We start from the raw sequence: 115,343 nt of genomic DNA on the forward strand, positions 1-115,343 counted from the left end.
AGAATTATCGTGCGTTGCATCATCCAAAACTATTGCGCGATTCTTGCATAACGAAACAATCATTTGCAAAATATTTCTAACTCGCCAAAACTCAGTAGAATCATCAACAGTTAAAGCCCACAAAGCACCATTTAAAAGCTCATCACTAGAAGCTTTCCAACCAGTAAATTCACTACCAGCCATCGGATGCGCACCAACGTAGCAATCTTGCAAACCTGCGTCTTTTACTTGCTCTCGAACTAAAGTTTTTACGCTGCCAACATCGCTAATAGTTGTGCAAGATTTGTCAATATAAGGCGCAATTTCATGCAAAATACTTGGCATAGCGGCTAAAGCATTGCATAAAATCAAAACATTTGGACGAAGTTTTGCTAAATCCTGCACTTTTTCTACGCAAGTAATTCCTAAACTTTTAGCTTCGTCATAAGGCTCATTATGACGATTCCATGCATATACGTTGCAATTTGCCAGTTTAGCAAGTCGTTTTGCAAGAGATCCACCAATAAGACCAAGACCTACAATGCCAACAGAAAATTTTTGCGAAAATTCAGCATCTTCTACCATAATAATTCTCTTTCTGCACGCATTACGTTCAAATTACGTAAAGCATCAACTGAAGGTTCAACGCACACTCCACCATGAGGTAGCATCCAATCATTCATCACCGGATTCTTGCGTTTATCAGAAGAATACACTGCTAAAACTCGAACCCAATCACCATGTTCAACAACCTCTTGAATCATAGCTTTACACGTAGAATCCCAAGGAGCAGCATCAACAGTTGCAATAAAACTGTATAAACCATCCTGCCCTTTAATTGGTCTAGACATAAAGGAAGTCATATTAAGGCCATGATCTCGCACAACATCAAGCAAATTTGCTAACACTCCAGCACCTGTAGAACGCGGAATAAACGCAATAATTGATGAAAAAGATGAAAAATTTTCTCGCTGCACATTAACAAAATCTAAAGCCTGATCTCGAGGAGCTAACACTAAAAATTCAGTGCGCGCGCCAGAAAAATCTTCAACTGCTTCGCTCACAATCTGCCTATTGTATAAATCAGCACAAATTTTAGGACATAAAGCAACTTCGCCAGGAACTAAATCCCTACAAGCAGCAGCATTTGAAGACGCAGTTTTTTCTTGTAAACCGCGCTCTTGAGAAAACTTACGACATTGCGCCAACGCGTGAGGGTGAGCAACAATAGTAGAGCAATTATCGATTGAATCTGATTTGCAAACAACAGCATCAAAACTAATATCAACGCCTATTCGAGCAATACCAACCATATTCTTTGCATCAATGAGTAAATCTAAATTAGGTATTACAACGCCTTCAATATTGTTTTCCCACGCAATAACACCCCAATGGTGATGCTCTTCAATTTCACTAGCAATACTAAGAACATTCTCGCAAGCAGTTGGAATAAGTCGCAAATTATCAAATGATTGACATTGTTCTTGAACTTTTAAAGATGCATGATGAGTAAAAGAACCTTCCGGTCCTAAATAGCATAATTTACGAGCACTCTGACTGTTCTTATTACCATTCATGACTATTCCTTAAAAACTGTTGCAGTTAAGAATATTGTAATCAAGACTACTGTAAAAAATACTGCTTAATACTGCTTTTATGCAAAACTTAACTCTAAGTCACACTTAGATTATTGCAAATTCTTTACTTATTTTACTATTCAATAACAAACCAACGCTGAGGCATACAAAGCAAAACTAAGTGAGCAACAAGAATGCCGAAAAGCCAAAAATATCCAACATATTGCGAACACCATGGCAACGGTATTGTGAAACCAACAGGTACAAGAATTGCGCTACCAACAAAATCTAAAGCAATAAGCCAAGCTACAAATGAAAAAACTATTGCGTGAATAAATAATCCACTCCAACCACTACGAGATCTTGCACACCAAGCAGACAAAAATAGCAAAAGCATAGATAATGCAAATCCGTAAGGAATATTATCCACTGCACCGCAGCGATGAGCAAACGTACCAATCAACGCGCATATTAGCGCAGAAACACACGTGGTCGCATACCTGCCCCACGAAGGCAAGCGATGCGACCACGGTTTCGACGACATAATAAGCCTAACGTTCCATCACTAATTGGTATATTGCGATTATCATGCAGCGTTGTTGTTTTGACGACGCTGCTTAGCACGCCACTTGTACCACTCATCGCGGCTCAAAATAATCTTGCGCACGCGAATTGCTTCAGGCGTAACTTCCACGCACTCGTCTTCGTTAGCGAAGTCAAGAGACTCTTCCAAGCTCATCTTAATTGGTGGAGTTAAAGTTTCAAGCACGTCAGCAGTTGAAGAACGCATGTTAGTCATGTGCTTAGCAAGCGTAATATTTACATCCAGCTCATCTGGCTTATTGTTAATACCAACGATTTGTCCTTCGTAAACTGGGCTTTGTGGATCAACGAAGAAGATACCACGAGCTTGCAAACGCTGCATAGCATAAGGAGTTGCAACACCCTTGCGATCGCAAACCATGGAACCATTCTGACGAGTCACAATCTGACCAGCCCATGGAGCATAACCAGCGGAAATAGAGCTTGCAATACCAGTTCCGCGAGTAGCAGAAAGCAAAGCAGTGCGGAAACCGATAAGACCGCGAGAAGGAACAGTAAATTGCAAACGAACCCAACCAGAACCGTGGTTGCTCATAGAATCCATACGACCCTTACGATCAGCCATAAGCTGAGTGACGGTACCCATGTATTCTTCTGGGACATCAATCGTAGTGCTTTCCATAGGCTCATTAATTTGACCATCAATAGTCTTGGTAACGACCTGAGGACGACCAACTGTAAGCTCGTAGCCCTCGCGACGCATCTGCTCAGCTAACACAGCCAAAGCAAGCTCGCCACGACCTTGAACTTCCCAAGCATCTGGGCGCTCAGTTGGAATAACCTTAATAGAAACGTTACCAATAAGCTCGCGATCCAAACGATCCTTAATCATACGAGCAGTAAGCTTATGATCTTTGCCTTCAGTTCCAGCAAGAGGAGAATCGTTCACGCCGAAAGTCATAGAAATTGCAGGATCGTCGACATGAATCAATGGAAGCGGCTTTGGATCATTCTGGTCAACGATAGTTTCACCAATCATAATGTCGTTCACGCCTGCAACAGCCACAATATCGCCAGGACCTGCAGAAGCTACAGGAGTGCGCTCCAAACCTTGAGTGCGAAGAAGCTCAGAAACACGGAAGTTTTCAATGGAACCATCGACACGAGAAAGACCGTAAGTCTTGCCCTTTTCCAAAGTACCATTGTAAATTCGCACTAAACCAAGACGACCCAAGAAGTCAGAGGAATCAATGTTTGCAACATGAGCTTGAAGAGGAGCGCCTTCTTCGTATTCAGGAGCTGGAATGTTCGAAATAATAGAATCAAACAGTGGCTCCAAATTATCGTTATCCGGAAGAGCACCATTCGCAGGCTGATTAACAGAAGCATAACCAGCTTTAGCAGCGCAATAAATTACTGGCAAATCAAGCAAAGCGTCGAGATCGAGGTCAATACCTTCCTCAACAACATCCTGAGCCAAGCCAAGAAGCAAATCTGTAGATTCGCCAACAACTTCTTCAATACGAGCATCTGGACGATCTACCTTATTTACGCACAAAATAACAGGAAGCTTAGCTTCCAAAGCTTTACGAAGCACAAAGCGAGTCTGTGGAAGAGGACCTTCAGAAGCGTCAACCAACAAAACAACACCGTCAACCATAGAGATACCACGCTCGACCTCACCACCGAAATCAGCGTGACCTGGAGTATCAATAACGTTAATAGTGATACCTTCTGGATGACCATACTTTTCAGCTAATGGACCTGTGTACTGAACAGCAGTGTTCTTAGCAAGAATAGTAATGCCCTTTTCGCGTTCCAAATCATTGGAATCCATAACGCGATCTGGAACTTCTTCACGCTCAGAAAATACGTGCGACTGCTGAAGCATGGCGTTTACCAGAGTGGTCTTACCGTGGTCTACGTGCGCCACAATTGCCACATTTCGAATATCACCGCGAACAGTCATCACAAACCTCTTCCATTCTTCGCGTTTAAGTAATTATTAACATGCAACCATTTAAGCCATAAATATCAGCTAAAACAGTAGCTATATACATTATTGACAAGCACCCAAATAGGTAAACTGCCAAACCGCACCGATTCTACTAGCGAGCTAAGACAGCTTTACAAAGAACGCACCAAGTAAGAAACTTTCGAGGCTCATCAGACCGTTTTCAGAAAAATACCAGTCAAAACTCATAGACGATACCCAAGAACCTCGAAAAATGCTGTTAAGCGCGAAAACTCGCGCAAATCAAGCTGTAAAAAACTTAAGCAACAACGCCTTTAGCAATAAGCTCACGCGCAACTTCGCGGTACTCTTTTGCAGTCTTGTGCTCAGGAGCAAAAATAGTGATAGGAACTGCAGCAACTGTAGAATCTGGCAGCTTAATAGAACGCGAAATCACGGAATGCAAAACTTTATCTTGGAAAGCTTCATAAATGCGCTGCAACACTTCCTCACTATGAAGCGTGCGAGTATACATAGTGACAAGAACTCCAAATACTTTAAGATTTGGATTAATACGAGATTGTACCTTCTCAATTGACTGCATAAGAAGAGCCACGCCTCGAAGAGCAAAGAACTCTGCAGCAAGTGGAATAATCACGCCATCAGCTGCTGTTAACGCATTTACAGTAAGCAAGCCGAGAGAAGGCTGGCAATCAACTATAATAACGTCGTATTCGTCACGCACTTTGCGTAATACACCTGCTAATATTTGCTCTCGTCCTACTTCGGTTACTAACTGAACTTCAGCTGCAGATAAATCAATATTTGCAGGAATAATATCAATATTTTCTGTTTCAGTATGACGAATTACGTCGTGAACGTCCACAGACGAATCAAATAATGCCGTATAAACTGTATTATCAAGCGCATTTGCGTTAATTCCAAGTCCAACTGTTGCCGCACCTTGCGGATCGAAATCAACAATCAAAACGCGACGACCATACTGACTTAGTGCGCCAGCAATATTAATGGAACTTGTAGTTTTACCAACTCCACCTTTCTGGTTGCACATTGCAATAATGCGAGCAGGACCGTGTGAAGTTAACGGCTCTGGTGCATGAAAAGTTTCGTATTCGCGTCCAAGTAAATCAGTAGGCATGCTCCCCACTTTATCAACAGGTATACTCACGAAACTCTGAGCATAAAATTATTTAGCTCGAGGATGACTCATTACGTAAGCTTCAACTAATGCGTCAGGACTAATATGCGTATAAATTTGAGTTGTTGTAACTGAAGCATGTCCAAGCAACTCTTGAACTGTGCGCACATCAGCACCACCTGCAATAAGATGCGTGGCAAGAGAATGGCGCAGCGTATGCGGATGCAATGGTTTGTCAAGTTTTGCACGCTCGCCAGCTTGCGTTACTATTGCCCATGCTGATTGGCGAGAAAGTGCATTACCTCTCTTATTTAAGAAAATTGTGTGCAATTCACGTTTGCCCTTGGACGCTAATTCTGGGCGAGATTTCTCCATATAGTTACGAAGAGCACGAACAGCACACCCACCAATCGGAACTAAACGCTGCTTAGAGCCTTTACCTGTAAGTTTTACAACGGACTCATTTAAATCAATATCTTCGAATTTTACGCCAACTGCTTCCGAAATTCGCGCTCCAGTAGCGTATAAAAACTCGAGAAGCGCAGTATCTCTAATCGAAATAGCATCGGAACTTCCAAAATTCCCTGCAGCTTCAATAACTCTATTTACTTCTTCAATACTTAAAACATCCGGTAAGTAGTCTGCTTGTTTTGGAGCTTTTACTTGCGCTGAAACGTCAGCTTGTATGTCACCATGAGCAAGCATAAAGCGATGCCACTCGTGAATACTTGCAAGTCGACGCGCAACTGTCCTAGTCCCCAACCCTAATTCATTCAAAGTTCGAATATATGATTCAATATCTAATTGAGAAATAGTAGTAATATCTTTTATTTTTCGTTCGTCGTAAAGCCAGCATGTGTAATCTTGCAAATCTGAAGCGTATGCAGATACTGTCTTTTTAGAAAGACCACGCTCAATATCAATATGCGCAATAAAGCGTTGAATATGAAGTGCAAACTCTTCAGGAATATTATTTTTCCTATTGTCAGAATCAAGATTTGAGCGCATAAAAATAATTATAGCTAATAAGTAAATTTGTTGATTTAAAAGAAAAAGCCCACCTAAATTGGTGGGCTTAAAATAGAACTCTATTAAAGCAAAATCAGGCTTCAACTGGAGCGTTTACATCAGCTGGCAATGCAGCCTTAGCAGCTTCAACAACAGCCTTGAAAGCTTCAATATCGGAAACTGCGAGCTCAGCAAGAGCGCGACGATCCAATTCGATGCCTGCCAAGTGCAAGCCCTGAATGAAGCGATTGTAGGTGATGCCTTCAGCGCGAACTGCTGCGTTAATGCGCTGAATCCACAACTTGCGGAAATCACCCTTGCGAGCCTTGCGGTCGCGGAAGTTATAAGTGAATGAGTGGAGCAGCTGTTCCTTTGCCTTGCGATAAAGACGGGAGCGCTGACCGCGGTAGCCAGAAGCCCTCTCAAGAACAACGCGACGCTTCTTGTGAGCGTTTACTGCGCGCTTTACTCGTGCCATAAGTATTCCTCAGCTTTCTTAAAATTTTCGATTGCGTATTCGTTTACAAGCAATTCTTACTTGTTACTTACTTAACGAGCAAGCCCTTAAGCTTCTTGCTCTGCGCAGTAGCCAATACTTTATCTTCAGAAAGAGCACGACGCTTACGAGCCGACTTGTGCTCCAAGTTGTGGCGCATGGCGCTACCATCGTGCATCACCTTACCGGTACCGGTAAGACGAACGCGCTTGGACGCTGCGGAATTAGTTTTCATCTTCGGCATTGCTGCCCTCCTTGTGATGTTGATCGGATTGCATAGCATTTACTGCAGCTGCAGCTTGTGACTGAACCTCTTGCTTAGCTGCAAGACGAGCAGCCTGACGAGCTTGACGCTCAGCGCGAGATTCAGCGCCACGACGACGTTGCTCAGACTGTGTATGAATTTTCTTGCCTTTTGGAGCAAGAGTCATAATAATATTTCGACCTTCTTGCTTTGGCGCAAACTCTACTGTGCCACTTTCAGAGACCTCATCTGCAAGTCGGCGCAACAATTCAACGCCACCAACCGGACGAGATTGCTCACGGCCACGCAACATAATAGTTACTTTTACCTTGTCTCCGCCGTTCAAGAAACGAAGCACATGACCTTTCTTCACATCGAAATCGTGATCGTCGATCTTGAGGCGGAAACGAATTTCCTTAACCTCTGCGACAGTCTGATTACGACGTGCTTCACGAGCCTTAATCTTTTCGTTGTACTTGTACTTACCGTAGTCAATAAGCTTGGCTACTGGAGGCTTAGCAGTAGGCGCAACTTCGACAAGATCGAGGTTAGCTTCCCTTGCAAGGTTTAACGCGACAGAGGTTGCGATAACTCCCACTTGCTCGCCCTTTGGACCAATAAGGCGCACCTGAGGGACTCGAATTTCCTCGTTAATGCGTGGTTCGTCGCTAATGATGACTCCAATCCTTCTAAATACTTGTAAGATGTAATACACCAAGAAGTCCAAGAGCTTAAGATTCACTACTTCATATCAATAAAACGCTATATAACAGCGCAGCAAGCAGCACAAGAAGCTAACTTGCGTGACCGAAGTCATGAACCCGAAACCACAGTAGGCTTCCAGGTGGGGACATCCCACTTTCTTGATTACTCAAGCCGAATATCTATTCTACTAGAAGCCTTGACAAAAAGGCAGTCAACACACGAAACGTGTTTTGACTGCCACAAATCAAAGCTAGAACTATGCGATTTCTACGCTAACTGCATTGGCTCAGGCTTCAATCCATCGTGATTAAAGTACACATCATACCAAGTCAGGAATGTGTAAACTGTCCAAATCTTACGGCGATCGTCATTTTTCTTTGCATAATTATCGTCAATCATACGAAGTAAAGCATCTCTATCGAAGAATTTAGCAGCATCGTCACTTTCAAACGTCTTACGAACAATCTTATAAAAACGTTCCTCACGCAACCAATCCTTAACTGGCACAGGGAAACCAAGCTTTTCTCTGTCATACCAAGCTTTTGGCAAATGACGGGACGCAGCTTGTCGGAAAGCAAACTTCGTATTTTCATCAGTAATTAAATATTTAGTAGGAACTTTTTCTGCAACATCCATAAGAACACGATCAAGCAAAGGCACGCGAAGCTCCAAAGAATGTGCCATAGTCATTTTATCTGCCTTAAGCAAAATATCTCCTGGCATCCATTGATGCATATCAAGATATTGCTTTTTCTTCACTTCAGAAAGTCCCTTACCAGCAATTCTATTGTAAATAGCATCGACAATGCTGCGAACGCTAGGACCCTTGCGATACTCAGGTTTCAAAAGTTTTACAGCATCTTCCTCATTGAAAACCTTTGACTGACCGATAAAATGCTCCTCAGCTGGAGCCAAATTAGCGTACAAATGCCACGCTCCGTGGAAATGCTTACCCTTTGCAGCTCGACCAATCGCGTAACGCAACTTTTTTGGCAACTTTGCAAGCATGCGAGTCACAACTTTAATAAGTTTAGAACGCGTATGAACACCATAATCAATGTATCCTGCAAATAATTCATCTGCTCCCTCACCGCTTAGCACAACGCGTAAATCTTGCGAAGCTAATTTTGCAAGGAAGAATAATGGGACGCAAGAGAAATTAGAATCAGGTTCGTCCAAATACCACTGAATTTGTGGGAAATAACGGAATGCGTCAGCAGCGTCAATAATTTCAGATTTATTGTTTAAGCCAATAATTTTTGCCAATTCGCTTGCTTGTTTGGATTCATTGTATCTTCCACCAGCAAAACCAATAGAATATGTGTGTTCAGGGCGTGCAACAGCTGCAACATAACTTGAATCAACTCCAGAAGAAAGGAACGAACCAACTTCAACATCCGCAATTTGGTGAGCTTGAACAGAATCACAAACTGTTTTATCGATAGAATCAACTAATTCATTCAAGCGTTGCTTTGTTTCTTTGAAATTAGGATCGTAATATTGCTCAATCTTCATTTCGCCATTCTTATACGTAAAGCAATTACCTTCACGCAGCTTAAAAACGCCCTTGAAGAAAGTTTCGTTAATTGCAGGATATTGGAATGTCATAAACGGCTTAAGCGCATTTTCGTTAAGCTCCTTCTTAAAATCTGGATGGCGCAGTAAAGATTTAATTTCGGATCCGTACATAAAAGTACCATTCATTTGCGCATAATAAAAAGGCTTAATACCGAAATGGTCGCGAGCGCCGAACAATTCTTGAGTACTTTTGTTCCAAATAACGAATGCAAACATTCCGCGTAAACGATTAAGTAAGCCTTTACCCCACTCTTCGTAGCCGTGCACTAATACTTCTGTGTCGCAATCAGTGTGGAAAGTGTGACCAGCTTTAATAAGTTCTTCGCGAAGTGGCTTGTAGTTATAAATCTCACCATTGAAAGTAACTGCAAGATTCCCATCCTCGTTGTACATAGGTTGGGATCCACCGTGAAGATCTATAATGCTAAGTCGACGAAAACCGAGTGCTGCATGTTCGTCAATCATAGTTCCATATTCGTCAGGACCACGATGCGCAATCACATCTGTCATATCTTTTACAATTTGGCTTTTGACGTTAATTGGGGTGTCATTAATGAACCCTGCAATTCCGCACATTTATTTCTCCTCGTAGAATATACAACACAGCATTACGTTAGTCTACTAGCAAATAATTAACGAAAATCCATAATAACTTGGAAAATCTAACTTGCCATGCAATACTACACCAAGCACTTTATGTTAAGCGAGTATTAGTCTAAAAATTCCTGTATTTGCCGGAATAAAAACAATCAAATGCGCTAATATCAAATCCGAAAAATGGCATAAAACGTAGTCAAATGTTGATTGACACTACGCTTATAAACTCTTGTTATAAATGTATGTCATCAGTACAAATGCAGCGTTATTATGTTGTTATGGAACCTTTGCAACGCTGCGTAGTATTAGCAGCAGGAGATTATTACGATCATACGCGTGAACATGTGCCAGATCGCGCTTTAACAATTGCAGCTGATGGAGGCTGGGATCATGCATGTAAATTAGGTTTGCATGTGGATGCGCTCATCGGCGATTTTGACTCTGTTAGATTAAAACTTCCTACTGATGCAGTTATTACTAGATTGCCTGCAGAAAAAGATGATCCTGACTTACTTTCTGCGTTAAAAGTTGGTTGGGCTAAAGGCTCTCGAGAATTTCATATTTTTGGAGGATTAGGTGGTCGAGTTGACCATACTATTTCTAATATTCAACTTATGGTTCGTTTAGCGCGCCGCGGCGGAATTGGATTCTTGTACGGCGACGGTCAAATTGTTACAGCAATACATGATGGATCTCTTGATTTTCCAGCATCATCTGGAGATGATTTGCGCATAGTTTCCGTTTTTTCTCATACTCCAGTTTCTAATGATGTAAATGAAGTTGGATTAAAGTATCAGCTTAAACACGCAACCATGCATGGAGATGCAGTACAAGGTTTAAGTAACGAATTATTAAATGATACGCCTGCTCATATTGACGTTCATGAAGGAACACTTATTGTAACCTTCCCTATTAATGCTCCATTACCACAGGTGAGCTGGTTTAAAAGACCAATTGGAGATTTAGGCGAAGTCGATACTTCTATATCTGAGGCATTAGCAGTTCCTCTTGAAAGCGAGACTACTCCAACATATTCGACTACTGCAGCTGCTGAAGCAATGACGTATAACGAATAGGCGCAAACTTTAGTTTATGCAAATGGCTGACAAGGTTCTTTTACTTGAAAAACTCGTCAGCCTTTTTCTTTTTAAAATTACACTCGTTGTTCAATTGAACAATATTGATTCGTAAAATGTTATGCAAAAACGCAACTGGAAACTATCAAAAAATTCACAAAAACACTCATAAAACACAGCATGTTAACGCTCACTGTTCTCATAGTGCATGATTGCAATAAAAGTGAGCTATATTACAACTCTTCGTACATACCGCACACTAAAATGAACACCGTTAATTCAAATAACGATGACCTAAATGCGTGAGTTTTCATCGCGAAAATAGCGCGACTTAAAACGTTGCGCACGAGGTCTCACTCAAGGGAGAACCACATGACAGTCAAGATTGGTATTAATGGTTTCGGTCGTATCGGTCGTCTCGCATTCCGTCGTATTTTTGAGCTTCAGGCTCGCGGCGGTCAAGCAGGTGACATCGAAGTCGCAGCCATCAACGATCTGACCACCCCTTCGATGCTCGCCTACTTGCTCAAGTATGACAGCACCCACGGCACATTCCGCCACGATGACGGCACCCCAGTTGAGGTAACCTCCACCGAAGACGCAATCGTTGTAGATGGCAAGACTTACAAGGTTTACGCCGAAAAAGACGCAAATAACATTCCATGGGTTAAGAACGATGGCGTTGAATTCGTTCTCGAATGCACCGGTTTCTACACTTCTGCAGAAAAGTCCCAGGCTCACTTGAACGCGGGTGCTAAGAAGGTTCTTATTTCTGCCCCTGCTAAGGATGAAACCACTCCAACAGTTGTGTTCGGCGTTAATCACGAAATCTTGAAGGCTTCTGACAACATTGTTTCCGCTGGTTCTTGCACCACCAACTCCATGGCTGCAATGGTGAAGTTGCTTCAAGACAACTGGGGAATCAAGTCCGGCTTCATGACCACAATTCACGCCTACACCGGCACTCAGATGATTCTCGACGGTCCACGCGGCTCTAAGCCACGCAATAACCGTTCCGCAGCTTGCAACACCATTGAGCACTCCACCGGCGCTGCTAAGGCAATCGGCAAGGTTGTGCCAGAAGTTAACGGCAAGCTCCAGGGTCACGCACAGCGCATTCAGGTTCCAGACGGCTCTGTTACCGAGTTGACCACTGTTCTTGAGAAGCCAGCAACCACTGAAGAAATTAACGACGCTTTCAAGAAGGCTTTCGAAAACTGCGAGTACTTCGGTTACAATGCAGACAGCATCGTGTCTTCTGACATCATCGGCGACACCCACGGTGGCGTTTTCGATCCAACTCAGACCGACGTGAACACTGTTGACGGTGTAACTTTGGCTCGTACCGTTACCTTCTACGACAACGAGTACGGCTTCACTTCCAACATGATTCGCACTCTTCTTTACTTCGCTGAAATCTCCGAGTGATTTCGCTAAGCATCAATCAGCAATAGCTGGTTGTGCGAATATTTAATATATAAACCCCTTGTGCTGCTTTCTAAGCTCCACAAGGGGTTTATATGTTTAATATACACTAAGTCAACAGTCGGTATAGCATATCATGTAACACAATTTGACAGTTGAGTATAAGGCACGGTAACAAAATGAGTAAAAAACATGCAGAAACCGGAAAAGCAACTCCAGCTATTGCGCAACTCGAAAACGCAGGCATCACCTTCCGCATAGCGCAATACGAGCATGACGCTGATCACATGGACGACGGCTATGGAATTGAGGCTGCTGAGAAGCTAGGCGTAAGCGCAGCTCAAGTTTGCAAAACTCTTATGGTTGACACTGGTGAAAAGCGAGTAGTTGGAATTGTTCCAGTAAACGGACGTCTCAATATGAAAGCAATTGCAGGAGCAGTACACGCAAAGAAAGCAAGTATGACAAGCCCAGAAGTTGCGCAACGAGAAAGCGGCTACGTAGTTGGCGGAATCTCACCATTCGGACAAAAAACGCACCATGAAACAGTACTAGATAGTAGCGTAATGCAATTTGATGAGATTCTTGTTTCTGGAGGAAAACGAGGATTGGACGTAGTTCTTAATCCTCAAGATATCGTAACATTATTAAACGCAACTGTAGCTGATATAGCAGCATAAGCAACATAAGCTTTATTACTGCAAATATTGTTACTAACAAGTGATTACTCGCACGAGATTAGTACGTTGACAAATATAACGTCTTGGCAACGTGCGATAATCCCTAAGGTTGTTCATTAATCGTTAAGGAGTGCATTATGGGTATGCGTGGCCGCAAGCGCAAGGCGCGTCGTAAAAAAGCAGCGAATCATGGCAAAAGGCCAAATGCTTAAGCTATAAATTCGCTTATACATACTGTAAAGCCCACGTCAATCGTGGGCTTTTTCGTTTTAGCATACTTTTATTCACCACAATAATCAGAAAGCTCACGTTTAAGTTGCATGCGAGCGCGGTTAAGTCTGCTCATAATAGTGCCTATTTTTACGCCTTCTTCTTGGGCAATTTGTTTATAAGATTTACCTCGAATAGCGACTTCAATAAAAACTTTTCTACGCTCAGGCGGCAACTTACTAAGCGCAGCAATAATCTCTTGTGGAGCAAACCCTTCTAAATATTCTTGTTCAGCAGAAAGCATTCCTTTTGCGCAATGATTAGAAGCCTCATAAATATCCCAATCATTGTAGTCGCCAGTTTCATCGTTAGCACGTTTAGGGCTTCGTTTTGCTTTCGCGTACTGATTAAAATACAAATTTCGTTCAATCCTGTTAATCCAGGCAGCAAAATTTGTGCCAGGCTGAAAAGTTTCAAAAGATTTAAGAGCACGCTCAAAAGTATCTTGCACTAAATCTTGCGCATCCTGCGCATTTTGCGTAAGACGCATAGCTTGAGTGTACAAAGGATCAACGCAAGTAGATACAAGTTGTTCAAATCTTTTGCGTCGACTTTCCATTGCAGAACTTTGCTTAGTATCTACTAAACGATCACTAAATAAGCGAGCATTACGATTTTTTGCACTTTGTTTTTTAGCTCTTACGCTTTTAGAGCACATAACATTTGTCTTCTCGATTTGCTCACCCATATAGTCAATAATACTTTTACTTTGCACATATCGCTACTGATTTATCGTGTTGCATAGTGTAGCGCAGAGCGAGATGATAACACAGCGCAGCACAATAACGCAGCGCGGCATAGTGTGACATTGCGTGACATTGCGGTAGTATTGTGACTATGCCAACTCATATTCAAGAATTGTTAAATGCTTTAGATTTAGCACCTAAGCAAGCTGAGAATACATTACTTGCTGAATCATGGTTACTTGGTTTCGACACTGAAACTACAGGTGCAAATATTGGTAAAGATGCCATTGTTTCTGCAACTCTAGTATTACGCAATCCTGAACTAGCTCACGATGGAGATGTGGTATCAACTTGGTTAATTAACCCTCATCAGCCTATGAATCCTAAGGCAAGCGAAGTAAATGGTTTCACAGACGAATACCTTCAAGAACACGGCGGAGAGCCTGAAGAAGAACTTGAATTCCTTGCACGCGCAGTAAGCATGGCTCAAGCTAAGAATATTCCACTACTTGCTTATAACGCTCCATTTGATATTGCAATGTTACGTCACGACTTGAAGCGTTGGCATCTTACTGCGCTAGAAGAACGCGCAACTTGTTCAATACATGCACTAAACGCTAATGACATTCTTACTGTTGATCCTCTTGTTATCGATAGAGCTGTTTCTAGAAGATCCGGCAAGCGTACTCTCACTATTACATCTCAATTTTATGGAGTTGAACCAATCGGAGATTTCCACGATGCTACAGCAGACACAGTTGCAGCTCTTGATTTGATTGCTCCAATGAGCAAACTATATGAGTCAGTAAGTTGCATGAGGCTGAATACTATGATGGATTGGCAGCGCGAAGCTTATATTAATTGGCGAGATAGCTTCAATCAATGGCTGCAATCTCACGGACGTGAGCCTATTACTGGAACATGGCTATAAAACATTTGGCGAAAAGAAGTAAATTATGATCATGCATAACACGTTGTCACTAGCAAACGCAAGTGAAATTTTGCAACACTATGGTTTGTTACGCGAAATGATTCAATATTGTAACGCAGAAGATACTAATAGTGCTAATACTAAAGAAAAAACTGTAGACTCTACTCATTCTCGCAATGAAATATGGTCTTTAAATCCGTATTATTTCCCAAATATTGATGCAGATGAGTGCTTTACTAACGCAACTTACGATACTCGCGATATTACACCTGGGACACTTCTGTTTATTAAAGGCAATTTTCAGTCGGAATATCTTTTAAATGCAGACAACAAAGGACTTGCTGCATATGTTGCTGAACAAAGCTACGCACAATACACAAAAGCTGTTGGTTTAATTGTTACGGATGCTAAAAAAGCAATGAGCGTGCTTGCAGCAGCATTCTTTGGAAATCCACAAGAAAAACTCACTATTGTTGGAATTACTGGAACTAAAGGCAAAACAACTACAGCCTACTTTACTCACGCTATTCTAAACTCCCATTCGCACGGTAAAGCAGCACTGTTTTCTTCAGTAGATAATTGCGTAGACGGAAAAAATTACGTTGAATCTAATTTAACTACTCCTGAAAGTTTTGATGCTTTCAAAATGATGCGCGAAGCTGTAGATAACGGCATGAAGTATCTTGTTATGGAAGTTTCTTCACAAGCTTATAAGGTGAATCGCGTATATGGTCTTAAATTCGATGTTGCAGCATTCTTAAACATTAGCCCAGACCACATTAGCCCTATTGAACACCCAACTTTTGAAGATTACTTGTATTGCAAACGACAAATTATTGCAAATACTAAGCGTTTAGTACTAAATTCTGATACAGATCACGCAGATCTTCTTTTACAAGATGCAGAACGCAACAATGTGCTCGTAACAACTTTTGCTCGCATTAAAAAAGATGAAATAGAAAGCGACGCTTGCGAAAATGACAATTTCGATGATATTGACGACGATCGCATAAATTATTGCGCTCCTGCTAACGATGATGACTACACAGAATTACTTACTCCTGACTACATTGCAATGCCAGTAGAAAATAGTGAATCACATTGCATCGCTATGCGAGACTCAAGCGAAGACGACGACTATGAAGATAACGACTACGAAGAAGACGTGCACTACTGCCCTATTGACGAATTCGCATTGTCTATTGCAGGAGATTTTAACTACGAAAATGCTTTAGCTGCAATCGCTATTGCAGGAGAATTGGGAATTAATCAAGATACTGATTTACACGCATTACACGCTATTGAGAACGTGAAAATTTCTGGACGCATGGAAGTTTTCAAAGACACGCACTCAAATATGATTGCAGTTGTCGACTATGCGCATAACTACATTTCTACAAAATCAGTTCTTGACTTTGTAGAAGAGCGCTACGGCAAATTTAATCCTCGAATTACGCTAATAACTGGTTCCACAGGAGATAAAGCTGTCGACCGTCGTAAAGAAATTGTTGAAGCAGCGCAAAACCGCATAGAACAGTTTATTTTCACTACTGAAGATACTGATACTGAAGACGTAATGCATATTTGCGAGGATATGCAAAGTTATGTTACGGACCCAAATGTTTCTTCACGCATTATTATCGACAGAGCTGAAGCAATAGAATACGCTTACAACGATGCTGCAAACAGCGAACAAAAAAATGGAAGATTAAACATTCTTCTTGCTATTGGTAAGGGCGATGAACGTTGGATTAAAAACAAACGAAAGCATGTGCCGTATGAGGGTGATTCATTCGTAATAAAGCGTCTTTTTGGTCTGTAATACGCTTATGCGAAAGTATGAAAATATACGAATAAAATAAACGCAATTACTACATAAACTAAATAACAAGCTAGCTAACAAACTAAATAACAAACAAGTTAAATAACAAATTAAAACAAATGAAGAAGATACAAATGAATAATCAACAATTCCAACCTGTGTTACTCGGTAGCGATATAAACGCATATGGCATGGCTCGAGCATTCCATGAAGAATATGGCATTACTTCAATTGCTTTTGCGCACTTCCAACTTTCACCTACGAAATTTAGCAAAATTGTCGATGTGAGAATTGTTCCAGGCTTTGGAGAACTTCCTACATTCCGCAATACAATGCTTAATTTTGCTAAATCATGGCATCAAGAGCATCCTAATACCAAGCTTCTGCTTATTCCTTGCGGCGACGTATATGCGAACCTTCTAAGCCAATGCGGTGATGAATTGCACGAATATTTTGCTTTCCACACATTGCCAAATTCGCTCAATCGCCAGCTTAGCCTTAAAAGCTCATTCTATAAAACTTGTGAAAAATACAATCTTCCTCATCCAAAAACTAAAGTTGTAAACGCTCAAGAAGTAGCAGCGCACGCTTATGAAGATTTGCCATTCAGCTTCCCTATTGCTATGAAACCAGCAAATAGCACTAAATGGCTTGATATTGATTTTGAGGGACGTAAAAAAGCTTTTATTATCAATACTCCGCAAGAACTTGATACTCTTATTCAACGCTCGTACAAAGCTGGCTACGATGATGAAATGATTTTGCAAGACTTTATTCCTGGAGACGACAGCCGCATGCGTGTGCTAAATGCTTACGTTGATAGCAATCATCATGTGCGCATGATGTTTCTAGGACACCCTCTACTGGAGGATCCAACTCCAGAAGCAATCGGCAATTATGCAGCTATTATTCCAGACTACAATGAGGAAGTTTTCCAAAATATTAAAGCATTTTTGGAAGATATACGTTACGTTGGCGTAGCTAATTTTGATATGAAATACGATGAGAGAGACGGAAAATATAAGCTTTTTGAAATCAATTTACGTCAAGGACGTTCAAGCTATTTCGTCACTTTAAACGGATTTAATATTGCTAAATATTTTGTTGAAGATTTAATTGACCATAAGCCTTTTGACGGGAATACTGTGTTCGGCCGTGGAGAAAAGCTGTGGATGGAGATTCCGCGATCGATATTTTGCAATTATGTAGCAGAAGGCGATGAAAAGAAGCGCGGTCTTAATATGATTCGTCGCGGCGATTGGGGCACTACGCTAGAATATAAAAAAGATATGAATCTGCTACGCTGGTTGATGATTCGTCATATGTTTTCAATTTACACAAGACGTTATGCAGAATTTTTCCGCAATAAAGCGTGAAAATTATTACGTAACTTTGAAGGGAATATGAGACAATGAAACGTCCGTTTTTTGCTGTACTTGGCGGCATGGGCACACTTGCAACAGAAAGCTATATTCGTTTACTTAACAAAGAAACGCATGCGCATAACGATCAAGAGTTTTTAGATTATGTGGTGTTCAATGATGCTTCTGTGCCAGATAGAACAGCATATATTGTTGGCGAATCATCCGAAAACCCATTCCCTACTCTTGCAGACGACATAGCTAAAGCAACTGCGATGGGTGCTTCATTTATTGTGCTCACGTGCAATACTGCGCATTACTTTTACGATAAGTTCCAAGCGCTTACCGACGTGCCAATTATGCATATGCCACGTGGTGCTGTAGCTGAAGTTTCTAAACGTTACCCAAAGTCTAAATGTAACCGTATTGGATTCTTAGGTACTGCAGGGTCGCGTAAAGCTGGAGTGTATCAGCGCGCTATAGAAGAAGCAGGATACACATTCGTAGCACCCGACGACGATTTACAAAAACGCATTACATCGCTTATTTATGATGATGTAAAAGGCACAGGCGATCTTAATTTACGCCGTTACGAGTCCGTTTTAAGCGACATGCTTGACCCTGCAGGAGCGTGCCGTTGCGACGCACTTATTTTGGGTTGCACAGAATTAAGCGTGCTTAATGAAGCTTTCCCTCTTCCGCAAATACCGTTAGTTGACGCTCAAGCAGTACTTGTAAAAAATACTGTAGAAAAAGCTAAATCTTTGCGAATGAAGTAGCAAAAATAGCTTATCAGGACTCGTCAATATTTGGGTGGATTGCTACGCGCTGATCCTTTGGCTTTTTTAGATCCGGATTCACGTGCTCAACAAGCATTGTGCGCGCGTCTCCTGCAGTGACGAAACTACCGCAAATAAGCACTCCATGACCATAGCCCACACCAAGCTCATCGTCTTCATCAACTAAATCAACGGCAGTTTGAATAGCATCCGGCAACTCGTCAACACGAATTACGCGATCCTCGCCAAATACGCCTACAGCAATCTTTTCGAGCTCTTCTGGATCCATTACACGGTCGCGCCAAGAATTACGCGTAACAACAATCTTCGTCAAAATAGGCTCAAGAACACCCAAGTATTCTTCAACTTGCTTATCTGCCATCATTGCCACAACGCCAATAAGCTGCTCAAAATGATAGTTTTCTTCAATAGTTTCGCGAAGAGACTCAGCAGCATTCACGTTATGTCCACCGTCAATGATGATTGTCGGCGAAGTACGAACCTGCTCAATACGACCAGGAACCTTAACCTGGCTTAAAGCCTCTGCAACTAAATCGCCATCCAAAGCACCATTTACAGGCAGCACAACCTCTGCAGCGGCAAGAGCTGCCAAAGCATTATGAGCCTGATGTTTGCCAAACTTGTCAATCGGAACATCCTCATAAGTGCCAAGAGGCGTACGCAAAGTAACAACCTGTCCACCAACTGCAGGAGTACGAGACACAACTTCAAGTTCGCCATCGCCATAAGAAGAATCGCGCAATAATGTAGCATGATTGCGCTCCGCAACTTCCTTAATAATTGGCAAAACCTTAGCTTCATGCGGTTGAGGACCCAAAATAACAGTGCAATTTGGCTTGATAATACCAGCCTTCGTGCGAGCAATCTCTTCAACAGTGTTTCCAAGCCATTGCATGTGATCCATATCAACCGGCCCAATAATTGCAGCATCAGCATTCATAACATTGGTGGCATCCCATTCACCACCCATGCCAACTTCCATAACAGCAACATCAACAGGAGCATCCGCAAAAGCCCAAATTGCCATGGCTGTAAGCACTTCAAAAAAGCTCATTTTTGGCTTACCGTCAGCCTCCATGCGAGCGTCAACCATGTCGATAATGTCTTTCATTTGATCCCACACATCAACGAACTGATCGTCACTAATTTCCTGTCCGTCAATCATAATGCGCTCGTTTACGCGCTCCAAATGTGGAGAAGTATATAATCCGGTTCGCAAACCGTATGCTCGACAAATCGACTCAGCCATTCGAGCAGTAGAACCTTTGCCGTTCGTACCAGTTATGTGAATAACACGCATAGACTGCTCTGGATGACCTAAAATATCGAGAATAAGACGCATGCGGTCCAAGTCGAGATTAGTTTTATTATGTTCTGGAGCTCGGCTCATAATGTTGCGTTCAATATCAACAATTCGCTCATTATTGCGATTTGGATTTTCAATAGACATAACTACTCCCCCTAATTTTTACGCTCGCTCACTCATTTTCCAACTATCTAGATTAGTTGATACCAACAACACACGCATATAAATATGTTGTGACAATATTCACATAGCAAAAGCGTTTTATACGCACTTTGTAAATTGCGTATAAAATCTTGCTATTTTGCACTAAAAAACTCGCATAAAACACTAAATAAGACTATGTTAGTTTATTGACTGTTTATTTACTATTTGTATAATTTGCGCAAGCAAAAATTAACAAGCAAAAATTAAGGAGCCTCATAATGGCAGAATATACGCCAACTGAGCACGGCGAAGAGCTAAAGGCTGACGGAACACAAAAGACAGAAGATCGTGTAAATAACCGTTCACTTCGTCCAAACAGTGATTCTTTTAAAGATTTTATGACGAATAACTGGGATAACCAGGAGCCAGAAGTTAAGGCTCTTGAATCTAGTAGGTATATTCCAGCTCGTTTAGAGGCTCTTTCAAAACGTTTCCCAGGCGAACGTTTAGTTATTCCTGCAGGACAACCAAAGGTGCGTAATAACGACTGTGATTATGCTTTCCGCCCAGACACTACATTTGCCTACTACACTGGATTAGGTCAAGACTATGAGGCTGGTGCTGTGCTTGTTATGGAGCCAGTCAACAAAGATAGCGAAGAAGCTAAGGCTGGAAAAACACATGTACCTGAGCTTTTTGTAGCTCCACGCGCAGATAACAGCACTTCAGCATTTTACAAGGATCCTCACTATGGAGAATATTGGGTCGGCCCTCGTGCAGGCTTAAAAGAACTTAAAGCAATGACCGGCATTGAAACGCGCGATATTGCAGAACTTGACGACGCTATTGCAAAGAATGTAAGCGACGACGCTAATGGTGAGGGCATTCGCGTGCGAATTGTTCGAGAAACGGATCCTGAGCTTACTGCAAAAGTTGAAACAATGCGCGAAGCAAGTGGATTTACTGATGAAGATGCAAACACTTGCGCAGACGACAAATTGCACGAATTCGCTGCAGAAGCACGAATACTTAAGGACGACTACGAAATTCGCGAAATGCGCAAAGCTATTGCAGCCACAAAACTTGGTTTTGACCGCATGCTTACGCGTTTGCCTAATGCTTTAGGTCATGAGCATTCCGAGCGCATGATTGAGGGTGCTTTTAATTCTGTTGCTCGCGAGGAAGGGAACGAAGTAGGCTACGACACTATTGTTGCTTCAGGCAAGCATGCACCAATTTTGCACTGGATGCGCAATACTGGCGTTGTTTCCAGCGGAGAATTGCTACTTATTGATGCCGGCGTTGAAGTTAACAGCCTCTACACTGCTGACATTACACGAACTTTCCCAACAAATGGCAAATTCACTGACTTGCAAAAGAAGCTTTACCAGTGCGTTCTTGACGCTCAACAAGCCGGTTTTGAGGCAGCTAAGCCAGGTGCAACCTACTCCGATATTCACCATGCTTGCATGCGCGTTCTAGCCGAACACTTGCACGAATGGGGAATTTTGAAAGTTAGCGTTGAAGAATCACTTTCGCCAGAAGGTCAACAGCATCGTCGTTGGCACGCTTGCGGCGTTGCTCATCATCTTGGTTTGGATGTGCACGATTGCGCACAAGCACGCTATGAGTCTTATCAGGGCGCAAAAATTACTCCAGGAATGATATTCACTATTGAGCCAGGATTATACTTTGCAGCTAACGATTTGATGCTTCCTGAAGAAATGCGCGGAATTGGAATTCGTATTGAAGATGATGTGCTAATGACTGAAAACGGTCCAGAATGGCTTTCTATTGACATTCCAAAGCAAATCGATGATGTAGAAGCATGGATGGCTGAACAAGCTCACAAAAGTGATATTTTCCAACATTAAGCAGCAAATCAAAATAATAGAAAAATATAATAAAACGAAATAATAATATAGTACGCCAGCATAAGCTAAGTTAAACGTACGCAATATGGCACTTATGGTGCGCTCTATAGAAACGTAACACGCATTGCGCATGTTACTTATCGAAAGGGCGCACCATAATTGTTTATATAGCATTTTTACAAGCAAAATTTGCATCAAAATGCTTTTGAAGAAGCGAGAAGATATTTAGTAAAAAGTATAGCTCTACAAATTTGCTGCACTGACGCGCGCGAAAGGAATATTTATGACTAAGCCAATTGTTCTTTCACTCGGCGAACTTTTATGGGATTTACTCCCACACGGAAAACGTGTTGGCGGAGCGCCAGCAAATTTTGCATATCACGCACAGTGTCACGGAGCGCAAAGTTGCATGATTAGTGCTGTTGGTCAAGACCAACTCGGCGATGAGCTGATTGACAAAGTAAACAAAGCTGGCATCGCTTCAATTATTCAACGCAACGCTTGGCCAACAAGCACTGTAGAAGTAACACTAAAAAATGGAATACCAGAGTACACTATTCTACGAAATATAGCATGGGATCATATTCTTTACACTCGAGAACTCATTGATTTAGTAGAACGAGCAGATGCAGTATGTTTTGGCACTCTAAGCTTACGTTCTCAAGAAACTCACGACACAATTTTACAATTGTTAAAGCATACTAAGCCTGGAGCAATGAAGTTCTTCGACATTAATATTAGAAGCGATCACTACTCTAAGGATCTTATTGACACATTACTTCAAGAAGCCACAGTATTTAAGCTTAACGATTCGGAACTATTCTTATTACGCGACATGTTCAATATTCGCGACACTTCAGACGAGGAAGCTTGCAAGTGGTTCCAAGCTCGTTATGCACTAGATTATGTGATTCTTACAGGCGGCTCTACTTTTAGTACGATTACTACTAGCACTGGAGAAAGCTCAACTATCCCAACTCCACACGTTGACGTTCTTGACACAGTTGGTGCTGGGGACTCGTTCTCAGGAACATTCACAGCGCATATTCTTAAAGGAGAAAGCTTACAAGAGGCGCATCGCGCAGCTGTTAATACTGCAGCATTCGTGTGCACTCAAGAAGGAGCATGGCCTAAGTATCCAAAGCAAATACCAGATTACTTGTCAATGGCAGAAAATAACAAATAAAACAAAAAATAAAATTTAAATTATAAGATACAAAAATGCCACTTCATAAATCATAATGAAGTGGCATTATTAATATCTTGTGGGGCCTCAGGGGCTTGAACCCTGGACCGACGGATTATGAGTCCGCTGCTCTAACCGACTGAGCTAAAGCCCCACGCTAACAAAGTTAGCAACGACTAGATTAGCACATACCCATAAACGTCGCCAACTCAGTGAGTCGAATTTTTGACCTTGCTTAGGATTACTGAGCTTGAAATCCCGATGATTTCAAGCTCGGTCAAAATCCAAACAAACAAAAACAAAACCCAACACAAAACCACACCAACCAAAATCTGCCTCCGTCAATAACGACGAAGGCAGACCTCGCTTGCGTTGAAAGCACACCGTGCTTTCAACCTGAGCAAGCTCGACGCTCTGAAGGAGCTTGAAATCCAGATGATTTCAAGCTCGGTCAGAACGTCCAGATGCGAAGTTATCAAGAGCACCAGTTTTGCGCAAAGCTAAATACACAAACCACACAAGCACTCCAGAAAGCAGCAATCCACTAATAAGCTCATTAAGCATGTGAATAGTAATATAAGTTGGAGCCTTACCTTGATACTTAGTAAATGTTAAGTAAACTCCATACTCAAACGCTACCAATAATCCAGATACAACGCTTAAAGTCAAATTAAACTTTCGCAAACGGAAAATTAAGAACGGAATCTCCGCAAACACACCCTGCAAAAGTGCGGAAATAAGCGTATCTCGCATATTAAACGGAGTTCCAAGAAGCACCTGTACAAATGCTGCAACAACATTTACATACACTGCAGAACCTGGCTTACGAATAAGCAAAACTGCAAGAGTTCCAGACAAATACCAAACACCATGCGTAATGCTTGCAAAACCAGGAAGAACAGCTGCATTCAAAGTACGAATCAAAGGAATAAACACCAAGCCATAGCCATACAAGATAACGCCAAAAACAGCAGCAAGAGCAGCACCTAATGCGATATCTGCAACACGCCAACGCATGCTTACAACCCTATTAATACTAAAAGCAGCATTACTATCCACTTGATCCGTTACACAATTAGATGATTCTAATCCATTATTATTTGTATTGAAAATATCGCTCATAGGAAATCCTTTTTAAGCTGCTGCGCATTGTAAATTACTTAATTGAATACTTCCTGACCTACGCAGCCCGGGCAGAAGTACCAATGAGAAAGTGTATCATCTCTAAAAAGCACAACATACCTTTTGTGATATTTAATACATTGTCAGATGTTATATCGATTTATAGAAAAAATATATGAAAAACTAATTGCTGCGCAAAAATAGGGTAAGCAGTAAAAATAGAAATACAAAAATCAGAAATACGAAAAACGCCGCTGAAAACTCAGCGGCGTTGTAATTTGTACCCCCTAAGAGAGTCGAACTCTTGTTGTCAGATTGAAAGTCTGGTGTCCTAACCGTTAGACGAAGGGGGCTTCGAACCAAACCATATAATATTAACACTCAAAAAAGAGTCGCGCAACTCACGGCGTGTTGAGGCTAAGTACAACTGCAAAGCTCCGAGAACAGCGGCGGCAAAGCATTATTGTGCTATGTAGGTGAAGTCGTGAATCGTGCGACCAGCCTCCAAGCCTTTGCGCTCAAAATTCGTAAGAACTCGACCAGCAAAGCGCTCAGACTCGCTAAAATCTGCGTGCGGAAGAGCTGCTGCAGTATCAGCTGTACCTTTCCCTACATGCTCAATTGGAAGACTTGCGCTTAATTCGCCAATATTTGCAAAATCTTCGCGAGAATCCATAATCTCATGCACATGCAAAGCGTAGTCCTCAATATCTGTAGCAATGCGCCACGCACCCCCTCTACGCAACGCCTGGTGTATTGTAGAGGCAAGCTCTGGCTGCACAATACGACGCTTATGGTGGCGCATTTTAGGCCATGGATCCGGGAAGAAAGTCCAAACTTCTTCTAAAACTCCGCAGTCGCACGCAGCGAAGAAATCAGGAGCGTTAATTTGCGCAATACGAAGATTAGTCAAACCTTGCTTTCCAGCAAGAAGCATTGTGTGAGCAACGCCTGGATCATAAACTTCAAGCGCTAAAAAGTTAGTTTCCGGCAAACGTTCAGCTGCAGCAACAATGTTTTCGCCTTGCCCGGAACCAATTTCAACAATAAGCGGATTATCATTCCCCCACTTATCGCTAATCCAATCATGCGTAATGTTCAAATTTTCGCGCAATCTAAATGAGCCAGGCGCTTCAGTAACGTCTAGCAGGTACTGACTTGCATAACGCTCCTGAGCGTGCTGTAAACGCGCATCTAAGCGCCCAGAACGACGCACAAACGACAATACAGTGCGTTGCTTGGCTTGCATAGTGTTTTCGTTTTCATTTTCAATGCTCATGAGATTACTTTCGTTATTTGGGCTATATGCCTTTAGTTTAAATTCGCATGATTTTAGTCATGCTCGTACGCATCGCTTTTATGCTACCAAAAAGTATAAAAAAGCAGCGAAAGTTGTTAAACAAACGCTGCTCAATTAATTCTTTAGCAAATACAATTTTTAGGAGAACAAATCACGCGCGGTATTGTCGTTCGGAGCATCCTCTACTTTGATATTCACTTGTGCTGGGCTTAGCAAAAATACCCTAGGAGTCACACGCTCAATAGAACCGCGAACACCAAATACAACTCCAGCAGAAAAATCAACAATACGATACGCAACCGATTCAGTTACACCAGTAAGGTTTAAAACCACTGGAACACCGTCACGCAAAGCACGACCTACCATTTGCGCATCATCGTAAGACTTAGGATGAATTGTAGTGATACGACTCATACGACTAGCATTCGCACGAGCAGAACCACCACGCAAATCATTACCATGTTGCGACACAGCAGGAGTTACCGAGCGATCATTATCGAATGACGTTTCTTGAACATCAGATTCAGCATAATCATCATCCTCAGGCACATCTGCCATACCAACGTATGACATCACGTTCTTCATAAAGCCAGCCATGAAGCAACCCTCCTCTCGTCACGCTTAACGCAGAAAATCAGGAATATCTAATTCGTCAGGTTCGGCAGGCTGCTGTACAGGAGCTGCCGCAGGAGAATATTGCTGATTCATTGCAGGCTCAAACATAGAAGGCATAGAAGCAGGTTGTTCTACTTGTGGAGCAGCTTGAGCTTCCTCTTTGAAAGATGAGGTAGACTGTGCAGGAGCTACAGGCTTAACATCTGCTTGCATATCAACAAACTGACCAGCTTTAGCTGAGGACTCCTCCGCCTTAGGATGAGCATCAAATCCAGCAGCAATAACCGTAACTCGAACCTCATCGCCGTAAGAATCATCGAGGGAAAGACCCCAAATAATTTGAGCTTCTGGATGAATAGCTTTACGAACAAGTTCAGTTGCAGCAGAAGCTTCCTGAAGCTTCAAATCACTTGGACCTGCGATATTAATCAAAGCACCGTGAGCACCCTCAATGCTTTCTTCCAGCAATGGGGAGCTAATAGCAATTTCAGCTGCCTGAGTTGCACGATCCTCGCCTTTTGCAGCACCAATACCGAACAATGCGGTACCCGCTCCGCGAAGAACAGCTGTAACATCAGAGAAATCAACATGAATGTAAGAATTCATGGTAATTAAATCAGTAATGCCTTGCACACCTGCGAGCAACGCAGTATCTGCCGTCTTAAATGCTTCAATAATTCCAATAGTACGATCAGAAATTTCCAAAAGACGATCGTTTGGAATAACAATCAACGCGTCAACTTCTTTGCGAAGATTCTCAATACCAAGTTTTGCAGATGCAGCACGTTGCGGTCCTTCAAAACCGAATGGACGTGTAACAACAGCAATAGTCAAAGCACCTTGCTGATGAGCCGCACGAGCCACAATTGGGCTTGCACCAGTACCTGTGCCGCCGCCTTCACCGCAGGTAACAAACACCATGTCAGCACCTTTAAGTGCCTCTTCAATGTCTGATTGATGATCCTGCGCAGCCTTAGCACCCTTTTCAGGATCAGCACCAGCGCCTAAGCCTCGGCTCGAAGCATCAGATAATGAAATCTTTACATCAGCATCAGAACGCAGTAAATCTTTAGCGTCAGTATTAATGGCCACAAACTCTACATTCTGTAGGCCCTCGCTGATCATCCGATTGACGGCGTTACCGCCGGCACCACCGACGCCGACTACCTTGATGATGGTTTTGTCGTTGAAATTGTCAGTCTGGGCAATCTCGCTCACCGTTATCTCCTGTCACTCACGCACGTTTACACAATATTTTAGCGCAAAACGCTCGATACTGACGACGTTTTCACAATAAACTGAAAAAATGTCACTGCTTTGATAATACACCGTGCTATATGCAAATATGAGCACAAGGTGATTTTAATAGAATATTCTCGAAATAATCAGAGCAAAAAAATGACGAAAGCCCTAGAAAACACTAGTAACTTGCATCCATTGGATCATCACCAAATAACGCCTCTCGCTCTTCGTGACTAGTTGTACGAGAATCTAACCACCCATACGGCAAATGAACTTTTTTAGCAAATCTAACTCGTCCACGCGGCGTGTCTAACACCTTTTCTGGCAAACGAAGAGAACCATCAAGCATATCGAGATTACGTTGAACATCCTCAATCGACTCGCACTCCATAAACGCTTTACGAGTGCCACCACCAACAGGAAAGCCCTTTAAATACCAAGCAACATGCTTACGCAAGTCGTGAACAGCCATACGCTCGTCACCATCATAAAACTCAACTAAAAGCTTCAAGTGACGCAAAATAACGGAACCAACTTCTGCCAAAGTAGGATTCACACGATTATCGCTACCTTCGCAAGCATTGCGAATATCAGCAAACAACCATGGGCGACCTTGGCATCCTCGACCGATAGCAACGCCAGCGCAACCAGTTTCCTTAAACATTGCGAGCGCATCTTCAGCACCCCAAATATCACCATTGCCAAAAACGGGGATATTCAGCGCCTCTACAAGCTCACCAATACGCTGCCAGTCTGAATGACCACCGTAATATTCTGCAGTTGTGCGAGCATGCAAAGTTACAGCAGCGCATCCTTCTTCTTGTGCAATATGACCAGCTTGAATAAAAGTTTCATGATTCTCGTCAATTCCAACACGGAATTTAGCCGTAACAGGGATTCCTGCTGGCTCACAAACAGAAACAACGCGATGCAAAATTTCTTGCAACAAATCAGTTTTCCAAGGAAGAGCAGAACCGCCGCCGCGTCGCGTCACTTTTGGAACTGGACAGCCGAAGTTTAAGTCAACGTGGTCAGCCATGTTTTCGTCGACAACAATTCGAGCTGCCTGCTCAACAATAGAAGGATTTACACCATAAAGCTGCAAAGAGCGCACTTTTTCGCTAGGAGCAAAACGGCAAAGTCTAAGCGCTTTTGGATTTCGTGCAACTAGAGCTCGCGCTGTAATCATTTCTGCTACGTAAAGCCCGTCCGGACCAAATTCGCGGCAAATTACGCGAAATGGCCAGTTAGTGATCCCAGCCATTGGAGATAGAACAACAGGAGTTGCAATATGAACTTTCCCTAAATCCACTGGTTTTATAGAAAAATTCATATTGCTTTAACTCCGTTCACTATAATAATAATTTTGCTTATTAATGCTTAAGCACTACTCAAACGCGTATTAGTACAATCCGCCAGCAGTAGCGATTTGTACAGGCTTAGACTCGTCTTCGCCAGCTTCTTTAGCAATATCCGTAGCGCCGTCGGCTGCACGAGTACCAACGATTTCAACAGGACCTTGCGGATACTTAACACGTTTTTCGTTAATTCGGCTAGCAACGTAATCTGCAACCTTGTCCAAGGAAACGCGCTCTTGTTGCATAGTGTCGCGCTCGCGAATTGTAACAGCATGATCTTCCAAAGTATCGAAGTCGACTGTTACGCACAAAGGAGTACCAATTTCGTCCTCACGACGATAGCGGCGACCAATAGCACCAGCCTCATCGTAATCGATAACCCAATCATGCTGACGCAAATCTGCAGCCAAATCTCGAGCAACAGTTTGCAATTCTGGCTTCTTGCTCAAAGGCAAAACTGCAGCTTTAACAGGAGCCAAACGAGGATCAAGTCGAAGAACAGTGCGCTTGTCAACTCCGCCCTTAGTGTTTGGAGCTTCGTCAACGTCGTAAGCATCAACCAAGAATGCCATAAGCGAGCGCGTGAGACCAGCCGCAGGCTCAATAACGTAAGGCACATACTTTTCGCCAGTAGCCTGGTTAAAGTAGCTCAAATCCTCGCCGGAATGCTTAGCATGAGCAGACAAATCGTAGTCAGTACGGTTTGCAATACCCTCAAGCTCTCCCCAATCCGAACCTTGGAAGCCGAATTTGTATTCAATATCGACAGTGCGCTTGGAATAGTGGCTGAGCTTCTCCTTAGGATGCTCATACATGCGCAAGTTTTCTGGCTTCACACCCAAATCAACATACCAACGCACGCGAGTGTCAATCCAATACTGGTGCCAAGCTTCGTCGGTTCCAGGCTCTACGAAGAATTCCATTTCCATCTGCTCAAACTCGCGAGTGCGGAAGATGAAGTTTCCAGGCGTAATTTCGTTGCGGAAAGACTTACCAATATTTGCAATACCGAAAGGTGGCTTTTGACGAGTAGAAGTCATGACGTTCTTAAAGTCAACGAAAATGCCCTGAGCTGTTTCTGGACGCAAATAATGCAAGCTATTTTCGTCTTCAACCGGTCCTAAATGAGTGCGAAGCATCATGTTGAAGTCGCGTGGCTCAGTCCAGTTTCCGCGAGTACCGCAATCTGGGCAAGCAATGTCTTTTAAGCCATTTTCTGGCATTTTGTCGCCATGCTTTTCAGCATAAGACTCTTCCAACTTATCTGCACGATGACGCTTATGGCAATTCAAGCACTCGATCAAAGGATCGTTAAACACGGAAACGTGACCGGAGGCAACCCACACCTGTGAAGGCAGAATAACGGAAGTATCCACTCCAACAACATCTCCACGCGTGGTCACCATGTAGCGCCACCATTCGCGCTTGATATTATCTTTCAACGCAACACCGAGTGGGCCGTAATCCCACGCAGAACGCGTGCCACCGTAAATTTCGCCGGCTGGGAACACAAATCCTCGACGCTTAGCCAAGGAGACGACTTCATCAAGCTTTGAAACAGCCACAATACACCTTTTCGTAAAACTAGAAAATTCGGGTGAAAACGTTGCTATTATAGAAAAACCCTGTGACGCTTGTAAAATTGTTAAAGTAACTGTTAAAGTAACGCAAATTTATAAGTTTGTTGACGCATTATTTGGCGTTGTCTTGTTTTGCTAAATTTGCGTAAAATTACGATTTTAAAGGGATTGTTACTATGAGTGAAAATAATAACGGGAATACAAACGACCACATGAACGAGCACAGAACTAACACGGTCGCAGCGTTGTGTATTGCTCCAAGCGGAGTCGGAGACGAGTTGAGCGAGTACGTGGCGGATGCCGTACAAGTAATTCGCGATTCTGGATTAAAGAACGAAACTAACGCAATGTTCACGAATATTGAGGGCGAATTTGATGACGTCATGCGCGTTGTAAAAGACGCTACAATGGCTTTAGTCAGCAAAGGATACCGTACCGGAGTAATACTAAAATTAGATATTCGCCCTGGTTTTAGCAATCAAATTGACGCAAAAAGTGCGCTTGTAGATAAAATTCTCAACGAACGGAATAAAGAAGAATAAAACTGAAATCAGATAATCTCAAATAATCTCAAAACTCAAAAAAGTTATAATAAAGCAAAGGAAAGCAGGAATTTATGCTGCAACTTACGGCAGTTCAGAAAATATTATCCGATTTAGATGAAACCCAAGCAGAACGAGAAAAACAATACAAATACTTTCATCAACATCCTGAACTGTCAATGAAAGAAGATCATACAGCTCAAACAATTATTGATATTCTTAGCAAAGCTGGGATTGAAACAAAGCGAGTTGGAAAAACAGGCGTTGTGGCAGAAATTAAAAACGGCGAAGGTCCTGTTGTTGCTATGAGAGCGGATATCGATGCGCTTCCAATTAAAGAAAATTCAGGAAAAGATTACACTTCAACAGTTAGCACGCAAGACGAAAATGGCAAAACGGTTGGAGTTTCACACGCTTGCGGTCACGATTTTCATATTTCCAGCCTACTTGGTGCCTTGAAGGCTTTTAATGAACATAAAGATGCTTGGAGAGGAACGTACATTGGCATTTTTCAGCCTGGAGAAGAAACAGCTCAAGGCGCAAAAGACTTGGTGGAAAATGGCATTACGAGCATGATTGCAAAGCCCGACGTTTACCTTGGTCAGCATGTGTTGGGTGCTATTCCTGCAGGAACAGTCGGTATTCGTTCGGGCGCATTCTTAACTACTGCAGCTTCGATTCGCGTGCACATTTTTGGTAAAGGTTCGCATGGTTCTATGCCTGAGTTGAGCGTTGACCCGGTGGTTGTTGCTTCATCAATTGTGCTTAAATTGCAGACGATTGTTTCTCGCGAACTTGCAGCTAAAGATTACGCAATTGTTACAGTTGGCGCGCTTAATGCAGGAAGTAAGTCGAATATTATTCCTGATGATGCCGAGCTTTTAATTAACACAAGAACTTATAGCGAAGATACTCAAGAATTTGTGCACAATGCTATTGAACGAATTGTGCGTGGAGAGTGCGAGCTTGCAAGATGCCCTAAAGAACCAGAGTTTACGTATTATGATCGCTATCCGCTTACGAATAATGATCAGAATGCGTCTTTGCGCGTGCGTAAAGCTTTTGATGAATACTTTGGAGAAGATTCTGTAGATATTTCGCGCGCTTCTGCTTCGGAAGATTTTTCTATAGTCGCGAACGCTTTTAAAACTCCTTACGCTTACTGGGGCTTAGGTGGTTTTGCGGATATGCAGAATGCTCCTGGAAATCACAATCCGGCATTCGCCCCAGATTTGCAGCCCACTCTTAATCGCGGATTAGCAGCTGCAGTCGTAGCAGCTTGCGCTTGGCTCGCTAGCGAAAAGTAACAAATCTTAGTGAGATACTAGGCATTCTTTACGCCACCAAATCTGCGGTCGCGATGCGCATAACGGTCGATTGATCTCCACAGCGCTTCGCGGCCGTAATCCGGGAATAGTTCCGGCACAAAATCAAGTTCCGCGTAGGATGCTTGCCAAGGCAAAAAGTTGCTAGTGCGCTGCTCGCCGGAAGTGCGAATCACCAAATCGCAATCTGGAATATCCGGATTATACAAGTGCTCAGCAATCATTTTTTCACTTACGCGATCGCCTTTAATTTTGCCGTCTCGAATTTCTTTCGCAATTTGCGCGCAAGCATCCGCAATTTCCGCACGACCGCCGTAATTTATGCAAAAAACAACGTCAATGGTTTTATTATTTTTGGTGATTTCTTGCGCTTTTTCCAACTCGTCAATAACAGACTTCCACAAACGAGGACGACGACCTGCCCAACGAACTCGCACTCCCCACTCGTTCATTTGTGCAACTCGCCTATGAATAATCTCCCTAGAAAATCCCATTAAAAAGCGCACTTCTTGCGGAGATCGCTTCCAATTTTCGGTAGAAAAAGTGTATAAGCTTAAATAGCGAACTCCTGCTTCTATAGCTCCTGCAATAACGTCAAAAACTACCGGTTCTGCAGCTTTATGACCTTCGGTTCGAATCATTCCGCGCTCTTTTGCCCAGCGTCCGTTTCCGTCCATAATCACACCGACATGACGAGGCACTTTGCCCTTAGGAAAATCTGGTATGCGAGAAGGGTCACTAAAAGGAGCCGCTGGAATATCAAGCGACTTATAATCCACGTTTTCAAAAGCCATACTTACGAATGTAACAACCCCATCGAACGAATAGGTCGCTCAAGATAATATTCAGCCCATTGCTGAACGCATCGCATAGTAGAAGAATCAACCGACACTCCGTCAAGAACAGACCAGTTTCCTTGCGCAAGCGCACACAATTGCAAACGCGTCGAATTAGCACAAACTATTGAATCCGGAGTGTGATCACTTGCACACATCATTCCACCTGTGCAAGGCGAAAAATAGCATAAATCTTCATTTTTTCCACATACAACACAAGCCTGTAGTCGCGGAGACCACCCAGCTAATGACAATGCTCGCAATATATACGACATGCCAATAGCATCAGGAGAATGCTTATGCTTAGACAATGAAAGTAAAGCCGCAGTAAGCAGACGATACTGCCCTAGCGTATCTTGATATTCACGCCTGTATTCATCTGTATATTCGTTAGAAACAAGCAAATCCACAACTTCAAGCATGACGTTTGCATACTCATAGGACGTATAGTCTGCACAAATTTCACCAGCATAAGCAGCAATAGAAACAGCCTGCGAGATTACATCCAAAGATTTACCTTGCGCAAGAAGCAAATCAACACGCATAAGCGGCTCAAGACGACCACCAAAACGTGATTTAAGCCTACGAACTCCCTTCGCAACAGCACGAACTTTACCATGCCGCTTAGTAAGAAGCACAACAATCCTATCCGCTTCACCTAAAGGAAAAGTACGAAGCACAACAGCTTCATCGCGATACAATGGCATGAATCAAACTATATCTTTTTTAATAGTTAGATTAATTACGATCGTTATTTTCCGAATCGTCGCCGCTTTGAGAAGAGCTACCGAAATTAGTAGATTCATCAATATGGCCAATAATTGGGAATGACAAATCTGGAATATCTAAACTCAATGGCTTACTCGGCTGCAAATCAGAAACATGCAACTCCGGAATATTAAGCGAGGAATGCTGCGACGAATGCTGTGCAGGATCTTGAGGAGCAAATGATGGAATTGACTCAGCAGGAGCCGGTGCAGGAGCAGCAACAGGCTTAGGTGCAGCAGGTGAATTATTGCGATTACGAGCTGCAGGAGTGAAAGAAGGAGGTAGTACAGAAGATTCAGAAGAGTTTCGCATTACTGTAGCGCTTTGCAAAAGCTCATCATTGCTATCAGTATCGTTAAGAACATTAGAAGGCTTACTTGCAGCAGCATGAGGTGTAAATATTGCGCGCTCAGACTTATTTAACGCTTCAAACGAATCATTGGAATCTTGATTAGCATAATCTACAGGAGCAAAAATGCTTTGTTTATCATGATTTGGCACGCTAGGTATTGAGCGAGGTGCAATCTTAGGCAACCTATCCGCAGTGTCTTCATCTTCCACAGCATCCTCAACAGGTTTGAATATTGAAGAAGCAGAAGGTTCAGTGGCAGAAGCGGAAGAAGCAGCAGAAGCAGCACTGAAATCAGATGCAGGCTTTCTTGAAGGAGCAAATGATGGAACAGGCTCTTCATAATGATTATAAGATTCCGTAGATTCTGAAGATTTAGCAGGCTCTTCAGCTTTAGTTACAGGAATAACAGAAGGTGGAACGGAAGGAGGAACAGAAGCAGGAGCAGAATAAGATTCAGATTCTGCTCGAGAGTATGAGGAACTACTATTATCCGCATCAACATACTGTTCTACACGCTCAAAAGATTCCAAGCTGCTAAGCAAACGCACACAAGCGTTTAAATAATAATCAACTTGACGCTCATCATAACCGTGCTTACCGTTTTTTTGCGTAAAAATCACATTAGAAACATAAGTAGAATCAATATCTTGCAATGTTTCTTTGTCGGTTTCCCACTCAAGCTCATGACCAAGCATAAGAGCAATCTTATCTAAGGCTTGATCAACCATAATATCCACTTGTTTACGCGCATAAGATGGGTGACGCGAAGAGCCACGATCAAAACGATCGCGATAATCTCTTTGCGCATGTTGCAAAAGTTTACGATAAAGCGCTTCTACACGAGCTTTCCATGCAACTCGTCCGCATTGCGCCAATTCTTGCTCAGTGCACTTATCTACTACCGCACGTTCCAAACGCGATAACGCAGCATCAACTTGACCAATAATGTAACCATTACGCTCCAAGTCAAAAGAAACCTCTTGAATATCTTTCTGCGTGAGTCGAGCTTCATCGCTTTCGTACAAAGTGTGAGCGCGCTCTAGAAAAGCATTCACCTGCGCGACGTTATATCCTAACTTACGCTTACCCACACGCTCCATTGCTGAAGCATTACGAGCGGTATCAGGTTTCTGAGCCATCGAATATCGACCTCCTGAGCACATGTTCTTATTCAGTATACTGTACGCGATTGTTACGACGCGCGCCACACGTTGCATTCGTACACACCATCATGTATGTTTTTAATTTGTTGCGAACGGGCGATTAGCTCAGCTGGCTAGAGCGCCACCTTTACACGGTGGATGTCGGGGGTTCGAGTCCCTCATCGCCCACTTTCTTTTTTATCTATTTTCTGCTTTATCTATTTTCTGCTTTATCTATTTTCTGCTTTATTTGGTTTGTAGTTTTATTTCACATTGCAGCTTGGCAATTTATTTGCCCCATGACCAGAACCAATAGCTTTTAACGCTCTGTAAGCATCATCCAATGTTTTTACACTTACAACGCGCAAGCCTTGTGGCACATGCCCAACAACTTCATTGCAATTATCGTAAGGTGCTAAAAACCAAGTGGCTCCATCTCTTTTAGCTGCAATCATCTTTAACCGAATACCGCCAATTTCGCCAATTTTTTGCGATTTTTCAATAGTTCCAGTTCCGGCTATCGTCTTACCACCAGTTTCTTGTTCAGGAGTAAGTTTGTCAAGAATTCCTAGAGTGTACATCATTCCGGCAGACGGTCCACCAATATCTTCAATATGTAAACGAACTTTTACATCTTCTTTTTTAATTCCAAGATGCTTAGACGCGTACTGCAACGCAACATTTTGAGCAAGACTTTGCGAATCATCCATCTCGTTTGTGGATTCCTTCTCATACTCGTCAGCGCTCTGCCCTACTGGCACAATAGCTTCACGAGGCAGCAAACTTTTATGAGGATCCATCCATGAAGTCAATGAATAAAATGTTGAAATTTCATATCCAGGAACACCAGAAACATTGACAGTAATCAACAATAACTTACCAGTATCATGATTCTCTTTTACTCGAGAACCAGACATATCAATCACAGGAGTATTTGATAGGGATCCTAAAACATCCTGCGTTGGACCAGGCTCTTCTACAACGTATGCGCTTGGAAGCGACAACGCAAAAATTGCAACAATTACTGTAAAGAATCCTGCAAAATATCGCAAAGAATGCGAAGTAATGTACAAAACTAAAGCATGAGGCAGCGAGCGCAAGAATCTAAAACACGTACGGAATACACTAGCACCTGTAGAAAAGCGAAACATGCTTGTATCATGACACAAGCCCTATATAGTTTTGCTTTAAAATATATTTGCACGCAAGTTATAGCGCATAAAACCATATTATCGAGTAGAATATTTGTATTAAAAAATATTTTTATTAAGAAGATGCGCTAAACTCGCATATAAAGACGTGTAAAATACGTATAAATACTTATAAAATACGTACAAATACGTGCAGATACGAAACGTATAAAAATAAAAACTGTAAATTATGCAACACGTGGCACGAGAAGGATACGCTCATGAATGACGATGCAATTCACCAATGGCTCATTGAATGCTTTGGGCCAATACAAGGAGAAGAAGCATGGAAACAACTTGATCAGCTTCCTTTTGAGCTACGCGAACAACTCTTAAATCAGAATCCAGATAAGCTTCCTAAACCAGACGAAGTTCGCGGAATGATGCAAGCTTTTAGTGCAGGCGGTCTTAATAATCCATACGAAATGGAAGCAACACTTGAAGAAGGGCCAATTAATCGCAAGTTAGCGCAATCTATTGCTCTACAGCACGCTAATGGCGATCAAGGAAATGTAAATGCAGACGTAGCAGATGCCACACGAAGAGCTTTAAGCCAAGCGAACTTGTGGCTAGATATAACGTGCAATTTCAATCCTGCTCCTGGAACGCCAGAAGTATTATCTAGAGCTGATTGGGTAGAAAAAACGCTGGAAGCTTGGGTTAAATTCGCTAATCCTGTTGCAAAATCAGTAAACGAAGCACTCACTTCTGTTATTGAAGAGCGATTCCGCGATGTGGATGATGCTGAAGTAAAAGGATTATTTGCAGGAGTTGTGCCAATTCCGCTGCCTGAAGGAATGAATAATCCAGCGCAACTAATGAAACTGCTTGGAAACACTTCGTTTGCTATGCAACTAGGTCAAGCAGCTGGAGCACTTTCACACGAAGTGCACGGCAGTTTTGATCAAGGTCTTGCGCTTTTACAAAATCCTGCAGGCGGATTAATTCCATATAATTGCATTGAGTATGCAAAAGTGTGGGAATTGGATATTACAGAAGTCATGAATTATTTGGCTTTGCGAGAAGCTGCACACGCAAGATTATTTGCATCCGTGCCATGGCTTATGCCACGATTTGAAGCGCTGATTATTAAGTACGCAAACGGAATAAACATTGACTTAGAAGCTATGGAAGAACAGCTTCGCGACGTGGAAACAATGAATCCGGAAGCAATTTCAGGAGCTGTTAATTTGCAAAATATTGGCAGCAATGATTCTGAAGAGCAGCGTCAAGCTTTGCACAGTTTGGAAACTTTGCTTGCACTTGTTGAAGGTTGGGTTGATTGCGTTACATGGCAGTCTGGAATGGCTCATATTGTGCACATTGAGCAGTTGCGAGAGATGATGCGTCGCGAGCGAGCTGCGGGAGGACCTGCAGAAGTGACGTTTGAATCGTTACTTGGTTTGCACTTGCGCCCTCGCCGTATGCGTGAAGCATCACAATTGTGGGAAAAGTTGACTCGCGAGCGCGGTATTGAAGAGCGAGATAGCTTGTGGAGTCATCCAGATTTGTTGCCAACTTTGCCGGAAGCTAGCGAAGTTACGAAAGACGCTGGCGTTGGTAATGCAGGTGACGGTGCTGGTAACGAAAGTAAAGCTGGTGACGAAGTTACGAAAGAATCCGATGCGGAGGATGCAACGGAAGCTGCTGCAAAAAATGCAACAGAAACTCAGTCTAATCAAACTAATGAAGCAACTGAAAAAACTAGCGAAAGTCACGAAAGTGCGGACAATTACGAAAGTAACAAAAATACTGCTAACGCTATCGAAAATGCGCCTAACGAAAAATCGTTTGAAAAATTAACAGAAGACGATTTAGGCACAAATGATTGGGATGCTGAACTTAGCAAGCTTTTGGAAGAGGATGCGCGCCAAAAGAAGCAAAACAGCGAAACCGGTAACGAACCTGGCAACGAATCTGGTAACAAAAACAGTAACGAATCCGGCAATTCCGACGAAACCGGCAACGAAACCGGCAATTCCGACGAAACTGATGCTGACGGCGAATAAAACTCCTGCCCCAACAACAATCCAGCTAAATAATCGACCTCAACGCTCAAAACGGCATAAACTGTGCAACTATGTAAAGTTTCTGCCGCTTTCACGCCAAAAAACGGCAGAAACTTTACATGAGCGTAAAGAAAAAGTCGGTTGCAAGCCAAAAAACGGCATAAACTGTGCACGAGCGTAAAGTTTATACCGCGAGATTAAGCCAGAAAGCGGCTAGGCACACGATTCATGCCAGTTCCACTGTCTTTTCTAGAAGCGTAAGAAAGATGCAAAGTCTTTTCTGCGCGAGTTATTGCAACGTACATAAGTCTGCGCTCTTCTTCCAAGGCACTGTCATCAGCCGTAGAGCCAAAAGGAATAAGCCCTTCAGAACAGCCAATTACGTAAACATGCGCAAACTCTAAACCTTTAACAGCATGAATAGTTGAAACAGTAACAGTTGAAATATTAGAAGATGCAAAAACGTCAGAAATACCTTGAGCACCATAGCTTTGTGCATCCTCTAAAACATTTCGCTGCCACCCCACGTCTTTTCTCACGTGATACGGAAGTTTTGCTGCTTTTAACGCTTTACAAACTACTTGCTGTTGAGCATTGGTTCTCGTTAGTATTGCGCACTCCCCAAGATGCGCAGCACCGCTTTTTACAAGTTTTGCAATTTGCTCAACCACGCCCAAAGCCTCTTCAACATCGGTGGCAAAAACTTGCTGACTAACGCGAACGCCACCTTTCGTTGCAGCTTTAACTTTTACGTAATCCTTTTTATGTGCAGAAGCAGCAAGCACTCTATTAGCAAGACCTACGATGCGTTCTGTGGAGCGGTAGTCAGTATCCAAACTAATATCTGCACCAAGAGGCGCAAATTCTTGCGGAAATGAAAGCAAATAGTAACTATTCGCACCTGCAAACGAGTAGATTGTTTGCGCAGGATCGCCCACTACGCAAATATCGCGGTTCTGCCCCATCCATAATCGCAACAATTCATGCTGTAAAGGAGACACATCCTGATATTCATCAACTGTGATCCATCCGATTGATTGCTTAATACGGTTTGCAGCTTCCGGAAAATTTCGTAAAATATGGCAGCAAAGTAGAAGAATATCGTTAAAATCGATGCAAGTATGCGCATTTTTTTCGGTTTCGTAAGCTTCATATATATCGACAAATTGCTGCGGCTCTAAGCCTGCAGGAGGCAAACGATGCGTAGAAGCACACACACGCAAGTAATCGTCAGGCGCAATAAGCGAAACTTTCGCCCAATTAATTTCTGCCAAAATATCGCGAGTTTGCAACAAAGTCATATCTGCAAAATCTGGATAACGTTTAAGCGCAGAAGCTATGATTTGCTGAGAATCATTCATAATTGACGGGAATTGTGCGGAACAGACGTCGTTCCACACGCTGCGAATTTGTTGCAAAGCCGCAGAATGAAATGTTGAGACGCATCCAACATTACTTACACCAAGAGCCTCAATACGCGATCTCATTTCCGCAGCTGCTTTTACAGAAAAAGTAACTGCCAAAACTCTTTCAGGATCCCACTTACCAGTAGCGCAAGCATACGCAATTCTGCGCGTAATAGTGCGCGTTTTACCAGCTCCTGCACAAGCTATAATGCGCACAGGCCCTTCTAGCGCGATAGCAGCTTCGCGTTGCGAATCATCCAACCCGTCTAAAAGCGCTTCTGGAGAAGTCACTTGCGAAGTTTTAGACGTCACTTGCGAAGTCACTTGCGAAGTTTCTGGTGAAGAATTCATAATTCTATTGTTGCAGCAATAACAACGCTTACGCAACAAGAATAAAAATATGTGTATAACTTACAAAAAATTGGCAAAATTTCGGTGCTTTGTATTACTGTGGGAGTGTGACACAACTCAGTAGATTCAAGTTGGCAGCACTGGCATCTGCAGCCATGCCCGAAGTACAGTTTGCAGGAACGCGCCAAAGTGAGCAAGTTAATGCCACTGATACCGCGGCTGGAATTTCTCACGCCGTTGTGCAAGATATTTCCGGTAAACTTTACGACGTTTTTATCAGTGCGGATAGTAAAGGTCGCAAGCGTTTGCATGACCGGGCTCGTGCAGCATGGACTCTTGAGCACAGTAAAGATTTGGCAGCTTTGGGATTCGCTTACGACACTATGCTCACGTTTATGCCAGGAAAACGCGAAGATGCCAATAATAACACTGGAAATGTTGCAAATAATGTAACCGCTGGAAATTCTACAGTTGCTGGCACCCAGCAATATGCGCAAAAGCAATCTACTCAACAGCAATCTACACGAATGTCAAGCATTATTGCCAACGACAACGATGAAGACACTGTGCTTATTTGTGAACATCTTGAAGGTAGCGCTCGCGACTTGCGTCTTCTTACTACCGACGATTGCGCAAATGTTGGAACTGCAATCGGCGCTATTCATCGCTTGCGCCCTACTTTCGTGACGCGCGGAAAATACCCTGCTTTTACTACTGGTCAAATTCGAGCACAGTTAACCGGTTGGATTAAAAGACTTCGTCAAGCCGGCCATATTCCAACCGAAATTACTGACAGTTGGTCGAGAGTATTGGAAACTGAAGGATTGTGGTCATTTGAAACTTGCCCAGTACACGGCGGTTTTATGGATGGTGACATTTTATTTACCGGCTCAACGATTACTGCTGTGACAAATTGGCAAAGAATGCAAATTAACGATCCTGCGCGCGATTTGGCTTGGATTTTTGCAAAACTTAACGAACAGCGCCGAAACGCAGTGCTTTCTGCATACGGCAGAATTATGGGTTCTCGTTTAGATAGTTTGATTATGCTCCGCGCAAACTTGTGGCTACAAATGGAACAAGTTGGCGATTTTGTTCAAGCTTTGCAACGTGCAGATAATACCAGTATTATGCGTTTTAAGGCTCAAGTTGAGCGTTTAGCGCACGAGCTTAGTCGTATTAGCAATGCACAAACTGCTAAAACTGGTCGTGCCGCAGGAAATCCTGCCTCGACTATTACAGTTGGAACGCTTCTTGAAAATGACAATACGCAAAGTCGCCAAATTTCTAAGAATAATTCTACTGAAAACCAACTAAACACTGGAAATAGCGACGAAACTAATGAGCGAGACATTACTTCAGAAGGAAATACTGAATTAAATAACGCTCAAGACGAGACTTACGATAGCAACAAAACTATAAGCGACGATACTCATGAGCGCAAAGTTCAATATGCTGGCACACACGCAGCTAACGCTGAGGAGGCTGAAAAAGCAGCACAACTCGCTGATGACACAGCAACTCAAGTAATTACTCATGTAAAAACTCAAACAGTACACGAAACCGCAGAAACTATTGTGCAAACTGCAATGAGTAAATCTGCTGATAGCTATGCTAGTGATGAGCCTGAAAGCGTCAATAACGCTGGTAGCGCTGAGGAAGCTAAGGACACCAAGAACAACAATGATTCTGAGGTTAAGGATAAAGTTATAGCTGAGCGTGACAGTAAGGTCGATAGTGCAAACGAGACTTCTTCTGACTCAAATACTTCTTCTGACTCAAAACTTTCTGAAGATGAAGAAAAAAATATGCAAGACTATGACGATAAACCAGAAACCGTAATCATTCCTCTTCTGGAACGTGAAGAACGAGCGATGCGCGACGCACAAGCAGACTTAGACTAAGATAAATAAAATACTAAATACTAATTAAAACGATAAATAGCGTAAAAAATAAAGCAAAAGGAGCATGTATGCGAGTTGTTTTAGGAGTAAAAAACGTTTCTGATTCCATCGATTTTGAAACCAACCAAAGCGCAGAAGAAGTGCGCAAAGTGATTAACGATTCCAAGGATATGCTTGAGTTTACGGACGTAAATGGGCGCACTATTATGGTCTCAGCTTCGTCATTGTCTTACGCGCTCATCGGCGATACGCCAAAGCATTCAGTAGGCTTCGGAGCCCTCAACTAAAATAGCGAACTCTATCCAAACCTTCTGAAGCTTTGCAGCATTGCTCTGCAAACGTCGATTATTTATTGCTTAGTGAACTTTAGTATTAATGCTCTGCTGACGTTGAGTATTTATTGCATAGTGAACACTAGCGTTATTGCTGCTGCACACATCAAGCCAGGCACTCCTACCGTACCACAGAACACTAGCGGTTTTACTAGTAGTGAGGGGTGGGTGTTGCTTGTCGAGCAATATAAAAGCGGAACGATAGTAATAATCTTATTGACGAATACTATTTTTGCAGAGAAAGTAAGTAAAAAACTAAACTTAACTATGCAACCGCTAAGTCCAAGTAAGGTATAAGAGCGGAGCGCTGCGAGACAAGTAACACCCACCCTCACAGCCACGCAAGGAACCCGCCAGCAAAACACCAGCCAAAACTCGCGCAGCAGCAAAAAGAAATCCCCCAAAACTCGCGCCACACTAAGTAAATAGTAAATAAGGAATTTAAAGCTTATAGCCGCGCAAGAGTATTTCCGATACTACTTCGCGGCTTGTTGTTTCTTCGCCCAAACGATTTGGCTTACCATAGCCATGCCAATCCGAGCCGCCCGTCACAAGCAAATCGCACTTACTCGCCAAAGAAAGCAGTCTTTCACGCTGCGCTTTAGAATTTCCGCGATGATACACTTCTAAACCGTCAAGACCAGCTTTAGCAAACGATATAATCTGATCGTCCGAAAGAAGCACGCGGTTACGCGTAGGGTCGGCAGGATGCGCAATAACAACAACTCCCCCAGCATCTTTAACAGCCTCAATAACTTCACGAACATTTGGAGAAGGAGTTGGTATATAGTACGGGCTACACGGAGAAATAGGCCCAGCAAAAGCCTCAGAACGCGTTTTATACACGCCAGCTTTTACTAAAGCATCAGCGATATGCGGCCGCCCGATTGTAGTTAAGTCACCGAGCTTCGCTTGAGCTAAAACGTCATCCCAAGTAATTGGAAAATCGCGTGACATACATTCAACCATATGCTTTGTGCGATCAAAACGACGCTTCCTAGTAAGCTCAAACATGCTCACAATCATGCTATTTTGCGGATTGTACTGGTATGCGAGCATGTGCACAAACACGCCTGAGTCTTGCGCAGTAATCTCCGAACCAAATAATACTGGCACATTCGAAGCTTTAGCAGCCTCTTGAAAATCATGCCATCCTGCAGTTGTGTCGTGGTCAGTAATAGCAACACCTTGCAAACCAACGATTTTAGCTTGCGTAATTAAATCTTCTGGAGTTGCAGTACCGTCTGAATAAACAGTATGACAGTGCAAATCCCAGCGTTCGCGCGCAAAATTCATCATGCTGGAGTTGCTATCGCTAGCATGATTTGATGCGTCGTGTTGGTTGTTGCTTATTGCGGTCATATAATCATCGTAAACTGTGCCATGTAACGAGAAATGAATATGCACACATAATTATTTGCTATTATTTATTATTATTCACATCATTCGCAATTAGTAACTTTTAGGAGCAGCAATGGAGCAAACTAACGCCGCTAAAGAAGACTATGAAACAACACTTAGCGGATGGAGGCACTCTGCAGTATGGACGTATGGCATTATGCTATTTTTCTCTGCGGTAGCACTCGTAACTTCGCTTATACTTTCTGCTGAAACCCTTGCTTTAGCGCGCGAACCTAATAAGCTGCTCAGCTGCGACTTCAACAGCGTAGTATCCTGCTCTAGAGTTGCGCAAACTTGGCAGGCAGAAATTGTGAAATTTGGCGAATTAAGCTTCCCAAACGCATTCTTTGGAATTGCTGCAGAAAGCGTATTCGTAACGCTCGCAGTTATTGGAATGATTCGCGTACGCGTGCCGCGATGGTTTGCAATTTGCACTTGGCTTGGTGGATTATGCGCACTTGCCTACGCTTACTGGCTGTTTTCGCAATCTATGTTCGTAATTCACGCGTTGTGCCCGTGGTGCATTGTGCTTATGTTCTCCACAACAATGCAATTTATATCGTTGACTCACGCAAGCGTAAGTTCGCAAAAATTGCTTGTTAAGCGTTTTAGCTTGGTTGAAAGCTACTACCGTTTGCGATACGACTTGCTAATAGACGTGCTTTGGATTGCGGCATTGCTTACTTTGATTTTGTGCCAATATTCTAAAGTATTTTTTGGCTGAATAAGAGCGATTTTTAGCGCAAAGTCTTAACGCAAGATTTTAACGCAAGTCTTTCAGCACAAGCTCTTCGCAAGTTGCTGCATGCGCAAGCTTGTATCCGAATTAGTAAGAGTTATGCTGCCTTCTTGAGAATCGCTTGCAAGCTCATTATTAAGTTCCAATATTTTGTGCAAATGATTAATAGTTCCTTCGTTGCCGTCAACAATATTCGTGCGCGCAGGCAAAAACTCGCGGAAATAATCCCTATAAAACACAAAATGAGTGCAGCCCAGCACAACCGAATCAATACTGTCTAAATCATACTCGTCGAAATACTTGTGAAGAGCAGCAAAAACTACATCACGATCATTAAGCTCCCCACGCTCAACAATACGCACTAAATCAGGACAAGGCTGCGAAAAAATCGTGTTATTTTGCGAAAAACGTTGCAGCAAATCCGCAAACTTGCGCTCGCGAAGAGTAAGCGGAGTTGCAGCTACGATTACGCGCTGAGACTCACCTTTGCCTAAATCGCAAGCTAATTTAAGCGCCGGCTCCATACCTACGATAGGTATATTGTAATGCGCGCGCAAATCGTTCACAGCTGCGGAAGTGGCAGTATTACAAGCAATTACAACAGCTTTTACATTTAAACGAACAAAATGCTCGACAATTGCAAAGCTTAGCTTTTTAACTTTTTCAGGAGTTTTAATGCCGTATGGCGCGTTAGCAGAATCGCCGAAATAAATAATTCGCTCATGCGGAAGAGCAGCATGCAACTGACGAGCTACGGAAATTCCCCCAAGCCCCGAATCAAAAACGCCAATTGCTGCCGACGATGCCATAAACTACCTCCTAAAAACGCTTACTATCGTAATGGCGAGCCTCAACATATATAGCGCAGCAATAACAGAAACGTGCCGACGTATTGAAATACACCGGCACGTTTTGTTTAGTTAATTAGCTGTTAGTTGTGTTTTACGCACGCTTAACAGTTACGCTAAGACCAGTTGCGCTAGAATCAGCCTCAACAACCTCGAAGCTCGTAGCCAAAGTCTCCTCCGCAATCAAATCGCGGAACTGCTCAACTTTAGCAACGTCCGAAGCTGGCACGCTCAAAGTCAAAGCGATTCGGTCGCTAATATCCAAACCGTTCTCCTTGCGAGCATCCTGAACAGCGCGAATAGCATCGCGAGCGTAACCTTCAGCAAGCAAATCGCTAGTCAAAGCAGTGTCAAGCATAACGAAACCGCCAGTTGGCATTGCAGCAGAAGCCGTATTTTGAGCCGCTTGAGCATCCGAAGACTCAACGCGATTTACAAGCTCATACTCGCCCTCAACAAGCGCAACTTCGCCGTTTGGAGTCTGAACAACAGGAGCACCAGACTCGTCAACTCGCCAATCGCCACTCTTAGAAGACTTAATAGCAAACTGCACTTGCTTACCCAAACGAGGACCAGCTGCGCGCGCGTTCACCTTAAGCTCGTGAACAATCTTCAAACCGTGTTCGCTTGCATCTTGCAACGTGCAGAATGTAACATTCTTCACGTTAAGCTCACGCTCAAGAACCTGCTCGTAAGGCTCAACAGCGGCAGTATTTTCTGCAACAACAGTCAAGTTTGCTAACGGCTGGCGCACACGCAACTGTTCTGCCTTACGCAACGAAAGCGCAGAAGACACAACCTCGCGAACCTTATCCATAGCAGCAACCAAAGCATCGTCGTGCGCAAGAACAGCGCCAAGCTCAGTGACTTCGCCAGCCTTAGGATTTGGCTCACCATCCGAAAGAGTCTCAGGCTCAACCAAATAAGGCCAATCAGCCAAATGCACGGATTCGCCGCCTGTAAGACCGCGCCACACAGCCTCAGCTTCCATAGGAGCAAGAGGAGCAATCGTGCGCATGAACACTTCCAACACAGTGTAAAGCGTGTTGAAAGCAGTCTCGTCTTCATTCCAGAAGCGGTCACGGCTGCCACGAATATACCAATTCGTAAGCACGTCAATAAAATCGCCAACTGCCGCGCAAGCATCGCTAATCGCAAACTCGTTCAAGCACTTTTCTACGCGCTCAACAAGCAAACGCGTGCGAGCAAGCAAGTAGCGATCCATGTTGCAAAGTCCTGCAACCTCATCCGCGCGAAGGCGACGAGCATCGTAACCCTTACCACCGTTTGCAGCGTTCGCATACAGCGTGAAGAAGTAATACGAGCTCCAAACTGGAAGCATAACCTGACGAACAGTATCCCTAATGCCGTCTGCAGTCACAATCAAATTACCACCGCGCAAAATTGGCGAAGACATGAGGAACCAGCGCATTGCGTCCGAACCGTACTCGTTGAAAACGCCGTTCACATCTGGGTAATTGCGCAAATGCTTACTCATCTTCTGGCCGTCGGAACCAAGCACAATGCCGTGGCAAATCACGTTCTTATAAGCCGGGCGGTCGAATAGAGCCGTAGCCATAATGTGAAGCGTGTAGAACCAGCCGCGAGTCTGACCAATGTATTCAACGATGTAATCGCATGGGAAGTGCTCTTCGAAGAATTCCTTATTTTCAAATGGATAATGGAATTGCGCGAAAGGCATGGAACCGGACTCAAACCAGCAGTCGAGAACGTCCGTAATACGGTGCATTTGCGACTTTCCAGTAGGATCATCCGGATTTGGACGAGTAAGGCGATCGATATACGGGCGGTGCATATTCACATTGCCATCGTCGTCGCGCGGATAGTCGCCAAAATCAGCCTTAAGCTCTTCCAAAGAGCCGTACACGTCTACGCGAGGATACTTTGGATCGTCACTCACCCACACTGGAATTGGCGAGCCCCAGAAGCGGTTACGGCTAATCGACCAGTCACGCGCGTTAGAAAGCCACTTACCAAACTGGCCGTCCTTAACGTTTCCAGGAATCCAATTAATCTCCTGATTAAGCTCAAGCAAGCGCTTCTTAATCTTCGTAACAGACACAAACCAGCTAGAAACAGGCTTATAAATAAGCGGAGTTGCGCAACGCCAGCAATGAGGATAGCTGTGCACGTAGCTTTTTTCTTGGAATAGCAACGCGCGCTGATCTTCCGGCATTTGAGCAAGCGGACCGTCTCCTGCACGCAAGTTACGCAAAATTGGCAAGTTCGCGTCGAAAACGTACAAGCCTTCGTAATCTGGGCAGTCGCTTGTAAACTTGCAGCCTGCATCGAGCACGTCAACACTGCGAATTTCGTGCGCGTTAAGCGTGTTCATATCGTCCTCGCCGTAAGGAGCCTGGTGAACGAGACCAGTACCTTCAGCGGTGTCAACATAATCTGCAGTGAAAATTGTAAAAGCGTTAGGACCAGGAGTGCCGCCTTCTGCGAGCGCAGAATCGCTTGCAAAGTATGGGAATACTGGGTAGTAGCGCCAACCAGCCATCTGCGCGCCCTTAAGTTCGCGCACAACTTCGTAATTTTCGCCAAGTTCCTTAGTGTAGGAGCCAAGCAAAGGCTTACCGATGTAGAACTTTTTGCCTGCGAACTTGCCTTCAGTTGGGCGAACTTCCACGTAGTCGATGTCTGCGCCGACTACGATTGCGAAGTTGGTTGGCACAGTCCAAGGAGTAGTAGTCCAGAAGACTGCGTAAGCGTCGGCTTCGTCGCGAAGCTTAACGGCAACGGAAACGGTGGTGTCCTGACGATTCTGGTAAACGTCTGCATCCATGCGAAGCTCGTGCGCTGAAAGTGGAGTTTGGTCCTTCGGGCAGTACGGAAGCACGCGGTAACCCTTGTAAGCCAAACCCTTATCATAAAGCTGCTTAAATGCCCACATTACGGATTCCATGTATGGAATGTTCAATGTTTTGTAGCCGCGCTCGAAATCAACCCAGCGAGCCTGACGATGTACGTAGTTTTGCCACTCGTTCGTGTACTTTAAAACGCTGGCACGGCAAGCATCGTTAAACTTCGCGATTCCCATTTTTTCGATTTGCTCAACTGACTCGATGCCGAGTTCCTTCTGCGCTTCCAACTCTGCAGGAAGACCGTGAGTATCCCAACCAAAAACGCGGTTTACTTTGCGGCCGCGCATAGTCTGATAGCGCGGAACGACGTCTTTTGCGTAGCCTGTGAGCAAGTGGCCGTAGTGAGGAAGACCGTTTGCGAATGGAGGGCCGTCGAAAAACACGAACTCGTTCTGGCTACCCTTGCCGGACGGGCGATATTCGATTGACTTGCGGAAAGTGTTGTTTGCATCCCAGTATTGGAGAACTGACTCTTCAAGCTTTGGGAAAGAAGGATTTGGTGCAACTTGCGCGCCGGCGTTTTCTTGCGTTGATGCAGAAACACTTACCTTTGGATATACGTGATTTGCAGACGTATTTGCGGAAGTATTTGCGGAAGTATTTTCGGACGCGTTTGCTGCTGGATTAGTGGATTCGCTCACTGTGCTCTCCTCGCTCAACAGGGTGAATATTTCCCTGCGAGGACGACAGTTGCTGCCGCGGTACCACCTCGCTTGCTATAAGATGATTATGCAACGCAAGTTACGTAGGTTACGTGCGTAACGCAAGTACGCAACGCAATCGAACTATTCTCATAGCCTCTCGTGTTTGGCTGTACGGGCCAACCCCGTCGGTTCTAATAAGCGAGAATCTTACGAACACTCGCCGTTCTTCCGAAAACTCCCCGCCGATAACGGATCATCGCTTAAGTTAGAAATAATCTAACACTATCCCCTAACATTAGGAAGGATTTCGCAACTCGCTAATAATACGAACAAAGCAAACAAGTAATAAAAGTGCCCCGGATCAGAATCGAACTGACGACACCCACTTTAGGAGAGTGGTGCTCTATCCACTGAGCTACCGAGGCAACAAATGGCAATTATACACCATGGCGTGCCACTGCGGCGCGCGCTCAAGATTCAAGATTCGACTGCGTGCCGGCTGTAGCCGCCGTTGCCGACTGCTCCGCTTGTGCCGCGTCCAACTTAGCGCGAACAGTGGCAAGCAAACCTTGCGCGCGCTTTGCCAACGCCTCGCCAATCTCCCACTGACGCATGGACTGGTCAAGCGTCAAACCGCCAGCTTCCAACGCTTGAACCGCCTGAACCAGCTTTTCGCGAGCTTCTTCGTACGGCATCGCCTCAATCGCAGCGCGCTCTTCTTTCGTAAGAGTGCTTGCAAATTCTGTGCTTTCGTTACTTTCTGCCGCTACTTCTTCCGCTTTTTTCGTTACTTTCTCGCTCATATCTAACCTTTCGTTATATCTAAAATATTTAAAATATCTAAAAAATTACTTACTTGACTTTACGGCAGCAGACTTTCCGGCAGCCGACTTTACGTCAGCCGACTTTGTTTCAGACTTCTGCACGCCAGCTGACTTTCCGGCAGCTACTTTTGTTCCAGTCGACTTTGTTCCAGTCACCTTACCAAGAACCACACCGCTTTTAAGCGTAACTGTCATATCGTCGCCAACTTTCGCTAAAGCCGCGTCGTCAAGCACTCGCCCACCGCTGAGCTGCACAACAGCGTACCCGCGATTTAAAGCCGATTGCGGACTTAACGCAGTCAAGCTCGCGTGAGCCTTCTCAACAGTCAAGCTCGCATCGTCAAGAAGTCGCACCAAACCGTGACGCATTCGCTCAACAGCCTGCTCAACCAAGCGCTCGTGCGGTTCAAGCATAGTGCTCGGGCGCGTAAGGCTCGGGCGATTCGCATAACCTTCAACGAGGCGAATCTCATTGTCAACGCGCGCAGAAATTCGCATGCGCATAGTTTGCAACGCGTTATCAATAAGCTGCCACTGCTCGCGCACGTCCGGAACAACGCGCTTTGCAGCATCCGTAGGAGTCGAAGCGCGCATATCTGCAGCCAAATCAATCAGCGTCCAATCGTCCTCGTGACCGATTGCAGACACAATCGGCGTCACGCACGCAGCAGTAGCGCGAACCACGCCTTCATCCGAAAAACCAATCAAATCCTCAAAGCTACCGCCGCCGCGGGCAACGATAATAACATCAACCTCTGGGTCTGCATCGAGCTGCTTGATTGCGGCAATAATATCCGCCGGGCACTGCACGCCCTGCACGTGCGCGTGAACAACTTTAAAACGCGTAACAGGCCAGCGCAAATTCACGTTAGTAATAACATCGCCCTCTGCGCGAGCTTGAGGAGCACACACGAGACCGATGCACTTAGGAAATTCCGGCAGCGACACCTTATTCTCCGCGTCAAACAGGCCTTCGCCTTTAAGCTTTTTTCGCAACTCGTCAATTTGCGCTTTTAAGTCGCCGGCACCGACGCGGCGGATTTCGTCCGCAACGAAGCTTAAACGTGTGGCTTTCACCCAAATATCCGCCTTGCCGTGAACGACTACGCGGTCGCCCTGGCGAAGTTCGCGCGCCTGCTGCACGAAATTGCTGAAGCCCATTACGGAAATCGACACTTCTTCGTTGCTGTCGCGAAGAGTGATGTAGCCGGAAGATGCGCGGCGCATGTTAATTTCGACGATTTGACCCTCAATCCACGCTGCTGGCCAGCGTTCTACTGCACTGTGGAACTTTTGGCTTAAAACAGCAACAGGCCATGGATTTTCGGCAGTCGTGTCGGCGGCTTTCAAAGGAAGCTGGCGCGGCTGAGCTTGCTGCGGAGTAAGCGGTTGCGGCTGCTGCTCTACTGTTAGCTGCGACTGTGCTAAATTTAGCAGCGGTTGTTGCGACGGTTGCGGCTGTTCAAGATGGGCATCATCCTGGAATAATTGCGGCATCATATTTGACGAGGTCATGTTTCCAGCTTGACTGCAAAGAAGGACAAACGCGCGCTGCTGCATATGCATGACGGAGGGATTAGATATGAAAAAACCCAAGCGGTGAAGCTTGGGTTTTGTTTGTGCCCCCTCAGGGATTCGAACCCTGGACACGCTGATTAAGAGTCAGCTGCTCTAACCAACTGAGCTAAAGGGGCGTTGGTTATCTTGGCTCGTTTCGCGAACCGAGTAACTACTATACTCAGAATGAGAGCGTACGCAAGCCGGCGTGTCGCATTAGTGTATCGAGAAGCAGCACAGTGCGCTTCTCGATACACTAATGCGGTAGCGCTTGCATAATGCGTAAAGCCCAGTGGGCTTTACGCGCAAGCGCGCACACGATTGTGCTTTCTTTATTATCTTAAGAAAGCACAATCTGACGACCAACAATCCAATAAGACACCAGTACAATTGACTCGCTTTTCGCTTAATCGTAGCGCTCCAAACGTGCGCAGTCACAACGCTCACAGCACACACTCTCGCGCTACTTGCGCCGTAAATTACGCAGCATTTTGCGCGAAACCGCCAGCAAATGCCTGCCTTGCAGACTACTCACACCATTCTTCTTTCGCAACGACGCAACCAGCATCATCGCCATCAACACCGCAGACATCACCATCGATATCACAAACAGCGTCATCCACAGCGGCCACTGCATATGGTCGCCTGGCACGTTAGCAGGATCCGGCAGCACGCGATACCCCGTCACGAGCAGCCTGTGCGTGTTAATTCCATACGGCGTGCACGTAATCAGTGTCGCCAAGTCGCGCCCCTTTTCGCGCCGCAGCAAACGAATATCGTTCGGCTCCACCACATTTATGCGAAACACTCTGTACCGAAGAGTCTTGCCTTGCACATCAAAATAGAAGTAGTCACCTTTTTTCAGCGTGTTTAAATCATCGAACATCGTGGCATCCGGCATACCCGTATGCGCCGTCACAACAGTGTGCCTGCTTTTGCCACCCACCGGCAAATCCGTGCCGTACAAATGCCCCGCGCCCATTGCGAGAGTATCTTGAGTAGTCCCGTGGTAAATCGGCAGTCTCACGCCAATTTTCGGTATTTTCACGATGCCCATAATTCCCATCGGCTCACTAAGCACTTTTTCGTACTCTTTATATTCGGGAGTGTCCATGTAGTCGCTATTGCCGTTATACGGGTCCGCGCTAATAATCGCCTTGTGGCGAGCGTTGTATTCACGCGCTTTTCGCAAAATTTCCGCGCGATTTTCTTTAGGCTTTTCCTTATTTAATTTGTCGTACTCGATTGAGAGTTCCTTGGCAGCATGATTGTTGACCAAAGTAGAAACCACAGGATAGCTGAAACACAAAATGCCAATAGTAACAAGCGCAATTGGCTCAGCCAGCTTGCGAAGTGTGGACATTGGTTTTGGGGAAGATTGCTCTTGTGCGGATTGCGGAGACTGCTCTTGTCGCGATTGCGGAGACTGCGCAGTTTGCGAGCTTGCGGAATCCTGCGAGCTCGCTGAATCTTCCACACTTTTGGAGGACTTATTAGCGCGCATACGAGTCAGTCGTTTAAATAGCGCGCGAGCAGACTCTGCAAAATCAGCCAACTTCATAATTCCTCCAATAAATAAACAGGGAGCCGGGAAAGCGTTAGTTAACGCGCGCCCGACTCCCCATTTTCGTTAATGCTTAAAGAAAGGGATTAACTAAGCGCGGAGCTTAGCCTGCTCCTCTTCCTTCTTGCGACGACGCATGTACACAAAGAATCCGGAGCCAACGAAGCACATGCCGATAACTGCGAAGAGAATCACGCCAGCAGCACCGGTTTTTGGAAGAAGGTTAAACCATGAGTGTTGGCTATCGTCTGGAACGTCCTCAAACTCGAAGTTCTTGGTTTCATCAGTATCCTCAACCTTTACTGCAACAGCCTTAGGATTACGAATGTAGCCGGTTGGAGCAGCAGTTTCCACAACGTAGTACGTCTTACCGCGAACTACTGAATATTCAGCAGTCTTAGCATCAGTATTATTTGTTTCTTTCTCACCGAAATTAGTAGAAGCAGCAGAGCAAGCGGTATTCAAATCGTTATCTTTCTTTCCGTCGGTAATAGCCTGAGAGCACGTATTTGCACTAGTCTCATCAGCAAACAGCTTGAACTTTGCACTTCCTGTTGTAATTGGTTTTTTATCCTTTGCAGAAAGCTTCTGAATAGTAAACTTCGAGAACTTCACTTCCTTGTACTTTTTACCTTCAACAACGTCTGGATTACCAGTTGTGTGCGAAGGAATTAAGCCACCCTTGTTAATAACAATTTTGTTGCCAAGGGTTGTCGAATCAGCAAGAGTGAACTCCAAAGTAACAAATACCCTTACAACTTTGCCAGCGTTATTGTTAGCAGCTGTAGCAAGCGCAGTCTTACCGTCATTAGTGAAGGAGATAGTAATCTTCTTGCGTGTAGTATTATCGGTTGTATCCGTAAAATCTTCTGGACCGCTAACGGTGTAGTCAGTAGTAGGAAGCGTCGTATCACTCTCTACAGGTGCTTCGCCGGTTCCAAGTTGTACCTTTGTAACTACGTTTTCATAAGTTGTGAAGTAGTTAGCAGGAGCGAGATCGACTACAGAATAGCCGTTAAAATCAGTGTCAGCAAGATCAGCAGTGGTTTTTCCAGCCTCAGGCTTCTCCTTTATCTTGTCAAGCTCAGCGCTAATGGTGTAGGAAATCTTATCGCCAGCGCCAACAGTCTTAGAAGTATCCGCAGTCTTCTTAACGCTATCGCTCAAATCCTTGTTCTTTGGATCCGCGTATGGAGCATAGTTGTAGACTACTTTACCATCAGTACCCTTTTCAATCCTTGGGATTGTCATATAGAATGGCTTTGATTCGGCAGCGGAATGGTTCTTTGGAACTGCTGTTTCTGTAATTTGGTACAAGCCGATTCCAAGACTTTCGAACTTTGCAACGCCATTAGCATCAGTATTTTTTGGAGAACCAGTAACATCTTCAGTGGTTAATCCAGTAGCAGTACCCTTATTAAAACCATCAATCTTATTGGCTACCTTAACCCAATCGGCATACTTGGTTAAGTCAAGTTTATCCGTATCACTTGCATTAAGCTTCGTCACCTTTTTTACAGTGAACCCGGCATCTTTTACAGGAGTTTTCTTCAACTGCTTTTTATCAGCGCCAACCTCATCTTCCCACTTGTAAATGGTGATAGAGCCAGTCTTTGTTGAAGCTTCAGTACCAAGCTCCCACGGCGCTTTTCCTGACTCCACAGGTTGGGATGGATTACCAAGACCAGCAACACCACCTTGAGATTGACCACCACCATGATTCACAGCAGGCTTGCTAGCCCACGCAACGCTGGACACTGTCACAGCCCCCGCCGCGCACAGCGTCCCAGCCATTGCGAGCGAGGCGAATGCGGCGACGCATCGTTTTGTGAAATTATTCATTTCTTCTCCTTTATTTCAGTGCCCTTGCGAGCAGATACTTCAGTGCCCTTTTGAACAGCTATTTCACTGACCTTTTGAGCAGAATTTTGGTATACAAAATTTTTCATAAATGCGCGCCCCCACTGTGTTTGGTCGAGAGCAAACGCAAGAACCATAAGACTTGTGAAAATCGTTGTAGCAACGCTAAGAATCATGTTCCAGCCGGCGAATCCCGTCTTTGGCAGTTTAAAAGGCTCAACAACGTGAATTTTGACCGCGGTCATCGTCCAGTCCTTGCCTTTTTCGAGACCAGCGACGCCGTTAAGAAGAGTATCGCCATTTTGTACGGAAGTTGCGCTACCCACTTTATTTGTATAAGCAGCAAGCGCAGTCGGCTTCAACGCATACACAACGCATTGATAATCGCCCGTTTCTTTAGGCGCACCGCCAATAATCGAATCCGTGCGTTCGACTGCATAGAATGGATTTTCTTCATCCCAATCGCTAGCTTCAACGTCTCGTCTAAATAGGGTACGACTTGCATCACACGAAGCTGAATTATTCTTGCACTTTTCAAGTTCAGCAACAGTTTTAATATGATCCCAATTATGAATTTGGTTCTCCGTAGGAGCAGTCAAGCCATTAACGCTACTAGACCAAACACCCACACCACTAGAGCTATTAGCGTTAACAGAGCCGTCTTTGCTAGCTTTGCTATCTTTGCTAACCTTAGTGCACAAAACTTTCAGCGAAATTTTCTTACCCACTTCACGCAATGACCACGCATCAATATACGGATTCAAAAAGCGCATTCCGCGCATCATTGTGATGCCCTGGTCTGGATCTACATCACCATAATCGTCGTTTTGCGAGTCAGACTCACCATCAGCAGAAGCTTTTTCGGTCGTCACACGTAACTTTAAATCATCATTATTAATCCGTGGAGAATTATTGACCGAGACTTTCAAATAGATAGGCTTACCTTCGTTACTAGAATCTTCATCCTCTGAAGAGGAGCCATCAGGATAATGCGCAACCACTGGCACATTGTAATGCCCTGTTTTAATCCAAGTGCTCATTCTTACAGTAATTTTTCCGTACACTGCACCGGAAGCATCACTACTATCTTCTCCGACTTCACTCCCAGCTTTGGTAGGTTTGTTACTTTGATCAATGTTATCTTCATCAATAAATGAGGCCCAATCAGGAACTGGATGCTCAGAATCATTTTTATATGGCTTTATTTCAAACCAAGTTCCGTCAGGAAGATTACGAGTTCTAGCTAACTTCTTACTGCAATTTTCGCCAACTCCACACTGGTTAAGCGGCACAATAGAAGTCGCATATTGACCTGGAAGAGTATTAATTCCATCACCATAATTAGGCTGATAATAGTAAGACATTTTGCGAACAGTAATGTTCAAAGTCTTAGCTTCCCAAGTAATGCCTTTACTTGACTTAAACAAATTTTCTGACTTTAGCGCAGAATCAATTTCATCAATCTTATTGTGTTTTTCTGCAGCTATTTGATCAAACTTCTTTACTAAAGCATCATCTTGCTTGTCTTGCGCGCCGTCATCTTTAACAGAATTTCTTAAAGCATAAACTTTGCACACAAAATCACCGGTTTTCTTTACAGTTCCCTTAAACTGTCCTACTGTACGCTCATTTACTCGCTTAGGTTCAAAATTCGGATGTGTTTTAACATACTCGTTGTACACGTAATCGTCATAAAGTAAATCATCCATCTTGCAGCCATTAGCAGGATCATCAAAGCACTTCTTTTGCTGATCGTAACTGGCATGCTTCCAAACTGTTACGTTAGCATCTTGTTTTAATTCAAGCCCGTTAATTCCACCAGACTCGTATTTTCCATCAACAGGATTTCCATTCTTATCTTTCTTATAGCAAATCACACGCTGATTAATATTGCCTATGCCAAAATGCGCAGAAGCATCAAAAGTGGTTTTCTTAACCTCTTGACCAGCCAATAACACTAAATCTGAGTTATCAGATTGTCCATATTTCAAATCTTCTTTGTCTTTGCTAATTATTGAAAGTTGTAAATCACTATCGTGAGGATCAAATCGCGTAACAACTACATTTGCATAAACAGGCGAAGGCTTACCACCTTTGCTATTTCCAGCATTTGCATCATCGGAAGTAGATTTTCCATCTGGATAGTGCACAATTACATGCACTTTGTAACGACCTGCTTTAGTCCACCTATTTGGACGGAAAGTTATAACGCCATAACTTTTTGAATTATCGGATGGAATAGCTTTCGTTTCCTTGCACTGTTTATTATTGGCTGACGCATCATTGGCTACAGCGCATTGCTCGCCTTCAAAATTAGCCCACTCGTACGCGTCTTCTTTATCATTTGCATCTGGCTTAATTTCAAACCGCGTACCAACAGGAAGATATCCACGCTTAATTTTCCTATTGCCGTGAATTGGCTTACTCCTAGGAGCGCCCGACTTATTGTTTGCACTTGTAGAAAGATTTCCAGCAACAATATTCAGAGTACGTAAATACTCAGGATTATAGAATTGCGCTCCGTTTTCGGTAGTGTTGGTAGAACTTCTGTCACCGTTCGAACCAGTTTGCGCGGCTTCAGCAGCGTTTTTAGCTTTTTTATTTTTACTGTTTTGATCAGCTTCTTTATCTTTATTGGAAACTTCGTTCTTAGGATTTGTATTAGCCGTTGCGGAAGTATGTTGTTCAAGATTACTAACAGGTTGCTGCTCAGCTTTTTTATCAGACTTATGTTCGTCTTTATTCTTAAGCTCTTGATTACCATTAATCTCAGCACTCTTCGAGGTCTTAGGCGTTGTTTCTTCGGTTGAAGCACTCGACGGAGTGATAGGCACAATCGCGAGAGTTGCTAGAGTCAGCACGCAGGACGTGAAACCGCAAATTACGCGCATAATCTTAGAAAGACTGTTACGACGACGCTGCGGAAACATCTCTAATCACCTTCGTTAAGTTCAAACTCTCAAAATTTGTGTAGTCATCATTACAAAATCAGAAACCACACAGCACTGCAAAACCTCTCTTAATTGCAGCCACAGTTCTTGCAACTATACCCCCCCCAAGGCAGATTTCAACCACTATTTAAGATTTAAAAGATTTTGCGAAAAATATCTAAAATTACGTTATTTTAACCTTAAAATTTATGGAGCAATTAGAATATTCGCAATATATTACATACAACAAAATATGGGTTATTCAGGTTATTCCACAAAATATATTACATACAAAAAGAGCACTCCCACCTTACTAGAAGATGAAGAGTGCTCTTTGTTTATTTACTTTTTTACTTATTTTGTTTATTTACTTGCTTGCGTGCGCATGACGGCTGCGAGTTTTAAACGTTACAGCACCACTTGCAAGCAACACCATAAACGTCACAACCATACCAATCACACTGCTACCAGTCATCGCCAAATCAGAAGTCATCTTCTTGGCGGCAGCCTTCTCCTTTTCAGCAGCCTTCTGCTTTGCAGCACTTGCGTTGCCATTGGCAGAACTTGCGTTGCCATTGGCAGCAGCATCGCCGGATGCAGCACCTGCGTTGGCACTTCCGCTGGAGGCATTTCCGTCTGTACCAACGTAAGTAGTGCCAGTAAATGTGCCGAATCCAGAACCAGCACCTAATCCGTTACCAAATCCAGTACCAAGCCCGTTGCCGAATCCAGTACCAGAATGAAGCTCCGAATACTTCAGGTTAATCTCTGCAACTGTTTCATCGAACGCTGTAGCATTCTCAGGAACAACCCACACGTTAGCCCAAGCAAGCTGCTCACCTTTATCGTTAAGCAAAACAATCGTATGCTTACCGAAGTAGCCAGCTGGAATCACAACATTAAACTGAGGTTGACCATTCTTATCCAAAGTTACTTTCACATACTTAGATCCATCTGCGCCCTTCAATAACACAGGCGAAGAATACATGTAAGCATAAGCGTAAGCAACCTTGTTTTTCTTAAGTTCCTTGATGAACTCACTCGTAGCAGAAGAGACCTTAGTCTTGTGAGACTTAGAGCCAGCATCACCCTTAGCATGATCCATGCCAGCGAAATACAACTTCACAGGATTGCTCTTACCAGCACGAACAACATTATTCATATGTTCACCAGCAACAAGGCTTCCCTTAAGCGACTGATCTAGCTTTGCGGTAGACTCAGGAGCTTTAGGTGCTGGAGTTGAGGCGGAAGGAGGATTGACAGTTACAGAGGAGGAACCATGATCGTTTCCATGACCATCATTCGACTTCTTTTCAACGAAGAATTCTGCGGAAGTATTCTTCGTTGCAACGTTACCAGCATAATCAACAGCTTCAACTCTGATTGAGTGCTTTCCGGCAGAGAGTGAATTGAAATCAACATCTACCTTCAGTGGATTCTTCAGATCTTTCAGATCGGCAAAAGTAGCATCGTAAGGATTGTTCTTACTCAGCTTAATATCCGTTTCTTTAAGATCATTATTTGCATGATTTACTTCTTTACCATCAATACTCACTCGCAATAACTTCAAATGATCATCTTTAGCTGTTACAGAAATCTTACGATTTGCTTCAACACGATCATTGTCCTTTATTCCAAGTGTCACAGAAGGAGCATCCTTATCAACAACAACAGGAGCACGACCATACAGTGCGCTAGACATCTGATCGATGGCTTGGATTAACACAAACTCTCCATTTTTAACTTCAACATCTCTATCGAAGCTCTGAGCATTAGTTTCTTTGCCTTTAGAATCAGTACTGAAGTTGTCTGAAGCAATAAGATTATTAATCTTAAGAGTATAGCCAGCAAAATCATCACTAATAACACCCTTGAATTTCACAGTATCTTTATTAGTGAATATTCTGTCGCCATACAACTTTGGAGTACTAAACATTACTTCTGGAGCTTGTCTGTCGAAATAGAAAGCAACCGGAGTGTCTAATACCACATCACTTCCCTCTTTGACAATCATCCTAAAGTCATTTATTCCAGGATGCATTGGCAGAGTTACCGTGAATGCAGAATCAGCATTCGCATTAGTGGACTTAGTGATTGTTGCAGCTATAGGATCAAAATCCTCATACCCCGAACCATCATCTTTAACTCGATTAGCTTTTGTAAATAGCATTTCTGTAGCTTTGCTACTTACTTTGCCTTTTGCAGTAAATGAATCGAGCGAAGTACCACTATCTCCAGGAACAATCCAGTTGTATGATCCTATTCCGTTAGCATTACTCAGTGAAATATTATAAAGCTTTGCCTTTGTCTTTGTTGGCATAACGCGATTAGCAAAACCTACATCCTGAGTAGTTGTGTTAACTCCATCACTAGCAACCAAAGTAATTGAATATGTACTAGCAGATGGAATAACTTTTACAGTAAATGAGCCATCAGAACCAACAGTTACAGGCTCTTCCACTTGTTTAGCCTGAATTTCACCATCAATAACCTCATCTTTATTATACTTGAGAGTAAGCGTGAGATTCTGCTTTGGAGTAGTTTCGTCCTTAACTTCACCTTTAACTTCTACTGCACCAGTTTGGTCAATTGTTACATTCCCATTATTATCTGCATTAGTTAGTTTAATTGTTGGTGACTTTTCATCGAAATTAGTTGCAAGAGTTTCAACTACTTCTTTACCATCAGAACCTTTTGCTTTAACTTTTATTGTATTAGCACCTTGTTTAATAGGGGCAGTAAAGCTAAATTCAGAATCATCTGTCTTAACAGCTAATTCTTCTTCTGCTTCGGTTCCTGATTGAACATAAGCTTTCACATCCTTGCAACCATCAGCAACACGTCCAGAGATTTCGATGCTGTATTTATTCACACCGTTATCTTTTTTAGTAGTGACATCCTTAATGCCAATATTCTTAAGATTAACCTCATTATTTATGAGAATCTTTTTATTAGCAAATGCCTTAAACACTTTGGAAGTATTGGTTTCATTGAAACCGCCATCATGCAAACTGACATTGACGTAATAAGCATCCTTACCTACATTAACTTTGCAAGTGCGAGTATAGCCATTTGCGTCATGAGTTTCGCTGCAGTCCTTCTCATCAACCTTGACATAATCACTGTTACCATTAACTTTTACACCTGGATCACTCAACGTTTCACTTAACTCATCATGAGCTGTAATGGTGATTTTACCATCATTATCAGGTTCGCTAATTGTAACGGTTGGAGCTTTAGTATCAAGGTTAAAATGCATATCAGTCGTCTGGCACATATCCTTAGTCAAGCAAGCTTTTACTCGATAAATATATTTGCCATCAGGAAGTTTCTTATTAAAATGCGCAATATCAGTAGATGTCTTATCATAAATAGTTCCATCAAAATCAATAGAACTATTTAATGCTCTTGGATCACGTAATAATTCTGAGAAATTAGAACGAGAAACGTCATGTTCCTCTCCTACTTCTGCAACAGTCTTACCAGAATTATCCAAAACAGAATACTGTATTAAACTTGCATTACGGAATAATGCTAATGATGGTCGTATCTTATCGAATAACTCATCACCATTTGGAGAAAATTCTAAATGACCAGGAGCTTCATCATTAACTTGCACATCACCAAAATAACTTTCGGCAATCAGCGAAGTAGTCATATTAATTGCATTTTGAAGATACTCTTCGCCAGGCTTTACAAGAATTGGTTCCTTATCCCAATTGCCAACAAAGCCAAGATATGGAACAGCCAAATCTGGTTCCCCAGAAGTCTTTGAAGTAAAACGCGCCCAACCTTCAACATAATGGTCGCGAGTCACGTCTGGAGTTAATGTAAACTCTACTTCCTTTTCTGACTTAGGATCTACTGTAACTGTATTAGTCGAAGAAGCTAATGTTTCTGAGCTAATAGAGGTAGTAGTTTCTGCATTAGCATTATTAGATTCATTAACAACATTTTGTTTAGGAACTTCATAAGTTACAGCCTTATCTCCATAATTATGCAGTTTAACAGTGAACTTACGATCTCCATTAACCTGGCGTAGAGCCACGTACGAATTGCCATTGACTGTTGCAATCACGTTAGTAGCAACAGCTTTATCGACCTGAGCTAAGCCAGCGCCGATTTGACGAGGAGCAAATGGTACATTGCTGGAATTATTGAGAATCTCAGCCGTATTCATCAAGGCTTGTTCAACACGAGTAGCACGATCTTTTGGAGAAAGCTTAGGGAAACGCTTCATATAGCTTTCCATCACCAAAGCTGAAAGACCGGAAACGTTTGGAGCAGCCATAGAAGTACCAGACATATTAGTGTACTTGTTGTTGTTCTGAGTAGACCACACGTTACCGCCGATGCCAGCAATATGAGGCTTAAAATCAAGTTCTGGCGTTGGACCCCAAGAAGTAAAGCTAGAAGGATGCAACTTATCAGGATTTGCAATGCCCATTGTCTTATCAGAGAAGGAAACCTTAACTGTACCACTTGCGTTAGCTTTGAGTGCATCAACAATCTTTAAAGCATCTTCACGACGAATTGATGCTCCAAAGCATGTGAACTTATCAACTCCAGCCATGCCGAGGAACTGTGCCGAATCGCCAGCTTTGTTATAAACGATTACACCATCAGCACCCTTATCAATAGCATTCTGGAATTTTTCACTAAATGCTATTGCGCCACGTTCAACTAAAGCGTACTTTCCGTGAAGATTCAAATCCTTAACTTCATCTTTTTTGCCAAGACCGATATTCACAATCTCATGTTCTTTACCATCAGCTTTTCCTGAGGCTATAGAGTAAGGAATCTCAGTTGTCTTATTAGCTTTATCCGTATATGAACCAGCGGTTTGAATAATATAAGAATTTTCTACAGAAGCAACGCTGAAAGCAGAAGGATAAGAAGATGGCGAGCCGAGAGTTGCATCATCCCACTTTCCTAATGCATCATTAGTTCCTCCAGATGTAGAGAAGCTTAAACCGGAGTTTCCTGCAGAAATAACTGGAAGCACACCAGCTTCGCGAGCCTTCTTTAAAGCGAGAGATGTAGCGTTAGAAGTTCCACCAAAACCGTTATCTGAGCCGAGAGACATGTTAATAACGTCTGCATGAAGCTTTACAGAATCCTCAATTGCAGCAACTATATCAGCATCACGAGCTCCGTGCGCTCCCGGCTTATTTGAAAATACTTTCATTGCAAGTAGCTGAGCATTTGGAGCAATGCCGTTAATATGACCGTTTTTATCAGCTGGCTTATTCTCATCATCACCATTAGCTGCCACAATACCAGCTACGTGCATGCCATGCTGCTCTGCACCACTATCTGTAATAGTGTAGTTTTCATCAGCATAGTTGAATCCAGCAGGAACTTTATTGGTGAACTTTACACCATTAGACGGGAATGTCTTCTGAATCTTACGAGCTTTTTCAGCTTTGAAATCAAGCTTCATATCATGGTGACTTGGATCAATACCAGTGTCGATGATAGCCACAAGCATTCCAGTTCCATCAAGTCCACGCTTCTTAAATTCTTCATTTACACCCTGCAAACCGCGAGCATAATTTTCAAGAGGATAATACAAACGTTCTTTTGCAACAGAAGCTACTTCATGTTCATGACGTAAAGCCGCAACTTTGTTAGCTGGTAATGTTGCTTCAAAACCATTCATCAGGTAACCAAATTGGCGACGTACTGTCATGCCATATTTTGAAGACCATTTTCCAATAAGACGATTCTGGTCAACTTTATTACTGTCTTCAGCTTGTTCCGAAGGAAGTTTTGGCTGTTTCTTCAAAGTAACGATAACAGTAACAGGCTTATTAGAAGTACCAGTCCTATTAAATGGATTATTAACTATTCTGCTAACAATCTTAGGATCAAGATATTTAGTAGTTTTATTCTTCTTATTCTTATTCTTTTGATTTACAACTTGTGCGAGATTATTGTTCTCAGCACTATTGTCTTTAGCATTTGCTGTACCAAGCGGTACCATAAGCGTCGCCGCAGCCACGCCTAATGCTGCTAAACGAGTCAGATATGACGTTCGTTTGAACTTCATAAACATACTCTCCTTCAAAATGGTGGTTGTTATCCCGGAAAATTTCGGTTCTAGCTATAACAAACTCAAGCCAGCTGACAAAATCTTTCATACTGACTGCCAAAATCTTTCATACGGGTGTAAATATTTTTGTTACGCTGGTTTGAATCATTTCCGCTAAATATCGCACAAGAGGCATACCCCCCCCCCATGCAAACAGCAAGCAATGGTGCATTTTTGCAAGTGCAACAAAATATTTTTCATATACTCTAGCACTTGTTTAAAGAGAAAAAATTTTTTTGACTTGTTAATTTAGCAAATAAAATTTGAAAAATTTGTATTTAGGATAGGAAAATGGCTAAATTACGCCATTTTCTCGCAAACACCTTTCCGCAAGTAACATGTAAAAAATCTGTAGTTAACATATAATTTACAGAATTTTTCAACAACCTTGCATTTTGACAATGTTTTTTAAAAAAATATTGCTGATTTACCAACTAATGTTGGCGCGTTGTGCAATATAAACCGTAAATTTTTCAGCCAACCAACGATAGGCACAAATGACCTAAATTTTACGCTCGCGCAGTAACGCGCTCGCCTACAAAACTCGCGCGAGTGTTATCTCACGTTTGGAGTGTTATCTGCTGCGAATCACTCCATTTGCGGGGAACTTATCTCACATTTGGAGGGTTTGCGCTACTTTTGCTCTCCAAACGCAGGCGCGACGACCTGCTTGAGCGCAGCACAGCGCGCGCGTAAAGTTTCTGCCGGAATCTAGTTGGGAAGCAGCATAAACTGCGCGCGGTTGTAAAGTTTCTGCCGTTTTTTCGCTCGTAGCCGACTTTTTCTTTACACGCGCGTAAAGTTTCTGCCGGAATCTAGTTGGGAAGCAGCATAAACTGCGCGCGGTTGTAAAGTTTCTGCCGTTTTTTCGCGCGTAACCGACTTTTTCTTTACACGCGCGTAAAGTTTCTGCCGTTTTTTGTTACTGGTACAGATTAGTGACTGCGTTAGTAACGACCTGCTTTAGCGCTGCGATTTAGCGCGCGCAGTCACAACGCTCACCGCACAGTCGTCGCGTTACTCGCGACGCAACTTACGCAGCATTTTGCGCGAAAGAATCAGCAAATGCTTGCCGCGAATGTCGAGCTGTCGCCCTCGCTTAGACGTTGCAGCGGCAATCATCATGGACAAAATAATCAATGAGAACGCCATTGCAATCACGAATAGCGTCATCCAAAGCGGCCATTGCACGTGGTCATCCGGCGGCTTCACAGGGTCCGGCAGCACGCGATACCCCGTCACCAAAAGCCTATGCGAGTTCACACCATACGGGGTACACGTTAGCAGTGTAGCCAAGTCGCGCCCCTTTTCGCGCTGCAATAAACTAATATCGTGTGGCTCAACCACGCTGATGCGGAACACTTTGTATCGTAAAGTTTCGCCTTGCACGTCAAGGTAGAAGTAGTCGCCCTTCTTTAAATTCACCAAATCGTCGAACATGGTGGCGTCAGCAAGACCTGTGTGCGCGGTAATAACTGTGTGGCGGTTCTTGCCACCGACCGGCAAATCCGTGCCGTACAAATGACCAGCGCCACGCGCCAAAACTTCTTGCGAACTGCCGTGATAAATAGGAAGTTTTACACCAATTTTCGGAATTTTTACAATGCCGATAATGCCCATAGGTTCCTCAAGCGCCTTAAGATAACGCTTGTATTCAGGCGTGTTAGTTACGTCTTTTTGACCATTCGGACCATACGGATCCGCGGCAAGCTTGCTTTTGCGAGTTTTATTGTAAAGCTTCGCGGCGCGAATGTGAGCGCGGCGCACGTCACCAGCCTGATCGTGGTTATACTTGTCGTACGCGTTAGAAATTTCCTTCGACACGCGGTTATTCCAAAGTGTTGAAACAACAGGGTAACTGAAGCACAAAATGCCTGCCAACACGAATGCAATTGGCTCGACGATGCGGCGGAGCTTGGATTTTTGATTGGTTTTTTGCTGCGATTTTTGCGCGATTGTGGTAGGTTGCGCACTTGCGGAAGGTTGCTCGGAAGAGTTCTGATCTGCAGGATTAATTTCGGATGTAACAGTTTCGGAAGTAGCAGTTTCGGAAGTAGCAGTTTCAGCAGCGCTAGTTTCAGAAGCGCGATTCTTGAAAAGCTTGCTTACGATGGGTGTATTAAGGGCGATTTTGTTGAGGAAAGCATATACTTTAGCAACAGCGTCGTTTAATTTCATGCTTCCTCGTTTCGTGGGTTTTTCGTTGGATTTAGATTTGATTTACGATTTATTTATTTTGCGCTCGCTAGTTAGTTCAATTAAAGCGCACAAATATAGAGCCGGGAGCAACAAGTCGCACCCAGCTCCAATATTTATGCCATGCAAACAGATATTTACATTCATGCAGCAGTGACTGCTGATTTTTTCTCAGCAGTCACCAACTACAATCAGGCAGCCTGCTGCTCTTCATCCTTCTTGCGGTTGCGCAAGAAGATGAACATGCCAACAGCAACCAAGCACATGCCAGCCAACGCGAAGATGATCACGCCTGCAGCACCGGTCTTTGGAAGGTTGAACCAGTTGTGATCCTTAGTCGGGACGTTAGCAACATCAATAGTTGTAGGAGCAGCACTTGTAGATGATTCGGAAACTTGGACTGTGTGAGCTTGACGGTCACGCTCATAATTAGCTGGTGCTTCAGTTTCCACGAGGTAGAATGGATGAATTGAACTATCGATAACAACTTTTACAGAATTGGCAAACTTACCACCGCCAACGGTAACGAGTTCACCAACCTTTGAAGCATTCGCACATTCTTTTGCATTAGTATCGGCAGCACACTTATCAGCATCATTCTTCTTAGCGAAAAGCTTGAACTTGGCGCCGTCAACCTTCGTATTCTTACTGGAATCAGTGCCATCGTACTTGTTTACTTGTAAGAAGCCATATTTAGATTCAACTTTAGAGCCTGGATCGTCTGGAACTTCTGGGGTTGGAACTGGCTTATTCTTGCCCTGTCCCGGAATAAAACCAGACTTATTGGTGAAGCTAGTTTCAGTGACTTGCGTAGGATCCTTAATAGTGAACGCAAATTCAATTTCTACTTTTGCGTCAGGATCAACCTTAGCTGCATCTGCTATTTTTGTTAATGCATCATCATTGAAAGAAACCTTAATACGCTGCGAGTCTTGTGTATCAGTTTCTTTAACGGATTCAGAGAGCAAATTTTCAGATTTCTCCTGATTATCCTTTTTGTAAACCAATTGTACAGACTTAACAACATCCGAAGGTGTATAGCTAGTGAATACATCCTTAGGAGCCTGATCGAATACAGTATATCCCTTCAGATCATCCTTAGTCCAATTCGAACGTTCTGTAGCAGTGTTGCTAGTCACAGCAGCAGAAATCTTGTAGGTCATGGTATCGCCATTACCCACGAATGATGTTTCATTGTCTCCATGAACAAGAGTCTTCTTAATCTTACCAGCAAGGCTCTGGTTCTTTGGTTTTGCAGTTACATTGTAGTTATAGGTAACTGCCTTATTTGCTTCATGAGTGATTTCTGGAATAGTCATGTAGAACGGTGCCACATCATTAGAGTGATTAGGTGCTGGCTGTGTTTCTTCTACCTTATAAAGACCGATAGCAAGTCCATCGAATTTCTTCGAACCATCAGTACCTGTTACATCTTCTTGCGTATTAGCTGAATCAAATTTCATTCCATTAACTTCAGGATTAGCATTAAGTTCTTTTACCTTCGCAGCAAGAGTTTCCCAATCCTTGTATTTTGTAAGATCTAGCTCTGCTGCATCGTTCGAAGAGAACTTCGTAACTCTTTGTACCTTGAATTTAGCATTAGCAAGAGGAGTGCTTGTGTTACCTTCACCCTTATACTCATATTTCATGATGGTGATGGAACCCTTTTGCGTCTTACACACATCGGTCCAAGGCGCGCCAGCATTGCATGTATTTTCAGCAAATGCCACGTTGTTTGCCACCACGGCGCCGGCGACGCACAGCGTGCCAGCCATTGCGAGCGAGGCGAATGCCGCCACGCATTGTTTAGTGAATTTATTCACTTTCTTCTCCTTTGTTCAGTGCCCTTGTGGGCAGGTTTTGAGGAAAATACGTTTATTGTTTTATTTTGTGTTGCGGTTTGCGAGTGTGACCACATGCAGAGGTTCCCACAACTTGCGAGTGAGAGCCACATTCCGCACGCGTGCAGCATTCAGTGATCTAGCCACCGTTTTCCGCTAGCCACCGTTTGCACGCGTCGCATTGCGCAACAAGTTTTAGCGAGAATCGCACTGCAAGCTTGCGAGTCAGTTACGTCTTGCGACTAGCCGGCTAGCAGGATTGCGTGCAAATGTTTTCATCAGCATCGCCACCTTTCGCTACGTCGCCTTAAAGCGCGAAGCTTTTTGGCAGTTTTGCAGATAAAATCTTTAAGCAGTGTCTTACGCAGCAACGCCTCGAGCATCGCGCGCCCCCACTTGGTTTGCTCAAGGAAGAACCCAGCCGCCATCACGCCCGTGCCAATCACAGCAAACGCACCAAGCAGCACGTTCCAGTTCATTCGGCCGGTCTTTGGCAGAGCGAATTTAGGCGGATCGATCACGTTCACGTCGAAGGAAATTCTATTCCAATCAACCGCAGACTTTAATCCTGTAAGCTGAACCTTTTGCATATCTGTAGACGAATACTTTTTATCAGCACTAAGCCCAGCATCAACAGTGTTACTAAACACCGTCAGCGCATTCGGCTTCAACGCAAACACAGCGCACGTGTAATTTCCAGCCTTTTGAGGTACGCCAGCAATATCGTCTTCACTGCGAGACACAGCGCTTTCTATGCTGTTCGGATCTTTATTCTTCGTGAATCCATACAGCAAGTTAGCTATGCAATTATTACTGTTCTCACTGCAAGACTTTCGCTGATCAGCAGTTGCAAAAGTCCACGGCTTTACACTTTCGCCATAATTCTGGTTCAGGTGCATATTGAGCGTATCGTCAAGCCCGCGACTCCACTTTTCCTCGCCTTGCTTAGTGCACATCATGCGCAATGAAATATTGCTACGATCCTTCAAGCTCCACGCGAGCACATACGGGTTCTTAGTAAGGCTCGTGCCGCTCATAACAGTAAGAGAATGACCTCCACCAAGAGTGTCAACAGGATCAGCATCTTGAGACCTTAGCAATGTCATCTTAAGATCCTTGTCGGCACCACTGCCCAAACCTGAAACCGTAACTTTCGCATACACAGGATTGCCGTTGTTTCCGGAATCCGACTCTTCCGAAGTGGAGCCATCCGGATAATGGATGACAATCTCTTTAAAGTACGATTTAGGCGCAATAGATTGATCAGGGTGGAATGTCACTTTGCCGTAACGTGTACCGTCATCCTTGGCACTGTGCTTGCCACTCTTTTGTTTGGTAGGATCGTCAGGCTTATTGCTTTGCTCACCGGTGTTACCAGCAGCGGAAGCCCAATACGACCAGTCTAAAGACACCTTGTTTCCAGCAGTGCCGTCAGCATTTACCTCAAAGCCGTTTGCGGCATCCTTAAACTCAAACCAAGTTCCATCCGGAAGCGCACCAGCCTTCACAGCATCCTGGTATTTATCTGCACCGTTAGCACTCTTAACGCTTTGTGGCACAGCATTCTCAACCTTTTGACCAGCCGTAACATTCACATCAACGTACTTCGGGTTGTAGAAGTGGTTTTCGTTGTGAATCTTAATTGGTATTGGGCGCTTCGCATAGTCAATGCCTTCAACCGCGTTTTTGCTGCCGTTATCACCATCAAGTTTCCACTTGAAGTTTTGCAACGGATCAGTGTTATTCTTACTTGCATCTTTGTTGAGTTTTGCTACAGCTGCATCGAATCTATCAAGCAAATTATTGGTATCGTCCTTAAACTGCTTTTGCTTAATCGCATACACTACGCACTCGTAGTCACCAGATTCGTTAGCCTTGCCTTTAATCCATCCACGAGTACGCTCAGTTGTGTCGCGTGAGTTACCATTCGTAATGTAATCGTCATACAGCTGCCTATCAGGGTGGCACTGTCTGCTATCCTTCTCGCAGTCTTTCTGCTGTTGCGCATTCTCTGTATGCTCCCAAATTTTAACTTCCTGCATCGTAATGCCGGCAATACCGCCCGACTGGTAGTGAGACTTAGTGCCGTCTGAATTGATCTTATAGCAGATTGTGCGCAAATTGATTTTTCCAGGCTTATACACGGACCAAGAATCAAGCCAACGAGTCGTCTGTTTAGAAGCACTTAACTCCTCGCCCTTAGTGAGTTTGATTGTAGTATTAGACCAGTTGCCACTACCTTCTTTATCGCCAACATTCAAGTGCAAATTATCAGGAGTCTCATCATGTGATCGAGTAACCTTCACACTCGCATAAATAGGCTTGCCGTTGTTTCCAGAATCTGAATCTGTTGATTTAGAACCGTCCGGATAATGCACTATAACCTGCGTTTGGTCAGGAGCAACAGGGAACCACCTGTGCGGTCGGAACGTAACCTTACCAAACTGACCCGTGCCATTTTTAGCTGAATCACCAGAGTCAGCTTTATTGTCTTGACCATCCTCAAAGAATGCATAACTTAAACCATTCTTTTCAAACCAAGTGCCGTCCGGCAAGTCGCCTTCTTTCACATCGTCTTGCGACTTATCAGCACCGTTAGCATTCTTCTTGCTTTGAGGCAGCCCAGTGGCTTGTTTGGTACCAGCCTCCATAGTTATAGGCTCATACTTAGGGTTGTAGTAGTGCGCGTCCGAGTGCACGTGAATTGGGAATTTCACAGAGTCCCAATCGATGTGCCTTTGAGTGGCATATTCAGGATGATCTTGACTACCCTGCTTATCCGTTAAGACTGACTTACTGATAACATCTTCAAACTTGCGGTCACCAGGGTTCTTTACAAACTCCTTTACAGCATTATCAAACTTAGTTTGCAAAGCACCATGCGCATTACCTTTACCCTCAAGGTCTTTAATAGCGTACACAGTGCACACAAAGTCGCCATTTTCTTTTACCTTGCCGTGCAGCCAGCCCCACGTGCGCTCTGTAGTATCACGTTCATTACCATAAAGATATTTATTACGATCGCACTTACTATCATTGGCTTTACACTCTTTCCTCTGCTGTTCATTAGCTCGCGTCCACTGAGATGGATTCTTATCGGTAAACTCACCGCCTTCAATATTGCCTTTTCGACCAGCAAGTTTCAGACCATTAACACCATCAACCTCATAGCTTTTAGGTTCAGGTTTACCAGTTTGTGGATTCTTTTTGTAGCAAAGCATGCGCTGGTAAATTTTTCCCTGCTTAGCACTCGACCAGGAGTCAAAGAACATTGGCTTATACGTATCGCTAGGCTTGTCGCCTAAAGTATCACCTTTACGGAAACGCATACCGCTTTTATCGTTGTCCTCAATTTTCCTTCCGCCACCATGTTGGGAATAAACATTGAGTTTTAAATCATTTTTTTGAATATCTTGATTAGTTACTTCCACTGGAGCGTATACAGGTTTGCCAAGATTACCAGAATCCGGATCTTCAGAAGTGGAACCGTCCGGATAATGCACGATTACAGGAGCGTAATATTCTTCGTTAATCTTAACAATCTTGTTTGGAGAAAAAGTGACTTTGCCATACATCTCTTCGGAAGTAGCATCTTCAGGCTTGTTCTCTCCTGATTTCTTGTTACTTTGCTTACCATCAAACTTAAACCAGTCACGAACTTTATTTTTATCGTTAGGATACCCTCTTAACTCAAACCAAGTGCCTTTTGGCAACCTTGTGCCTTCATCAACAAGATCATTTTGACTCTTGTCGTCGCCCTTCACGCCGTTAGAACCACGATGGCTTACTGGAGCAGCCGATTGTTTAGAATTACCAGCCTTCACATATACCTTATCGTATTTAGGGTTATAATAATGCGCGTCAGAGTGAACCTTAATTGGCACAGTCCTAGATGTATAGTCAATGCCTTCTCTTAACCCACTGAAGGTATCCGAACTAATGATATTAGTAGAAGAACCTTCTTCCTTTCCAATATTCTTATTCTTTTTCTCAGCATCCTCAAATTTCTTCAAAGCCTTAGGCTTCAAAGCATATACAGTGCACTGATAATTACCAGTCTTTACTGGCTTTCCGGTGATACTACCACGCGTACGCTCCATGGTATTGCCGGTGCTATCAAATAATTTATTTGCTACACAACCCTGACCATTTCGACACTTTTCCTGTTCCTCATCAGTAGCATGAGGCCACGGTTTTTCGCCATTTATTTTTATTCCATTAATACCGTCAAGATAAAACTTAATATTCGTAGGATTTGTAGTATCAGCACACACAGAACGAATCTTAATATCGCCAGGCTCCTGCACTGACCAAGAATCTATCCACGGTTGTGGATTAACATCACGATTCTTGCGGAATACGAATCCATCGTTATAGTTAATATCTTGACCATTTTTGTTCCTAGCAATATGAAGCTGCAAGTCAGCATTGCCAGGGTCATGACGCTTTAAATTTACCTTCGCGTAAACAGGATTACCCTTAGTAATAGAATCTTCATCTGTAGATTTTGATCCATCAGGATATGTAACTATTACTGGTGTCTTATAAGGATCATTTGGCTTGCTTGCAGTAAGCCACTTGTTAGGGTAAAAATATACAGAACCAGTCTTAGTATCTTGTGGTTGAATTGCAGACCACGATAAAGGATCTATTCCATGATTGTACTTTCCTATTGCAAAAGTAGTACCTTCAGGTAAAGGACCCTTTATAGATCCATACGATCCATCACTGGTAGGTCTATCAGAAAAATCCTGAGTACCAGCATACATATCCTTTGTTACATACACTGGGTTGTACAACTGCGACATCTTCTTAACTTTGAAAACGACCTTTTTAGATACACTAACCTGTGATTTCTTGCAGTTATAGAAAGATGGATCAGGATAATTTATACCTATATTAAAGGTTACAGTCTTACCCGCATCCTGCTTCCTAGGTTTGTATATGACCTCACCAGTGAATTCATTGAGGTATACATCACCATCCTGCATATTGTTACTACTCCACACACGCCGGACTCCGTCAGGTAGTTTTTGATTAGTAAACACATATGCTATGCCATTTTGTGGTATATCTTCTGTTTTATAGTCCTTAGGGTTTGTAGGCTTCGGATTTTTATCCTTATTGTATTCGAAATGACCTTTTACAGAATCACCAACCCACTTACCGGTATACATAAATGGTTTTTGCGAATAAGGTTTACCATAAACAGCGTTATAATCTTTGCCGTCATCGAATCTACCAAACGCACCTTTCGGCTCTGGATACCGTAGTTCATCCCAAGAATCAGGATTCGTGTTATGAGCGTGCTCCCATAAATCAGGGAAACCATCGCCATCTGTATCATAAGGACCCATGATCGCAAACTTGTGCTTATCACTATCATCTGATCTAAATCCTGCAATGAATGGAAGGTTTTCTGGAACAGTTACAGAATCATCAAGATAAGCAGAAACTGTCCATCGATACGCAGTTACGGTATCACCGTTCTCTCGAGAAATCAACACACGAGAAAAATCTCCGTGTTCTTTCCATTTTTTAACTTCACAAGTATCAAATTGATCTTTAAATTGATCCTTCGGATCTTTACCTTGTCCAAGGTTTCCTAAAGATAAATTCCAATCATGCTGAAATTTCGGACCATCAGCGTAAGTATATGTCCATCTGGTCCAACCTGCATTAAATTCTCCTGGATTCTTCTCATCTCCCTGTAACGACCAGTTAAAATTAGTTTGCCCAGGCAATAAACTTCGTTTTGTATATTCACGATAAACATGAACACTAGAGTCATCAATACCCCTCGGAAGATATACGTAGATGTAGCTTCTACCATCCCAAGCCTGACCATCAGATTTCTGATTTCCAATATTTTCAGCAGCGAATTGCGATGAGCCCATTCTTTTAAGTGCTAAGCTATTGGCATTAAAAGTTACTTTCCAAGTTATCTTTCTCCTGATACGACCATTATCATTAACAGTCTCTATTTCAGGATATGAAAGATCAATATCTCTCTGAGCGTCACCAACCCAATAACCATTATGAGTGAAAAAACCGTTACCTGATTTATCCCACCAAGCCTGATCAGCTTTCGCATTATGTGCCGGCGGCACTATGAGCATGGTTACTATGGTGGCGGCGGCTACGAACATTGCGAAGAGCGCGCGGCGAAGAGTGTGAGATGGGCGTGCTGCGCGAGCGATGGTGACGCTGCCGGAAGTAGCTGCGCTGCTGGAAGTGACTGCATTGTCGAAAGAAGTGCTGGCAGTGCCGAAAGTATTGGCATTGGTGGAAGAAATAACTGCGGTGCTGGAAGTACGAACGGCGTCGTTAGCGCTGGTCTTACGCCAGACCAAAGCGCGCGACGCAAGACGACCCACGCGTGATGCGAATCCACGGAACTTTGCTGGTAACATTTTCTCGCCTTCCTGGTCCTCAACCGCCGCACAAGCCGCAGTATATCCCAAATTCCAACTCTCTAATCTTTAAGACTTCACGTACTCAACCTGCATACGATGCCAATGCTTAGCGTACTAAAACCTTGTACGCATACTACTGCAAATGCCATAGACAGAGCTAACCACAGGTAGTCAGTATAACATATCTGTATGCCCTATATGCAAGCATGGTTGCTGAAAAGCCTCTAATATTTATACCCCCCCCCCCATGAATGATTTCAAGCAAAACACGTGTTATATTCGTGCATATAAAAAATTTCTATAATTCACGAATATCGCTAAAAAATCTACTGTAAAACGCATTTATAATGAATAATTTCCGACGCCAAAACGACGAAATCGCGTCTTCGGCGTGTCTAAAAACCGACCACTTTCCCAACACAAAGTACTACATGTTGTTATAGCGCATGCATCGCACCGCTATATACTGTGCTGGTATATGCAGTGCTTGTATACGCTCTATGTGCTGTGTACTTCGCTGCTGTATTCTGTGTGAGATTCGTCACTATATGCCATGTTGCTATATGATTCGTCTATATATACTGTGTGCTTCGTCGCTATATGCCGTGCTGCTATATATACTGTGCAGCACTCAAGCATGTCATCGCGTCAGAAAGAAAATCCGGCAGAAACTTTACACACGTGCGCAGTTTATGCCGCTTCCCAGCCAGATTCCGGCAGAAACTGTGCAGCCATGTAAAATAAATGTCGCCTACGCGCCAAAAAACGGCAGAAACTTTACAGCCGTGCGCAGTTTATGCTGCTTCCCAGCCAGATTCCGGCAGAAACTTTACGCACATGTACAGAAAAAGTCGTTTCCGCGCCAAAAAACGGCAAAAGCTTTACAGCTATGTAAAGAAACGGTCGTTTGCGCACCTTAATCCGGCAAAAACTTTACGCGAGTGCAGACAGAAAGCGCGAGCAGAAGTGCGGAGCCGGAAGAAACGGCAGAAACTGTGCAGCCGTGCGCAGTTTATGCCGCATACGCACGCACACAAAACACAACCGAATTCACAATGAACCACCACACAAACCTGCCCTGCCTTCGTCTTTATTGACGAAGGCAGACCTCGCTTGCATTGAAAGCACACCGTGCTTTCAACTTTGAGCAAGCTCAGCGCTCCGAATTACCTTTGCGCGCTACGCTCTAAGCGAAAAGGCAGGTCGTCGCGCACAAACGTAAACAGCCTCATCGTCCGCCCCATAATCTATAACCACATACCTATCGTGATACTTTCTGCCAGCAGTCTTTAACTTCAAATCAACACCAGGATAATCGCTTACAAAATCACTCAATATGCTTTCCGTAAGCATATTCTTATTCCTAGAATTATCACTAAAAACTACGATTTCAACCCCCTCACCAGCAAACCGCAATAGTTCCAAAGTTTTAAGACCAATATAATTATCAACAACGTAAATGCTTTTCTTAGCTGACTTATATATTTTGCAATACGCAAGATCCGCTTCTATTTTATTGCCGTCCATAAGAAGAAAATGTTTATACGTATTTGGATTAATAAAATTATCCATTACCTTATTAAAATCTTCTTTTGTTGCCATTTGAGATTTTATTTCCGCTATATCTTTAGTATTTTGGTTTGTTTGAATCGCAAGCTTAGCTAATTCCTTCGCGCCAATAAAATCCCTGTTTTCAACAATATAATCCTTCATTTGCTTAAAGGTTCTAACTAATGCCCTACTCTGTTTAACAGCAAGATCACCTCTTAACACAGTCATGAGCATATAAATACCCTGCTCCGTAAAAGCATAAGGCAAATATCGAGAGCCACCCCAACTTGAGGTGAAATTTTTGCACCTCAAGTTTTTGAACTCGTCAGCAGTTAGCCGAAACATAAAATCTTCGCCCTCAAACTTTTCAATATTATTCTTAATCTGTCTATTGAAATTTTTCGTTTCATACCCATATATTTCAGCAAGCTCAAAATCAAGCATAACTTTTTGATTGCGAATGTTATAGATCTTCTCTTTTATCGTTTTAGCATCTATAAGCGCTTTAACTGGCACGCTTTTAGCGTCTATAAGCACTTTAGATGGCACACTTCTAGCGTCCGCGATAATTAAATTTTTATTCTGCTCTACCATAAGATCACTCCTAAAAAATGTGCGTAAAACCTAGCGCAGTGCAACAAAAACGTAACTTCTAACACAAGACCCATAAATCACAAGTAACACTGCAAAATCACAAGCAACACTGCAAAATCACAGAAACAAATCACAGAAACAAATCACTAAGTTACTAAAATCACGCAAATCACATATAAACGCATCGTTTAAACGCATCAGCGCATATACAACTATTCTACAAAACAGTACAGGAAAAGCAACGAGTAGACAGGCACGACCGAAACGACTCAACCGCGCGCAGTTTATGTCGCCTACGCGCATCAAAAAGCGGCAGAAACTTTACGCGCGTGTACAGAAAAAGTCGTTTGCGCGGCAAAAAAAAAATCGGGGCAGACGCGCTCTCGCACATCCGCCCCCCAAAACCCTAAGGTTTTCAAGCGTTTTCAATTCTATCTTTCACATATCCGACTGTCAATAACAGTACAAATAAGGGTCGGCTACGCGCGATAAAACGGCAGAAACTTTACAGCCATGTAAAGAAAAAGTCGGCTACGCGGCAAAAAGCGACAGAAACTGTGCAGCCGCGTAAAATAAATGTCGCGAAATGACGGAATTGCGACAGAAACTGTGCAGCCGCGCGCTACGCTCCAAGCGAAAAGGCAGGTCGTGTCGCTCGCGCAGATTAGCCGCGTTCACGTCCCCGCTTGCGTTGAAAGCACACCGTGCTTTCAACCCTAAGCAAGCTCGGCGCTCCGAGTTGCTTTCGCGCGCTAAATCGCAGCGCTCAAGCAGGTCGTCGCGCGCTAAAATCATCAATAATTGCTTGCATAATTAATGATATTTACGTTACATTATATAGAATTATTGTATACTTATATGAGAGTATGAGAAAAAGTACAAAATTCACCATAGACATAGGAGTCAAAATGACTACAGCAACAACAGATATAGTAAACGTAAACTTTCGAGCAAAGAAAGAAGACAAACTCAACGCGGAACGAGTTTGCAAAGAGCTCGGAATCTCTATGAGCGCCGCGCTGAACGTGTTTATTAAAACGATTGGTCGCGAAAAGAGGATACCGCTAGATTTTTCGCTAGATCCGTTTTACGAACCGTCAAATCAAGCATATTTGAAATCGCAGATTGACGGCGTGAGAAATGGAACCATCAAGCCCGAAGAGCACAATCTAATAATGAATTAGGACGTATGGTTCAAACAATGAGAAAGATTGCTTGGACTCCAGATGCCTGGAACGACTATCTCTATTGGGAAAGCGATAATAAGACTCGCAAAAAGCTCAACAATATTATTAAAGAGATTATGCGGAATCCAATAGACGGAAAAGGTAAGCCTGAACCACTCAAAGGAAACTATTCTGGCTGCTGGAGTAGACGAGTAAACGATAAGGATAGAATCGTTTACTCATTTACAGATGACTCGATTATAATCTACGCCTGCAGAGGCCACTACGACGATAAGTAGGGAAAGTAGGGAAAGTAGAAAATCAAAAGTGGGCTTAATGGGGTTCGAACCCACGACCTTCTGCTCCGGAGGCAGACGCTCTATCCACTGAGCTACAAGCCCGCAACTCGAGAAAGTATACACGCTAGTGAGGATGCGCGACGACCTGCCTGAGCGCAGCATTGCGCGCGCGAAGGCAATTCGGAGCGCCGAGCTTGCTCAGGGTTGAAAGCACAGTGTGCTTTCAACGCAAGCGAGGTCTGCCTTCGTCAATAAAGACGAAGGCAGGGCAGACTCACAAGTAGTCACATTGGGAATTTGGTTGTGGTTGTGTGCGCTGACGACCTGCCTGAGCGCAGCATTGCGCGCGCGAAGGCAATTCGGAGCGCCGAGCTTGCTCAGGGTTGAAAGCACAGTGTGCTTTCAACGCAAGCGAGGTCTGCCTTCGTCAATAAAGACGAAGGCAGGGCAGACTCACAAGTAGTCACATTGGGAATTTGGTTGTGGTTGTGTGCGCTGACGACCTGCTTGAGCGCAGCACAGCGCGCGCGAAAGTAACTCGGAGCACCAAGCTTGCTCAGGGTTGAAAGCACAGTGTGCTTTCAACGCAAGCGAGGTCTGCCTGCGGCTTTATTACGAAGGCAGGGCAGGTTAGTATGGTTGTGCTTTAAAAACTAGATTGTGACTGGGGATGCGAAGCAAAAAGCGGCAGAAACTTTACAGCGGTGTAAAGGAAAGGTCGGCTACGCACGAAAAAACGGCAGAAACCTTACAGGAGCGCGCAGTTTATGCCGCCTGCGCACGCAATCGCGCACGCAGCCATCACGCGCCACCGAGGAAGGCAAAGGTGCCAAAGTAAAGCGCAGCCGCAACAGCAACCGACGGCACAATCGCGCACACAGCAAAAATCCACCAGTCGCGCGCACGCACACGACTCACCCTAGCGTGCGAACGCGCACCAACTCCCCCAAAACCGCGCGCTTCCATAGCAGTGGCGAGCGTCGTCGAACGTCGAATCGAAAGCACAAGCAGCGCAAACGACTGCGGGAAGAACGCCCTCACGCGATGCTCATCACCCAAACCGCGCGAACGCCTCGACGCAGTCAGTGCCGCCCAATCATCCTGCAGCACGCCAAACAGCCTAATTCCAGCCAAACCGCCGTACACGAATCGATCCGGCAAATGCAACACCTGGCTGAAAGCATCTGCCAAATCCGTAGCATCAAGCCCAATCACCATCACAATCGACGGCACGCCAATCGCCAAAATCCTAAGCGAAGTTGCAACAGCCAGCATAGCCGAACGATCCGTAGCATGCATCAGCCACCACTGGAACCAAGTATTTCCGCCACTTTTGCCGTATAGTAACACAGTGAGCGCGGAAGTCGGCGCGCCCACCCACACAGGCCACGAAAGGCGAATCACACGCCATGGCGGAAGCTTAATGCACGCAAAAATCACAAATTCCAGCAGCAACGCAACCGAAGCAGAAACGCAATCAAGCGTAAAAAGTAGCGGAATCGAAGCCGCGAACGCTCCAAAAATGCGAAATACTGGATTAATTGACGCAAGAAGTGGCGATTTGCTGGAAAGTTTCGCTTCCTCGTCGCGATTGTTTACTGCGCTCACTTTGATGCGCGAAATGTCGGTTGCGCCGGTAGTTGCGGAAAGCGCTTCGGTAGATTTTGCTTCAGCAGCACTCATTTCAACAGCACTCATTTCAGCAGCTTCAGCTTTCGCATCCGGCACAAGCTCAACCAAGCGCGCACCCAACACCTCAACCAGCTCACGGTCGTGCGTCACCACAATAATGCTCACACCCTCGCTACGAAGGCTTGCAATCAAGCGAATAATTTGCAACCAAGTTTTGCGGTCCTGCCCAAAAGTCGGCTCGTCCAAAATCAGCACACGCGGAGCCGCAGCAAGCGACGCTGCCACAGTCAGACGACGCTTTTCACCTCCCGAAAGCGTGTACGGATTCGCCTTCGCGTAACGAGCCAGACGGAATCGCTTCAGCAACTCCTGAGCCTTCGCGCGCGCCTCATCCGCCGAAACACCCGTGCGAAGCGGCCCCAACATAACCTCATCCAACACCGAACCACACGCAAACTGATGCTCCGGATTCTGAAAAACGTACGAAATGCGCTTCGCCAAATCAGGCGACTTCCACTTCATTGGATCCGTACCATTCGCGCCTTGAGCAAGAGCATCACTCGCCACAACCTCGCCGCTTACTGCCGGCAAAAGACCAGCCAAAGTGAGCGAAAGCGTTGATTTTCCAGCACCGTTCGCGCCGACCAAAGCCGTAATCTGCCCGGCTTTAAACTCAAGATTGATGTGACGCGCAATCGGCTCGCTATTATGGCTGATTGCGAGGTCCTTCGTGGAAAGTAGCACTTCTCCGTAGCCTTCCGCTGGATTGCAGTTTTCGTAATATTTTTCAGAAGATTCTGCATTTGCGGAAGAATTAATTACGAAAGATTCATTTGCAGAAGATTTTACGTTTTTCTTGTAGCGCTCCGGAAGCCAAATACCCAGATCCTCAAAGTCCAAATCAGTGCGATTAAACACCTCGTCTGGCGTGCCGTCCGCCACAATCACCGTGCGCGAAGAAGCCGCGCGCGCAATATCGTCGTCGTGAACGGTTTCGCTATGAACGGTTTCGCCGTTCGCATCTTTTCCGTTCGCAGCTTCATCATTCTCAAGCCCAAGCACAACCACGCGGTCAATCATGTCAATCCACGGCTCCGCGTGATGCTCCACAAGCACCATCGTGGCATGCGTCGAATCCAAAACCGCGCGCACAGCACCAACAATCTGCTGCGTGCCATCCGGATCCAAATTCGCAGTCGGCTCGTCCAAAAGCAGCACACTCGGCTGCATAGCGAGCGCGCCAGCAAGCGCCAAACGCTGCATCTGACCGCCACTTAAATGCGAAGTTGAGCGATGCAATTGCAAGCCATCCAACCCAACTTCTTTAAGACTTTTGCGCACGCGATCCCAAATCTCGCCGCGCGGAACGTTCATATTTTCCGGACCAAACGCAACGTTATCCCCCAAACGCTGGAAAATCGCCTGTGCATCCGGATCTTGCAAAACCAAACCAACACGACCGCGCGCACGTCGAACCGGCACGCCGTCAACCAAAACGCAACCCTCGCTCACACCACCATCGGCATCTTCGACGAGAGTGGTTTGCTGGGATTTTGCGCTATCTTCGCTATTTTCTACGCTATCTTTCGCGCTACCTTCGCTACCTTTGCTGTTTTTCGCGCTATCTTTCGCGCTATTTTTCGCCACAAAATCATTGCCAATAAGACCTGCCGCGCCGCTTAAAATCGTGGATTTACCGATGCCTGATGCACCAAGCAGCAACACGCGCTGCCCCGCCTTAATTGTGAGGTCCAACCCGCGCACAGCAAAAGCGCGACGGGAAGCATGACGATAACCCCAATGCTCAAACCGAAGTTCAGCGTTATTAGCTTTGCTAGCTTTATTAGCGTTATTAGCGCTGCTGTCACTATTGCAATCGCTTGAAGCTGATGGAAGGAAAGTTTCAGATTCTTGCGATTTAACAGCATCAGGCATAGTAAATCCTTTATGGCAATGATAGATTTTTAATTTTTGCGAATACGTTATTCGCTATTTTTCGCGTATTTCGCGACCGGACGCAAACTGATCCAACGCGCCGGTCTTAGCGATTCCCACATACAAGAACCACATTAAAACACCAGCAAACACAATTCCGGAAACCACTGTGCTGGCGAAGTATGGAAGACCATACTTGCCGAATACGCTAACAGCCTGCAACTTACCGAGGAAGGTGTAACCCCAGCAACCAATGCCAGTCAATGCGCCGGAAAGAATCATTGTGTTCAAATTCCACTTCTTGTAAGCGAAAATAATGAACGCAATTTCAGCAAACAGACCCTGAACCACTGCAATAGCGAAGGTTTCAGCACCACCCCACTGATTGCCCATCAAAGCTTCGAGCACGCCAGCTACGACTTCAGCGTAAATAGCAGCACCCGGCTTACGCACGATTACTGCGGCCAAAGGAGCAGCGAAGAGCCAAAGACCGTTAATAAGACCTGCAAAACCTGGAAGAATGCTGTTTAGCGCAGTCCATGGAACCTCACTAAAAATGGCAACAACCCAATAAATAAAAGCAGAAACAACGCCAATTACGGAAGCAACTGCAATGTCTGCAACACGCCACTGCATGTTGGACTGATAATTTTCTTCTGACATAAAAATGTGCCTTTCTTGTTACGTGTTGCAATGCGTTACATTGTGCGCAATGCAATATTTTGCGTTACATGTGTACATTACGATGCTGTGCGTCAAACGCGTTACATTGCGATGCGTTACATGCAATACTTTGCGTTACAAAGAAACCTTGCAACACCTCTCCAGGCACGGGAAAAACAGACCTCCGTGCGCCGGTATTACCCGGATTCACGTTCAAGCGGTTTTCTCTCAGCTCTGAATGTTCACGCTTACATAAGCGAAAACACAGAGCACCCGTGTCGATTGACGATTGTACGGCAGCGCGTAGACGCCAACCCTCCAAACGCGGGCGCGACGACATGCTTGAGCGCAGCACAGAGCGCGCGAAAGCAACTCGGAGCGCCGAGCTTGCTCAGGGTTGAAAGCACGGTGTGCTTTCAACGCAAGCGAGGTCTGCCTTCGTCTCGATTGACGAAGGCAGGGCAGGTTTGCATGGTAGTTTATTGGGAATTCGGTTGTGTTTTGTGCGCGCGACGACATGCTTGAGCGCAGCACAGAGCGCGCAGTCACCCATCTGCACCAGTAACGAAAAACGACAGAAACTTTACGCGCGTGTAAAATAAAGGTCGCTTGCGCACCAAAAAACGGCAGAAACTTTACAACCGCGTACAGTTTATGCCGCCTGCGCGCGCAATCCCGGCAGAAACTGTGCAGCTGTGTACAGAAAATGTCGAAATCTCACCAAAAAGCGACAGTTCCTTCACATTTACGTAAAGTAACTGTCGCCAATCCGTTGCAAGAATAATTTACTTACCGCGCATTGCACGACGGCTGATGCGCTGCGGACGCGTTGGATCGATGCCCTTCGGAATGCCAAATCCACTCTTGCTTTGCAACGTGCGCAAACGCTCATTCAAAATCGCAAGCTCCGTCTTAGTAAGGAAGAATCGGCGGTTCGGATGAATTTTATCGAACAACGCAAACTTGTGCTTTACAGGCTGTAACGTCTTCGAGCGCAACACCTTTCCGCGCAATTCTTTAAGCTTCACCTGATTTTCGCCATTACCAACAGCAATACGGTATACAGGTATATTAGATCCGGCAGTAACGCTTTTAATAGCGTGCTCCTGTCGATCCATAGCATGCATTAAACGCTCGTAATTACCCTCACCAACGAGGAAAATTCCGTTAAAACCAGTGCCTCGCCAAAGCGCATCCTTCGTGCGCGCATCCACCCACACAGGCTGCTGCGGAAAAGTAAAACCGCCCTTATTAATCGCAGAAATAATGCCGGCAGCCGCACCCGGACGACCTTCCAACTTTGCGTAACCAACTTTATCTGCACGCTTCGTAAGCACAACAGTAAACAGCAGCAAACCAAGCATCACCGCTGTAATAAGCATCATAATCCACATCAAAATGGACCAACGAGATGCAATTCCAAGAATTACAGCAACCAAAATCGGCGCAGCAAACGCGCAAGACAACCACAGAGGCAGCTGCTTATCGTCAGAATGCGTGTACTTATAAATACGTATGATCTGCGAGAACATGCCCTGCTTTTTCTTAGTCTGCTTCATGCCTTGCGTCGCACCCTTCGACGCGCCTTGCGATTTGCTTTGTGCTTTATCTTGTGCCATGCGTTTACCCCATAATATTCGCGTTATTTTGAGTATCCCAAATAATAATAGTAGCTTGTGCAAATATTAATAAATTTGCACTTACTTTTGCACTTACTTCGGCCAGTTACCACGCTTTGCGCTACTCGGCTTAGGCAAACGCCAGCGACGAAGCTGCATAGCGCGGCTGAATGCGTACATGCCGGAACGCGACTTGCGCGACACAGCCACATCACCAAAACGACGAATCAGCTCCTTACGCAACTTACGCCACATAACAAACATGTCAATTACAGATGCAAACAAATACGCGTACAAGAACACTGCAAAAACAAAATAAACAATCACAAACTTAGATAGCGCAAACAAGCAAATCATAATCAGCACTGCAACTGGTATGAAAAACTCGCCAATATTAATTCGAGCATCCACGTAATCGCGAATATACACACGCCACGGAAGCTGCTCAATTTTTGGCATATGCGCCAAATCGCCAGTGCGCATTGCGTTGTATTGCAAATTCTCAGATTCGCGAAGACGAGCACGCGCGCGTTTTGCGCTTTCCTTGCGATCTGCTGGTACTAGTGGGCGAAGCTTTTGCGCCTGAGCAGCGTTGCGCTTAGGAGTCGGCGCGTTTTTTTCGCGAGATTTCGTCGCTACAGACGATTCTGCATCCGCTACTTTCTTTTGCAACGAAGGAGTAGACGCGCCCTCATTATTGGCAGTTTTCTTTGCAAATGGATTCCATGTCATGTTTGCAGATTACTCAACAGACTAGACGCATGCAGACGCGGAGGAAACGGCAGAAACTTTACGCGCGTGTAAAGAAAAAGTCGGCTACGCAGCAAAAAGCGGCAGAAACTTTACAGCGTTGCAAAGTTTATGCCGCCTGCGCGCAAAATTAGCCAGAATTACTCGCCCAATCGATCCAAAAGCAGCGCTTCCGTCACAATATTTCCGCGCAAACCAGAAAGCGAAATCGACTCGTTCGGGCTGTGTGCATTGGACTTAGGATCTTCCGGACCCGTCACCAGCACCTGCGCCTTCGGGAAGATGCGCTGAAGCTCCGGAATAAACGGAATCGAACCACCCTCGCCCTTATTTACCGGCTCCACGCCGAAAGCATCGCGCATAGAAGCGAGCGCATCCTTCGTTGCAACAGCATCCGGATCCATTGCCCAACCCATGCCGTTATCAATCGGCTCTGCAGTAACTTCTGCACCAAAAGGCGCGTGAGATACCAAGAAGTCACACAAAGCTTTTTGCGCTTCTTCCGGACGCTGCGAAGGCGCGGTACGAAGCGAAAGACGCAGCTTAGTTTCGTGCGCAATCACATTAAAACTGCTCTCAACAGGATGTGCGTCCATGCCGATTACCGTCAAGCTCGGCTTAGTCCACATGCGCGCTGCGAGAGAACCGGTGCCGGCAAGCTTATAAGAATCGACCACAGAAGCGTCGGCACGCACTTGCGCTTCGTCCAAATCGCGCTGCAAACCGCCAACCGGCTCCTGTGCTTCAATTCCAGGAACTGCCAAGTCGCCAGCCTCGTTGTAAAGCGAGGCAATAAGCATGGAAGCGAGCGTGTAAGCGTCCAAAATTGGACCGCCGAACTGGCCGGAATGTACTTGATGGCCGAGCACTTTAACCTTTACGTCCACGTCGGTATTTCCGCGCAAACTCGTTGTAAGACTTGGGATTTCGGCGGACCAGTTGCCGGAGTCGGCAACGATAATTACGTCTGATTCAAATTCGGCTTTATGCGACTCGATAAAAGGAATGAAGCTTGGCGAGCCCATTTCTTCTTCGCCTTCGATGAAAACTTTAATATTTACGCGCAAATCGTCGCTCAGTGCGCGCAAAGCTCCGTAGTGAATTGCGATTCCGCCGCCGTCGTCGGCTGAGCCGCGTCCGTAGAGGCGACCGTCGCGCTCTGTGCCTTCAAATGGGTTGGTTTCCCACTCAGATGGATCTGGAACTGGCTGCACATCGTGATGAGCGTAGAGCAAAACCGTTGGCGCGCTTGGGTTTACGATGCGCGAGCCGACAACTTCGAAAGCTCCTGGAGTGCCGTCCGGATTCGTGGACTGCTCGACGCGCGCGTCAATACCAACCTCACGCAATACCCCAGCCACGTATTGCGCGGACTTGCGCATATGCTCGCCAGCAATTCCATTAGCCGACACCGCAGCCAGTGAAATCTTCTTATTCAGCACGGAAACTACGTCATTCCAGGCGTTTTGCACGCGAGCGCGCACGTCTTCGACAGCCAAACCTGCCATAAATCCTCCCAACTAAAAGTAACAGAGCGGTAATTGATGCCTGTAAAACTATACCTACAAATTTAAACTATATTCGCAACTATGTCCGCAAATATGAGGAAACGCGAGAAAACGCGACGCAAACTTAACTATCTACTTTGGTCAGCTTGCGAGACCGTTTCTTTACACGCCTGTAAAGTTTCTGCCGCTTTTTGGTACGTAGGCGACATAAACTGCGCACGCACGTAAAGTTTCTGCCGCTTTTTGGCGCGCAAACGACATAAACTGCGCGCGGCTGTAAAGTTTCTGCCGTTTTCAAGCCCTCTCAATGCGCGCGGCAACCCAATCGACGATATAAGGCGCGCACTGCTCAACCTGATCCATCGCAACCTCAAATTCGCGAGGACCTCCGTACCACGGATCAGCCAAGTCGAGCAACATCTCGCGACCAGGCTGCGGCTTAGGAAGTGACGGGTCAAACGCGCGGTACATGTGCACAAGTTCGCGCTTTTGCGCAGGCAACAAACGCAAAAGCGAACGCATATGCGAAGCTGTCATAGGCAAAAACAGGTTCGTTTCCGCAATCTCATCCGCTTCAATTCGATGCGCAAAATGCGAAGCAGGAAGCCTGTATCCGCGCTTAGTTAATTCTCTTTGCGCGCGGCGATCAATCGGATTTCCGTACTCTTCGTCGCTTACACCGCTGGAACGCACAGCAACAACGTCGCCCAATCCCCTCAATTGAAACTCGTTGCGCAACACAATTTCCGCCATTGGCGAGCGGCAAATATTACCTGTGCAAACCGTCATAACAGTGTATGGGTGACGTGCGTCTACCTTGATTTTGCTTGATTCTTCAGTCATGCTTCCTCGTTTATTTTGCTTCCTCGTTTATTTTGCTGTCTCGTTTACTTTGCGGTTTCTCGTTTACTGAGCAGGCTCATATACCATAAACCGGTATCGCGCAGGATTGCTTTCGCTACCAACCTTAAGCAGCGCTTCCTCAAACTCGCCTTCGCGCACAACATGCCATTTTCCTGCATCAACTAATGCATGAATGTTCGGAGCAAATGTGTCCGCTGCAACTTTCGCATCAATTTGCGTTACGTAAGCTGCGTCTGCGTGATAATTCGCAAGCATTTCGCGCAAAATCGCAGCACCGCCAATAACCCAGATTGCTGGGCCGTCTTGAGGCGAGTCTTGAGATACGTCTTGAGATAAGCTTTCCTGACTTTCCAGCACTTCCCTATTTTCCAGCCATTCGCGTGCGTAATCCAAAGCAGCGTCAATGCTAGTAAAACTACGAGCTCCATCCGCCACAAAATCAGGATTATGCGTAACAACAATATTTTCGCGCCCAGGCAACGGACGGAACTTAGGAGGCATCGCATCCCACGTGCCACGACCCATAATCACAGGGCAGCCGATAGTCATCGCCTTAAAATAGCGCAAATCCGGCGAAAGTCGCCACGGCATGCCTCCGTTTACGCCCATCGCGCCGGGCTTGCCGTCTAAACCGAAAGCCTCGCCCCAAATCAGTCGCACAGGAAAATTATGCGACACGCTGTTTGCCATATACGCACCTCACACGCTAAAAAAAGCTAAAAAATTAAACTAAATCAAGCAAAATCAAGCAAAATAATTTGCAATCAATCACACCGCAACCGGTGCTTTAATCGTCGGATGATGCTTGTAATCAACCACCTTAAAATCGCTGTAATCGTAATCAAAAATCGAATCCGCCTTACGAATTTCAAGCTGCGGATACGGGTACGGCTCGCGCGAAAGCTGCTCAAGCACCTGCTCAACGTGATTGTCATAAATATGGCAATCGCCGCCCGTCCACACGAACTCGCCCGGCTCAAGACCTGCTTGCTGAGCCATCATCATCGTCAAAAGCGAGTAAGACGCAATGTTAAACGGCACGCCAAGGAACATATCGCAAGAGCGCTGGTAAAGCTGGCACGAAAGCTTGCCGTCAGCAACGTAAAATTGGAAAAGCGAATGGCAAGGCGGCAACGCCATATGCTCAACTTCCGCAGGATTCCAAGCGCTAACAATCATGCGACGAGAATCCGGGTGATTCTTCATAAGATCCAGCACGTTTGCGATTTGGTCAATTGTACGGTTTGGATTTTCCGCGGTTGGCGCCGGCCAACTCCTCCACTGCACTCCGTAAACAGGACCCAAGTCGCCGTTTTCGTCCGCCCACTCGTCCCAAATGTGAACGCCATTTTCCTGCAACCAACGCACGTTACTCGAGCCTTTAAGGAACCAAAGCAACTCGTACGCAAGTCCTTTGAAAAACACGGTTTTCGTAGTGATAAGCGGGAAGTATTTGCTAATGTCGAAGCGGATTTGCTGGCCAAAAAGCGAAATCGTACCGGTGCCTGTGCGATCTGATTTTAGAGTGCCTTCCATAAGGATTTTTCGCACTAAATCCTCGTAAGGAGTTGGGATGCTGGAAAGCGGTTTTTGTGGTACGCGCGCGCGAATTGCTGCAAGTTCTTCTTCTGTTAAAGCCATGCTGCCATGTTAACAAAGCACTAATAAATTTAAAGAATTGCGCTCGTAAAACCATATATCTACCACGCAAAACGCTAGATTCTACGATTGAGCGCAAAGTTACAATCCTTACGATAACATGAACAAATACGACTACAGCAAAGGAGCAAAAATGTCTAGAAGATTATGGGTAGAGCGCAACGAGGACGGCACTTGGGAAGCACACAGCGACGACGGTGTGAACTTGAAGTTTGGCCACGGCGAAGGCATGTTTAACCCGGTTGAATTAATGCAAATCGCTTTAGCTGGTTGCACAGCTCTTAGCAGCCAGTACGCTGCAGAACACGCTATTGGCGAGGGCGCTGGAGCACGAGTTGTAGTAAACGGCACGTACGACGCGGAAGAAGGCACGTACTTGCGTTTTCAAGAAGATGTCACTCTTGACGCAACTTGCGCAAAACCTGCACTCAGCCAGGAAGATGCGTCCGCACTAAAAGAGCGCATGGAACGCCACATTTCCAGGGGTTGTACTGTTAAGCATACGCTTGAAAAAGGCGCGCAAGTTAGCGTAAACGTTACGGTTCGCAGCTAGAATAAGCCAAAAGTCGCGCCAAAAGTCGCGAAAAATCGCACTAAAATCACACTAAAATTCACCACATGTGGCACAATTGAGTACACAAGATATTTGCGCAATAATGACGCTACGCATGCATGTATGCAACCGGAGGAAACTTTGAAAATCGCTATTTTTACCGAAACGTATCCACCGTACATAAATGGCGTCGCAACACAGTCTTATATGCTCAAAAAGATGTATGAAGAGCTTGGTCATGAAGTGCTAGTAGTCACGGTCGGCTCCGAAAAACAGCGCAAAACCAAGCTTGAAGATGGAGTTGTTTACGTTCCGGGCATATTGCTTAAAAAGCTTTACAAATACCGCGTTGCGCTCCCGATTGGTCACATGCGAAAGCAACTTCCTCTTAAATTTAAGCCGGATGTCATTCATATTCAAAACGAATTTGGCATTGGCGAAATCGGCTTGGAAGTAGCAAAAAAAGAGCATATTCCCGTTATTTATACGCTTCACACAGAATACGATAAATTCCTGTTTTACATTGGCTTAAAGCATTTTACTGAGTTCTCTCGCAATATTTCGGCGAAATATTTTATGCGATTCTCGAAAAATGCCACAATTATTACGAGCATGTCTCCTAAAGCACAGGCATATATTGACCGTCAGAAGGTTGATAAAAAAGTAATTGTGCTGAATAATGCTGTGGAATATAAGAAGTTCCTACCAACGCCTGAGCGACTTGCATTCCGCAAAGCTTTCCGCGAAAAATATGGCGTTTCTGACTCTACTAAGCTGTTTGTTTTCGTTGGCAGAATCGGCGCTGAAAAAAATATTTCAGAATTAATTGACAACTTTATGTATTGCGATTTTCCTCGCGAAAAAGCGCGCTTATTTGTTATTGGCGGCGGTCCTGATTTGGAATCGTTGCGCGAGCGCGTGGCAGATAATGGTTTTGACGACAGAATTTGCTTGCTTGGGCCTATTGCTCACACGGAAATTCCAAAGTATTTGCACGCAATGGACTACTACACAACAGCATCACTTTCCGAAATGCACTCACTTTCGATGCTAGAGGCAATGGCTTCCGGTCTGTTTGCGCTTGTAAAGCATGATGTGCCGAATGAGAAGCAGATTATTAGCGGTCAAAACGGGTATCAGTGGGATACTAAGGAAGATTTTAAGACTGTTTTTAGTAAAGTTTTGAATATGAGCGAGGCTGAGCAGGCTCAGCTTAAGGCGAACGTGCTCGAGTATTCGAAGAATAACGATTTTAAGAGCCAAGCGCTTGAGCTGCTTAAGATTTACAAGCGCGCAATCGAGATGAACAAGGAAAAGCTCGCTGAAAAGAAAGCTAAGCGAGATTCCAGGCGCGCGCGTTTTATGCTGAAAAAGCGCGAGAATACTGAAGCGGAGCCGCAAGAATCGCAAGATTAGACGCTCTCACGCTCCAAACGCTCCAAACGCTCCAAAACGCGGTCGCGATGACATGCTTGAGCGCAGCACAACGCGTAGGCGGCAGAAACTGCACACCGCTGTAAAGTTTTGGTCGGAATCCGACTGGGAAGCGGCAGAAACTGCACACGGCTGTAAAGTTTTGGTCGGAATCCGGCTGGCAAACGGCAGAAACTGCACACAGCCGCACAGTTTTCTGCCGTTTTTCGTTACTGGTGCAGATGAGCGACTGCGCACGTAACGACATGCTTTCGCGCTATCGCAGCGGATCGATTGTTTGCTCAATCTCCTTAGCAGCTTCTTTACCAGCCTTCGGCACATCAACCTCATGTACTCCGGAAATATCGTCAATAGACGCTTCAGAATGCTGCTTTTGCGCTGCTGCAACCTGAGCTGCACTAAATTCCACATACTTGCGCGGCACAACGTACACAGGCCTCGAAGAATGCTGCAACAATCCCTGGCTAATCGAACCAAGCAGCAAACCGGTAAAGCCACCGCGACCGCGAGAACCAACAACCACAAGATCATGATTCAAACTAGCTTGAGTCAAAGCTTCAACAGCAGAACCAGGCACAACAGTTCGATGAATTTGCAAATCCGGCAAACGCTGCAAAATTGGCTTCACGCGCTCCTCAAGATCCTCCATGTACGATCCCATAACAGCAGTATCGCCCTCAGCACCTTGCACTCTTGGCACTGCGGAAATAACATCAAGCTCAGCATGCCAGCTATCCGCCAAATCAGCCGCAATTTCAAGAGCTTTAAGCCCCCACTTTGACTCGTCAGAGCCAACAGCCACACGCGTAATCGTATTATTCAAGTGAATACGCTGACCGTCATCGTCAGTGTAAGGCACAACCACAATTGGGCAATACGCATAAGCTGGAAGCGAAGAACTAGTTGTGCCGAGCAAACGCTCTGCCAAGCCACCTTTTCCACGATTACCAATCACAATAAGCTGATAGTTACGAGAAAGTTCCACGAAAACCGAAGAAGGATCGCCCGTAACAATTAGCGTAGTCGCGTCAACTCCCTGCTCAAGAGCAACAGCTTTTGCTTTAGATAGAATTTCTTGCGCATCGTGATGAGCTGCATTATCGTCACCAATCGCAGTGTAGGTGGCATCAAAAGAAACAGCAGCATAACTTGGCAACGAATAAGCGCAAACAATTTGCAATTGCAACCCAGCATGCTTTGCGTAATTTGCAGCCCACCAAACCGCTTTATAACTCGCGTGTGAGCCGTCAACTCCAACCAATACAGCTTTTTCTGGGATCATTGCCAACCTCCTCATACTTGCACTCGCGACAGCAGCGTCACTCGCGCACAACTTGTAAGTACTATTGTAGCGTAATTTTAGATTGAGTGTTGGCAGTTTTGCGATATATAACTACAGAAGCTACAGAAACTATAGAAGCTACAGAATGCGACGAATAGAGTACCCGCCTGGGAACACGTAGCGGATAGGATCGTACTTAGTGCCAGCAAGCTGCGAATTAATTACCATGCCGTTGCCAACATAAATAGAAGCATGCTGCGCATTCGCGATAATATCTCCAGGCTGCGCTTGAGCCAAACTTGGGATTGGAGTTCCAACAGTTGCCTGCGCTCCAGAAGTACGAGGCAAAGAAATACCAACACTAGCAAAAACATACTGCACAAAACCGGAGCAATCCCATCCAGCAGGAGTATTGCCACCGCTGCGATACGGCACTTTGCCTAAGAATTGAGTAGCAAAATTCAAAAGAGAGGCAACAGACTTACCATCAGGAGGAACTACAGAAGCAAGAGGAACCTGTTCAACACCACTGCGGAAACCAGAACGGCTTGCAGTAGCATTTCCAGCAAAAGCACGGCGTGCCGTTTCAGCAGCTTGTTCGCTAGGAGTCTTAGTTTGAGGTACATTCAAGCTTTCTATGCCACCCCAATGAGAATTTGCGTCGACATCAGTAGAAGTGGATTCAGTTAAAATATCGCGACGCACATTCGTCACCTTTGGAAATGCGCGCGTAGAAGTGACAGCTGACTCGGAAAGCTCATGCGAAGACTCTGCCATGGCGAATGGCGCCATAACAGTAAGCATTGAAGCTGCTGCGGCAGCTGATACAAAAACTGAGAAAATTCTACTTTGTTTTAGCATACTTTTTGCAGTATATCATCGGGGCATTACATACGAGAGAAATTAGCAACGCCAGTAACAAGCAAACTCATTTTAGTAATAAACAAACTAATTTTAATAAAGCAGCTTTAGTAACAAAGCTTCAGTAGTACAAATTTAGTAATGAATAAACTGATATTGAGAAACTTCCTTAGCGTCAAACTTGCGCGAGAAAGTTCGTCCTTGGTAAGAAGCACCACATTCAGAAGTTTCAATAGAACCGTCTGAATTAATTTTTTCAACAACTGCAACGTGCCCGTAGAACGGATCAGAACCAGCCTGACCTGAGCGGAACACCATAATATCGCCAACGTGACGAGCGGAATTATCTACCCAATAACCAAGATTGCGCGCAGAATCAGCCCACATATTTCCGTTGCCAAAATGCGAGCCAACAGGCAAACCTAACTGATGGCGACGAACATACACCCACCACGTGCACTGGCTGAACTCATACGCGTTACCGGTATCACCAGTTGCGTGATTTGGATTAAAGCCCTTCGGCAAAACGTCAAAGTCTTTATCCATCAACAAAGCAACCCTAGGATTATTCGCAGCAGAACGTGACATCTCTGCAATATTAAAGCCTGAACCAGAACCTAAATTCCACGAATCAGACTTCGAAGATATAGTAGAAAAAGTGCCAGGTTGTACTGAATTAGCAACCTTATCGGCTAAGTTTTTATGCTTCGAATTCGAGCGAGCAGAACTACTTTCATTCGCACTATTTGCAGCATCAGCAGAGTCCGCATTATGCGATTTTTTAGCAGCATTCTCAATAGAGTCAACAGCGTTATTAATAGTTGCCATAGGATCAAGAGACTCGCGTTGGCTAGAACGCGAAACTGTTGAAGATGCGTCGCCAACTGCAGTCATAGATGGCTCAAATTCGGAAGCACGAGAATCAAAACTATTAACCTTAGTTAAAGCCATAGTAGCTGCAACAGTACCAACCATTGCAACAAGAGAAGTTGAAAGTATTACATTGCGACGACGCTCATTAGCAAGTTTAGACAACCTAAGCGCGCGCCTGCTTTGAGGAACAAGCTCCTGCAAACGCTCAGAAACAGCTTCTGGAAGCTCTACAACAGCACCATTGCTAGTAGCAACCGCAGCCAAACGCTCACTAACACGATTAGCTTGAACAGAACGCATGCCACGCACACTATGCGCACCATGCGCGCCATGCTGAGCGACAAACAGCGAAAGCGGCGAATCACCACGCCTCTTTGCTTTTGTGGCACCATGTGCAGCATGTCTCATACTAATCACTTTCTTATGTTAAACGTGGAACGCAGCGCACGAACGCCACACCCCCAACTGACTTTCTTTCAATCTTCTATGTGAAAGGTTACAACGTGGTTAGGATGTAAGAAACGCACACAACCTAAATCCGCCAATTTTCGCGCTTAAGCTGCACTCGTCACACTTAGACTTCGGTAAGTTGTATGGTTGGAAGTATGAAATTTGCACCTATAGTTAATCCTGATGCACGAAAAGCAGCACCAAAACCGCTGCGAGTTGATTTGCGAAAGGTTTTTGCTATAGGAACGATCGCGTGGCTAGTCGCAACAATAATTGCGCTTATCGTTGCGTTATTGCATATTACAACTTGGTTTCCTGTGTTGTTTTGCGCATCGGGAACAATTATTGGCGTTCTGCTATTAATTTGGGAACATTTTGACCGCTGGGACTACAGGCGCTTAGGAAAATAGTTTATTGCTGATTTGCTGAATTATTTACTGCTGATTTGCTGGCTTGCTAACTTACTGATTTTCTAACTTACTAATTTGCTGCTTATTTATTTGCAATTGGTAGCGCAAAACTTACGGTAGTACCCTGCCCCGGCATACTCCAAAGAGTAATATTTCCGTGGTGCGTAAGTGCCACATGCTTGGCAATTGCAAGCCCTAAACCAACGCCATCCTGGCTTTGACTATTTTGATTATTCGCACGATAGAATCGTTCAAAAATTCGCGACTGATCTTGCAAATCAATGCCAACTCCGCGATCTACAACACGGATCACAGCGTATTGACCATCTGTCGATAGTGACGCAGATAACGAAACTGTAGAATTTTTTGGAGAATACGTAATTGCATTCTCAACTAATTTCCGCACTGCAGCTTGAATTTGCGAAATTTCACCGCGCACGCACAAACGCGAATCGACTTTTGACACAACATGTACGCAACAATCCTTAGCAAACGCAGCAACTTGATTTTGCACATACGACAAAACATCATTCAAAGAAAATACTTGCGCAGAATCTAAGTCAATAGGATTTTGAGCGCGAACCAGCCACAACAAATCTTCAAGCATGTGCTCAAGTTTCTTGGAAGATTTACCGGCAATTTGCGCAATATCTTTAATTTTTTGAGCAGATACCTGTTCGTTTTGCAAAACTTTCGTAAGCTGAGTTAAGTTGCGAGTAGATCGCATTAACTGCTCAGAAACGTTGGAAATAAAGTCGTCGCGAGTTTGCGCAAAACGGTGAGCTGCACTCGTATCCTCAATAATTACAACTACGATACCGCCTCCAATGCTTCCAGCCGTAACAGTAAGCCAATTAGGGCGCGAAACAGTGGTTGACTCTTGAGGATTTGCAGTTATTGACACATAACGCTCAGGGGTCGAAGTAACCAAAGAGAAGCGCTCGAATCCGCCAGAAGCGCGTACGGAATTAACAGCTTGAAGAACGCGAGGCTGGCATAACGAATCATCGCTAACAACACCCAGCAAATAAGCTTCAGAACTTGCGCGAATTACGTCATTGTTGGCGTCAATTACAACAGTTGGCATGTCGAGCATTGCCAAAACTTGGGACGCGTCGTAGCTGATATCGTCACTTGCGTTGTCGCTTGAATCGTCGCTTATGTCGTCGCTTTCGTCATACTTTGCGTCATACCTTGCGCCATACTTTGCGCCACGAATATAATTAAACGCTCGTTTAAAAAGACGGCAAACTGTAGAAAACCAATCCGACATCAACACACACAACGAAAGCACAACGCACAACGCAAGCACGCCGAAAGCAACAAATACAACGATCACAACCGCAGAAGAACCTTGAGGCATACTCCTATAATCTCATACTTTGCGCGCTTTTGTAACTATGCAACTAAAAAGCGGCATAAACTTTACACGGCTGTAAAGTTTCGGTCGAAAATCACCACAAAAACGGCAGAAACTTTACACCGCCGTAAAGTTTCGGTCGCTTCGTTACCAGCGTCGTCTATAATTACATAGGATGCCTGACTTATAGCGACGTGCAAACTAGGCGTTCAAATAAACTCACAGCACTGAGAAAGGACGCACCATGCGAGTAATTTTCAACGAAGAAATGAAGGCGATTGCTTCAAACCTCGAACGCATGGCAGAACTTGTAGCAAAAGCTATGAACGATGCTGGAAGCGCGCTTTTAAACGCGGATTTGGAAGCTGCTCAAACTGTTATCGATAAAGACGCAGACTTAGACGCTTTAGAAGCAAGCACTATTGACCAATGCTTGACTTTGCTTGCGCGCCAAAACCCAGTTGCAACGGACTTGCGCGAAGTTGTAGCTACAATGCGATTAGCTGCAACGTTTGAACGCATGGGAGATTTAACAAGTCATATCGCTCAAATTACTAGACGAACCTGGCCTGAATCTGCTATTGCACAAGAAGGACGCGAAACTATTGTTGCAATGGTTGATTTCTTGCGCGAACTGTCAGGTCGCTTAACGACCATGGTTGCAAATCGCGACGTGCAAATTGCGGAAACTATTATTGCTGGCGACGATGCGCTCGACAAATTACACGAGAAGATTTTTGAGCTGGTGGAAGGCGAAAATTGGAAGGGTACGCGCAGGCAGTTGATTGATGTCGTTCTGCTTAGCCGCTTTATTGAGCGAATTGGAGACCATTGCGTTGCCGTCGCAAGGCAAATTGTGTTTATTGTTTCCGGATTCGATCCGTCCAAGAAGCCAGAGCCAGATAAAGACACTGTTGTAGCGTAACGCGGTTACAGCAAAACACGCTACGCAATTTCAAGTTGCACAAAGCGCGCATGAAAATAAAAGTAAACAAAAAGTAGGTTTGCAAATTAATTGCAAACCTACTTTTATTTTAAAAGCTAACTTAAGCTCTCAAAATTAACTTAAGCGCTCCAAAGCCAGCGAATCAGAATCTCACTTCTGACCCTGAGCAGCCACAGCGGCAGCACCGGCAGCAGCAGCTTCTGGATCCAAATACTCACCGCGAGGCTTGATTGGCTTGAAGTTCTCATCCAACTCGTAAAGCAGAGGAATAGCGGTTGGAATGTTCACCTTGGAAATCTCTCCCTCGCTCAAGTTATCGAGCATCTTAACGATTGCGCGCAAGCTGTTGCCGTGAGCAGCAATCATTACAGTCTTGCCGGACTTAAGCTCTGGAATAATATCCGACTCCCAGTAAGGAGTTACGCGAGTCACGACGTTTGCCAAAGCCTCAGTTTCTGGAACTGGTTCGCCAGCATAACGCGGATCGTTAGCCTGGGAATACTGATCATTTGGATCAATCTCAGGAGGTGGAGTTGCGTAAGAGCGACGCCAAATCATGAACTTCTCATCGCCATATTCCTGACGAATTGCAGACTTATTCTTGCCTTGCAAAGCACCGTAGTGACGCTCGTTCAAACGCCAGCTGCGACGAACTGGAATCCAAAGGCGGTCGGCTGCATCAAGCGCGTAATTCGCGGTATTGATAGCACGACGAAGCAAAGAAGTGAACACGATGTCTGGAAGAACGTTCTTCTCTTTAAGAAGCTCGCCACCATGCTTAGCTTCCTCGACACCCTGCTCAGTCAGCGGTACATCAACCCAACCAGTGAACTGATTGGTTTTATTCCATGCGCTCTGACCATGTCGGAGCAATACTAATTTGTATGTCATAATTACCTAGTCTATTCGTTTCATACGACTACTTGCATTAACACTTACATTAACTTTGACTTTGCGTCAACTAGCGAAGAGGCTTTACGAGTGGGAATGTAATTGTTTCGCGAATAGTTGCGCCCGTAAGAGCGATCAGCAAGCGATCAATTCCCATGCCCATGCCGCCAGCAGGAGGCATGCCGACGCCGAGAGCCTCAATGAAGTCCTCATCAATATCCATTGCCTCAACATCGCCAGCCAAAGCATCCTTAGCTTGAGCAACAAAGCGCTCGCGCTGCACAACAGGATCGTTAAGCTCAGAATAGCCGGTTGCAAGCTCAAAGCCGCGCACGTACAAATCCCACTTTTCAACCATTCCAGGCTTCGTGCGGTGACCCTTAACAAGCGGGCTAGTCTCAACTGGGAAGTCACGCACAAACGTTGGCGCGTAAAGCTTATCCTCGTAGAAGTGCTCCCACAAGTGCTCAACCAACTTGCCGTGATTCTCAACTTCGTCGCGCTCAACGCCAAGCTTGTCCGCAATCGCGCCCAAATGCTCAACAGAAGTTTCCGGAGTAATCTCCTCACCCAAAGCCTCAGAAAGCGAGCCGTACATGGTAATCTGCTTCCATTCGCCACCAAAATCGTACTCTTCGCCGTTAAGCAAAGTCACCTTAGTTGAACCGAAAGCGTCTAGTGCAGCCTTTTGAATCAGCTCCTTGGTAAGAGCAGCAATCGTATCGTAAGTGCCGTAAGCCTGGTAAGCCTCAAGCATTGTAAACTCTGGAGCGTGAGTTGCATCCACGCCTTCGTTTCTAAAGTCGCGGTTGATTTCGAACACGCGCTCAATGCCACCAACCAAGCAGCGCTTCAAGAAAAGCTCCGGAGCAATGCGCAAATAAAGATCAATGTCGAAAGCGTTCATGTGAGTTGTGAATGGACGAGCAGCAGCACCGCCGTGAACCGTTTGCAACATTGGAGTTTCGACTTCCAAGAAGTCATGACTGTCGAAAGTACGGCGAAGAGAAGCCACAGCGCGCGAACGCCTGCGAACCATATCGCGAATCTTTTCGTCCGCAATCATGCCAATATATGGCTTACGCGTACGAGTGTCGTCGCTTAATTCCTTGTGCAAAGCCGGAAGCGGCTGCAAAGCCTTAGCTGCAATCGCCCACTCAGTTGCGAATACGGAAAGCTCACCGGTCTTAGAAGAAATCACGCGACCACGCACGTAAAGATGATCGCCCAAATCCACCATCTGCTTGAAGCTTTTAATGGATTCTTCGCCAATTTCCTTCTTGGAAACCATCGCCTGAATCGTAGTACCGTCACCGGCAGAAAGCTTAACAAAGCACAAGCCGCCAGCGTTACGCAAGAAAAGCACGCGGCCTGCAATACCAACCTCAGTATCGGTTTCTTCGCCAGCTTCAAGCTTGCCATCGAAATCAGCACGCACCTTTTCGATAGTATCCGTAACGTTAAGGTGCACAGGATAAGGCTGCACGCCTTCCTTAAGCATCATTGCGCGCTTAGCAACGCGCATCTGTACCTGCTCAGGATGAGCTTGTGGCCCAAATTCTTTATTGCTTGGGTCGATTGCTTCATCCAGAGTTGCGCCTTCGTTTACGCGCTTGGCGATTGCTTCGTCTTGAGCGAGTAACATTTCGGCATGTTCAACAGTGTCAATTTCATTGACGGTATCTGTTGCTTCGTTTTCTGCTGCATTTTTATCGGCAGATTCTGCGGCACTTTGCGCGGCAGACATTGCAGTATTGGTGTCAGTCATAAACGCTAATTGTAGCCAGTAGGTAATACAGGTTTTATACGCGACTTGCAGTGCTAATTTGCGATATGTTTACACAGAAGCTGTAGCGATAATTTGTAATATGTTTACAAAGGAATTCCGCAGCTTGTACGCAATATACTTGCGCGGGACTTACTTTGCGCAACTTGCACACGCTTTACAATAATTTGTATTAGCCAACCTGTAACATTACGGACGTTGTTGGAACTTTTATGCGCATATGCTTTCGCGAGTTTCAGCATCGGGCTGTAGCGCAGTTTGGTAGCGCGCTTCGTTCGGGACGAAGAGGCCGCGGGTTCAAATCCCGCCAGCCCGACTTTTGATTTTTGGCATTACCCCCCCCCACGCAATTTCGACATTTCCTATACACTGCTGTAAAGTTTCTGCCGTTTTTTGGCTTGCAACCGACTTTTTCTTTACACGTGTGTAAAGTTTCTGCCGTTTTTTGGCGCGAAGGCGGCATAAACTGCGCGCGGCTGTAAAGTTTCTGCCGGTTTTTGACGTAAAAACGGCAGTTTCTTTACATGACTGTAAAGTTGAAGTCGATTGATTGTGAACAAGCGCAATAGCAAGGGGGGTTTGATGGAGAACGCTGCGCAATTTTATAACGAGCTTGACGAAATGTTTGCGAATCACGCGGGCGCTGACGCGATTGAATCGTACCTTTTGCGAAAACTTTCCGAAACCAATCCCCTGCAGCTTTCAGTTCTCAACGAACTCATGGGATTTTACCGTTCGCGCGGAGAGTACGCAAAAAACAAGCCAATCATTGATAAGGCGCTAGATTTGGCAAAAAAGATGGATTTAGCAGGCACCGAAGCCGGCACAACTACGCTAATTAACGCCGCCACAAGCCTTCGCGCGGCAGGCAGCTACGATCGCGCCGAAAAAATTTACACTCAAGCTCTTAACGAATCCACCGAAACGCTCGGCGCTAAAAACCGCAAGCTTGCCGCACTTCACAACAATCTTTCGATGCTTTACAGCGAAACCGGTCGCACTCATGATGCAATTGAGGAGCTCAATCATGCGCTTGAAATTTTGCAAAATACGAGCACGGATCCTGAGCGCGACATCGATATTGCCGCTACGCACACGAATCTTGCGCTTGCAATGTTGCAGGAGTGCTCAAAAGAGTGTACGCAAGAACGCAAGGAGTGCTCAAAAGAATGCTCGCACCCTAACACCAGCACAAACAGCAAATCCGCGACTCTTGACTCCGCTTTTGAACACGCTTCGACCAGCGTTCGCATGTACGTCGCGGGGAATAACGAAAATCAGCCGCACTACGCTTCTGCATTGGCAGGTTTTGCGCAAGTACAGTGCGCGCGCGGCGAGTACGCTCAGGCTGAGGAAAGTTACAGTAAGGCACTTGATTTGATTGCGAGATGCTACGGAAAAGATAGCGAATCTTACGCGATTACGGCAGAAAATTTGCGGCAGACGCGCGAGTTGGCAGAAAAAGTTACGAAAGAATCTACAGAAATTCAAGAATCAGCAAACCAAGATATAACAGAACAACACTCAACGAACTCACACGCAGCAAACCAGAACGCAGCAAACCATAATATAAAAACTGGCATGCAATTAGCGCAATCATATTGGCAAACTTACGGAAAGCCGTTACTTGATCAGCCAAAATTTGCGAAATACAAGAACCGCATAGCTGCAGGATTAGTTGGACACGGATCGGAATGCTACGGTTTTGACGACGAGATTTCGCGCGACCACGATTTTGGACCCGGTTTCTGCTTATGGCTTACCGACGAAGATTACGCGGAAATCGGCGCGGATTTGCAGACTGCTTACGACGCACTTCCGCGAAAATACGCCGGTTTTGGCTCTCGCAACGAAACACCGCGCGCTAAATCATGCGAAAGCAGCAAGCGCGTCGGAGTGTTCAGCATAAGCGAATTTTTCGAAAATCTAACCGGCTTCCCCACCGCTCCAAGCCAAAACGAGCCGCACTTATGGCTATCGCTAAGCGAGTCAACGCTTGCAGTAGCAACGAATGGCAAAATTTTCGCGGATCCTCTTGGAGAGTTCTCAAAGGCGCGCCAAAGCTTCAAGCTCATGCCGGACGACGTGCGAATCTCACTAATCTCACGCAGACTTGGCATGATTTCGCAAGCTGGCCAGTACAATTTCCCACGCATGATCGCGCGCAAAGACGCTTCCGCAGCGTGGCTTTCTATCAACGAATTCGTACACGCAACCGCTTCACTCGTGTTTCTGCTCAACAATCCCGTAACCGCAGGCTACTTGCCGTACTACAAGTGGCAGTTTGCAGCGTTACGAAAGCTCTGCAACCGCATGGCTTCTAGGCTTCCGGAAGTGTGCAGCAAACTTGAGTCAATAATGCGACTTTCTTCCGCTTCTTGCTTTGGCGGAGACGGCTCCGGCGGAGACAGTTTTGGCGAAGGCGGGAAGGGAGCCGGAATTGCGCAAAAGCAAGTTACGCAAATAATTGACAGCATTTGCAAGGATATTGTGCGAGAGTTGCAATACGAGGGCTTAAGCGATTGCGACGAAACTTTTTTGGAATGGCAGCGGCCGTATGTTGAAGCGCATATTAATTCGCGTGCGGCATGCTTGAGGAGCTTATGATGTGCGATTTATCAGCAAATCCGAAAACGCAAAATCTTCCGAAAACGCAAAATCCGAGAACGCAAAAGCTTGCGGAAGAAATCACTAAACTCGAGTGGGATCAGTTCCAGCTCACGCAAAACGAAGGCGGACGCGCGAATTGCCAAGGAAACTGGCCAACATTTCGCATTATGCGCATGAGTCAATTTTTGGCGTGGCCGCTTGATTTGCAGGAGTCTTATAAACAGGATCTTGAGCGCGCGAATAGCGATGGACGCAATTTGATTACGGAAAAGTATGCGCGAATGATGGAGTCGACTGCTCCGGAAATTTTTGAGCGCACGATTAAGCCTTATATTAAGCCGATTTTGGAGCCTAGAAAAAGCGCGCAGGAGCAGATTATTTTAACGCAAGTCGAGTGGGCTGCGGATTTTCGCAATCGCTACCCGCATTTAGGTCTTGCGATGCGCGTGCTTAAAACTAGCGAGGATACGGCAGAAAATACGTCTTTTGAAACGTATTTGCGAGGCGAATTAAGCACATATTCTGACGCAACTTTCGCAAAATACCAGCGTTTTGTAAATAATTTGCGCACGGAAAATCTAAATCTTACGCAAATGATAATTGCGAATACTGTGCGCATGTATGGCTACGATTCGCTCGAAGCAGCCGAGCGCGCGCAATAAAGTGCGAGCGCCGGATTCATTCGTTACGCACACCAGTCACAACCTAGTTTCTAAAGCACCGCCACGCGAACCTGCCCTGCCCTCGTCAATCGAGACGAAGGCAGACCTCGCTTGCGTTGAAAGCACACTGTGCTTCACATGCCAAATCAGCCGAACGGCTACCAAAAGCCGTGAGGAACATGCGCGAAAGCAGGTCGTCAGCGCACACCAGTCACAACCTAGTTTCTAAAACACAGCCACGCGAACCTGCCCTGCCCTCGTCAATCGAGACGAAGGCAGACCTCGCTTGCGTTGAAAGCACACTGTGCTTTCAACCCTGAGCAAGCTCGGCGCTCCGAATTGCTTTCGCGCGCTAAATCGCAGCGCTCAAGCAGGTCGTCGCGCACGCGCGCAACTTAAGAATAAAGCAACGACGCTGCAGAAGCGGCGCGAGAATCACTTTCGAGAAAAAGCGTGGAAGCAGCAGAAAGACCGGCGTGTTGCAAAAACGCGCGGTAAAGCATTACGTCAGGTTTGCGCGAATGCGATTCGTAAGATGCACAAACACCGTTTAACTCACCGAGTATTGGGCAAGTTTTGCGCGCGCAGTTTAACCAATCGCAAGAAGCGTTACCAAGTGCCCACACGCGCACGCCGCTCGCAATCAACTCGCGTGCCACAGCCGAAGCATCCGCGCGCTCGCCAGCAAAACCACGCTCGAAACGCTCAAAATACAAGCGATATAGCCACGTAACTGCCGGTCCGTGATGCTCATCAAACGAATCCATCGCTTGCTTTCTGCTCCACCCAGCCTCGCGCAATGACTCGTGAAACTCAAAACCCCATTCCGGCTCGAAACTAAAGAGCACTTCCCCAATAAAATCCGGATAATCTGCATCCAGAGTGCGGCGCACATCCCAATCTACAAGCAATTGCAAGTCGAAAACAACGTCAGTCATTCCGCGCGAAGCATACTCGCTGATACTATTTTTGCGCACATCACTTATTTCGCGAATATCACAGATACCGCTTGCACTAACTGCTTTTATTTCAGCGCCCATAATTCCCACTTGTGCAATACGTTGCTTTCAAAACAGAAACAACAAAACAAAACAGCACACCAACCAAATACTCACACAGTTGGCGGAATACCGGCACTCATCGACGCATCGCCAACTACGCCAGAACCGTACATTCCTGCAGCAAAACTCGCTTGCAAACTGTTGAGATTGTAGCCAAGCGCCTCAAGCTGCGCGCGACCGTCCTCATTAATGTTTTCAACGCTCCAACGCGGCTTCCACGTCCAGTCAATGCGGAACTCTTCGACCAAGCCTGCGAGCGCATTCGCACACTCATCCTCAATCAATTCAGTTAACGGACATGCAGGAGTAGTAAGCGTCATAGTAATAATTGCGCGCCCAAGCTCATCAATTTCAATGCCATAAACCAAGCCTAAATCAACCACATCAATGCCAAGCTCAGGATCCACAACATCGTGTAAAGCGTCTAAAATATCATCTTCTGTAACTCGGCCAATGTCATTTGCGCTTAAATTCGCAGGATGCGTTTCATGCGTCACCTCAGATGCCAATTGATTTTCTGCCATAATATTCCTTGCTTTGCTTGTACCAAAATTCGATTTTACAAGTTGCCAAGAATTTGCGGATTTAAGTTTTGCGAGGCTTTTGCAATGCTGTCTTTTAAGCCTTCCCACGCCAAAAGCGCGCACTTAATTCGCATTGGGTAGCGCGATACGCCTTGCAAAACCATTGCATCTTCCAGCGCATCTTCGTCCTCTTCGTTTTCAAAACCTGCGCCGCGAGATTCCATAAGTTTGTGGAAAAGCGCGTCTAATCGCAAGGCTTCGTCAACCGATTTTCCTTCGACTAGATCAACCATCATTGAAAGGCTTGCTTGCGAAATCGAGCAGCCGTGACCATCCCACTTAATACTTGATACTATTGGTGTTTCATCATTATTGGCGCTGCGTGAAAGCTCCACGCGCATGGTAACTTCGTCGCCGCAAGTTGGATTGAATTGGTGCGATTGACCTAAAGCAGAGTTTTCGCCAGCTGCAACAGCGCAACTTTCGTGAGCATTATTTAAGGTAATTTCGGCAGATTTTGTATTTTCTGCAGATTCTTGAGATTCTTCCTGCAATTCCGCTTGTGCGAGCTCGTCCGTACTTTCGAAATGAGTTTTGCCATGCGGATTTCGCGCAGCATCCAAAATTACTTCTTGGTACATGCTTTCTAAGCCGTCACCAGCCGCATCTGCAAAACCAGCATCTGCACCAAAACCAGCACCTGTTGTACCAAAACCCATATCAAACATACACACTCCTTACCTACTCGCTAACTCGTTGACTCGCCGATTCGATTGACTAACTCGCTAACTTCTCCAACTCGCTCGCTAACAATATTATGCGCCAAAGTAGGCGCGAACGTGTGAGACTGCTTCAACAAGCGCACGAGCCTCATCAATCGTATTGTAAACGCCAACAGAAGCACGATTCGAAGCGTACACGCCAAAATGACGGTGAATCGGCTGAGCACAATGATGCCCGACGCGAATCGCAATGCCCTGCGCGTCCAAAAACTGTCCAACATCGTGCGGATGCACGCCTTCAACTTCAAAAGCAACTGTGCCAATTCGATTCTCTAAATCAGTCGGACCCAAAACGCGAACTCCTGGAACATCCCGTAATTTTAGCAATTCTGCAGCAATTTCCTGCTCATGCTCTGCAACTCGGTTCATGTCCAACGAGCGCAGCCAATCCGCTGCAACTCCTGCCGCAACCATTTGCGCAACAGGCTGAGTTCCAGCCTCAAAGCGGTAAGGCACATCCATGTATTGCGCCGGCTTGTTAAGCCAAGCAAGCTCCACCATTGAGCCGCCAAAATTCGCAGGCGGAAGCGCGTTCAAAAGCTCGCGACGACCATACAAGAATCCAACTCCCGTAGGACCATACATTTTATGCGCACTAAATGCCGCAAAATCAACGTCTAATGCGTGAAAATCAACTGGAATATGCGGAACTGACTGGCATGCGTCAAGCACAAAAATCGCGCCGACTTCGTGAGCGCGCTTGCAAATCGACGAAACGTCCGTAATAGCGCCAGTAACGTTGCTAATATGCGTAACTGCAACGATTTTCGTGCGCTCGTCAATAATTGTTCGCAAATAATCTGCATCCGTGCGCACGCGACCGTCTTCTGTTACATCAATCCAGCGAAGCTCAGCCCCCGTGCGAAGAGCCAGCTCTTGGAATGGAAGCAAAACAGAATGGTGATCCGCGCGAGATACGACTATTACGTCGCCTTCTTGAAGCGCAAAATTTTTGCGGAAATCACTTTTAGAATCAGCCAGATCACTACTGTCTTTTTTGCAGATTTTTGCCTTCGCACTAGCGTTACTAATAGCAGTTGCGAGAAGATTAAGCGCGCCTGTAGCTCCCGAAGTAACAACAATTTCCTCGCTGCCAGCATCTGCGCACGCTCCAACAAGCAACGCAACTTTCGCGCGCGCTTGTTCAAACGCAACCGTCGAAAGTGCAGCCAACTCGTGCGCTCCCCTGTGCACACCAGCGTTAATTGTTTCGTAAAACTCTTTTTCGGCGTCGATTACAACTTGCGGCTTTTGCGAAGTAGCTGCAGAATCCAAGTAAATCAAAGGTTTTCCGTGCACAGTATCGTGAAGCGAAGTGCCGTGAACTGTGCGACTTAAAATCGGAAACTGCGAGCGCAAATCGCTAAATTCTCGCATAATATTTTCTGTAGTCACTGTAGTCATATTAAACCGCTATTTTGACGCTATTCTTACGAATATACAGATAGATTAAACTGTACTTGAACCGCGCTTAAGCCAGTGCCGACTCAGTTGTACCTTCCGGCAAATACTTGTCGTAGCCTTCTTCTTCCAGCTCGTCCGCAAGCTCCGGTCCTGCAGTCTTTACAAAGTGACCTTGCGCAAAAACGTGCACAATATCCGGCTTAATATACTTGAGGATTCGCGTGTAATGCGTGACCATCATAATGCCCAAACCGGTGTTTTCTTTGGCGCGATTCACGCCTTCAGACACAATTCGAAGCGCGTCAACGTCCAAACCAGAATCAGTTTCATCCAAAATCGCAAACTTTGGCTTCAAAAGCTCTAGTTGCAAAACTTCCGCACGCTTCTTTTCACCGCCGGAAAAGCCTTCGTTTACAGAACGCGACGCAAATTTTGGATCCATTCGAAGCTTTTTCATAGCCTCGCTAAGTTCTTTCACCCAGCTTCTTAAAGATGGAGCTTTGCCTTCGACTTCAGTTTTTGCAGTGCGAAGGAAGTTCGTCATAGATACGCCCGGTACCTCTACCGGGTACTGCATTGCAAGGAACAGTCCGGCTTTTGCGCGCTCGTCAGGAGTCATTTTCAAAATATCTTCGCCGTCGAGAAGAACTTGACCCGAATCAACTTCATACTTTGGGTGCCCTGCCAAAGTGTATGCAAGAGTAGACTTTCCAGATCCGTTAGGACCCATAATTGCGTGCGTTTCGCCAGAATTAACTGTAAGATTCACGCCTTTTAAGATTTGCTTGCGACCTTCTTTTGTTTCTACAGAAGCGTACAAATCCTTAATTTCCAAAGTTGACATGTTTTTCTCCTATTCTTCCGTTCTTGCAAGTTAGTTTTGTGCAGGTGAGTCTTGTGCAGGCTCTTTTTTCGCAGGCTCTTCCGTTCTTGCAAGACGGCGCTCAATTGCCTTCATTAAGTGATCAACAATTTCCGGAACGCCAATTTCTTCAATAAGCTCGTTAAAGAATCCACGCACAACAAGCTTTCTGGCTTCAATCTCACTAACTCCGCGCGATTGCAAGTAGAAAAGCTCTTCGTCGTCAAATCTACCGACTGAACTTGCGTGACCGGCACCAATAATATTTCCGTTTTCAATTTCCAAATTCGGCTCAGAATCGGCGATTGCTCCAGGAGTGAGCACCAAATTACGATTCAACTCGTACGAATCTGTGCCAGGAGCTTCCGGCTTAATAAGCGCGTTTCCAACCCAAGTTGAATGCGCGCCCTTTCCTTCCAAAGCACCCTTGTACACTACTCGCGACTTGCATTCCGGATAATTGTGCACAACCATCGTGCGATGCTCAACATGCTCGCCTGGATCCACAAAATACATGCCGAGCATGTTCAAATCGCCCTGCTCGCCGCCAAAATCTTGATCCATGCGAATACGCACAACATCTCCACCAAGAGTGACCATCGTGTGGCGAAGCGAAGCTCCCTCCCCAACGTGAATACGCTGGTTTCCAACGTGCTTGCTGCCCGAATCCCATTCTTGAATAAAGGTAGTAGAAACGTGCGCGTGCTTTCCGAGGATGATTTCCACGCCTTCAGCAAGTTTCGCGCAACCGGTATGTTCGATAATAATATCTGCGTTTGAACGTGGGTCCGCTTCGATTACTAAGTGCAGTGCGTCAAGCGCATTAACATTATTACCTTGAATTTTCAGCACGATTGGCTTTTTGATTTCACCAGATACGTGAAGCACGTGCGCTTGTTTCGCCGCGTTCCATGCGACTGCAGCCGCGCGATCAGACGGCTTCATTTCGGTGTGAGGAGCATCGTTTTGCGGCTTTACTTGCAAACTTACGGAACCGTCGCTGCCGACGTAAGAATCATCCAAAGCGGCTCCACCAACGCCTTCAAGCGTTACATGAATGCTATTAGAAGGCTCGAAACACTCGAAAAACTCGGAAATTCGCTCAACTGGAGTGTATCGCCAATCTTCCTGCTTTCTAGTTGGAATCGCAAAATCTTCCACGTTGAACGAGCGCATGGATTTGTCTGCGCTAGAAGGCATTGCTGCAGGAACCGCATACGGATCATTAGGATCTGCTACAGGAATATTAATTTCTTTTTCCGTCATTTTATTGCCTAAATTCTCTTTTAAATCTTCGCTCATCAGCCCACGGATCCTTCCATTTGCAACTCAACTAAGCGATTCAACTCAAGCGCGTACTCCATTGGAAGCTCGCGGCTAATCGGCTCCACGAAGCCGCGAACAATCATGCCCATAGCCTCTTTTTCTTCAAGTCCACGACTCATCAAGTAGAAAAGCTGATCCTCCGAAACCTTGGAAACAGTGGCCTCGTGAGCCATCGAAACGTCGTCTTCGCGCACGTCAACATGCGGATAAGTATCCGACCTCGAAAAATCGTCAACAAGCAAAGCGTCGCACACAACAGACGAACTAGAGCCCTTCGCGCCCTTAATAATCTTCACAAGACCGCGGTAAGCTGAACGTCCGCCGCCGCGCGAAATCGACTTAGCAACAATCGTTGAACTCGTGTGCGGAGCCAAATGAATCATTTTCGCACCCGTATCTTGATACTGACCGCGTCCAGCAAAGCTCAAAGACATAGTTTCTGCTTTTGCGTACGGCTCAGCAAGAATGCAAGCAGGATACTTCATAGTAGCTTTGGAGCCGATGTTGCCGTCAACCCACTCCATTGTGCCGCCTTCGCGCACGTAAGCTCGCTGAGTTACCAAGTTATACACGTTATTTGACCAGTTTTGAACGGTTGTGTATCGCACGCGCGCATGCTTTTCCACAACAATTTCAACGTTTGCAGCGTGAAGAGAATCCGTGGAATAAATTGGAGCCGTGCAACCCTCAACATAATGCACGTAAGAGCCTTCGTCTGCAATAATCAACGTGCGCTCAAACTGACCCATGTTCGGCGTATTAATGCGGAAGTAAGCCTGAAGCGGAATATCCACGTGCACGCCTTTTGGAACGTACACGAACGAGCCACCACTCCAAGCCGCTGTGTTAAGAGCCGCAAACTTGTTGTCGTCAACTGGAATCACAGTTGCAAAATACTTTTTTACAAGCTCCGGATACTTTTGCACTGCTGTATCCGTATCAACAAAAATTACGCCTTGCGCAGCCAAGTCTTCGCGAATCGAATTGTAAATAACTTCCGACTCATACTGTGCTGCAACGCCTGAAACTAAGCGCTTTTTCTCAGCTTCCGGAATGCCGAGCCTGTCGTAAGTTTTGCGAATATCTTCCGGCAAATCGTCCCAAGTTTTCGCTTGATCGTGAACAGGACGCACGTAGTATTTAAAATCATCCGCGTCAAAACCGCTTAAATCCACGCCCCAATCCGGCATCGGCTTTTGCAAAAATGCGCGGTAACCTTGCAAACGAAGATTTAGCATCCATTCCGGCTCGTGCTTGTCAGCGGAAATTGCACGAACAACCGACTCGTCAATACCCTTCTTCGCAGCCTCGCCTGCAGCATCCGAATCGTGCCAACCGTAATTGTAATCGCCAAATTCAGCAACAATCTGCTCGTCTTGACGTATTTTCTCTTCGTTTACGCGAGCGCGATCTGCCACATACTGGCTCATTTCAACGTCTGCAGCTTTATTTTTTGCTGAATTATTGCCATCACTTGCTGCAACGCTTGGATCGCCAGTAACGCCAGTATCATTCATATTGCCAGCATCGCTCATATTGCTAGTATCGCTCATAAAGCCTGTTACACCTCCATACTTAACGCACACCTGCGCGCGGTACGTATTAATTGGCAAAAGCTGCTCCCCCAAAGCGCTACTTTTGCACTCTCCCCACTCAATTATCACCTATCTAAGGTTACCGCGTAATGCGATTTCTTGGTATAGCCGTGTTACGCGCAAAACGTAATGTTTATCACAATCTAATAAAACATAAACGGCAGAAACTTTACGCAAGTGTAAAGAAAAGGTCGTTTACGCACCAAAAAACGGCAGAAACTTTACAACGCTGTAAAGAAAAGGTCGTTTACGAATTAAAAAGCGGCAAAACTTAGGAAAACCAAGTCTTACCGCTTATTTCTATTTACTTAATTCTTACTTAAGTCCCACTTAAGCTTTACTTAAGCCTTACTTAAATCTTACTTAAATCTACTTATCTTCCTTGCTATTTTGAGAAGCCTCTTGATGCTCAAGAGCAGCCGCAACCAAGCCAGCAAACAGTGGATGAGGCTTAGTTGGGCGAGATTTAAACTCTGGATGAGCTTGAGTTGCTACGTAGAATGGGTGAACTTCCTTTGGAAGCTCCACAAACTCAGTCAAATTACCATCTGGGCTTTGACCGCTAATACGCAAGCCGGCTTCACGCAAACGATCCTTATATGCCACGTTCACTTCATAACGGTGACGGTGACGCTCAGTAACATGCGTAGTGCCATAAAGCTCAGCAACAATAGAGCCTTCTTCAAGCGTTGCAGGGTAAGAGCCAAGTCTCATTGTGTGACCCATATCTCCCTTACCGGCCACAATATCCTTCTGCTCTTCCATAGTTGCGATTACTGGATCGCCACAATCCTTCTCGAACTCAGTGGAATTAGCATCCTCAAGTCCAAGCACGTGACGAGCGTATTCAATAACCATAGATTGCAAGCCAAGGCAAAGACCAAGCGTTGGCAAACCGTGCTCGCGAGCGTAACGAAGTGCGCCAATTTTACCTTCAATACCGCGAATTCCGAAGCCGCCTGGAATAACCATGCCATCCATTTGGTCAAGAGCCGCAGCCGCACCTTCTTGAGTTTCGCACTTGTCTGCAGCAACCCAGCGCACGTTTACCTTAGCCCAGTTTGCAAAACCGCCAGCCTTGATAGCTTCAGTAACAGAAAGGTACGCATCTGGCAAATCAATATACTTACCAACGATTGCAATGTTCAGCTCATGCTTTGGATGATGCACGCGCTCAAGCAAATCTTCCCACTCGTTCCAATCAACATCGTGGAATGGAAGCTCAAGTTCGCGCACAACGTAAGCGTCCAAGCCTTCGTTGAACAAAATCTTCGGCACATCGTAAATGCTTGGAGCGTCGACGCAGTTCACAACGCCTTCAGCATCGACATCGCACATAAGCGAAATCTTGTCTTTAATGCCTTGATTAAGCGGACGATCCGAACGCAAGACAAGCGCATCTGGAGAAATGCCAAGAGAGCGAAGCATCATAACAGAATGCTGAGTTGGCTTAGTTTTCAATTCGTGAGCTGCAGCAATATAAGGCACCAAAGAAACGTGCACAAACATGCAGTTTTCAGGACCTAAATCGCGACGAACTTCGCGAGCTGCCTCCAAAAATGGCTGGGACTCAATATCGCCAACCGTTCCGCCAATTTCCGTAATAATAACGTCTACATCGTCGGAAGCTTGAGCGCGCATACGCGACTTGATTTCACCAGTAATATGCGGAATAACCTGCACGCACTGACCCAAATATTCGCCAGCGCGCTCCTTACGAAGCACAGACTGATAAATCTGACCAGTTGTAACATTCGCTTTCTGGCTTAAGAAAACATCGAGGAATCGCTCGTAATGACCAATATCGAGATCTGTTTCTGCACCATCTTCCGTAACATAGACTTCACCATGCTGGAATGGGTTCATTGTACCCGGGTCAACATTGATATAAGGATCGAGTTTTTGTTGTAATACATGCAATCCGCGACTGCGTAAAAGTCGGCCTAAAGATGATGCTGTAAGGCCTTTTCCGAGGGACGAAACTACGCCACCAGTGACAAAAATATGCTTTGTAATATGCTCCTGAGAGTTACCATGTTGTCTTCTAACCATGGAACTCCATAGTATCTTCGAGCCTCGACGCTGGGTGTTGATTCGCAAAAAATCGAACAAAATCAAACAAGATGCGCAACAGCTTCCAAAGCGAGCTTATAGCCGTACAATCCCATGCCTGTAATAGTGCCGGTTGCAACAGGACTAATTACGCTAATTTTACGAAAAGCATCGCGCGCAGCAGGATTAGAAATATGCACTTCCATTAACGGAACTCCAGCATCCAAAACCATGTGAGCCGCGTCCGCGAGCGCGTAACTGTAGTGCGTAAAAGCGGCAGGATTCATAACAACGGGCGTATGAGTATCGGCAGCTTCGTGCATCCAGTGAACCATTTGAGCTTCGTCGTCACTTTGGCGCACTTCTACTTCAAACCCAAGTTCCGCACCCCACTTTTCGCATTTCTCGCGCAAAGTTTCAAAGTTCTCGCTACCGTACACGTCCGGCTGGCGAACGCCTAAACGACCTAAATTCGGTCCGTTTACAACAAGCACTTTTTTTGTATGCTGATTTTCCATTTTTACCTCGCAAGATTAATTAATTTTGCTTATAAACGCGCTCAAAAGCTTCTTTAACTGCTTCAATAGGCGGGTTGTCAAGATGAATAGGATTCGAAATACCATCCAAAATTACGAAACGTAGCATGTTGCCGCGCGCTTTTTTGTCGCGATGCATAAGGTTAAGCACGCACTCAAAAGCAGCATCCGCATCTTTTGCACACTGCCACGAAGTTGGCAATCCAAGCGAATCCAAAAGCGAACGATGATACGCAACGTCTCCCGCATCCAAATATCCTAAAATTTGCGCAAGCTCCGCCGCAAAAACCATGCCAACAGCTACAGCGTTTCCATGACGCCAGCGGAAATGCTCAATCTGCTCAATCGCGTGGCCAAGCGTATGCCCGTAGTTCAAAAACTCGCGCAAACCCTGCTCTTTTAAATCGCTCGATACGTGATACACCTTTACTTTAACTGTGCGTTCAATAAGCTCCACGAGCAGTTCGTGAAGTTCGTTATTATTTTCTAAATCATCCCCATTAAATTCACGCAAAAGCTTCGCATTATTGGCATCGCTAAGAATCTTCAAAATTTCACCATCGCGAATAAAACCAGATTTTGCAACCTCACCCAAGCCTTCAATAAGAATATCGTTTGGAAGAGTTGCAAGCGTAGAAGTATCTGCTAAAACGCCAGCTGGAGTGTAAAAGCTGCCGACTAGATTCTTTCCAGCATCCGTATTAATACCAGTTTTACCGCCCGTAGACGCGTCAACCATCGCAAGAAGCGAAGTAGGGCAGTTTACATAGCGAATTCCACGCATCCAAGTTGCAGCAACAAAGCCAGCGACATCCGTTGCTGCTCCCCCGCCTAAACCAACAATTGCATCCGAACGAGTAAAACCAGCTTCTGCCAAGTTAGCCCACAATCCGCTTGCAACTTTAATAGTTTTTCCAGCTTCTGCATCCGGAATTAGCATGTCGAAAACTTCGTAACCAGATTGGCGCAAAATAGTTCGAGCTTTGTCGCTATGACGCTGAACAGGTTGCGTGTGAACTAACGCCACTTTAACCGGCTTAGTTCCAAGCATTTGCGGCAGAAGTTGCATTGCACCGTCGCCAATTCGCACATCGTATGGTTCAATTCCCTCACCTGTTACGTGCACAATACGTTGCATAATCATATTCCTTAATTTTTCTGCAGCCATATACGGAGTCGAACCTTTTGTTTGCATGTGGATATTCGACACCGCCTTAAAAACAGGATCTCTCTGCTCAAATAATTCCATCCAACGCTTTTGCGCATCTTCTCCAGAAAACATAGGACGATTATTATTCCAGCTTGCGCGCTCAATAGCCTCTTTAGCATTTGCTTGCAAATACACAACGCGACCACCACTACGCATATACTCACGCAAAACTTTTTGAGTTTCTTCACGCATAGGCGCACCGCCACCAAGCGAAACTATTCCCTTTGTAGAATCTTCTGCAGATGTATCTCCTAAAATTGCCTCTCGCACTATGCGAGCTTCTATTTCACGAAAAGCATCCTGGCCATATTCCTCGAAATATTGCGGTATTGACATATCAATATCGCACTCGATCATGTCATCTGTATCATAAAAAGGCAGATTCATAAGATGCGCAACTTCACGGCCAACACGCGTTTTTCCAGCAGCAGGCATGCCAATAATAACAGCTAGCGGAAGTTTAGTGTTGCTCATTTCATATTCTCCGGCCAGGAAGCTACGTAAGACTCCACATTTCGGCGCGTTTCTTGCAAAGAATCTCCGCCGAATTTTTCCAAAGCATACTTAGCTAAAGTAAGCCTTACCATCGCTTCTGCAACTACAGAAGCAGCTGGCACAGCAGTGAAATCTGAGCGCTGATTAATAGCTTGAGCAGCTTCGCCAGTAAGCACATCCACTGTGCGCAAAGCGCGTGGAATAGACGGAATTGGCTTCATTGCAGCGCGCACACGAATAATTTCGCCGTTCGACATTCCGCCTTCAATTCCTCCAGCTCGATTAGTAAGACGCTTAATTTTCCCGTTTTCGTCTGTTACCATTTCGTCGTGCGCGGCCGATCCTGGGCGATCTGCCTCTGCAAAACCGTCGCCAATTTCCACGCCTTTAATAGCCTGAATTCCCATAATCGCGCTCGCGAGAGCTGCATCCAAGCGACGATCCGACTCAACGTATGTGCCAACTCCTGCAGGCATGCCGTAAGCAAGTACTTCCACTACTCCACCGAGCGTATCTGCATTTGCTTTTGCTTCGTCGATGCGAGCCATCATTTTAGCTTCA

General features: G+C 45.0%; 85 protein-coding genes and 7 tRNA genes (2 of these 92 running past the window's edge). 26 read left to right on the forward strand and 66 right to left on the reverse strand.

Features of this window, described 5'->3' with window-relative positions; translation table 11 throughout:
- From HXT38_RS03850 to asnB, 10 genes are all read right to left on the reverse strand, one after another.
- On the reverse strand, positions 1-564 hold the 5' portion of the coding sequence (locus HXT38_RS03850) for a prephenate dehydrogenase (protein ID WP_410294651.1). 549 nt of this gene lie to the left of the window's left edge; only the first 564 of its 1,113 coding nucleotides appear in the window; its start codon is at positions 562-564; its stop codon lies beyond the left edge, outside the window.
- Complete coding sequence (locus HXT38_RS03855) at positions 558-1,556, reverse strand: prephenate dehydratase domain-containing protein (protein WP_004573916.1); 999 nt, start codon at positions 1,554-1,556, stop codon at positions 558-560. Before HXT38_RS03855 ends, HXT38_RS03850 begins: the two co-directional genes overlap by 7 nt.
- A gap of 136 nt (positions 1,557-1,692) precedes the next feature.
- Entirely contained in the window at positions 1,693-2,100 is a 408-nt protein-coding gene (locus tag HXT38_RS03860; RefSeq protein WP_004573915.1) for a hypothetical protein, read from the reverse strand.
- 42 nt (positions 2,101-2,142) lie between these two features.
- On the reverse strand, positions 2,143-4,068 hold the full coding sequence (gene typA / locus HXT38_RS03865; protein ID WP_004105095.1) for a translational GTPase TypA: 1,926 nt from the start codon (positions 4,066-4,068) through the stop codon (positions 2,143-2,145).
- A gap of 304 nt (positions 4,069-4,372) precedes the next feature.
- Positions 4,373-5,212: a ParA family protein gene (locus HXT38_RS03870; protein ID WP_004105096.1), complete on the reverse strand. Its 840-nt coding sequence runs from the start codon at positions 5,210-5,212 to the stop codon at positions 4,373-4,375.
- A gap of 48 nt (positions 5,213-5,260) precedes the next feature.
- Complete coding sequence (xerD, locus tag HXT38_RS03875; protein ID WP_004105098.1) at positions 5,261-6,220, reverse strand: site-specific tyrosine recombinase XerD; 960 nt, start codon at positions 6,218-6,220, stop codon at positions 5,261-5,263.
- A 94-nt stretch (positions 6,221-6,314) separates the two neighbouring features.
- Positions 6,315-6,698, reverse strand: coding sequence for a 50S ribosomal protein L20 (gene rplT / locus HXT38_RS03880; RefSeq protein WP_004105106.1), 384 nt, complete (start codon positions 6,696-6,698; stop codon positions 6,315-6,317).
- A 67-nt stretch (positions 6,699-6,765) separates the two neighbouring features.
- Positions 6,766-6,960, reverse strand: coding sequence for a 50S ribosomal protein L35 (rpmI, locus tag HXT38_RS03885; protein ID WP_004128670.1), 195 nt, complete (start codon positions 6,958-6,960; stop codon positions 6,766-6,768).
- Positions 6,941-7,678, reverse strand: a complete 738-nt coding sequence (gene infC / locus HXT38_RS03890) for a translation initiation factor IF-3 (RefSeq protein WP_064621401.1) — start codon at positions 7,676-7,678, stop codon at positions 6,941-6,943. The genes rpmI and infC overlap by 20 nt, the downstream gene beginning before the upstream one ends.
- A gap of 254 nt (positions 7,679-7,932) precedes the next feature.
- A complete protein-coding gene (asnB, locus tag HXT38_RS03895) occupies positions 7,933-9,819 on the reverse strand; it encodes an asparagine synthase (glutamine-hydrolyzing) (protein ID WP_004105112.1) in 1,887 nt (628 codons plus the stop codon).
- Positions 9,820-10,118: 299 nt separating this feature from the next.
- On the opposite strand from asnB, the gene HXT38_RS03900 reads away from it, so the two are divergent.
- The 4 genes from HXT38_RS03900 (at position 10,119) to HXT38_RS03915 (ending at position 13,233) form a co-directional block, all read left to right on the forward strand.
- Positions 10,119-10,916 carry a thiamine diphosphokinase gene (locus tag HXT38_RS03900; RefSeq protein WP_101886177.1) on the forward strand — a complete coding sequence of 266 codons (798 nt, stop codon included), beginning with the start codon at positions 10,119-10,121 and terminating at the stop codon, positions 10,914-10,916.
- A gap of 372 nt (positions 10,917-11,288) precedes the next feature.
- On the forward strand, positions 11,289-12,344 hold the full coding sequence (gap, locus tag HXT38_RS03905) for a type I glyceraldehyde-3-phosphate dehydrogenase (RefSeq protein ID WP_004573912.1): 1,056 nt from the start codon (positions 11,289-11,291) through the stop codon (positions 12,342-12,344).
- A gap of 176 nt (positions 12,345-12,520) precedes the next feature.
- Entirely contained in the window at positions 12,521-13,021 is a 501-nt protein-coding gene (ybaK, locus tag HXT38_RS03910; protein ID WP_004105119.1) for a Cys-tRNA(Pro) deacylase, read from the forward strand.
- A gap of 137 nt (positions 13,022-13,158) precedes the next feature.
- Positions 13,159-13,233 carry a 50S ribosomal protein bL37 gene (locus HXT38_RS03915; protein ID WP_369803150.1) on the forward strand — a complete coding sequence of 25 codons (75 nt, stop codon included), beginning with the start codon at positions 13,159-13,161 and terminating at the stop codon, positions 13,231-13,233.
- Positions 13,234-13,301: 68 nt separating this feature from the next.
- Here the strand turns inward: HXT38_RS03915 and HXT38_RS03920 are convergent, their stop codons facing one another.
- Entirely contained in the window at positions 13,302-13,979 is a 678-nt protein-coding gene (locus HXT38_RS03920; protein WP_101886176.1) for a sigma-70 family RNA polymerase sigma factor, read from the reverse strand.
- 149 nt (positions 13,980-14,128) lie between these two features.
- On the opposite strand from HXT38_RS03920, the gene HXT38_RS03925 reads away from it, so the two are divergent.
- The 4 genes from HXT38_RS03925 to HXT38_RS03940 all read left to right on the forward strand — a co-directional run bounded on the left by HXT38_RS03925 (position 14,129) and on the right by HXT38_RS03940 (position 18,870).
- Positions 14,129-14,908, forward strand: coding sequence for an exonuclease domain-containing protein (locus HXT38_RS03925; RefSeq protein ID WP_101885954.1), 780 nt, complete (start codon positions 14,129-14,131; stop codon positions 14,906-14,908).
- A gap of 25 nt (positions 14,909-14,933) precedes the next feature.
- On the forward strand, positions 14,934-16,730 hold the full coding sequence (locus HXT38_RS03930; protein ID WP_421791679.1) for a UDP-N-acetylmuramoyl-L-alanyl-D-glutamate--2,6-diaminopimelate ligase: 1,797 nt from the start codon (positions 14,934-14,936) through the stop codon (positions 16,728-16,730).
- 134 nt (positions 16,731-16,864) lie between these two features.
- Positions 16,865-18,106 (forward strand): carboxylate--amine ligase, encoded by a 1,242-nt coding sequence (locus HXT38_RS03935; protein WP_116442641.1) that lies wholly within the window; start codon positions 16,865-16,867, stop codon positions 18,104-18,106.
- Positions 18,107-18,141: 35 nt separating this feature from the next.
- Positions 18,142-18,870 carry an aspartate/glutamate racemase family protein gene (locus HXT38_RS03940; RefSeq protein ID WP_004105127.1) on the forward strand — a complete coding sequence of 243 codons (729 nt, stop codon included), beginning with the start codon at positions 18,142-18,144 and terminating at the stop codon, positions 18,868-18,870.
- Between the two features lie 13 nt (positions 18,871-18,883).
- Here HXT38_RS03940 and HXT38_RS03945 read toward each other — a convergent pair whose 3' ends face one another.
- Entirely contained in the window at positions 18,884-20,341 is a 1,458-nt protein-coding gene (locus HXT38_RS03945; RefSeq protein WP_116442640.1) for a bifunctional folylpolyglutamate synthase/dihydrofolate synthase, read from the reverse strand.
- 278 nt (positions 20,342-20,619) lie between these two features.
- Here HXT38_RS03945 and HXT38_RS03950 point away from each other — a divergent pair, with 278 nt between their 5' ends.
- Together HXT38_RS03950 and HXT38_RS03955 are read left to right on the forward strand one after the other, a co-directional pair.
- Complete coding sequence (locus HXT38_RS03950; protein ID WP_421791681.1) at positions 20,620-22,215, forward strand: aminopeptidase P family protein; 1,596 nt, start codon at positions 20,620-20,622, stop codon at positions 22,213-22,215.
- 283 nt (positions 22,216-22,498) lie between these two features.
- Positions 22,499-23,401: a carbohydrate kinase family protein gene (locus HXT38_RS03955; RefSeq protein ID WP_410294649.1), complete on the forward strand. Its 903-nt coding sequence runs from the start codon at positions 22,499-22,501 to the stop codon at positions 23,399-23,401.
- Between the two features lie 80 nt (positions 23,402-23,481).
- On the opposite strand, the gene HXT38_RS03960 is transcribed toward HXT38_RS03955, so the two are convergent.
- The 8 genes from HXT38_RS03960 to HXT38_RS03995 form a co-directional block, all read right to left on the reverse strand.
- A tRNA-Ile gene (locus HXT38_RS03960) sits at positions 23,482-23,555 on the reverse strand.
- Positions 23,556-23,842: 287 nt separating this feature from the next.
- The gene (locus tag HXT38_RS03965) at positions 23,843-24,523 is read right to left on the reverse strand and encodes an ECF transporter S component (RefSeq protein ID WP_032842304.1); all 681 of its coding nucleotides are present in this window, start codon (positions 24,521-24,523) and stop codon (positions 23,843-23,845) included.
- 281 nt (positions 24,524-24,804) lie between these two features.
- A tRNA-Glu gene (locus HXT38_RS03970) sits at positions 24,805-24,876 on the reverse strand.
- Positions 24,877-24,983: 107 nt separating this feature from the next.
- Positions 24,984-25,802 (reverse strand): tRNA (guanosine(46)-N7)-methyltransferase TrmB, encoded by an 819-nt coding sequence (trmB, locus tag HXT38_RS03975; protein WP_174191520.1) that lies wholly within the window; start codon positions 25,800-25,802, stop codon positions 24,984-24,986.
- A 159-nt stretch (positions 25,803-25,961) separates the two neighbouring features.
- Entirely contained in the window at positions 25,962-26,420 is a 459-nt protein-coding gene (locus HXT38_RS03980; RefSeq protein WP_004105139.1) for a cell division protein SepF, read from the reverse strand.
- Positions 26,421-26,444: 24 nt separating this feature from the next.
- Complete coding sequence (gene ftsZ, locus HXT38_RS03985; protein ID WP_032835254.1) at positions 26,445-27,656, reverse strand: cell division protein FtsZ; 1,212 nt, start codon at positions 27,654-27,656, stop codon at positions 26,445-26,447.
- A gap of 202 nt (positions 27,657-27,858) precedes the next feature.
- The gene (gene dusB / locus HXT38_RS03990) at positions 27,859-29,013 is read right to left on the reverse strand and encodes a tRNA dihydrouridine synthase DusB (protein WP_004573903.1); all 1,155 of its coding nucleotides are present in this window, start codon (positions 29,011-29,013) and stop codon (positions 27,859-27,861) included.
- A gap of 69 nt (positions 29,014-29,082) precedes the next feature.
- A complete protein-coding gene (locus HXT38_RS03995; RefSeq protein WP_116442638.1) occupies positions 29,083-30,603 on the reverse strand; it encodes a glycine--tRNA ligase in 1,521 nt (506 codons plus the stop codon).
- 191 nt (positions 30,604-30,794) lie between these two features.
- Here HXT38_RS03995 and HXT38_RS04000 point away from each other — a divergent pair, with 191 nt between their 5' ends.
- Both HXT38_RS04000 and HXT38_RS04005 read left to right on the forward strand, forming a co-directional pair.
- Positions 30,795-31,160, forward strand: coding sequence for an MTH1187 family thiamine-binding protein (locus HXT38_RS04000; RefSeq protein WP_116442637.1), 366 nt, complete (start codon positions 30,795-30,797; stop codon positions 31,158-31,160).
- A 74-nt stretch (positions 31,161-31,234) separates the two neighbouring features.
- Positions 31,235-32,467, forward strand: a complete 1,233-nt coding sequence (locus HXT38_RS04005) for an amidohydrolase (protein ID WP_174143518.1) — start codon at positions 31,235-31,237, stop codon at positions 32,465-32,467.
- A 17-nt stretch (positions 32,468-32,484) separates the two neighbouring features.
- Here HXT38_RS04005 and HXT38_RS04010 read toward each other — a convergent pair whose 3' ends face one another.
- From HXT38_RS04010 to HXT38_RS04020, 3 genes are read right to left on the reverse strand one after another with little or no spacing between them, the layout of a single operon-like run.
- Positions 32,485-33,279, reverse strand: coding sequence for an isoprenyl transferase (locus HXT38_RS04010; protein WP_004105147.1), 795 nt, complete (start codon positions 33,277-33,279; stop codon positions 32,485-32,487).
- Between the two features lie 2 nt (positions 33,280-33,281).
- Complete coding sequence (gene recO, locus HXT38_RS04015) at positions 33,282-34,028, reverse strand: DNA repair protein RecO (RefSeq protein WP_004573900.1); 747 nt, start codon at positions 34,026-34,028, stop codon at positions 33,282-33,284.
- Positions 34,029-34,059: 31 nt separating this feature from the next.
- Positions 34,060-35,580 (reverse strand): DivIVA domain-containing protein, encoded by a 1,521-nt coding sequence (locus HXT38_RS04020; RefSeq protein ID WP_174143517.1) that lies wholly within the window; start codon positions 35,578-35,580, stop codon positions 34,060-34,062.
- A gap of 118 nt (positions 35,581-35,698) precedes the next feature.
- On the opposite strand from HXT38_RS04020, the gene HXT38_RS04025 reads away from it, so the two are divergent.
- Positions 35,699-35,772: transfer RNA gene (locus HXT38_RS04025), tRNA-Val, on the forward strand.
- A 74-nt stretch (positions 35,773-35,846) separates the two neighbouring features.
- Here the strand turns inward: HXT38_RS04025 and HXT38_RS04030 are convergent.
- Entirely contained in the window at positions 35,847-36,734 is an 888-nt protein-coding gene (locus HXT38_RS04030; RefSeq protein WP_421791684.1) for a PDZ domain-containing protein, read from the reverse strand.
- Positions 36,735-36,994: 260 nt separating this feature from the next.
- On the opposite strand from HXT38_RS04030, the gene HXT38_RS04035 reads away from it, so the two are divergent.
- Complete coding sequence (locus HXT38_RS04035) at positions 36,995-38,782, forward strand: zinc-dependent metalloprotease (protein WP_421791686.1); 1,788 nt, start codon at positions 36,995-36,997, stop codon at positions 38,780-38,782.
- A 197-nt stretch (positions 38,783-38,979) separates the two neighbouring features.
- Here the strand turns inward: HXT38_RS04035 and HXT38_RS04040 are convergent, their stop codons facing one another.
- Positions 38,980-40,539 carry an ATP-dependent helicase gene (locus HXT38_RS04040; RefSeq protein WP_421791688.1) on the reverse strand — a complete coding sequence of 520 codons (1,560 nt, stop codon included), beginning with the start codon at positions 40,537-40,539 and terminating at the stop codon, positions 38,980-38,982.
- 155 nt (positions 40,540-40,694) lie between these two features.
- Between HXT38_RS04040 and HXT38_RS04045 the strand changes: the two genes are divergently transcribed.
- On the forward strand, positions 40,695-42,443 hold the full coding sequence (locus tag HXT38_RS04045; protein WP_032842396.1) for a phosphotransferase: 1,749 nt from the start codon (positions 40,695-40,697) through the stop codon (positions 42,441-42,443).
- Positions 42,444-42,511: 68 nt separating this feature from the next.
- Entirely contained in the window at positions 42,512-42,730 is a 219-nt protein-coding gene (locus HXT38_RS04050; RefSeq protein WP_004105154.1) for a DUF3107 domain-containing protein, read from the forward strand.
- A 486-nt stretch (positions 42,731-43,216) separates the two neighbouring features.
- Here the strand turns inward: HXT38_RS04050 and HXT38_RS04055 are convergent, their stop codons facing one another.
- Positions 43,217-44,137, reverse strand: a complete 921-nt coding sequence (locus HXT38_RS04055; protein WP_174164397.1) for a PHP domain-containing protein — start codon at positions 44,135-44,137, stop codon at positions 43,217-43,219.
- 112 nt (positions 44,138-44,249) lie between these two features.
- Here HXT38_RS04055 and HXT38_RS04060 point away from each other — a divergent pair, with 112 nt between their 5' ends.
- Complete coding sequence (locus tag HXT38_RS04060) at positions 44,250-44,900, forward strand: vitamin K epoxide reductase family protein (protein WP_101885943.1); 651 nt, start codon at positions 44,250-44,252, stop codon at positions 44,898-44,900.
- Positions 44,901-44,953: 53 nt separating this feature from the next.
- On the opposite strand, the gene murI is transcribed toward HXT38_RS04060, so the two are convergent.
- The 14 genes from murI to HXT38_RS04130 form a co-directional block, all read right to left on the reverse strand.
- Complete coding sequence (gene murI, locus HXT38_RS04065; RefSeq protein WP_116442631.1) at positions 44,954-45,724, reverse strand: glutamate racemase; 771 nt, start codon at positions 45,722-45,724, stop codon at positions 44,954-44,956.
- 133 nt (positions 45,725-45,857) lie between these two features.
- A complete protein-coding gene (ileS, locus tag HXT38_RS04070) occupies positions 45,858-49,292 on the reverse strand; it encodes a mupirocin-resistant isoleucine--tRNA ligase (RefSeq protein ID WP_421791691.1) in 3,435 nt (1,144 codons plus the stop codon).
- Between the two features lie 355 nt (positions 49,293-49,647).
- Positions 49,648-49,720 (reverse strand) — tRNA-Arg (locus tag HXT38_RS04075).
- A gap of 45 nt (positions 49,721-49,765) precedes the next feature.
- Complete coding sequence (locus HXT38_RS04080; RefSeq protein ID WP_116971402.1) at positions 49,766-50,098, reverse strand: exodeoxyribonuclease VII small subunit; 333 nt, start codon at positions 50,096-50,098, stop codon at positions 49,766-49,768.
- A 45-nt stretch (positions 50,099-50,143) separates the two neighbouring features.
- Entirely contained in the window at positions 50,144-51,619 is a 1,476-nt protein-coding gene (xseA, locus tag HXT38_RS04085; protein WP_421792038.1) for an exodeoxyribonuclease VII large subunit, read from the reverse strand.
- A 120-nt stretch (positions 51,620-51,739) separates the two neighbouring features.
- Positions 51,740-51,813: transfer RNA gene (locus tag HXT38_RS04090), tRNA-Lys, on the reverse strand.
- Between the two features lie 326 nt (positions 51,814-52,139).
- Positions 52,140-53,237 (reverse strand): class C sortase, encoded by a 1,098-nt coding sequence (locus HXT38_RS04095; protein ID WP_421791693.1) that lies wholly within the window; start codon positions 53,235-53,237, stop codon positions 52,140-52,142.
- Between the two features lie 93 nt (positions 53,238-53,330).
- Positions 53,331-55,082: a SpaH/EbpB family LPXTG-anchored major pilin gene (locus HXT38_RS04100; protein WP_421791695.1), complete on the reverse strand. Its 1,752-nt coding sequence runs from the start codon at positions 55,080-55,082 to the stop codon at positions 53,331-53,333.
- On the reverse strand, positions 55,079-58,030 hold the full coding sequence (locus tag HXT38_RS04105) for a hypothetical protein (protein WP_421791697.1): 2,952 nt from the start codon (positions 58,028-58,030) through the stop codon (positions 55,079-55,081). Before HXT38_RS04105 ends, HXT38_RS04100 begins: the two co-directional genes overlap by 4 nt.
- A gap of 367 nt (positions 58,031-58,397) precedes the next feature.
- On the reverse strand, positions 58,398-64,082 hold the full coding sequence (locus HXT38_RS04110; RefSeq protein WP_421791699.1) for a S8 family serine peptidase: 5,685 nt from the start codon (positions 64,080-64,082) through the stop codon (positions 58,398-58,400).
- A gap of 1,059 nt (positions 64,083-65,141) precedes the next feature.
- Complete coding sequence (locus HXT38_RS04115; RefSeq protein ID WP_101885935.1) at positions 65,142-66,302, reverse strand: class C sortase; 1,161 nt, start codon at positions 66,300-66,302, stop codon at positions 65,142-65,144.
- Positions 66,303-66,511: 209 nt separating this feature from the next.
- The gene (locus HXT38_RS04120) at positions 66,512-68,143 is read right to left on the reverse strand and encodes a SpaH/EbpB family LPXTG-anchored major pilin (protein ID WP_421791701.1); all 1,632 of its coding nucleotides are present in this window, start codon (positions 68,141-68,143) and stop codon (positions 66,512-66,514) included.
- Positions 68,144-68,439: 296 nt separating this feature from the next.
- A complete protein-coding gene (locus tag HXT38_RS04125; RefSeq protein ID WP_174191515.1) occupies positions 68,440-74,574 on the reverse strand; it encodes a Rib/alpha-like domain-containing protein in 6,135 nt (2,044 codons plus the stop codon).
- Between the two features lie 1,182 nt (positions 74,575-75,756).
- On the reverse strand, positions 75,757-76,722 hold the full coding sequence (locus HXT38_RS04130) for an ORF6N domain-containing protein (protein WP_421791703.1): 966 nt from the start codon (positions 76,720-76,722) through the stop codon (positions 75,757-75,759).
- Positions 76,723-77,630: 908 nt separating this feature from the next.
- On the opposite strand from HXT38_RS04130, the gene HXT38_RS04135 reads away from it, so the two are divergent.
- Entirely contained in the window at positions 77,631-77,906 is a 276-nt protein-coding gene (locus tag HXT38_RS04135; protein ID WP_174191513.1) for a type II toxin-antitoxin system RelB/DinJ family antitoxin, read from the forward strand.
- Positions 77,907-77,923: 17 nt separating this feature from the next.
- On the forward strand, positions 77,924-78,187 hold the full coding sequence (locus HXT38_RS04140) for a Txe/YoeB family addiction module toxin (protein ID WP_080550925.1): 264 nt from the start codon (positions 77,924-77,926) through the stop codon (positions 78,185-78,187).
- Positions 78,188-78,216: 29 nt separating this feature from the next.
- Here the strand turns inward: HXT38_RS04140 and HXT38_RS04145 are convergent.
- The 9 genes from HXT38_RS04145 to HXT38_RS04185 all read right to left on the reverse strand — a co-directional run bounded on the left by HXT38_RS04145 (position 78,217) and on the right by HXT38_RS04185 (position 88,799).
- Positions 78,217-78,289, reverse strand: a tRNA-Arg gene (locus HXT38_RS04145).
- A gap of 699 nt (positions 78,290-78,988) precedes the next feature.
- Positions 78,989-81,754, reverse strand: coding sequence for an ATP-binding cassette domain-containing protein (locus tag HXT38_RS04150; protein ID WP_421791706.1), 2,766 nt, complete (start codon positions 81,752-81,754; stop codon positions 78,989-78,991).
- A gap of 54 nt (positions 81,755-81,808) precedes the next feature.
- Complete coding sequence (locus HXT38_RS04155) at positions 81,809-82,417, reverse strand: ECF transporter S component (protein WP_004105192.1); 609 nt, start codon at positions 82,415-82,417, stop codon at positions 81,809-81,811.
- 785 nt (positions 82,418-83,202) lie between these two features.
- A complete protein-coding gene (locus HXT38_RS04160) occupies positions 83,203-83,976 on the reverse strand; it encodes a DUF4191 domain-containing protein (protein WP_032835341.1) in 774 nt (257 codons plus the stop codon).
- Between the two features lie 153 nt (positions 83,977-84,129).
- Complete coding sequence (locus HXT38_RS04165; protein ID WP_004105197.1) at positions 84,130-84,768, reverse strand: DUF3043 domain-containing protein; 639 nt, start codon at positions 84,766-84,768, stop codon at positions 84,130-84,132.
- Between the two features lie 158 nt (positions 84,769-84,926).
- Complete coding sequence (locus tag HXT38_RS04170) at positions 84,927-86,294, reverse strand: dipeptidase (RefSeq protein WP_421791708.1); 1,368 nt, start codon at positions 86,292-86,294, stop codon at positions 84,927-84,929.
- Between the two features lie 294 nt (positions 86,295-86,588).
- Positions 86,589-87,137 carry a low molecular weight protein-tyrosine-phosphatase gene (locus HXT38_RS04175; protein WP_004119207.1) on the reverse strand — a complete coding sequence of 183 codons (549 nt, stop codon included), beginning with the start codon at positions 87,135-87,137 and terminating at the stop codon, positions 86,589-86,591.
- Positions 87,138-87,200: 63 nt separating this feature from the next.
- The gene (locus HXT38_RS04180; RefSeq protein ID WP_421791710.1) at positions 87,201-87,848 is read right to left on the reverse strand and encodes a dihydrofolate reductase; all 648 of its coding nucleotides are present in this window, start codon (positions 87,846-87,848) and stop codon (positions 87,201-87,203) included.
- Between the two features lie 78 nt (positions 87,849-87,926).
- Complete coding sequence (locus HXT38_RS04185; protein WP_421791712.1) at positions 87,927-88,799, reverse strand: thymidylate synthase; 873 nt, start codon at positions 88,797-88,799, stop codon at positions 87,927-87,929.
- A gap of 151 nt (positions 88,800-88,950) precedes the next feature.
- On the opposite strand from HXT38_RS04185, the gene HXT38_RS04190 reads away from it, so the two are divergent.
- Both HXT38_RS04190 and HXT38_RS04195 read left to right on the forward strand, forming a co-directional pair.
- Complete coding sequence (locus tag HXT38_RS04190) at positions 88,951-89,370, forward strand: OsmC family protein (protein WP_064621899.1); 420 nt, start codon at positions 88,951-88,953, stop codon at positions 89,368-89,370.
- A 141-nt stretch (positions 89,371-89,511) separates the two neighbouring features.
- A complete protein-coding gene (locus HXT38_RS04195) occupies positions 89,512-90,786 on the forward strand; it encodes a glycosyltransferase (RefSeq protein ID WP_421791715.1) in 1,275 nt (424 codons plus the stop codon).
- Between the two features lie 274 nt (positions 90,787-91,060).
- Here the strand turns inward: HXT38_RS04195 and HXT38_RS04200 are convergent, their stop codons facing one another.
- The 3 genes from HXT38_RS04200 to HXT38_RS04210 all read right to left on the reverse strand — a co-directional run bounded on the left by HXT38_RS04200 (position 91,061) and on the right by HXT38_RS04210 (position 94,228).
- On the reverse strand, positions 91,061-92,086 hold the full coding sequence (locus tag HXT38_RS04200; protein WP_004105206.1) for a universal stress protein: 1,026 nt from the start codon (positions 92,084-92,086) through the stop codon (positions 91,061-91,063).
- Positions 92,087-92,224: 138 nt separating this feature from the next.
- The gene (locus HXT38_RS04205; protein WP_032842321.1) at positions 92,225-92,947 is read right to left on the reverse strand and encodes a C40 family peptidase; all 723 of its coding nucleotides are present in this window, start codon (positions 92,945-92,947) and stop codon (positions 92,225-92,227) included.
- 135 nt (positions 92,948-93,082) lie between these two features.
- Complete coding sequence (locus HXT38_RS04210) at positions 93,083-94,228, reverse strand: CHAP domain-containing protein (RefSeq protein ID WP_004105209.1); 1,146 nt, start codon at positions 94,226-94,228, stop codon at positions 93,083-93,085.
- 185 nt (positions 94,229-94,413) lie between these two features.
- Between HXT38_RS04210 and HXT38_RS04215 the strand changes: the two genes are divergently transcribed.
- Positions 94,414-94,680 (forward strand): DUF2530 domain-containing protein, encoded by a 267-nt coding sequence (locus HXT38_RS04215; protein ID WP_004105210.1) that lies wholly within the window; start codon positions 94,414-94,416, stop codon positions 94,678-94,680.
- An 82-nt stretch (positions 94,681-94,762) separates the two neighbouring features.
- Here the strand turns inward: HXT38_RS04215 and HXT38_RS04220 are convergent, their stop codons facing one another.
- Complete coding sequence (locus tag HXT38_RS04220) at positions 94,763-96,043, reverse strand: sensor histidine kinase (RefSeq protein ID WP_421791717.1); 1,281 nt, start codon at positions 96,041-96,043, stop codon at positions 94,763-94,765.
- Between the two features lie 241 nt (positions 96,044-96,284).
- On the opposite strand from HXT38_RS04220, the gene phoU reads away from it, so the two are divergent.
- Positions 96,285-96,965: a phosphate signaling complex protein PhoU gene (gene phoU, locus HXT38_RS04225; protein ID WP_421791719.1), complete on the forward strand. Its 681-nt coding sequence runs from the start codon at positions 96,285-96,287 to the stop codon at positions 96,963-96,965.
- Between the two features lie 171 nt (positions 96,966-97,136).
- Here the strand turns inward: phoU and HXT38_RS04230 are convergent, their stop codons facing one another.
- Complete coding sequence (locus tag HXT38_RS04230; RefSeq protein ID WP_421791721.1) at positions 97,137-97,877, reverse strand: phosphoglyceromutase; 741 nt, start codon at positions 97,875-97,877, stop codon at positions 97,137-97,139.
- Between the two features lie 70 nt (positions 97,878-97,947).
- Positions 97,948-99,645 carry a lysine--tRNA ligase gene (gene lysS, locus HXT38_RS04235; RefSeq protein ID WP_004105214.1) on the reverse strand — a complete coding sequence of 566 codons (1,698 nt, stop codon included), beginning with the start codon at positions 99,643-99,645 and terminating at the stop codon, positions 97,948-97,950.
- Between the two features lie 260 nt (positions 99,646-99,905).
- Here lysS and HXT38_RS04240 point away from each other — a divergent pair.
- The 3 genes from HXT38_RS04240 to HXT38_RS04250 all read left to right on the forward strand — a co-directional run bounded on the left by HXT38_RS04240 (position 99,906) and on the right by HXT38_RS04250 (position 102,935).
- A tRNA-Pro gene (locus HXT38_RS04240) sits at positions 99,906-99,979 on the forward strand.
- A gap of 266 nt (positions 99,980-100,245) precedes the next feature.
- Positions 100,246-102,270, forward strand: a complete 2,025-nt coding sequence (locus tag HXT38_RS04245) for a DUF4037 domain-containing protein (protein ID WP_421791723.1) — start codon at positions 100,246-100,248, stop codon at positions 102,268-102,270.
- Positions 102,270-102,935 carry a DUF4125 family protein gene (locus HXT38_RS04250; protein ID WP_004119238.1) on the forward strand — a complete coding sequence of 222 codons (666 nt, stop codon included), beginning with the start codon at positions 102,270-102,272 and terminating at the stop codon, positions 102,933-102,935. Before HXT38_RS04245 ends, HXT38_RS04250 begins: the two co-directional genes overlap by 1 nt.
- Positions 102,936-103,330: 395 nt before the next feature.
- Here the strand turns inward: HXT38_RS04250 and HXT38_RS04255 are convergent, their stop codons facing one another.
- The 11 genes from HXT38_RS04255 to aroC form a co-directional block, all read right to left on the reverse strand.
- Positions 103,331-103,975 (reverse strand): HAD family hydrolase, encoded by a 645-nt coding sequence (locus HXT38_RS04255; protein WP_180947422.1) that lies wholly within the window; start codon positions 103,973-103,975, stop codon positions 103,331-103,333.
- A gap of 71 nt (positions 103,976-104,046) precedes the next feature.
- Positions 104,047-104,520 carry a metal-sulfur cluster assembly factor gene (locus HXT38_RS04260; RefSeq protein ID WP_116971342.1) on the reverse strand — a complete coding sequence of 158 codons (474 nt, stop codon included), beginning with the start codon at positions 104,518-104,520 and terminating at the stop codon, positions 104,047-104,049.
- A gap of 35 nt (positions 104,521-104,555) precedes the next feature.
- Positions 104,556-105,248 (reverse strand): Fe-S cluster assembly sulfur transfer protein SufU, encoded by a 693-nt coding sequence (gene sufU, locus HXT38_RS04265; protein WP_421791725.1) that lies wholly within the window; start codon positions 105,246-105,248, stop codon positions 104,556-104,558.
- A gap of 87 nt (positions 105,249-105,335) precedes the next feature.
- Positions 105,336-106,679, reverse strand: coding sequence for a SufS family cysteine desulfurase (locus HXT38_RS04270; RefSeq protein ID WP_410294724.1), 1,344 nt, complete (start codon positions 106,677-106,679; stop codon positions 105,336-105,338).
- Between the two features lie 94 nt (positions 106,680-106,773).
- Complete coding sequence (sufC, locus tag HXT38_RS04275; protein WP_004105229.1) at positions 106,774-107,550, reverse strand: Fe-S cluster assembly ATPase SufC; 777 nt, start codon at positions 107,548-107,550, stop codon at positions 106,774-106,776.
- Between the two features lie 30 nt (positions 107,551-107,580).
- Positions 107,581-108,870, reverse strand: coding sequence for a Fe-S cluster assembly protein SufD (gene sufD / locus HXT38_RS04280; RefSeq protein WP_421791727.1), 1,290 nt, complete (start codon positions 108,868-108,870; stop codon positions 107,581-107,583).
- On the reverse strand, positions 108,870-110,411 hold the full coding sequence (gene sufB, locus HXT38_RS04285) for a Fe-S cluster assembly protein SufB (RefSeq protein WP_100066584.1): 1,542 nt from the start codon (positions 110,409-110,411) through the stop codon (positions 108,870-108,872). Before sufB ends, sufD begins: the two co-directional genes overlap by 1 nt.
- A gap of 447 nt (positions 110,412-110,858) precedes the next feature.
- Positions 110,859-112,541 (reverse strand): CTP synthase, encoded by a 1,683-nt coding sequence (locus tag HXT38_RS04290; protein WP_004119263.1) that lies wholly within the window; start codon positions 112,539-112,541, stop codon positions 110,859-110,861.
- A gap of 62 nt (positions 112,542-112,603) precedes the next feature.
- On the reverse strand, positions 112,604-113,059 hold the full coding sequence (aroQ, locus tag HXT38_RS04295) for a type II 3-dehydroquinate dehydratase (RefSeq protein ID WP_076002657.1): 456 nt from the start codon (positions 113,057-113,059) through the stop codon (positions 112,604-112,606).
- 19 nt (positions 113,060-113,078) lie between these two features.
- The gene (locus HXT38_RS04300) at positions 113,079-114,761 is read right to left on the reverse strand and encodes a bifunctional shikimate kinase/3-dehydroquinate synthase (protein WP_116442612.1); all 1,683 of its coding nucleotides are present in this window, start codon (positions 114,759-114,761) and stop codon (positions 113,079-113,081) included.
- Positions 114,758-115,343, reverse strand: partial view of a chorismate synthase gene (aroC, locus tag HXT38_RS04305; RefSeq protein ID WP_421791729.1) — the end only. 602 nt of this gene lie beyond the right edge of the window; 586 of the gene's 1,188 nt are visible here — the last part of the coding sequence; the start codon falls outside the window, past its right edge — the gene reads right to left on this strand; the stop codon is at positions 114,758-114,760. The genes HXT38_RS04300 and aroC overlap by 4 nt, the downstream gene beginning before the upstream one ends.

Source organism: Gardnerella sp. DNF01157 (genome assembly GCF_049244225.1).
In the GTDB taxonomy this organism is placed as follows: Bacteria; Actinomycetota; Actinomycetes; order Actinomycetales; family Bifidobacteriaceae; genus Bifidobacterium; species Bifidobacterium leopoldii.

Coding starts and splice junctions, on each gene's coding strand:
- HXT38_RS03855 (WP_004573916.1), bottom strand. CDS start 1,556: ATGAATGGTAATAAGAACAGTCAGAGTGCTCGTAAATTATGCTATTTA.
- HXT38_RS03860 (WP_004573915.1), bottom strand. CDS start 2,100: ATGTCGTCGAAACCGTGGTCGCATCGCTTGCCTTCGTGGGGCAGGTAT.
- typA (WP_004105095.1), bottom strand. CDS start 4,068: ATGACTGTTCGCGGTGATATTCGAAATGTGGCAATTGTGGCGCACGTA.
- HXT38_RS03870 (WP_004105096.1), bottom strand. CDS start 5,212: ATGCCTACTGATTTACTTGGACGCGAATACGAAACTTTTCATGCACCA.
- xerD (WP_004105098.1), bottom strand. CDS start 6,220: ATGCGCTCAAATCTTGATTCTGACAATAGGAAAAATAATATTCCTGAA.
- rplT (WP_004105106.1), bottom strand. CDS start 6,698: ATGGCACGAGTAAAGCGCGCAGTAAACGCTCACAAGAAGCGTCGCGTT.
- rpmI (WP_004128670.1), bottom strand. CDS start 6,960: ATGCCGAAGATGAAAACTAATTCCGCAGCGTCCAAGCGCGTTCGTCTT.
- asnB (WP_004105112.1), bottom strand. CDS start 9,819: ATGTGCGGAATTGCAGGGTTCATTAATGACACCCCAATTAACGTCAAA.
- HXT38_RS03900 (WP_101886177.1), top strand. CDS start 10,119: ATGGAACCTTTGCAACGCTGCGTAGTATTAGCAGCAGGAGATTATTAC.
- gap (WP_004573912.1), top strand. CDS start 11,289: ATGACAGTCAAGATTGGTATTAATGGTTTCGGTCGTATCGGTCGTCTC.
- ybaK (WP_004105119.1), top strand. CDS start 12,521: ATGAGTAAAAAACATGCAGAAACCGGAAAAGCAACTCCAGCTATTGCG.
- HXT38_RS03920 (WP_101886176.1), bottom strand. CDS start 13,979: ATGGGTGAGCAAATCGAGAAGACAAATGTTATGTGCTCTAAAAGCGTA.
- HXT38_RS03925 (WP_101885954.1), top strand. CDS start 14,129: ATGCCAACTCATATTCAAGAATTGTTAAATGCTTTAGATTTAGCACCT.
- HXT38_RS03930 (WP_421791679.1), top strand. CDS start 14,934: ATGATCATGCATAACACGTTGTCACTAGCAAACGCAAGTGAAATTTTG.
- HXT38_RS03935 (WP_116442641.1), top strand. CDS start 16,865: ATGAATAATCAACAATTCCAACCTGTGTTACTCGGTAGCGATATAAAC.
- HXT38_RS03940 (WP_004105127.1), top strand. CDS start 18,142: ATGAAACGTCCGTTTTTTGCTGTACTTGGCGGCATGGGCACACTTGCA.
- HXT38_RS03945 (WP_116442640.1), bottom strand. CDS start 20,341: ATGTCTATTGAAAATCCAAATCGCAATAATGAGCGAATTGTTGATATT.
- HXT38_RS03950 (WP_421791681.1), top strand. CDS start 20,620: ATGGCAGAATATACGCCAACTGAGCACGGCGAAGAGCTAAAGGCTGAC.
- HXT38_RS03955 (WP_410294649.1), top strand. CDS start 22,499: ATGACTAAGCCAATTGTTCTTTCACTCGGCGAACTTTTATGGGATTTA.
- HXT38_RS03965 (WP_032842304.1), bottom strand. CDS start 24,523: ATGAGCGATATTTTCAATACAAATAATAATGGATTAGAATCATCTAAT.
- trmB (WP_174191520.1), bottom strand. CDS start 25,802: ATGAGCATTGAAAATGAAAACGAAAACACTATGCAAGCCAAGCAACGC.
- HXT38_RS03980 (WP_004105139.1), bottom strand. CDS start 26,420: ATGGCTGGCTTTATGAAGAACGTGATGTCATACGTTGGTATGGCAGAT.
- dusB (WP_004573903.1), bottom strand. CDS start 29,013: ATGAATTTTTCTATAAAACCAGTGGATTTAGGGAAAGTTCATATTGCA.
- HXT38_RS04000 (WP_116442637.1), top strand. CDS start 30,795: ATGAGTGAAAATAATAACGGGAATACAAACGACCACATGAACGAGCAC.
- HXT38_RS04005 (WP_174143518.1), top strand. CDS start 31,235: ATGCTGCAACTTACGGCAGTTCAGAAAATATTATCCGATTTAGATGAA.
- HXT38_RS04010 (WP_004105147.1), bottom strand. CDS start 33,279: ATGGCTTTTGAAAACGTGGATTATAAGTCGCTTGATATTCCAGCGGCT.
- recO (WP_004573900.1), bottom strand. CDS start 34,028: ATGCCATTGTATCGCGATGAAGCTGTTGTGCTTCGTACTTTTCCTTTA.
- HXT38_RS04020 (WP_174143517.1), bottom strand. CDS start 35,580: ATGGCTCAGAAACCTGATACCGCTCGTAATGCTTCAGCAATGGAGCGT.
- HXT38_RS04030 (WP_421791684.1), bottom strand. CDS start 36,734: ATGTTTCGCTTTTCTACAGGTGCTAGTGTATTCCGTACGTGTTTTAGA.
- HXT38_RS04035 (WP_421791686.1), top strand. CDS start 36,995: ATGAATGACGATGCAATTCACCAATGGCTCATTGAATGCTTTGGGCCA.
- HXT38_RS04040 (WP_421791688.1), bottom strand. CDS start 40,539: ATGAATTCTTCACCAGAAACTTCGCAAGTGACTTCGCAAGTGACGTCT.
- HXT38_RS04045 (WP_032842396.1), top strand. CDS start 40,695: ATGCCCGAAGTACAGTTTGCAGGAACGCGCCAAAGTGAGCAAGTTAAT.
- HXT38_RS04050 (WP_004105154.1), top strand. CDS start 42,512: ATGCGAGTTGTTTTAGGAGTAAAAAACGTTTCTGATTCCATCGATTTT.
- HXT38_RS04055 (WP_174164397.1), bottom strand. CDS start 44,137: ATGACCGCAATAAGCAACAACCAACACGACGCATCAAATCATGCTAGC.
- HXT38_RS04060 (WP_101885943.1), top strand. CDS start 44,250: ATGGAGCAAACTAACGCCGCTAAAGAAGACTATGAAACAACACTTAGC.
- murI (WP_116442631.1), bottom strand. CDS start 45,724: ATGGCATCGTCGGCAGCAATTGGCGTTTTTGATTCGGGGCTTGGGGGA.
- HXT38_RS04080 (WP_116971402.1), bottom strand. CDS start 50,098: ATGAGCGAGAAAGTAACGAAAAAAGCGGAAGAAGTAGCGGCAGAAAGT.
- xseA (WP_421792038.1), bottom strand. CDS start 51,619: ATGATGCCGCAATTATTCCAGGATGATGCCCATCTTGAACAGCCGCAA.
- HXT38_RS04095 (WP_421791693.1), bottom strand. CDS start 53,237: ATGAAGTTGGCTGATTTTGCAGAGTCTGCTCGCGCGCTATTTAAACGA.
- HXT38_RS04100 (WP_421791695.1), bottom strand. CDS start 55,082: ATGAATAATTTCACAAAACGATGCGTCGCCGCATTCGCCTCGCTCGCA.
- HXT38_RS04105 (WP_421791697.1), bottom strand. CDS start 58,030: ATGTTTCCGCAGCGTCGTCGTAACAGTCTTTCTAAGATTATGCGCGTA.
- HXT38_RS04110 (WP_421791699.1), bottom strand. CDS start 64,082: ATGAAGTTCAAACGAACGTCATATCTGACTCGTTTAGCAGCATTAGGC.
- HXT38_RS04115 (WP_101885935.1), bottom strand. CDS start 66,302: ATGAAATTAAACGACGCTGTTGCTAAAGTATATGCTTTCCTCAACAAA.
- HXT38_RS04125 (WP_174191515.1), bottom strand. CDS start 74,574: ATGTTACCAGCAAAGTTCCGTGGATTCGCATCACGCGTGGGTCGTCTT.
- HXT38_RS04130 (WP_421791703.1), bottom strand. CDS start 76,722: ATGGTAGAGCAGAATAAAAATTTAATTATCGCGGACGCTAGAAGTGTG.
- HXT38_RS04135 (WP_174191513.1), top strand. CDS start 77,631: ATGACTACAGCAACAACAGATATAGTAAACGTAAACTTTCGAGCAAAG.
- HXT38_RS04140 (WP_080550925.1), top strand. CDS start 77,924: ATGAGAAAGATTGCTTGGACTCCAGATGCCTGGAACGACTATCTCTAT.
- HXT38_RS04150 (WP_421791706.1), bottom strand. CDS start 81,754: ATGCCTGATGCTGTTAAATCGCAAGAATCTGAAACTTTCCTTCCATCA.
- HXT38_RS04155 (WP_004105192.1), bottom strand. CDS start 82,417: ATGTCAGAAGAAAATTATCAGTCCAACATGCAGTGGCGTGTTGCAGAC.
- HXT38_RS04160 (WP_032835341.1), bottom strand. CDS start 83,976: ATGAAGCAGACTAAGAAAAAGCAGGGCATGTTCTCGCAGATCATACGT.
- HXT38_RS04165 (WP_004105197.1), bottom strand. CDS start 84,768: ATGACATGGAATCCATTTGCAAAGAAAACTGCCAATAATGAGGGCGCG.
- HXT38_RS04170 (WP_421791708.1), bottom strand. CDS start 86,294: ATGGCAGGTTTGGCTGTCGAAGACGTGCGCGCTCGCGTGCAAAACGCC.
- HXT38_RS04175 (WP_004119207.1), bottom strand. CDS start 87,137: ATGACTGAAGAATCAAGCAAAATCAAGGTAGACGCACGTCACCCATAC.
- HXT38_RS04180 (WP_421791710.1), bottom strand. CDS start 87,848: ATGGCAAACAGCGTGTCGCATAATTTTCCTGTGCGACTGATTTGGGGC.
- HXT38_RS04185 (WP_421791712.1), bottom strand. CDS start 88,799: ATGGCTTTAACAGAAGAAGAACTTGCAGCAATTCGCGCGCGCGTACCA.
- HXT38_RS04190 (WP_064621899.1), top strand. CDS start 88,951: ATGTCTAGAAGATTATGGGTAGAGCGCAACGAGGACGGCACTTGGGAA.
- HXT38_RS04200 (WP_004105206.1), bottom strand. CDS start 92,086: ATGATCCCAGAAAAAGCTGTATTGGTTGGAGTTGACGGCTCACACGCG.
- HXT38_RS04205 (WP_032842321.1), bottom strand. CDS start 92,947: ATGCTAAAACAAAGTAGAATTTTCTCAGTTTTTGTATCAGCTGCCGCA.
- HXT38_RS04210 (WP_004105209.1), bottom strand. CDS start 94,228: ATGAGACATGCTGCACATGGTGCCACAAAAGCAAAGAGGCGTGGTGAT.
- HXT38_RS04215 (WP_004105210.1), top strand. CDS start 94,414: ATGGTTGGAAGTATGAAATTTGCACCTATAGTTAATCCTGATGCACGA.
- HXT38_RS04220 (WP_421791717.1), bottom strand. CDS start 96,043: ATGCCTCAAGGTTCTTCTGCGGTTGTGATCGTTGTATTTGTTGCTTTC.
- phoU (WP_421791719.1), top strand. CDS start 96,285: ATGCGAGTAATTTTCAACGAAGAAATGAAGGCGATTGCTTCAAACCTC.
- HXT38_RS04230 (WP_421791721.1), bottom strand. CDS start 97,877: ATGACATACAAATTAGTATTGCTCCGACATGGTCAGAGCGCATGGAAT.
- lysS (WP_004105214.1), bottom strand. CDS start 99,645: ATGACTGACACCAATACTGCAATGTCTGCCGCGCAAAGTGCCGCAGAA.
- HXT38_RS04245 (WP_421791723.1), top strand. CDS start 100,246: ATGGAGAACGCTGCGCAATTTTATAACGAGCTTGACGAAATGTTTGCG.
- HXT38_RS04250 (WP_004119238.1), top strand. CDS start 102,270: ATGTGCGATTTATCAGCAAATCCGAAAACGCAAAATCTTCCGAAAACG.
- HXT38_RS04255 (WP_180947422.1), bottom strand. CDS start 103,975: ATGGGCGCTGAAATAAAAGCAGTTAGTGCAAGCGGTATCTGTGATATT.
- HXT38_RS04260 (WP_116971342.1), bottom strand. CDS start 104,520: ATGGCAGAAAATCAATTGGCATCTGAGGTGACGCATGAAACGCATCCT.
- sufU (WP_421791725.1), bottom strand. CDS start 105,248: ATGTTTGATATGGGTTTTGGTACAACAGGTGCTGGTTTTGGTGCAGAT.
- HXT38_RS04270 (WP_410294724.1), bottom strand. CDS start 106,679: ATGCGAGAATTTAGCGATTTGCGCTCGCAGTTTCCGATTTTAAGTCGC.
- sufC (WP_004105229.1), bottom strand. CDS start 107,550: ATGTCAACTTTGGAAATTAAGGATTTGTACGCTTCTGTAGAAACAAAA.
- sufD (WP_421791727.1), bottom strand. CDS start 108,870: ATGAGCGAAGATTTAAAAGAGAATTTAGGCAATAAAATGACGGAAAAA.
- sufB (WP_100066584.1), bottom strand. CDS start 110,411: ATGAATGATACTGGCGTTACTGGCGATCCAAGCGTTGCAGCAAGTGAT.
- HXT38_RS04290 (WP_004119263.1), bottom strand. CDS start 112,541: ATGGTTAGAAGACAACATGGTAACTCTCAGGAGCATATTACAAAGCAT.
- aroQ (WP_076002657.1), bottom strand. CDS start 113,059: ATGGAAAATCAGCATACAAAAAAAGTGCTTGTTGTAAACGGACCGAAT.
- HXT38_RS04300 (WP_116442612.1), bottom strand. CDS start 114,761: ATGAGCAACACTAAACTTCCGCTAGCTGTTATTATTGGCATGCCTGCT.